Source organism: Algibacter marinivivus, from assembly GCF_003143755.1.
Taxonomy (GTDB): Bacteria; Bacteroidota; Bacteroidia; order Flavobacteriales; family Flavobacteriaceae; genus Algibacter_B; species Algibacter_B marinivivus.
Window position 1 is genome coordinate 1701778 of the sequence record NZ_QFRI01000001.1, and the last position, 115343, is coordinate 1817120.

Annotated in this window: 63 protein-coding genes (2 of these 63 only partly in view); 56 read left to right on the top strand and 7 right to left on the bottom strand. The window is 33.8% G+C overall.

Translation table 11 applies throughout. From position 1 onward, the window contains the following. A protein-coding gene (gene xylA / locus DIS18_RS07750; RefSeq protein WP_109352417.1) for a xylose isomerase crosses the window boundary here: on the top strand, window positions 1-1159 show its 3' portion. The gene continues 158 nt to the left of window position 1, outside the view; 1159 of the gene's 1317 nt are visible here — the last part of the coding sequence; its start codon lies off the left edge, out of view; its stop codon occupies window positions 1157-1159. Window positions 1160-1227: 68 nt separating this feature from the next. After that, window positions 1228-2652 carry a D-xylose transporter XylE gene (xylE, locus tag DIS18_RS07755; RefSeq protein ID WP_109352418.1) on the top strand — a complete coding sequence of 475 codons (1425 nt, stop codon included), beginning with the start codon at window positions 1228-1230 and terminating at the stop codon, window positions 2650-2652. A 44-nt stretch (window positions 2653-2696) separates the two neighbouring features. On the opposite strand, the gene DIS18_RS07760 is transcribed toward xylE, so the two are convergent. From DIS18_RS07760 to DIS18_RS07785, 6 genes are read right to left on the bottom strand one after another with little or no spacing between them, the layout of a single operon-like run. Then, window positions 2697-3728 carry a Gfo/Idh/MocA family protein gene (locus DIS18_RS07760; protein WP_109352419.1) on the bottom strand — a complete coding sequence of 344 codons (1032 nt, stop codon included), beginning with the start codon at window positions 3726-3728 and terminating at the stop codon, window positions 2697-2699. Then, complete coding sequence (locus DIS18_RS07765; RefSeq protein WP_109352420.1) at window positions 3721-4983, bottom strand: MFS transporter; 1263 nt, start codon at window positions 4981-4983, stop codon at window positions 3721-3723. Before DIS18_RS07765 ends, DIS18_RS07760 begins: the two co-directional genes overlap by 8 nt. Window position 4984: 1 nt before the next feature. Next, window positions 4985-6385, bottom strand: a complete 1401-nt coding sequence (locus DIS18_RS07770) for a four-carbon acid sugar kinase family protein (protein ID WP_109352421.1) — start codon at window positions 6383-6385, stop codon at window positions 4985-4987. After that, complete coding sequence (locus DIS18_RS07775; RefSeq protein WP_109352422.1) at window positions 6385-7020, bottom strand: cyclase family protein; 636 nt, start codon at window positions 7018-7020, stop codon at window positions 6385-6387. Before DIS18_RS07775 ends, DIS18_RS07770 begins: the two co-directional genes overlap by 1 nt. Before the next feature lie 6 nt (window positions 7021-7026). Next, entirely contained in the window at window positions 7027-8073 is a 1047-nt protein-coding gene (locus DIS18_RS07780; RefSeq protein ID WP_109352423.1) for a tartrate dehydrogenase, read from the bottom strand. Window positions 8074-8083: 10 nt separating this feature from the next. Then, on the bottom strand, window positions 8084-8707 hold the full coding sequence (locus tag DIS18_RS07785) for a GntR family transcriptional regulator (RefSeq protein ID WP_109352424.1): 624 nt from the start codon (window positions 8705-8707) through the stop codon (window positions 8084-8086). A gap of 307 nt (window positions 8708-9014) precedes the next feature. On the opposite strand from DIS18_RS07785, the gene DIS18_RS07790 reads away from it, so the two are divergent. The 17 genes from DIS18_RS07790 (at window position 9015) to DIS18_RS07870 (ending at window position 41820) form a co-directional block, all read left to right on the top strand. After that, complete coding sequence (locus tag DIS18_RS07790; protein ID WP_109352425.1) at window positions 9015-12176, top strand: SusC/RagA family TonB-linked outer membrane protein; 3162 nt, start codon at window positions 9015-9017, stop codon at window positions 12174-12176. 12 nt (window positions 12177-12188) lie between these two features. Continuing rightward, a complete protein-coding gene (locus DIS18_RS07795) occupies window positions 12189-14117 on the top strand; it encodes a RagB/SusD family nutrient uptake outer membrane protein (RefSeq protein WP_109352426.1) in 1929 nt (642 codons plus the stop codon). Between the two features lie 39 nt (window positions 14118-14156). Continuing rightward, on the top strand, window positions 14157-17192 hold the full coding sequence (locus DIS18_RS07800) for a SusC/RagA family TonB-linked outer membrane protein (RefSeq protein ID WP_109352427.1): 3036 nt from the start codon (window positions 14157-14159) through the stop codon (window positions 17190-17192). A 27-nt stretch (window positions 17193-17219) separates the two neighbouring features. Then, a complete protein-coding gene (locus DIS18_RS07805; protein ID WP_109352428.1) occupies window positions 17220-18947 on the top strand; it encodes a RagB/SusD family nutrient uptake outer membrane protein in 1728 nt (575 codons plus the stop codon). A 38-nt stretch (window positions 18948-18985) separates the two neighbouring features. Next, window positions 18986-20152: a DUF5627 domain-containing protein gene (locus tag DIS18_RS07810; protein WP_109352429.1), complete on the top strand. Its 1167-nt coding sequence runs from the start codon at window positions 18986-18988 to the stop codon at window positions 20150-20152. 599 nt (window positions 20153-20751) lie between these two features. Next, complete coding sequence (locus tag DIS18_RS07815) at window positions 20752-22134, top strand: 3-keto-disaccharide hydrolase (RefSeq protein ID WP_109352430.1); 1383 nt, start codon at window positions 20752-20754, stop codon at window positions 22132-22134. Window position 22135: 1 nt separating this feature from the next. Beyond that, the gene (locus DIS18_RS07820) at window positions 22136-23479 is read left to right on the top strand and encodes a Gfo/Idh/MocA family protein (protein WP_109352627.1); all 1344 of its coding nucleotides are present in this window, start codon (window positions 22136-22138) and stop codon (window positions 23477-23479) included. 101 nt (window positions 23480-23580) lie between these two features. After that, window positions 23581-24999, top strand: a complete 1419-nt coding sequence (locus tag DIS18_RS07825) for a sialate O-acetylesterase (RefSeq protein WP_109352431.1) — start codon at window positions 23581-23583, stop codon at window positions 24997-24999. A 167-nt stretch (window positions 25000-25166) separates the two neighbouring features. Beyond that, the gene (locus DIS18_RS07830; RefSeq protein WP_109352432.1) at window positions 25167-28697 is read left to right on the top strand and encodes an alpha-L-rhamnosidase-related protein; all 3531 of its coding nucleotides are present in this window, start codon (window positions 25167-25169) and stop codon (window positions 28695-28697) included. Window positions 28698-28749: 52 nt separating this feature from the next. After that, a complete protein-coding gene (locus tag DIS18_RS07835; protein WP_109352433.1) occupies window positions 28750-30852 on the top strand; it encodes a BNR-4 repeat-containing protein in 2103 nt (700 codons plus the stop codon). 1 nt (window position 30853) lies between these two features. Beyond that, window positions 30854-32704 carry a DUF5060 domain-containing protein gene (locus DIS18_RS07840; RefSeq protein ID WP_109352434.1) on the top strand — a complete coding sequence of 617 codons (1851 nt, stop codon included), beginning with the start codon at window positions 30854-30856 and terminating at the stop codon, window positions 32702-32704. 117 nt (window positions 32705-32821) lie between these two features. Further along, entirely contained in the window at window positions 32822-33589 is a 768-nt protein-coding gene (locus DIS18_RS07845) for a hypothetical protein (protein WP_109352435.1), read from the top strand. A 5-nt stretch (window positions 33590-33594) separates the two neighbouring features. Further along, a complete protein-coding gene (locus tag DIS18_RS07850; protein WP_109352436.1) occupies window positions 33595-34956 on the top strand; it encodes a family 43 glycosylhydrolase in 1362 nt (453 codons plus the stop codon). A 6-nt stretch (window positions 34957-34962) separates the two neighbouring features. Next, window positions 34963-37227 carry a glycoside hydrolase family 3 N-terminal domain-containing protein gene (locus tag DIS18_RS07855; protein WP_109352437.1) on the top strand — a complete coding sequence of 755 codons (2265 nt, stop codon included), beginning with the start codon at window positions 34963-34965 and terminating at the stop codon, window positions 37225-37227. 6 nt (window positions 37228-37233) lie between these two features. Next, on the top strand, window positions 37234-38364 hold the full coding sequence (locus DIS18_RS07860) for a glycoside hydrolase family 88/105 protein (protein ID WP_109352438.1): 1131 nt from the start codon (window positions 37234-37236) through the stop codon (window positions 38362-38364). Between the two features lie 220 nt (window positions 38365-38584). Beyond that, on the top strand, window positions 38585-40294 hold the full coding sequence (locus DIS18_RS07865; RefSeq protein WP_245925612.1) for a sulfatase family protein: 1710 nt from the start codon (window positions 38585-38587) through the stop codon (window positions 40292-40294). Window positions 40295-40932: 638 nt separating this feature from the next. After that, window positions 40933-41820 carry a carbohydrate-binding protein gene (locus DIS18_RS07870; protein ID WP_109352440.1) on the top strand — a complete coding sequence of 296 codons (888 nt, stop codon included), beginning with the start codon at window positions 40933-40935 and terminating at the stop codon, window positions 41818-41820. A gap of 799 nt (window positions 41821-42619) precedes the next feature. Here the strand turns inward: DIS18_RS07870 and DIS18_RS14935 are convergent. Further along, a complete protein-coding gene (locus tag DIS18_RS14935) occupies window positions 42620-43564 on the bottom strand; it encodes a hypothetical protein (protein ID WP_181364003.1) in 945 nt (314 codons plus the stop codon). 235 nt (window positions 43565-43799) lie between these two features. Here DIS18_RS14935 and DIS18_RS07880 point away from each other — a divergent pair, with 235 nt between their 5' ends. The 37 genes from DIS18_RS07880 to DIS18_RS08060 all read left to right on the top strand — a co-directional run. Beyond that, window positions 43800-47255 carry a glycosyl hydrolase gene (locus DIS18_RS07880; protein WP_109352628.1) on the top strand — a complete coding sequence of 1152 codons (3456 nt, stop codon included), beginning with the start codon at window positions 43800-43802 and terminating at the stop codon, window positions 47253-47255. A 178-nt stretch (window positions 47256-47433) separates the two neighbouring features. Beyond that, entirely contained in the window at window positions 47434-50652 is a 3219-nt protein-coding gene (locus tag DIS18_RS07885) for a BNR-4 repeat-containing protein (protein WP_109352441.1), read from the top strand. A gap of 153 nt (window positions 50653-50805) precedes the next feature. Beyond that, the gene (locus tag DIS18_RS07890) at window positions 50806-52359 is read left to right on the top strand and encodes a T9SS type A sorting domain-containing protein (protein ID WP_109352442.1); all 1554 of its coding nucleotides are present in this window, start codon (window positions 50806-50808) and stop codon (window positions 52357-52359) included. 210 nt (window positions 52360-52569) lie between these two features. Next, the gene (locus DIS18_RS07895; protein WP_109352443.1) at window positions 52570-54573 is read left to right on the top strand and encodes a T9SS type A sorting domain-containing protein; all 2004 of its coding nucleotides are present in this window, start codon (window positions 52570-52572) and stop codon (window positions 54571-54573) included. A 350-nt stretch (window positions 54574-54923) separates the two neighbouring features. After that, window positions 54924-56843 carry an ulvan lysase-like protein gene (locus tag DIS18_RS07900; RefSeq protein WP_109352444.1) on the top strand — a complete coding sequence of 640 codons (1920 nt, stop codon included), beginning with the start codon at window positions 54924-54926 and terminating at the stop codon, window positions 56841-56843. Between the two features lie 110 nt (window positions 56844-56953). After that, window positions 56954-58210, top strand: a complete 1257-nt coding sequence (locus DIS18_RS14940) for a hypothetical protein (protein ID WP_181364004.1) — start codon at window positions 56954-56956, stop codon at window positions 58208-58210. A 30-nt stretch (window positions 58211-58240) separates the two neighbouring features. Continuing rightward, entirely contained in the window at window positions 58241-59113 is an 873-nt protein-coding gene (locus tag DIS18_RS07910) for a hypothetical protein (protein WP_219930754.1), read from the top strand. Continuing rightward, a complete protein-coding gene (locus tag DIS18_RS07915) occupies window positions 59114-61948 on the top strand; it encodes a DUF1549 domain-containing protein (RefSeq protein WP_109352445.1) in 2835 nt (944 codons plus the stop codon). A gap of 10 nt (window positions 61949-61958) precedes the next feature. Beyond that, a complete protein-coding gene (locus DIS18_RS07920; RefSeq protein WP_109352446.1) occupies window positions 61959-63422 on the top strand; it encodes a DUF1501 domain-containing protein in 1464 nt (487 codons plus the stop codon). A 14-nt stretch (window positions 63423-63436) separates the two neighbouring features. Continuing rightward, window positions 63437-64537, top strand: a complete 1101-nt coding sequence (locus DIS18_RS07925; protein WP_109352447.1) for a 6-bladed beta-propeller — start codon at window positions 63437-63439, stop codon at window positions 64535-64537. A 157-nt stretch (window positions 64538-64694) separates the two neighbouring features. After that, entirely contained in the window at window positions 64695-66458 is a 1764-nt protein-coding gene (locus DIS18_RS07930) for a T9SS type A sorting domain-containing protein (protein WP_109352448.1), read from the top strand. A gap of 177 nt (window positions 66459-66635) precedes the next feature. Next, window positions 66636-69473, top strand: coding sequence for a glycosyl hydrolase (locus DIS18_RS07935; protein ID WP_109352449.1), 2838 nt, complete (start codon window positions 66636-66638; stop codon window positions 69471-69473). A 100-nt stretch (window positions 69474-69573) separates the two neighbouring features. Beyond that, window positions 69574-72432: an alpha-L-rhamnosidase gene (locus DIS18_RS07940; protein ID WP_109352450.1), complete on the top strand. Its 2859-nt coding sequence runs from the start codon at window positions 69574-69576 to the stop codon at window positions 72430-72432. A gap of 35 nt (window positions 72433-72467) precedes the next feature. After that, window positions 72468-74258 carry a glycoside hydrolase family 43 protein gene (locus DIS18_RS07945; protein ID WP_109352451.1) on the top strand — a complete coding sequence of 597 codons (1791 nt, stop codon included), beginning with the start codon at window positions 72468-72470 and terminating at the stop codon, window positions 74256-74258. 83 nt (window positions 74259-74341) lie between these two features. Then, on the top strand, window positions 74342-75148 hold the full coding sequence (locus DIS18_RS07950; RefSeq protein WP_109352452.1) for a carboxylesterase family protein: 807 nt from the start codon (window positions 74342-74344) through the stop codon (window positions 75146-75148). Continuing rightward, window positions 75141-76736, top strand: coding sequence for a sulfatase (locus tag DIS18_RS07955; RefSeq protein WP_109352453.1), 1596 nt, complete (start codon window positions 75141-75143; stop codon window positions 76734-76736). Before DIS18_RS07950 ends, DIS18_RS07955 begins: the two co-directional genes overlap by 8 nt. Before the next feature lie 8 nt (window positions 76737-76744). Then, a complete protein-coding gene (locus DIS18_RS07960) occupies window positions 76745-77497 on the top strand; it encodes a 3-keto-disaccharide hydrolase (protein WP_109352454.1) in 753 nt (250 codons plus the stop codon). 91 nt (window positions 77498-77588) lie between these two features. Next, window positions 77589-79286 carry a GH39 family glycosyl hydrolase gene (locus tag DIS18_RS07965; RefSeq protein WP_245925615.1) on the top strand — a complete coding sequence of 566 codons (1698 nt, stop codon included), beginning with the start codon at window positions 77589-77591 and terminating at the stop codon, window positions 79284-79286. A 204-nt stretch (window positions 79287-79490) separates the two neighbouring features. Then, complete coding sequence (locus DIS18_RS07970; protein ID WP_245925618.1) at window positions 79491-82526, top strand: SusC/RagA family TonB-linked outer membrane protein; 3036 nt, start codon at window positions 79491-79493, stop codon at window positions 82524-82526. Between the two features lie 10 nt (window positions 82527-82536). Next, a complete protein-coding gene (locus tag DIS18_RS07975) occupies window positions 82537-84117 on the top strand; it encodes a RagB/SusD family nutrient uptake outer membrane protein (protein WP_109352455.1) in 1581 nt (526 codons plus the stop codon). 176 nt (window positions 84118-84293) lie between these two features. Further along, a complete protein-coding gene (locus DIS18_RS07980; RefSeq protein ID WP_181364005.1) occupies window positions 84294-85688 on the top strand; it encodes a cellulase family glycosylhydrolase in 1395 nt (464 codons plus the stop codon). A 31-nt stretch (window positions 85689-85719) separates the two neighbouring features. Beyond that, on the top strand, window positions 85720-87894 hold the full coding sequence (locus DIS18_RS07985) for a beta-xylosidase (protein ID WP_109352632.1): 2175 nt from the start codon (window positions 85720-85722) through the stop codon (window positions 87892-87894). A gap of 198 nt (window positions 87895-88092) precedes the next feature. Then, window positions 88093-88959: a T9SS type A sorting domain-containing protein gene (locus tag DIS18_RS07990; RefSeq protein ID WP_109352457.1), complete on the top strand. Its 867-nt coding sequence runs from the start codon at window positions 88093-88095 to the stop codon at window positions 88957-88959. A 92-nt stretch (window positions 88960-89051) separates the two neighbouring features. Next, entirely contained in the window at window positions 89052-90767 is a 1716-nt protein-coding gene (locus tag DIS18_RS07995; protein ID WP_109352458.1) for a hypothetical protein, read from the top strand. Between the two features lie 3 nt (window positions 90768-90770). Next, on the top strand, window positions 90771-91085 hold the full coding sequence (gene rhaM / locus DIS18_RS08000; RefSeq protein ID WP_109352459.1) for an L-rhamnose mutarotase: 315 nt from the start codon (window positions 90771-90773) through the stop codon (window positions 91083-91085). 105 nt (window positions 91086-91190) lie between these two features. Continuing rightward, window positions 91191-93383 carry a T9SS type A sorting domain-containing protein gene (locus DIS18_RS08005; RefSeq protein WP_109352460.1) on the top strand — a complete coding sequence of 731 codons (2193 nt, stop codon included), beginning with the start codon at window positions 91191-91193 and terminating at the stop codon, window positions 93381-93383. A gap of 1 nt (window position 93384) precedes the next feature. Beyond that, window positions 93385-94092 (top strand): fibronectin type III domain-containing protein, encoded by a 708-nt coding sequence (locus DIS18_RS08010; protein WP_109352461.1) that lies wholly within the window; start codon window positions 93385-93387, stop codon window positions 94090-94092. 102 nt (window positions 94093-94194) lie between these two features. Then, on the top strand, window positions 94195-96654 hold the full coding sequence (locus DIS18_RS08015) for a T9SS type A sorting domain-containing protein (RefSeq protein WP_181364006.1): 2460 nt from the start codon (window positions 94195-94197) through the stop codon (window positions 96652-96654). 246 nt (window positions 96655-96900) lie between these two features. After that, on the top strand, window positions 96901-99666 hold the full coding sequence (locus DIS18_RS08020; RefSeq protein WP_245925624.1) for an alpha-L-rhamnosidase: 2766 nt from the start codon (window positions 96901-96903) through the stop codon (window positions 99664-99666). Window positions 99667-99717: 51 nt separating this feature from the next. After that, window positions 99718-102441 carry a family 78 glycoside hydrolase catalytic domain gene (locus tag DIS18_RS08025; RefSeq protein ID WP_245925627.1) on the top strand — a complete coding sequence of 908 codons (2724 nt, stop codon included), beginning with the start codon at window positions 99718-99720 and terminating at the stop codon, window positions 102439-102441. Between the two features lie 14 nt (window positions 102442-102455). Further along, window positions 102456-103907, top strand: a complete 1452-nt coding sequence (locus DIS18_RS08030; protein WP_109352463.1) for a sulfatase — start codon at window positions 102456-102458, stop codon at window positions 103905-103907. A 46-nt stretch (window positions 103908-103953) separates the two neighbouring features. Beyond that, the gene (locus DIS18_RS08035; protein WP_245925629.1) at window positions 103954-106971 is read left to right on the top strand and encodes a glycoside hydrolase family 2 TIM barrel-domain containing protein; all 3018 of its coding nucleotides are present in this window, start codon (window positions 103954-103956) and stop codon (window positions 106969-106971) included. Between the two features lie 52 nt (window positions 106972-107023). Next, the gene (locus DIS18_RS08040) at window positions 107024-110527 is read left to right on the top strand and encodes a glycosyl hydrolase (protein ID WP_219930755.1); all 3504 of its coding nucleotides are present in this window, start codon (window positions 107024-107026) and stop codon (window positions 110525-110527) included. Between the two features lie 7 nt (window positions 110528-110534). Then, window positions 110535-111962, top strand: coding sequence for a BNR-4 repeat-containing protein (locus DIS18_RS08045; protein WP_245925631.1), 1428 nt, complete (start codon window positions 110535-110537; stop codon window positions 111960-111962). Window positions 111963-111974: 12 nt separating this feature from the next. After that, window positions 111975-113300: a sulfatase-like hydrolase/transferase gene (locus DIS18_RS08050; RefSeq protein WP_109352466.1), complete on the top strand. Its 1326-nt coding sequence runs from the start codon at window positions 111975-111977 to the stop codon at window positions 113298-113300. A gap of 12 nt (window positions 113301-113312) precedes the next feature. Then, entirely contained in the window at window positions 113313-114836 is a 1524-nt protein-coding gene (locus DIS18_RS08055; RefSeq protein WP_109352467.1) for a sulfatase, read from the top strand. A gap of 118 nt (window positions 114837-114954) precedes the next feature. Next, on the top strand, window positions 114955-115343 hold the start of the coding sequence (locus DIS18_RS08060) for a T9SS type A sorting domain-containing protein (protein ID WP_109352468.1). 2167 nt of this gene lie beyond the right edge of the window; 389 of the gene's 2556 nt are visible here — the first part of the coding sequence; it begins with the start codon at window positions 114955-114957; the stop codon falls past the right edge of the window.

Genomic DNA, 115343 nt, shown 5'->3' on the forward strand with positions numbered 1-115343 from the left:
TTTCTGTGGTCAAGGATCTGATCCATTTGGTCCAGGTACACAAAACTTTGATTGGGATCAATCCTCAGATCCTATTCAGGCAGCAAAAGATAAAGCAGATGCTGCTTTCGAATTTATTGGTAAAATGGGCTTTGATTATTTCTGTTTTCACGATTTCGATTTAATCCAAGAAGGAGCGACCTTTGCAGAATCAGAACAACGATTAGAAACCATTACAGATTACATCAAAGAAAAGCAAGCTACAAGTGGTGTTAAACTATTATGGGGTACAGCAAACTGTTTTTCAAACCCACGCTACATGAATGGCGCTTCAACAAATCCAGATTTTGATGTCGTAGCCAGAGCAGGAGGACAAATAAAATTAGCTTTAGATGCAACAATCAAATTAGGAGGGGAAAATTACGTATTCTGGGGAGGTAGAGAAGGTTATATGTCTTTGTTGAATACTGATATGGGGCGTGAGTTAGACCACATGGGACAATTTTTAGGTATGGCAAGAGATTATGCACGTAGCCAAGGATTTAAAGGAAACTTCTTTATTGAGCCAAAACCTATGGAACCATCAAAACACCAGTACGATTTTGATACAGCAACAGCTATCGGGTTCTTAAAAGAATACGGATTAGATAAAGATTTCAAAATAAATATTGAAGTAAATCACGCTACTTTAGCACAACACACGTTTCAACACGAAATTGAAACAGCTGCAAAAGCAGGCATGTTAGGAAGTTTAGATGCCAATAGAGGTGATTACCAAAACGGATGGGATACAGATCAGTTTCCTAATAACATTCAAGAAACTACTGAGGCCATGTTAGTTTTCCTTAAAGCTGGAGGCTTACAAGGTGGTGGTGTTAATTTTGATGCTAAAATTAGAAGAAACTCAACCGATTTGGACGATGTATTCCACGCGCATATTGGTGGTGCAGATACTTTTGCTCGTGCTTTATTAATTGCAGATAAAATCATAACTTCATCGCCTTACGAAAAATTAAGAAAAGAACGTTACAGTTCTTTTGATTCAGGTAAAGGAAAAGATTTTGAAAACGGGAAATTAAGTTTACAAGATTTATATAAAATCGCTCAAGAAAATGGTGAGTTACAATTAAAAAGTGGTAAACAAGAGTTGTTCGAGAATATTATTAATCAATATATATAATAGCCATAAGATGTTTCAGGTTTTAAAACCTGAAACATCTTTAAATATTAACTAACTAAACATAAATTATGGGAACATCAAAAAATTCAGGATATTTAATAAAACTTACCTTAGTGGCTACACTAGGAGGGCTCTTATTTGGTTATGACACAGGTGTTATTTCTGGAACTGTAGGTTCTTTAGATAGCTTTTTTGTAGAACCTAAAGGCTTATCAGAAGCAGCAGCTAATGCCTTTAAGGGATTTCTAGTGGCAAGTGCTCTAATTGGTTGTATTATTGGTGGTATTTTTGGTGGACTTGTAAGTAAAAAATTAGGTAGAAAAAAAGGATTAATTCTTGCTGCGATATTATTTTTAATCTCTGCTTTGGGATCTGCAATGCCAGAGATGTTAATTGCTCCTATTGGAGAATTAGACCATACGTTTTCTACAATTTTTATCTGTTATAGAATTATAGGTGGTATAGGTGTTGGTTTAGCATCTATGTTATCTCCACTTTATATTGCAGAAATTGCACCTGCCGACAGTAGGGGTAAATTGGTGTCTTTTAATCAACTGGCAATTGTTGGTGGTTTTATGGTTGTTTACTTTGTAAACTATTTTATTTCAAGAGGCGGAGGTTCAGATGAATGGTTAAATGAAGTAGGCTGGAGATGGATGTTTGCTTCAGAAGTTATTCCTGCAGGATTGTTTTTAGGCTTATTGTTTTTCGTACCAGATACACCACGTTCTTTAATGCTTAAAAATAAACCAGAAGAAGCATTAGATGTTCTTAAAAAAGTAAACGGAGAGGAAGAAGGTAATAGAATTTTAGCTGAAATTAAAAGCTCAGTTACTGAAACTGAAAGCTCTGGAAAATTATTGTCATATGGTTGGGGTATTATACTTATTGGTATTGCGCTTTCTGTGTTCCAACAATTTGTAGGTATAAATGTAGTATTGTATTATGCTCCAGAGATATTTAAATCTATTGACCCTAATACTGATGGTGCTTTGTTATTAACCATTATTGTTGGTATTGTAAACTTCTTATTTACAATTATAGCCGTTAAAACAGTTGATAAGCGTGGAAGAAAACCGTTAATGCTTATTGGCGCATTGGGTATGGCTGTGGCTATGTTAGCTCTAGGATTTGTGTTTTTCTCTGGCGCAACTGGGTATTTAGCTTTAGCATGTATGATGCTTTATGTAGCAAGTTTTGCTTTAAGTTGGGGGCCTGTAGTTTGGGTATTACTTTCAGAAATATTTCCAAATAAAATTAGAGGTAAAGCTATGGCGGTTGCGGTAGCAGCACAATGGATTTCTAATTATTTAGTATCATTAACCTTTCCTATGATGAACGATAATACAGCTTTAACTGAACAATTTAATCATGGTTTTGCGTATTGGGTTTATGGTATCATGTCATTACTAGCTATGTGGTTTGTTTGGAAATTTGTACCAGAAACTAAAGGTAAAACTTTAGAAGAAATGGAGAGCCTTTGGAAAAAATAATATAGAAAAATATAAACATTTACTAAAGAGCTAAATCTATATTTTTAGCTCTTTAAGTATACTGGAGCATTAATTTCTGATGATTTATAGATTGCTTCTTGAACTTGTAATGTTTTTAAGTAGTTTTCACCGTTAGTTTCAAAAGTTTCTCCAGAAATTAGTTTATCAATAAAGTCTCTTTGAAAAATATAACAACAATCCCCTGCAAAACCTATATCATTGTGCATGTAGTTATGCTGTTTTTCTTTTTCTCCCAATTTTTGAACTGTAATAGTTCCATCTGAGTATAAACGAATAGAACCTTTTGATCCATCAATTAAATATTCACCAAAGGTGTATCTAGACTTTTTGAAATTATTTTCATTATAGCGATTTGCATCCCAAATAGCATGCGAATTATTTTCGAAGTTTAAAACTAAAAATCCTGAATCTTCACCTTTTATAACAGGATTTAAACGCTTTAAAATAGCATAAGCACTTGTTACTTCTCCTGCATGATAACGAAAGGTGTCAATAAAATGTACACCTGTTTCATATACAAGAAGTTTTTTGTAATCTCTAAAATAAGGCTGTCTTCCTAAATAGGCATTTTCACCCCAACCATCTCCCATACGAGATCTAAAATTAAGACTGAATAAACTGCCAACTTCATCATTATTTATAATATTTTTTATTTCGCGATGCCAAGGTTGAAATCTAAAATTTTCATGTACTACAAAACGAACACCTTTTGAAGCAACATAGTCAACAATCTTTTTTGACTCTTCGTAAGTTGGAGCTAAGGGTTTCTGACATATAATATGAACACCATTATCTGCGGCAAATTTGCACATTTCAAAATGTGTTTCTGGTGGCGTAATAATATCTACAAAATCTGGTTTTTCCTTAAGAATCATTTCTTTATAATCTGTATAATGATTCATTATTCCATAGGGTTCCATGATGTTTTTTGCACGCTCTAAGTTAGAATTGCAAAGTGCTGTAATTTTTACTTCATGGATACGAGTCCAAGCTTCGTATTGAAACTTACTAAAATACCCTGCGCCTATGGCAACACCTTTTAGTTTATTATTCATTACTAATTGCTTTAGAAGAATCCATAAATAGCCAGCAAAAAATAGCCACAAAACCTAAAAAAGCAGCAACATAGAAAAACGGTTCATTTGATCCGGTCCAATCTAATAAATAAGGAAAAGCTAGTGCTGTAGAAAACGCCCCTAGATTTCCGGCCATATTCATCATTCCAGATACTTTTCCAGAATGTTCTTTCCCAATATCCATACAAAAGGACCATGAGGGACTTAAGGTCATATCTGCTCCAAAAATGGCTACTGATAAACATAATACGGCTCCTAGAGCGGTTTCCATATATAAACTAGAAAGTATACCAATAACCACAAATACAAAGCCTATGATAGCAGGTATTTGTCTAGACAATTTCCACTTTCCTTTTTTATAAATAGCATCTACAGTATAACCAGAAACCCAGTTTCCTAATGCACCTGCTAGAAGAGGTAACATAGCATAGAATCCTGTTGTTACTAAATTTAATCCATATTTTGCTTTTATATAAGGGAATAACCACGTTAGTGTAAAAAAGAAAATAAAGTTACTTCCAATATATTGAATCATGGCTAGAATAACATTCTTGGAACCAAGAATACGATTTAATGGTAAATTTGTTTTTGTTTCTTCTACTTCTTGTTGACGATTTTTTATTATGTATTGCTTTTCGGAATCAGAAATACCTTTATGTTCTTCTGGTTTATTTCTAAATAAGAAGTAGAATGCCAAAGCACATAGAATTCCTATAGCTCCAAAAAAATAGAATATATTCCGCCAACCCCAAGCATCAATTAAATAGGCTACAAGAGGTAAAGCAAAAGCGGCACCAAGTCTTGAACCTGAAAAATTTATACCTTGAAAAATGCCACGTTCTTTTAATGGTACCCATGAAAAGGCTGCTCTAGAAATGTTAGGAAAGGCACCGGCTTCTCCAGCACCAAATATAAATCTAAAAAACACCATGGATATATAATTCCATGCTAGTCCTGTAAATGCTGTGAAAATGGACCATAAAATCATGATTGAAGTCATGACTTTGCGCACACCAAATTTATCGCCCAAAGCACCTCCAGGTACTTGAAATAAAGCATATCCTAAAGCAAAAGCACTTAAAACCCAGCCCATTTGAATATCGGTAAGAACTAAATCATTACTTATTGCATCTTTAGCAGATGAGATACAAACGCGGTCTATATACAGTAATAAAGTAATGAAGAAAGAGCCTGCAAAGAAACCGTATCTTTTTTTTGGAATACTTGTATTCATATTAATTTAGCTTTTGGATTAGTGTTAAAAGGGAATCTTCACTTCCTACATTACCAGGAAATACGATATACGGCAATTCAGGAAACTTGGTCTCTTTTCCCATTGACCAAAGAGGGATACCATATTCTATTTGACCTAAGACTTTTGAGCGCTTCATGCCTAAGCCTTTTGTTGCTATATCATGAGAGGTGATACCACCTTTGGCTAATACATATTTTGGACGGACTTGTATGCCCTTTATTATAGCGACTAAACTATTTGATATTTTTGATGCTATGTTGATATTAGATGTTGTATCTTTTCCAGAGATTAGTTTTCTGCTAGTGTAAACAATAACATCATTTCCTTGCTTTATATGGTCTTCTATTTTAGAAACTAAAGATTGAATATATGAGTTTGTTTGTCCATTTAAAATGATGTCGACATCAACTTCAATGGCACTTTCTTTTTCAAAATGATTTAAAACTGAATTAAGTTGAATAGAGGACTTGTTAACATAAGAGCCTACAATGATTAAACCTCCAGGTTTATTATTGGTTTTAAAGAGTTCTTTAGGATACAATAAACCTTTAGGTTTTTGTCCGATGTAGGAAGGAACAAAAGAACTTGAAGTTCTAAAAAATATAGTTTTCCCTAATTTCTCAGCTAACAAAATAGCTTGTGAAAATTTATCTAAATCATTGTAATTTAAAGCGTTTACAATACAGTATTGATTTGGCTTCAACGCTTTTATTTGCTTGCTTAGTGATATTACATCAAGTAATCTTATGGTATCAATACTGAATGAATTAACATCAGAAGCTTTTATCTTCCCATTTGTCTTTTCTTCTATGTATCCTTTTAAATTTGCATTGGAATACTTAAAAGTATGATCTTTTGCAAACGGTGTCTCATTTACAGGGGTAAGCTGCTTGTTATCTAAAATATAGTGAGTATCATTTACTGTAATACGACCACCTTCAAACATTACAGGAATAAATAAGGTAATGGCTTCTTTTTCTGAAATAACTTGTTTAATAATTTCGATTTCAGAAAAATGACCTCGTAATGTTGAATCACTACGACTAATAATTGTGAATTTTCTATTCGTAATTTGTGAAGCCTCAGCAATATTTTTAGATATTTGCTTAAATATTTCTAAAGATTTTTTTTCGGATAAACTTCTAGAATTTGTTAAGATGAAAAATACTGGAGTTTCATTTTTAAATTCATTTATAATGGTTTCTTTATCCCAATGGCTTAATAATGGAATATCATAAACTGTTTGATTACCAGTGGGGTCATCATCAACTACAATACAGGTTCTATTTAATTGTTTAAAAAGGTTGTAATTCATGCCTCTATGGTTAGAGACATCCTCTTTAGGTAGCTGTTTAGTTATATTTAGTAAATCAGTACTCATTAATATTTTTCTATGGCTATGACTCTTGCAGGTGCCCCATCTCCACCAGAAATTTTTAATGGTAAAGCTATGAGTTCAATACAATTTGATTGTAAAGCTTCAATATTAGTAAGTCCTTCAATAATAACAACACTTTTTAGTAGTACTTCATGGATTTTAGTAACTTCTTCAATGTTGTTTACATCAGCAACTGAAGGTGGTTCAACACCAATCATTTTCACTTTATTTTCAACACACCAATTAGCTAGTTCTTCACTTATTCTTGGTAGTTCATCTCTATACTTTTGGGTATTTACATATTGTGACCAACCAGTCCAAAAAATGAGACTATCTCCTTCAGAAAATTTTTCTAGAATTTTTTCAGGAATATGATTAGAATATATTAAACCCTTGGAAACAACATCTCGAGCATCTATTACCCATGCTTTCCCAACAAAATCAGAAATAGGTATTTTATCAATAGTTTGATTACTTACATTAAAATGAATTGGGGCATCCATATGGGTTCCGCAATGTGAGTAGAATGTTAATGTACTTGCATTCCATCCATCTTTTTCAATGATTTTACTGGTTTCTTTAGAAAAACCAGTAAAATCATTAGTAAAATTTAGTGTAAGATCGACTATAGTATTCATGTACTGTTATAAATTTTTTATAACAGCATCAGCCACATCAGAAGTGCTTGCATTACCTCCTAAGTCTTTTGTTAATACACCCGAAGATGTGCTTTTATCAATGGCTTCCATTATATTATTGGCTGCTTCAGTTTCTCCCAAATGTTCTAGCATTATAGCAGCAGACCAAATCTGACCGTAAGGGTTAGCTATATTTTGTCCGGCAATATCAGGAGCTGACCCATGGATAGGTTCAAACATAGATGGGAACTCTTTTTCAGGGTTTATATTTCCGCTACCTCCAAGGCCTAAACTCCCCATAACAGCACCACCTAAATCACTTAAAATATCACCAAAAAGATTCGTGGTTAAAACCACATCAAAAATTTCAGGTTTAAGAACAAAACTAGCTGTTGAATTATCTATATACATCTGATCATGCTGAACATCTGGATATTCTAAAGCTACTTCTTTAATAACCCGATCCCAATAAGATAAACTATTAATTAAGGTATTAGACTTGGTTATATGAGTTACTTTATGTCTCCTCTTTCTAGCTAATTTGAACGCATAATGTGCTACTCTTTCAATACCTTTTCTAGTAAAAATACTAGTATCTAGTCCCATCCCATTAGCCTCGTCTGGTAAATATTGACCACCCATTTGTACAAACTCACCTTCTGTGTTTTCTCTAACAATAACAAAATCTATGTGTTTTTCAGTTCTTAAAGGTCTAGTTACACCAGGGTAGGTTCTTACTGGTCTATAATTAACATACTGATCAAAACTTGTACGTACTTTAAAAGTATAATCTTTAGCCGGTAGTGTGTCATCTACAGCTGGTAATCCAACCGAACCAAAATAAACTGCATCAAATTCTTTTAAGGTTTCTAAACCGTCATCAGGCAAGAATTTATCGTTTTTAATGTAGTATCCTGCCCCCCAATCAAATGTTTTTGATGTGACATTGAAATTATGCTTTTTAGCAACTGCTTCTAATACTCTATATCCTTCTGGAACAATTTCATTTCCTATACCATCTCCGGGTACAACTGCAATGTTATAATTTTTCACTTTTTAGTTTTTATTGATTAAATAATAATTCTCGCGATTTTTTAATGTGTAATCTTGCTAAATTTTCTGCCTCATTAGCGTTTCCAGAAGCAATAGCTTTTATAATTTTAAAGTGTTCTTGTAATGTTTCTTCTGGAGGTCTAACTAGTCCATGACCAATAACTTTATCATGTATTTTACCAAAGAAGTATATTTTGTCAAGAGGTGAATTACCTGTAAGTTTAATTAGTAATGAATGAAATTTTTCATCTGCTTTTGAATAAGCTTTAATGTTGATTTTTTCTTTATTCAAGAAAGAAGTAAAACAATCTTCAAGTTGTTTAATAATTTTATCATCTTTTGAAAGCGCTAACAAACGTGCAGCCATTCCTTCAAGAGCTTCTCGACATATATATATATCTACAATCTCTTTTTTATTTAAAGCTTTAACATACATGCCTCTCCTTGGAATACTTTCTACTAAATATTCGTTTTCTAGAGCTAATAAAGCTTTCATTAAAGGTGTTCTGCTAACACCTAACGATTCAGCTATTTTTTCTTGAACTATTTTTTCGCCTTGTTTTAATTCGCCATTAAGAATCATCTCTTTTAACTTTAGATATATAGGCTGACTTATGTTATTATGTTCAATCATAACTTTTTACATCAATTAAAATGTATTTTGTATACAAAATACAAAAATACAAATGTTTATTTTATTATATGCTAAGATTTTTTTTTTTTATTTTTGAATAAAACATCACTTGTAAAAGCATGATTTACACCTATTTAATTACTATTAAATATCTGTTTTAATCATACAGTTCGAAAAGATTGTAATAATCAGTACAGTACAGGATACCTGAGTAAGTAGTTATTTGTAAAATTGTGGTAAAATTGTTGTGATTCGGTTTTATTACTAATGTTTCATAATGATTAATTAACTAGTAAAACTAAATTATATGTTAAAACTAAAACTGAAAATGAAGCAACAAACTAAAAACCGATGTTTTGTTTCTGTAATGGCATTTGCAATAATGTTGGTGTTCTCCAGCTTTACTGCAGCTAATTTACATGCTCAAGAGAGGGTTTCAGGTACTGTTACAGATGCTAACGGTGTGCCTCTACCTGGGGTTAGTGTTATACAAAAAGGAACTTCTAGAGGTGCCTCGGCTGATTTTGATGGAAACTATTCACTTGAATTAACTTTAGGAGAAAAAACTTTAGTGTTTTCTTATCTAGGTTTTAAAACGGTAGAAATTCCAGTAAATGGACAAACAACCATTAATGTTAGCCTAGAAGAGGACGTGGCAAGTCTTGATGAAGTAGTTGTTATAGGTTATGGTACTCAGAAAAAAGAGAGCGTTGTAGCTGCTATTACTCAGATGAAGGGTGAGGATTTAATGGAAAGGACAGCTGGTATAGCCAATGTTGAAGAAGCATTGCAAGGAAATTTACCAGGTGTTACTGCTATACAAGGTAGTGGTGTTCCTGGTCAAGATAACACAAGGATTTTTATTCGTGGTAGAAGTTCATGGAATGGTAATGGGGATCCTCTTGTGCTTGTGGATGGTGTTAAGAGGACGATGAGCGACATAGATATGAATGATATTGAAAACCTATCGGTACTTAAAGATGCTTCTGCTACGGCAGTTTTTGGTGTAGAAGGAGCTAACGGGGTAATATTAATTACCACTAAACGAGGTCAGGTAGGGAAAGCAGAACTGTCGTTAAGTGTAAATACAACCATCAAAACGGTTTCTCAATTACCAGAAAAATTAGATTCTTATGATGGTCTAATAGAGGCAAATAGTGCTATTTTAAGAGGAATAGCTCAAGCTCCGAATACATGGAGGAATTATACGCCATTGGCTATTGTAGATAGATATCGTAACCCTGCTAGTTTAGAAGAAAGTTATATATACCCTAATGTTGATTGGGAAGATGAATTGTTAAAAGATTTTGCACAAGATTATAGAGTTAACCTGTCTGTACGAGGTGGTAACAAAACGGCTAAATATTTTGGTAGTTTGGCTTATCAAACTGTAGAAGATATTTTTGATGGAGGTAAATACGATAATGGAAGAGGCTATTTAGGTGAGTATCGATATGATAGATTCAACTTTAGATCTAATATCGATTTTAATATTACAAATACTACTGAGTTGTCTGTTAATCTAGCTGGTTTTTTGGGTATTAGAGAGAATCCTGGTTCAATAGGTAATGTAACTAATGGACTTTACCTAATAGCGCCAAGTCTTTATCCGCCTGTATATCCAGATGGAGTGTATGGGAACCCTTTTAGTTATTTTAATGTATACGTAAACCCTGTTCAGACTTTACAAGCTCAGGGTTATGACACTTTTAGGGAATTTCAAGTCAATACAGATTTTATATTAAAACAAAAATTAGACTTTATAACTGAAGGCTTGTCTTTTCAAGGCCGATTTTCTTTAGATAACTCTCAAAGAGGTAGGCAAAATTTAAATGATGGAGGTGTAATTTTTAGGGTTTACGATGGTGATGTAGAGAGTCTTCTTATTCCAGATACCAATACTAGATTTGGTTATGTTCAACCACCTTGGACTTTAGAATCTGTAGATTCTTCAACCGCAGAGCAGAACCAACGATCACGTCAAATGGTATACGATTTTTCATTTAATTACAACAGGACGTTTGCTGAAAAGCATAACCTGACCGCTTTATTCTTAGTTAGAAGGCAGGAGCGTGCAACGGGTAGTGTTTTTCCAATATACCGTGAAGATTGGGTAGGAAGAGTGACTTATAATTATGATTCAAGATACTTTTTAGATATTAACGGTGCTTACAATGGCTCTGAAAAATTTGGCCCAGGATTTCGTTTCGACTTATTCCCATCTCTAGCAGCAGGTTGGACAGTGTCAAACGAAGCCTTTATGGAAAATGTAGATTGGTTAAATTTGCTAAAATTTAGAGGATCTTATGGTATTGTTGGTGATGATAATTTTGGTGGTAGATTCCGATATTTTTCCAGATGGGAGTCTGGTGCATCTGCATTTTTAGTACCAAGTTCATATCAAGGTAATACAGGAAGATCGCCTTACACGTTTTACAGAGAAGCTGTAGTAGGTAATCCAAACCTTCAGTGGGAGTCAGCTACTAAGTATAATATAGGTGCTGAGTTCAACTTATTTGACGGTTTATTAACTGGAGAGATAGATTATTTTGCAGAAGATCGTGATAATATTGGGATTACAGGTGCTGGAATTCAGACTTTACCAAATTTCTTTGGAGCAACACCTCCAGATATTAATAAAGGTGTTGTTGAGGTAAGGGGTTATGAAATTGTGTTAGGTTCCAGTTATACTTTTGGTAACGGTTTAAATATATTTGGCGATTTTAATTTTACACAAGCCATAGATAAAGTAATAGTAAGAGATGATCCATTTTTTCAACCCGATCACCTAAAAGATGCTGGATATACAATTGGGCAAAGAAGAACAGCCATTCCAGCTGGGATATTGACAAGTTGGGACGATGTTTATATGTCAACACCACAAAATGAAAATCAAAATTTAACACGTGTTGGGTATTATGATGTTGTAGATTTTGATGGAGACGGTGTTTATAATGGTAATTTTGATAATGCACCTTTTGGTTATCCTGAACAACCGCAAAGAACTTGGAGTGCTACTCTAGGTGCTCGATACAAAGGTTTTAGTATTTCAGCGCAGTTGTACGGTACGCAAAATGCATCTAGATTGTTTAGTAACAATACCTTTAGTAATTCAACACCTTTAATCTTTACACAAGATTTAGATTATTGGACTGTTGATAATCCAAATAATACTGATACTCAACCATCATTTGGAGTCCGTGGTGCAACTAATCCTAGAGATAACTGGTTGGATGGCTCATTAACAAGGCTTAGATCAGTTTCTTTATCTTATGATATACCAAAAAAGACATGTGAAAAACTGGGGCTGAAGAAACTTCAAGTTTTTGCAAATGGAAATAACCTGTTCTTATGGTCTGATATGCCTGATGATAGAGAGTTTAACACAGGTGGAGCAAATCAAGGACAGCAAAGAGGGGATTACCCTACCTTAAAGAGATTTAACTTTGGTTTTAATATGAATTTTTAAAAAAAAGAAATAATGAAAAACTATAAATTAAAAATATTAATAATCTTAGGACTCGTATTCTCGTTTTCATGCGAGGACTATTTAGATGTGGCACCAGAGTTAGTCATAGAGCAAGAAGATGTTTTTTCTACCTTTAAAAATGCGCAAGGTTTTGTTGAAGAAATGTATTCCTTAGTAGTGTCTTATGAACAGCAAACACATACCTTTCAAGATTTTCTTCTGGGTGATGATGGATTTGTTGATAGACCTACAAAAGCTAGTGGCGATATTGATGCAGGAAGATTCAATTCTGTAATAAATGATAATTTTTGTTACTTAAATAACCACTATAATGCTAATTATGGATCTACAGGGACTAACTCTGCTAATGTTGAGAACACTAATGTTTTTAATAGACAGAGACCTGGGGTATATGATGGTAGCTTGCGTGGTATTCGAAAAGCTAATATTGTAATTGATAATGTAGAAAGTGCTGAAAATGGAGGGTTAGATTTAATGGTAAATGCTACTCAAGCCGAAAAAGATGTTATCCTTGGGCAAGCTTATTTTTTTAGAGCATTTTTCCATAATGAGATTATGAAGTTTTGGGGGCGTTACCCATATATTGATAGAGTATTAATAGATGATTTTGCAATACCACGTCCAGAGACTTACAAAGAAGTTGCTTTACTAGCTAACGAAGATTACAAAAAAGCCGTTGAATTATTACCTGTAGATTGGGATAATGAGGCTTATGGACAACTAACACGAGGCGAAAATAAGGGTAGGCTTACAAAAGGTACAGCATATGCTTTTCAAGGTAAAAATCTACTTCTTGCAGCTAGCCCCTTAATGAAAGGTAACAATGCAAGTATAAATACATATGACTATGATACAGAGTTGTGTGATATGGCAGTTGATGCTTTTGCTGGAATACTTAAATTAGCTGATCAAGGGCGTTATGCTTTAGCTACTACATTGGAAGAATTAGATGAAGTGTTTTGGAAATCGCCAGCACCTGGTTCATGGCCAGGAAGTACAGAATTTATATTTGCTGCAACTGGAGGTAGTACTGTACAGGCTACAAGATTTATGGCATCAGGAGTAAATAGAGCTATTCACTCCAATTCTGCTGGATATGAAGTAATTAGTCCTACACATAATTTTATTCATAACAATTTTGGTATGGCTAATGGACTATCTATTGAAGAAGATCAAAAACTTCCTGCAGGCCAAAGATTATTTGATGAAACTAGACCTTTTGAAAACCGTGATCCACGTTTTTATAAATGGCATATCATTGATGGAGATATTATAGACGCAGGAGCTGAGGATCCTAATCATGTAGCTGCCCAACTTTGGTTTGAATCTCCTTCTGTAAAAGGTTTTCACCGTAGTACTGGTGCTGAAAACATCAAAATAGTAAACAATACAGGGTATATGTGGACCAAATTTTATCCTAAAGTTGATGGTAAGTATCATAGTAGATGGAATCCTATTATAAATCAATACGTCGGAGTACGATTGCATATGAGACTTACAGATGTTTATTTAATGTATGCAGAAGCATTACATGCATCTAAGGGAGCAACTACAGCACCAGGGTCTTACAGTTTAACTGCTGTGGGGGCTGTTAATTTATTCCGTAATAGAGCAGGTATTCCTAATGTGGCTCCTAATATAGTTTCTGATAATAACAAGTTTATGGATGAACTACGAAGAGAAAGAGCTGTTGAGTTAAGTTATGAAGCACATAGATGGGTAGATATTAGACGATGGGGACTAGCCCATTTAGATAAATATAGAAGAAAATTAGCCTTAGATTTTCCGCAAGACAGAAGTAGTTTTACAGAAACGCTTCTTGTAGATAGAATTTGTGAGTTTCCTCAGCATTATTGGTTACCATTTCCAGTTGAGCAAACACTAATTTACGAAGGCTTCCCTCAAAACCCAGGGTGGTAGTCTTTTACAAATTCGTTTTAATTAAAATAAACAAAAAAAATGAAGATAAATAAATTATATAGGTTGTTTACTCTAGTTAGCTTAATCTTGTTATGCTTTTGTAATGTTACAATAGCTCAAACAAATGGTACAGAAGTAACAGCAACTGTGGTTGATGAACAAGGTAACCCTATAAGCGGCGTTGATGTTTTTAGCCCTAAAGGAGGTAAGGCATCTTCTGATGTTAATGGACAGTTTAAAATCAAATTATTAGATGATGAATCTGTTGTACTTGAAAAAAAGGGCTATGAATCAGTGATTATTGCAGTATCTGATTTAATTGGTAATATTACCATGGAGAAATCTCTTTTTCTCGCTTCGGAAGATGACGAAATAAAGATGGGAGTTGCCACTAAATATAGACGCAATATTATAGGTGCGGTATCGTCAATTAATACCCAAGATCGATTAACTTATGATAATACACAATTTGTAAGAAATTATATTAACGGACTTATGTTAGGTGTAAGAGGCTCTGATAATATTAGAGGTATAGGGAACGCTGTTTTTGTTATTGATGGCGTAATTGGTCGTGATCCTAACATCCTGAATATGGAAGAGGTTGAGCAGATAACGGTACTTAAAGATGCTAATTCAGTTGCCTTGTACGGTAGTCAAGGAAGAAATGGTGTTATCGTTATTAATACTAGGCGTGGAAAAGCTAATAAAAAAGAAGTTAAAGTTAATGTACGCTCTAGTATTAGTGTACCTATTTCTTTACCTAATTATTTGAGTTCAGCGCCATATATGCAACTTTTTAATGAAGCTAGAAATAATGACGGGTTAGATAATTTTTATGACCCAGCACTTATTCAAGAGTTTAGATCAGGTTCTAATAAATTTAAATACCCAGATTTAGATTTATATTCAAGTGAATATGTGCAGCCTTTTGTGAATTCTACAAATATAATAACTGAGTTTTCTGGTGGTAATGATAAAAATCAGTATTATGTTAATGTGGGTTGGAATCGTAATGAGGCATGGGTTAATATTAATGATGATATAAATGCAGGAACTAATCGTTTTAATGTAAGAGGTAACTTAGATTTTAAAATAAATGATTGGATTACAAGTAGTCTAGATGGTATTGCTATTATAAGTTCTAACAAGTCTTCTAGAGCTAATTTGTTGAGTGCTGCGACTACTTTAAGACCTAATACATATTCACCATTTTTGCCTATAGATTTAATAGACACTAGCGACCCCACAGTTGCTGGACAATTACAAGCTGCAAATACGTTTAATGGGATGCTTTTAGGTTCAACTCAACAGTTTGGGGCAGATGCTCCTATAGCTTTAGCTATTGCTGGTGGTTATAGAGATACAGTGTTTCGTTCTACTCAGTTTAACAACACAATCAATTTTGATTTAGATAGAATAACTAAAGGTTTGTCAGCCAAAACTTATGTAAGTTTTGATTTTTATGATTCTTATAATTTATCTATAAATAATCAATTTAAAACTTATGAGCCAACTTGGGAAGGCGATAGAATAACAAGTCTTGGTGTTTTTGGAGAAGATATAAAAGATCAAACTGAAAATGTTACTACCAATGGTTTTATATCTCGATTTGGTTTTTACGGACTAATAAATTACGATACCACTTTTGCTAAGGATCATTCTTTGAATACCACTTTATTAGGTTTTTATAATTCACAAAGGCAAAATGATGTTATTCAAACAGATGTTGATGCGCACTTAGGATTTCAAATGACTTATGACTACAAAAAGAAATTATTTTTTGATTTTACAGGGACATATACTAATTCTATAAAACTAGCTGAAGGAAATAGAGGTGCTTTATCACCAACTTCGGGTATAGCTTACATTATAAGTGAAGAACCATTTTTGAAGAACAGTAAATTTATTAACTACCTTAAGTTAAAGGCTTCAGGAGGTATTATAAAGTCTGATCAAGGGATTGATGGTTACTATTTATATGATTTAAACTATTCTAGTGGAAGCAATATTAATTGGGCTGATGGAAATTCTAATCGCAGACAAGATATTACACAAGGAGAGAATCTTGATTTAACATTTGAAGAGCGTATAGACTTAAACATTGGTTTAGAAACGTATTTAATGAATTCTATGTGGTTAGAGTTTAATTATTTTAAATCAGAACTTGATAAGCAAGTAGGATTTTTGAATGACCAATATCCATCTTTTTACAATAACTTCAGACCATATAATAATTTCGATAAGAACTTATACACTGGTTTTGAAATAGGTATGAATTTCAATAAAACTTATCAAGATTTTTCAGTTAGTTTAGGTGCAAACTTGCTATATAGTCAAACCGAAAGGGCTAAAAGATCTGAAGTCTTTGCTGAAGACTATCTACAAACACAAGGAACAGAGATTTCTACAATTTTCGGATTAGTTGATCAAGGTTTTTATGCTGAAACAGATTTCAATACAGATGTAAATGGTAATAGAGTTTTGAATGCTGGTTTACCTGTGCCTCAATTTGGTAGCGTTCAACCAGGAGATATAAAATATCAAGATCAAAATGGGGACAATATTATTGATAATGATGACAGAATTGCTATTGGGCAAGCTAGCAGCCCTTGGACATATGGGGTAAACCTTAACTTAAAGTATAAAAGTTTTAACTTTTTTGTTTTGGCCACAGGTCAATCTGGAGCAGACGGTAATAAGTTAAGTAGTAGTTTTAACCAATATTATTCAGTTGATGGTAATGATAAATACTCAGAAGTTGTTTTAGGACGATGGACACCAGAAACTGCAAGTACGGCAACTTATCCAAGGTTATCATCACAAACAAATCAAAATAATTTTAGAACATCTACGTTTTGGTTGTTTGACACGAGTTTCTTTACAATTAACCGTGCTCAGATAACTTATGAATTTCAGGATACTTTTTGTAATAAACTAGGTATTGAGGATTTAAGTTTAAATCTTTCTGGAACTAATTTGTTTGAAATAGGCGAAAATAAAGATGTTCGTCGTTTAAGAATAGGAACAACACCTCTGTCTAGAGCTTATACTCTTGGTTTGAGAATGTCATTTTAATATAATTAGAAAATTAAGATAAATAAAATGAAAAATTTAATAAAATATATTTTAATTATGTTGGTGTTTACTGGCATGATTGCCTGTGATACTCTCGAACCTGTTGATGAAAACAGGTTAGGCTTTGATTTTGTTACCACAAATCCAAATGCAGCAGAAGGTGTACTATTAAATGCATATACAGGCTTAGTTAATCAATATTCATTTTCTGAAGCAGCTACTGATGATGCTGTTAATAATATTTTGGATAACAGTTATAAGCGAATGGCTCTTGGTGAGTTAAATGCACAATTTAACCCTGCCTCACGATGGAGTAGTTTTGAACGTGTATTCTGGGTAAACAGATTCTTAGAAATTATTGACGCAGGAGAAACTCAATGGAGCAGAGATACATTAACTAATGAAATGTTTCAGATGCGTATGAAGGGAGAAGCTTTGGCGCTAAGAGGATTGCATCATTTTTATGTGCTTCAAGCGCATGCTGGTATAGGTGAATCTGGAGAATTACTAGGTATTCCATACTTTACTGAGTTTATTGAAGCTGATGGTAATTTTAATGTACCCCGTTTATCATTTGAAGCTTCTGTTCAGGCTATTATGGCAGATTTTGATGAGGCACTTAATTTATTACCAACAGATTATGGACTAAGTGAGGGGCAGGTAGATGAATGGTATTCAGATTTAGAAAATTTTGAGTATGTTAAATACCAAACAGTAAATGATAACTTTTTTGATTTACGTATTTCTGGAAGAATTGTAAAAGCGTTAAAAGCACGTTTAGCACTTTTAGCAGCGAGTCCGTCGTTTTTAAATAGTCAAAGCTATTATAATATGGCAGCAACTAATGCCGCTGAAATTTTAAATACTATAGGAGGTGTTGCTGGTTTAGATGTAAATGGGAATGAGTTTTATATATCAGATGACAATATACAGAGCAGCGAAATGCTTTGGCGTGGTTCTATAGGAGGCAACACTTTTAACATTGAGGAAAGAATGTTTCCACCTTCAGTAAATGGAAATGGGGAGATTAATCCAACACATAACTTTGTAATGGCATTTCCAATGCAAGATGGATATCCTGCAACTGAGGCTAATGGTTTTGATCCTCAAAACCCTTATGCTAGTAGAGACCCTAGGTTAGAAAAATATGTTGTTGTTAATGGTGCTTCTTTTGGAGGTGGTACTATTAATACTGGTTTTGGTGGTGGAAATGACAGGTTAGATTCTATTCCTGGACAGTCCACAACTACTGGGTATTACCTAAAAAAATTATTGCAACCAGAAGTTAGAATTAATAATGATGGAACTGCTCAAGGTAAGAGACATGCCAATGTGTATTTTAGATATACAGAATTATTTTTAATATTAGCAGAATCAGCTAATGAAATTGGTGGCCCTGACCATCAGGTTGGTGGTATTACCGCTCGTGATGTGATTGCAGCTATACGTAATAGAGCAGGAATTGCACAACCAGATAACTACTTAGCAACTATTACAACTACAGAAGCTATGAGAGAGCTTATCAGAAATGAGCGTCGTATAGAACTAAGTTTTGAGGGACATAGGTTCTGGGATATTAGAAGATGGGGATTACCGTTAAATGAACCAGCAAAAGGTTACTTTTTTGACGAAAATAATTATATTGAACTGCCGTCTGTTGAAATTAGAAATTATCAACCATTTGCAACTTACATGCCTATTCCAAATTCAGAGACTTTAAAATTTTCTGAACTGGAGCAAAATAATGGCTGGTAGGGAAATTGTGTAATTTAAAAGAATAAAAAATATTAGACATGAAAATAAAATATTTATTAATATGCGTAATTGCCTTTAGTTTAATGGCTTGCGAAAATCAGGAAAATGAATTTGACGACTTTGGTTCATCTTCTGTGTACTTTCCATTTCAAACCCCAGTTAGAACATTAATTCAAGGTAAGTATGATCTAGGTTTTAATGAGAATGACAATAATGGACGATTTGAAATCGGTGTCATCATGTCAGGAGTATATAATAATAATAAAAACCGAAGAGTACATTTTGAGTTGGCTTCTGAATTGATAGATGCTACTGCGTTAGGTCTAGATACTGTAAATGTTAAGGTGTTACCAGCTTCTTACTACACTATTGAACAGGAAAGTCCAGTAACAATTCCTTCTGGTTCTACAAAGGGGCGTATCCCGGTGCAGCTTTCTGATGCCTTTTTTGATGACCCACAATCATTTGCAGAATTTGGTGAAGTACATTATGTAGTTCCATTAAGAATTACAGATTATGAAGAATTAGATTCGCTTTTAGTAGGTGTACCGGCTGAAGGTGTTACAAATCCTATCAAGATTAAAGCAGATGATTGGCAAACACAACCTAAAGACTATACACTTTTTGGCATCAAGTTTATGAATAAATATCAAGGGATCTATTTAAGACGCGGTGAGGATGCAGCTGTAGGTTCTAACGAATCGGTTACGGTTTTTGCAAATGGAAATCCTACAGAAACAGTAACAGAGGATATCGAAGGCTCTACAGTTTATAGATCTGAGTTTGTTGTAGATGATGAATTACTTCCATTAGCAACTGCAGCAAGGAGTGATGTAACTACGACTATTGGTGTTAGAAGACCAGGTATTGCTACTAATAGTACATTGTCTTTACGATTGGCATTTAACGATAATGAAGAAGTTACTGTTACTAATGCTGATCCATCTAGTACTGTTACTGTAACAGGCTCAGGAGAATTTGTAGAAGATGGTGATGAATGGGGGGGAGAAAGTCGAGATGTAATTTACTTAGATTTCCAATACCGAGAATTAGAAGTTGAAGTCACTGAGAATCGCTTTTTTGGTACATTAATTTCAACTACAACCTCAACATTCGATTTACTACATACAGTTAAAGATACTTTAGTGATTAGAGATAGAGATGTTAAGTTCGAAGAGTTTACACTAGATTTTGAATTGCCTTAATGATTAACTCTTACAAATAATATTATTTAAGTTAAAAATAGCGGGATTAAATTCCCGCTATTTTTTTTGCTATACTAAAAATACTCAACTTCTAAATAAAGTTAGTTTTAATATAAAGGCTGGTTAGTTGAATTAAACACCAGATAATATACTATCAAGTTTATTGTATTCGAAACCTAGTTAAAACCTAAAACTTTTTTTTAATATCTTTAGCTATACTCTGGGGATAAAATTTGATATAAGCCAGTTAAATCTAATATTTTATATCAAATTACTTTAATTTTAAAACTACAGTTTTTTCTGCTGAAGAATGTATAATTGAAAATGTTGTTTTCAGGATAGAACAGGATAGTTTCTTATCAATAATACTTTAATTTTATTTCATATCAGAACTGTATAATCATTCATTAGCTAACCTCCATGATTAAAAACTGAACTTAAATATTTAAACAGTTTTTATAGGATTTTTTATAAACGTTTAAATTAAAGTAGTTAATTGAGTTAGTCAAATATAACCTCCACTTAAAATCAAGTTTTAAAATGGAGGTTATATTTTTATTTATCTGTACATTTATTACAAACTCTTATAATATATATTTATGAATACAATTACAACCAAACTATTACTAATTGTTGCATGTTTTTTTGTCATATCCTGCAATACAAAAAAAGAAGAAATACCTTGGGTAGAGTTGATAAACGATGATTCATTAAACGGTTGGACAATTTTAGGAGGAGAAGCGACTTATGAAGTTAAAGATGATATAATAACTGGAACCACCAAAGCTAATACACCAAATACATTTTTAACTACTAATAAAATGTATGGTGATTTTATTTTCGAAATAGATTACAAGGTTGACTCAACAATGAATTCAGGTATTCAAATTCGTAGTAATTCGCTCCCGCATTACAGAGACGGAATGGTACATGGCTATCAAGTTGAAATAGACCCTTCAAAACGAGCATGGAGTGGAGGTATCTACGATGAAAAAAGGCGTAAATGGCTAAACCCTTTAGAGAATAATACAGAAGCCCAAAACGCTTTCAAACAAAATCAATGGAATCATTACCGTGTTGAAGCTATTGGAGATACCATAAAAACATGGATTAATAATGTTCCAGCCGCTTATTTAATTGATGATAAAACATCAAGTGGATTTATCGGTCTACAAGTACACTCTATTGGTAACAAAAAAGAGAAGCTAGGTAAAACTGTAATGTGGAAGAATGCAAAAATTTTAACTGAGAACTTAGAAAAGTATGCCACAAAAAGTCCTTTAGAGCCAGTAATTACAAAAAACAATCTGACCTTTAACGAGAAAAGGTCAGGTTGGAAAATGCTTTGGGATGGTAAAACAACAAATGGATGGCGCGGAGCAAAATTAGATGAATTTCCAAAATCAGGTTGGAAAATTGAAAATGGAGAACTTATTGTTTTAGCATCAGGAGGTGCAGAATCTGCTGCAGGAGGTGATATCGTAACTACTCAAGATTATAGCAATTTTGAATTACAAGTAGATTTTAAATTAACCCCAGGAGCAAATAGTGGTATAAAGTATTATGTAGATACCGAAATTAATAAAGGCCCTGGGTCATCAATTGGTCTAGAATACCAAATCTTAGATGATGAACTTCATGAAGATGCAAAAAGAGGCTCTCATGAAGGGAGTAGAACCGTATGTTCTTTATACGATTTAATTAAAGCGAATCCTGATAAGCCCGTAAAGCCAATTGGAGAATGGAATACAGCTTATATAAAGTCTATTAATAATCATGTAGAACATTGGATTAATGATGTTAAAGTTTTAGAATACAAACGTGGAAGTGATGAATTTTTGAAGTTGGTTTCAGAAAGTAAATATGCAAAATGGCCCAATTTTGGAGTATTAGAAAAAGGACAAATCTTATTGCAAGACCATGGTGATAAGGTTGCTTTTAGAAATATTAAAATTAGAGTTCCAAAAAATAACAAGAAGTAAAATGGATAATAATAGAAGAGATTTTTTAAAAAAGACAACAGTAGCAGCTATTGGTGTAAGTTTAACTGGAGGAGTTAATGCTATGTCTGCTAAAAGTTATAAAAATATCATTGGCGCAAATGATCGCTTAAATATAGCCATTGCTGGTTTGGGAAGACGTTTGAATGCTTTTAAATCGCCAATAGCTTCAAAAGCAAGTAACGCCAAATTACTTTACTTATGTGATGTTATGGAAAGTCAACGTTTGAAGGCTTTAAAGGGATTTAGAGAATATATAGATTATAATCCTTCCCTAGAAAATGATATTAGAAAAGTATTAGAAGATAAAAATGTTGATGTATTGATTAACGCCACACCAGACCATTGGCATGCACCAGGATCAATAATGGCAATGAAAGCAGGCAAACATGTGTATGTAGAAAAACCTTGTAGCCATAATATGCATGAAAATGAACAATTGGTTAAAGCGGCAAAACATTTTAACAAAGTAGTTCAGATGGGTAATCAACAACGCTCATCAGGTCATACTATTGAAATTATTAATGAAATACATAATGGAATTATTGGGAAACCATATAAAGCTGTTGCATTTTATAACAATGGACGAGGTAAGTCACCAGTACAAAAAAGCGCTCCAATTCCAGATGGATTAGATTGGGATTTATGGCAAGGTCCAGCACCAAGACGCGATTATACTTCTGAAACATGGAATTATAATTGGCATTGGTATGGTTGGGAATATGGAACCGCCGAAGCTGGTAATAATGGTACCCATGAGTTAGATGTGGCTCGTTGGGCATTACAAGTAGATTTTCCACAGCATGTATATGTTGAAGCAGAAAAGCGTCACTTTTTAGATGATGGTTGGGAAATGTATGATGATATGGAAGCCACTTTTAAATTTGCTGATAATAAAGTTATTAAGTGGGACGGTAAATCTAGAAATAGTTACAGTACATATGGAACTGGACGAGGAACAGTTATTTATGGTACAGAAGGTTCTGTATTTGTAGATAGAGGTAAATATATGTTATATGACCGTAAAGGAAAATTAGTTAAAGAATACAATTCAGCATCAAAAGAAGCTGGAACTGCTTTAGGTGGTGGTGGAGACACCTCAACTAAACATGTTCAAAATCTTTTTGATACCATAAGAGGAAAAACTAAATTAAACGCACCTATTGATGATGCTAGTAAAAGTATGGCTATGGTGCATTATGCAAATATTGCTTACAGAATTAATGATGGTTTTGATATTGACGATAAAACTGGTATGATGTATAACAGAGATGCTATGAAATTGTGGTCTAGAACATATGAACCAGGTTGGGAGCCAAAATTATAAAATTTGAAAAGACGATTATTTGTTAATAAAAGAAGCTGCAGTAACTACTAGAATTATAAGTTCTTCTTATTTAAATGGTAACGTATATCCAATAAAAATTTATGAACTATTTAAGATTTGTTTGCTTTGTTATTTGTCTTTTTAGTTTAGAGTTAAACAGTCAAATTAAACTACCAGCTTTTTTTGGAGACAACATGGTTTTGCAACAAAAAGAAATGGTATCAATTTGGGGTAAAGATATTCCAGAGACTTCAATAATAATTTCTACTAGTTGGGGAGAAAAAATTTCAACAGTTGCAGATTCTGAGGGGTATTGGTTTTCAAAAATTAAAACTAAAAAAGGTTCTTTCAAGAAGCACACTTTAAAGATCGAAGGCAGTAATTCTATTACTTTAACTAATATTTTAATTGGAGAAGTTTGGTTTTGTTCTGGGCAATCTAATATGGAAATGCCATTGAAAGGTTTAAGGCAATCAATGGTTTTGAACTCGGATAAATACCTAAAAATTGCTAATAATAACAATATTCGATTATTCAACAATCCAAGAACAGCGAGTATTTCTCCTAATTTTGATGTTGGTGGTCAATGGGTTAAATCTAATGCGGCAACAGCAAAAGATTTTAGTGCTGTTGGATATATTTTTGCTACAAGGCTTTTTGAAAATTTAAATGTGCCAATAGGCATTATTGAATCCTCATGGGGAGGAACTAAAATTGAATCTTGGATACCGAAAGAAGTTTTATTGAAATATAATAATATTAAGATTCCTGATATTTTATTAATCGAGCAAAACAAGCAAAAAAAGCCTTCTTTTTTATATAATGCGATGATTCATCCTTTTCAAGATTTTAAAATCAAGGGAATATTGTGGTACCAAGGAGAATCAAATAGGACACAGCCCGATACATATATGGCTTATATGAAAGATTTGATTACCTCATGGAGAAATCAATGGAAAGATGAAAGTCTTCCGTTTTATTTTGTGCAAATTGCCCCCTTTAACTATGTAAAAAATAAAAAGGCTTTGGATATGGGAGCTGATTTAATTAGAGAAGCACAATTTAAAGTTTCTGAACAAATACCAAATACTGGTTTAGTCGTTACAACAGATGCTGGTGATTGTAATGATATTCATCCAGCTAAAAAGGAAGTAATTGCTGAACGATTATCAAAATGGGTTCTTTCTAATCAATACAACGTCAAAGGTTTAAATTTTAAAAGTGGTGTGTTAAAGAAGGTATCAATAATAAAAGACAAAATAATACTTCGCTTTAAATTTCAAAAAAATGATTATTTCTTAAATAGTGAAAACGTAAAAGGGTTTACGTTAGCTTCTCATGATAAAGTGTTTTATCCCGCACAAGTTAGCTTTAACAAGAATAAAAAAACTTTGACTATTTATAGTAAACAGGTAAAAAATCCAGTAGCTATCCGTTACGGCTTTAAAGATTGTTTTGAAAGTAATTTGAAAACAAACTCAGGGTTGCCAATTTCTATATTTAGAACAGATAATTGGTAAAATATATTTTTTTCAAGTTTATTATATACTTAGAAGAAAAAATATAATATTTATTAATTCAAAAGATTTTATTTCAGGACACAACAGGATAGCTTAAGGATATAAATATTATAACTTTATAAGCTATATGTTTCACTAAAATCATCTATTAAATTAAGACTATTTTTATGCAAAAAAACAGCTTTTTACTGGCCATTATTGTAATGCTGGTATGTTTCAACAAAATTTCAGCACAAGCTAAACAGACTAATAGCGAAAAACCAAATATTATATTTATACTAACTGATGATCAACGATTTGATGCTATCGGTTATGCCGGAAATAAATTTGTAGAGACACCACAGATGGATGATTTGGCAAAATCAGGAACCTATTTTAATACAGCAATTGTTACTACACCTATTTGTGCAGCAAGTAGAGCGAGTATTTTAACGGGTCTTCATGAACGTGCTCATAATTTTAATTTCCAAACAGGAAATATTAGAAGCGAGTACATGGAAAACTCTTATCCAACACTTCTAAAAAATAATGGATATTACACAGGTTTTTTTGGGAAGTATGGCGTGCGTTATAACGATTTAGATAAGCAGTTTGATGAATATGAATCTTACGACAGAAATAACCGTTACAAAGATAGAAGAGGGTATTACTATAAAACCATAAACAATGATACGGTTCACTTAACAAGATATACAGGGCAAAAAGCTTTAGATTTTATTGATACCAATGCATCTAATAAAGAACCATTTTGTTTATCGTTAAGTTTTAGTGCACCACATGCACATGATGGTGCTCCAAAGCAATATTTCTGGCAATCTGAAATGGATCAAATGTTAGAAAGTACAACTATACCAGATCCAGAATTAGGAGATGATAAATACTTTTTAGCTCAACCAAAGATTGTTAGAGATGGTTTTAATAGACTACGTTGGACTTGGCGTTACGATACTCCTGAAAAACACCAACATAGTTTAAAGGGTTATTACCGAATGATTTCTGGAATTGATTTAGAAATTAAAAAAATTCGTGAAAAACTTAAAGTTAAAGGCATTGATAAAAACACTGTAATCATAGTAATGGGTGATAATGGTTATTTTTTAGGTGAGCGTCAGTTTGCAGGGAAATGGTTAATGTATGATAATTCAATTCGTGTGCCTTTAATTGTATTTGACCCTAGAGTTAATCAGCACCAAGACGTTGATGATATGGTATTAAATATAGATGTGCCACAAACTATTGTAGATTTGGCTGGTGTTAAAGCTCCAGATACATGGCAAGGTAAAAGTTTAATGCCAATAGTGAAAAAAGAAGCAAATACTGTAGCTAGAGATACTATTTTAATTGAACATATATGGGATTTTAGCGAAATACCACCAAGTGAAGGAGTAAGAACAAAAAAGTGGAAATACTTTAGATATGTTAATGACAAATCTATTGAAGAACTTTATGATTTAGAAAAAGACCCTCAAGAGATTAAAAATTTAATTGGCAAGAAAAAGTACAAAGACGTTGCAGATAAACTTAGAGCAAAACTTGATGAATTAATAAAAAAGAATAGTAACGAATTTAGAGCTGCACCAACAGATTTGACGGTTGAATTAATAAGAGAACCAAGTACTGATGTTAAAATTTTCGATTTAAAACCGGAGTTTGGATGGACGGTGCCTTTAGGTTCTAAGTTTCAAGGTGCTTATCAAATATTAGTAGCATCAAGTAAGGCTAATATTGATAATAACAATGGTGATGTTTGGGATAGTAGAAGAGTAGCTTCTACAAAATCAACGGATGTGGAGTATGGAGGTAACCCCCTGGAAATAGGAAAAACATACTTTTGGAAAGTTAGAATATGGGAGCAAGAAAATAGACTTGTAGATTATTCTGAAGCACAAAAATTCACAACAGGTAAAAGTGACAGCTATATTATTTCTACTGAAAATAAATTTGTTACTACAAAAGTAAAACCTACAAAATTTGAAAAGAAAGGTGATTCTTATTTTATTGATTTTGGTAAAGCCGCTTTTGCAACAATGGATTTTACCTATAATGCCAAAACGCCACATACTTTAACAGTACACGTAGGAGAAATGGCTAACGATAAAGGTAATTTAAATAGAACACCACCTAAAAAAAGTAATATCCGCTACCAAGAAATTAAAGTTGATGTAAAACCAGGTATAACTAAATATCAAATTAAAGTTCATGAAGATGAACGAAATACAAGAGCAAATAAAGCTATTCCTTTGCCAGATGGTTTCCCACCTTTAGTACCATTCAGATATGCCGAGGTAGAAGGTGCCCAAAGTAATTTTAAAGCTGAAGACTTTACACAATTGGCATACCATACCTATTGGGATGAAAAAGCAAGTAGTTTCAAAAGTAATAGCGATATATTAAATCAAGTTTGGGATTTATGCAAATATTCAATTAAAGCAACAACATTTAATGGTCTTTATGTTGATGGTGATAGAGAGCGTATTCCTTACGAAGCTGATGCTTATTTAAATCAGTTAAGCCATTATACTACCGATAGAGAATTTGCCATGGCAAGACGCACTATTGAGTATTTTATGAAAAATCCAACATGGCCAACCGAATGGCAACAACATGTACCTTTATTGATTTATGCAGACTATATGTATACTGGTAATACAGAACTTATAGAACGTTATTACGAGCCATTAAAACATAAATCGTTATTCGAATTATCAAATGAAGATGGTTTAATAACATCAACGAAAGTTGATGCCGCATTTATGAAAAAATTAGGATTTCCAGATGGCTATAAAAAGCCTTTAACGGATATTGTTGATTGGCCAGGACCAAACTTTAATGGAAGTAAGACTAAAGGTGAACGCGACGGATTCGTATTTAAACCATACAGTACTGTGATAAATTCATTCTTTTATGAGAATATGAAGATTATGGCAGAATTTGCTAAAATTTTAGGTAAAACTCAAGAGGTTTTAGATTTCGAATTAAGAGCAGCAAAAGCCAAAAAAGCTGTTAATGAACAAATGTTTGATAAAGAACGTGGTGTTTATGTTGATGGTATTGGTACAGACCACGCCTCCTTACACGCTAATATGATGCCATTAGCTTTCGGTTTAGTGCCAGATGAGCATTTTGAATCTGTTGTGAATTATGTAAAATCAAGAGGAATGGCTTGTAGTGTTTATGGATCGCAATTTTTAATGGATGGTTTGTATAATGCTGGAGAAGCTGATTATGCTTTAGATTTATTAACGGATACTTTAGATAGAAGTTGGTATAACATGATAAGAATTGGTTCCACAATTACACTAGAAGCTTGGGATAATAAATACAAAAATAATCTAGATTGGAATCATGCTTGGGGAGCTGTACCTGCAAACATAATACCAAGAGGTTTGTGGGGTATTAAGCCAAAAACTCCAGGATTCGGTGTAACTACTATCAAGCCTCAAATGAGTAAACTAAAAAAGAGCAGCATTGAAGTGCCTACGGTGAGAGGAACTATCAAAGGAAATTACACATATAACGGAGCAAGACTTCAAACTTATGAAATTGAAATTCCTGGTAATATGGTTGCCGAATTTTCTCTGAATGGCTTAAATGGAAAAGATTTACTTCATAATGGAAAAAAAGTGCCTTCTGCATTTGAGTCTATAAGACTCGCTCCAGGTAAGCATACCATACAACTTAAAATAAATTCGTTTTAAGTAATTAATGCCAATAATTTAAATTATTGGCATTTTTTTTAAAAAAGAAAAGATGAAAAAGGTTTACTTATTCCTAATAATGTTTTGTTTTTCTCAGATCTATTCAGGGCAAGAAAAACAACTCATGGCTACATTAGATGAATTGAGTCAGGTGTCTGGTGCTGGAGAAGGAGGTTTGTTTTTTGCTGGCACAAAAGATGTAAATTATCGATTTGGCCAAAGAATATCACCACATGGAGATTGCGTGGATGTAGTAAATGGATATGCATTTGTTACTTGGTACAAAGGGGGCATGGACACTCGAAATCTAATGCTTTCAAGAAAGAATTTAAATGTACCAAACTCCAATTGGGTTACTATTGAGTTTCCACATAAACATGTAGGTCAAGGTGGTGAGCTACTAAACGGCACCGGAATAAGAGGCGATTCGCATAATACTGCAGCTATTGGTATAAGCACAATAGACGGCACTATTCATATAATTTATGATATGCACGCCTACAGGTCCTCCTCTCTACCAAATGATTTTTTTAATTATTCAGTGTCTTTAAAGAATAAAGCTTTTGTGCCTGATAATGAATTTACTTTGGATATTTTTAATCCAAAGCAAAATTATTTAAAATCCGGAGAGGATTATGAGCGAATGACTTACCCAATGATACATAGAGCTGATGATGGAAGCTTGATTGCAAGATATAGGCAAGGTGGTTCTGGTAATGGCGATATACTTTTAGCGCATTATGATGGTAGTGTGTGGAGTAATAATTGGTTATTTCATGAAGGTACTTTGTCTTCACCAAATACGAATAATATGTATGGTGGTGAGCGCTTTTTAAACGGTAAATTTTATTCTGGCTTTTCAATAAGATACTCTACTAATAATGATACCAATACCAGTAATGGTTATATGTTAAATAGTGGACTATATTATGCATACACTAACGGAATTCCAAAAAATGCATCCACACCATGGTTTGATGTTAATGATACTCCTATTTCTCTCCCAATAAGAAATAATATTAACCCTAATCTTGACCCGGTTCAGATATCACAACCAGGGGATGATTATGGGACAGCTTCATTGCCTAGATCGTCTTCTGATCCAGCATGGACAGTTACTGAAAATGGTGCGATTCATTTTGTACAACGCGTTGATAATAGAAATGTACACTATTATAAGTTGACTACTGACACTAATTTTTCTAGTAATGTAGATGGACTTATCCCAAACCCCCAAACTCGTGGTGAACTTTACAGCTATAAAAACCATGTGTTTATGGTAGAGCTTTTAGGAGGAAAAGTAAATATCAAAACGACATTGGAGGGTCAGAATAATTGGGAAATAGTTTATGCAGGTACAGAAAGTACAAATTATGCACATTTTGATGCTTTTGTTACAGGTGATAAGTTGTACGTTTATCTAATGGAGGATACCGGCAATAATACACTAGGAGTGGGTGATAAACGCCCATTGTATTTTCAAGAATTCGCACTTTCGGAGGAAGACGCTCCAGTAAACCCTGATATTGTTCTTGAGGCCGAGGATTATACGACTGGATCAAGCGGTATTATAATTGGAACTAATCCAGCAGCATCAGGAGGTGAATATATTGATGCATTTGCAGGAGCTCAGTTTATTGAACATAAATTTCAGGTAACTACTGCTGGGACTTATGATTTTATTCTTTTTGCAGCAAATAGAAATAGGGATGATTCCATCATGGATATTGAAATTAATGGAACCCTTTATGAAGATGTTTTAATTACGAGAACCTTTGATTGGAATGTTTATTTAGAATCAAGAATTTCAGACATAACATTAAATCAAGGGGAAAATACAGTAAGAATAACACAACGGAGATCATTATCAAGTGAACCGGATAAAATTGAATTTGAGTTGAAATCGGCTTTAAGCACCAATTATTTTAATGCGAAAAGTATATCGCTTTACCCTAATCCAAGTGAGGGTATTTTCAATATTAAATCAAATATCCAGCATCTTCAATATAATTTAATCAATTTACAAGGTCAAGTTTTAGAAAAGGGAACCGTTTTCCAAAATAAAATAGATTTTTCTAACCACGCCCAAGGTATTTATTTTTTAGAACTATCAAATGAATCTGATAGACTTATAAAAAAAATAGTTATTAAATAAAATGCTCAAATACACTTCCTTCTTTCTTTTGTTTTTTTTATTTCTTGGTTCTTGCCAACAACAAAAAGAAGTAAAGGTTGAAGGTGATTTAAAAAAATGGCATAGAATTACTTTAAATTTTGAAGGTCCACAGGCCAGCGAAATGGATGAAAACAATCCATTTTTAAATTATCGTTTAGATGTAACTTTTAAAAATAATAAAAAAGAATATATAATACCTGGGTTTTATGCAACAGATGGAAATGCTGCTGAAACAAGTAGTAGTTCTGGAAATATTTGGCAAGTTCGTTTTACGCCAGATGAAGTTGGAGAATGGTCATATTCAGTTTCATTTAAAAAAGGAGATAATATCGCTGTAGCAGATAATGTAAGTAACGCTTCAAGTGCAAGTTTTATGGATGGACAAGCAGGAGTATTTATTATTTCAGAATCTGATAAAACAGGAATAGATAACCGTGCTAAAGGAAGACTGCAATACGTTGGTGAATCGTATTTAAAGTTTTCCGAAAGTCAAAAATACTTCATAAAATTAGGTGTTGATGCTCCTGAAAATTTATTAGCTTATATAGATTTTGATGTGTCTACAAATGCACTAGGTTTTCAAAAAGCATGGGAACCACATGCAAAAGATTTTGATGAAAGCGCAACATCATATTTGTGGCAAAATACTAAAGGAAAAAACCTTTTAGGTGCTATTAATTATTTAGCAAGTGAAGAACTTAATGTGTTTTCGTTTTTAACCTTTAATGTAGATGGAGATGACAGGAATATTTTCCCTCATTTACTAAAAGTGCCTATTGAAGAATATGAAGCATACTCTAGTATAAAGAAGAATAAAGAAGCTTGGGAGACCATGTTTCATAAAACGAGATTTGATGTTTCAAAATTAGACCAGTGGGAACGCGTTTTTGATTATGCTGAAACTAAAGGTATGTTTTTGCATTTTAAAACCCACGAAACAGAAACAGATCATTTAATGGATAAAGGTGTTTTAGGAACAGAAGGTAAATTGTACTACAGAGAACTTATAGCAAGATTTGGGCATCACTTGTCTATGAATTGGAATTTAGGTGAAGAAAATAATCAACCCATTGATGAGGTAAAAAAAGTAGCAAACTATGTTTCAAAACTAGATGCCTATAACAGTCATTTAGTAATTCATACATATCCAAATAAAGACGATAGATATGAAGAGTTAATAGGTAATCAATCTGTATTAACTGGAGCTTCATTACAATTAAGTCATCCAGAATTTAATGATGTACATCCAAGAGTTTTAAAATGGCTAGAAAAATCTAATGCTACAGGTCGAAAATGGGCTATAGCGGTTGATGAGCCAGGGAAAGCGAAAATAGCTTTATTGCCAGACGATGAAGACCCCGAACATAATTATGCAAGAAGCAGAGCGATGTGGGGAACACTTATGGCTGGAGGTTATGGTGTAGAGTGGTATTTTGGGTATGCCAGTCCTAATTCAGATTTAACTTGTCAAGATTTTAGAAGTCGCGATTTATTTTGGGACCAAAATAAACATGCACTTCGTTTTTTTAATAATCATATCCCGTTCTGGGAAATGGAACCTCGTGATGATTTAACTTCTGATGATGTATCGTATTGTTTAGCAAAACACGAGGAAGTTTATGCGGTTTATACCGAATCTGGAGCTGGTAATATTAAACTTAATTTGGGAAACTCTAATACAACGTTTCAAGTTAAGTGGTACAATCCAAGACTTGGAGGTGATTTACAAGATGGCTCTATAACTAAAGTTAAAGCTAACGGAATTATAGCATTAGGAATGCCACCTTCAATGAATGAAAAGGATTGGGTGGTTTTGGTTAAAAAACAATAGTAATGCTAATGCTTAGTTTTTTTTCTATTTGTTGAATAGTATCATTTTCGGTACAGTACAGGATAGGTATGAGGCAATGATACTCTATTTTTAGCAACAAAAGAATTTCAATCCAATATGAAACTAATCAAAAGTACTATTTTAATTTTCGTATTATGTTTTAGCTTTACTACTATTATTTCTTCCTGTTCAAGTGATTCAAATGGTGAATTAGAAGAAATTATGGAAACAGATAAAGAAGAGGAGGAAGAACAGACCATTGTTAATAGTTGTTCAACAGGTAAATTATTTGCAGAAAAAGAAGGTTTAGTTAGAGTCGATATCGAAAATCCAAGTACTACAGCTAATGGTTGGGCTACGGTAACTAGTTTATTAGGTTTTGAGGGCTCAGGATATCTTATTTGGAATGGAAATGATTATTTTAATGAACCAGGACAAGGTTTGATGAAGTTTTCAATTAAAATTACAACACCTGGGACCTATCAATTTGTTTGGAATTCTAGAATAGGAACTGGAACTAGTAATACAGAACATAACGATTCTTGGTTGAGAATTAATGGAGATGACTTTTTTGGTGAAAAAGCAAGTACAGGAGAACGAGTTTATCCAAAAGGATCGGGAAAAACACCCAATCCAGAAGGTTCCAGTAAAGATGGGTGGTTAAAAATATATATGAATAGGCTAGGGGAATGGTTTTGGAGGTCATCAACAAATGATAATGATCCATTCAATGTTTTTGCAACATTTGATAAGGCTGGTACTTATGATGTGGAAATATCTGGACGATCAAAATCTCATGCTATTGATCAGTTTGTAATGTTTAAAACTGATAAATCGCTTTCTCAGGCTACTAGTGCAGTTTGGAGTGAAATAAGTTGTAAATAATTATTATGAATATAAAGTTTGTGAAAATTATAATTCTTGTAATTAGTGTTACATTTAGTAATGCTCAAAATCCAATTGTTCAAAACCAAGGCTTAAACGATCCACATATTCATATTTTTAACGATACAGCTTACGTTTATGCATCTCATGATAAATCTATAAATAATGATAAGTTTATTATGGATGATTGGTGGGTTTGGTCATCAACCGACTTAGTGAATTGGAAAAAGCGAAGCATACTTAATCCAAAAGATACTTACATTGGTAAAGATTACTCTAGATGTTGGGCTACGGATGCTGCTCATAACAACGGAAAATACTATTGGTATTTTTCTGAAGGGAATGAACAAACAGGTGTTGTAGTTGGAGAAACACCAGCGGGACCATGGAAAGATGTTTTAGGTAAACCATTATTAAATACTGATTTAACACCAACACATGAATACGACATGGCTATTTTTGAGGATAATGGCACACACTATATCATTTTTGGAGTTTGGGATTATTATATAGCAAAGCTTAATGATGACATGATAAGTTTAGCTGAAACACCAAAAAAAATAACTATAAATAACCCGAGAGGACCTTACAATCCTGATGGAAGCAATACAAAAATGCCAACTGATGATAAACCATTTGTTCACAGATACAATGGTAAATACTATTTGTCTTGGGGCTGTTTTTATGCCATGTCTGATAATGTTTATGGCCCTTACGATTACAAAGACACTGTGATAAAAGAAGAGAGTTTCACGCAAGGGTATGAAGCTCCAACATGGCCTAACGGATTTTTACAAGGACGCCATGGTAGTTTTTTTGAGTGGCATAACCAATGGTATTATGTGTATTGTGATATCAGTCAAACTGGAAATCGTTATTTTAGAGATAGTTTTATAAGCTACTTGCATTATAAAGCTAATGGTGAAATGGCAACGATAAGAGTTGATGGTGTTGGTGTGGGCAATTATAATGCAAATGCTACTATTGAAGCTGAAGATTTTTTCAAGTCTAATAATGTAGCAAAAGTTGAAAATACCAAAGGCGGATTTTCAATAGAACCAACCGAAGGTTTAAGTTACGTTGTCTATCCAAATATTAAGAATTTAAGTAACGTAGTTACTTTAGAATTAGAAGTTATTGCAAAAGCAGCACTACAAATAGAAGTTAGAGAAAATGATGCTAATGGGATACTCTTATTTACTTGCAATGTGCCTAAAAATGAAATTTATACCTTTCAAAAAAGAAACTTTAAAACTAAAAATTTAAAAGGTAATCAGTCGTTATGCTTTGTCTTTAAAGGCGTAAACCAACAATCTTTCAAACTAAACCGATTCAAATTTAAAACTAACAATCAAACAAATAATTAAAAACTAATGAAGAAATTATTTTTTATAGCCGTATTATTAATTGTAGTGTCATGTAATACAAAGGCATCTAGTTCTGCCGATTATAAAGATGCGTCCTTATCAATTGATGAGCGTGTAGAAGCATTATTGCCAAAGTTGTCACTTGAAGAGAAAGTGGCACAAATGCGAATTTTTCATGCTAATATTGGTGCAAAACCTGATGAAAACGGCAACTTAAAACTTTCTGATAAAGTTATAGAAAAGCTAAAGTTAGGTATTGCAGGTATTAAAAACCCAGGAGAGCATATTGATGCTGTTGCTGCTGCTAAGTTGAACAATGAACTTCAAAAATACATTATAGAAAACAACCGTTGGGGTATTCCAGCATTGTTTGTTACAGAATCTTATAACGGTGTAGATGCCGAAGGCTGTACCAAGTTTGGTCGCCCAATGACGTCTGCAGCATCATTCAATCCAGATTTAGTGAGACGCCAGTGGGATGTTGTAGGTAGAGAAGCACGATTAAGAGGCATGCATATGTGCCACTCGCCAGAAGCAGATATTGTTCGCGATCCTCGTTTTGGACGTATGAGTGAGGCGTTTGGAGAAGACACCTATTTAACAACGCAGATGGTTAAAAATGCTATAATTGGTGTACAAGGTAATTACGAAGGCTTAGGAAATGGAACACATATTGGTGCCGTAGCAAAACACTTTGCAGGATACGGGCAAGTATTAGGAGGCTCAAACTTTGCAGCCATTGAAATTTCTGAAAGAACATTAATTGATGAAGTTTACCCACCGTTTGAAGCGGCAGTAAAAGAAGCAAAAACGTTAGGGATTATGGCATCACATGGCGATTTAAACGGTGTGGCAAGTCATGGTAATCCAGAATTATTAACTGGTGTACTTCGTGACCAATGGGGATTTGAAGGTTACGTAGTTTCAGATTCAAATGATATTGCACGCTTATTTTATTTTATGAATGTGGCGGAGTCTCCAGAAGCTGCAGCTCAAATGGGCTTAGAAGCAGGAATAGATATTGATTTATATGCTGAAGATTCTTATGCATACTTACCAGAAATGGTAAAGAAAAACCCAGAACTTGAAAAATTAATAGATAGATCAGTAAGACGTGTTTTAAGAACAAAATTCATTTTAGGGCTTTTTGATAATCCTTACATCAACATTGAAGATGTGGAAAAAGGAAACAGAGCAGCTTCTTCTTTAGAATTGGCAAAAGAATCAGATTTAGAATCTATCATTCTATTAAAAAATGAAGCTAATGCATTACCATTATCAAAAGATAAATCTTTAAAAGTAGCCTTATTAGGACCTTTATTAAAAGAAAACACAAAAGAAATGTTTGAATCAGTTGCGGGTTCTAATGTAAAATTCATTGCTGAAAAAGGATTTCAATTAACGAATCAAAAAGGCGGTGCTCCAGAACTTTTAGAAAGAGATCCAAAAGCCATTGCTAGTTTGGTAAATAAAGCAAGGTCTGCAGATGTATCTATCTTATTTTTAGGAGGTGATAAGTACACTGCTAAAGAAGCTTATTTTAGTAATAGTACATTGGGAGATAGAGCAACTATCGATCCTGTTGGTCCTCAAGATGAACTCTTAGAAAAAATTAAGGCTTTAGGTAAACCAGTAATTGTTGTTTTAAAGCATAGAAGAACTTTGACTATTAATGTAATAGCAGAACAAGCCGATGCTATTTTAGATGTTTGGGATTTAAGTGAGTTTGGAGACGAATCTACTGCAAAAATTATCTTTGGGGAAGTATCGCCATCAGGAAAATCGCCAGTTACAATTCCAAGATCTATTGGTCAATTACCATACCATTACAGTATGAAAGAAATCAACTATAAGAAAGAATATTTATTCTTAGGTCAAGGACCTTTGTATCCATTTGGTCATGGTTTAAGTTATAGCGATTTTAAATATGCTGATATTGCAATTTCAAATACAGAAATAACACCTGATACAGAGCTAGAAGTTAGCGTAAAAATAACTAACAAAGGTAGCATGAAAGCTAAAGAAGTGGTGCAACTGTATATTAAGGATGAGATAGGTTCGGTAACTCGTCCAGATAAAGAACTAAAAGGTTTTGAGAAAATAGAATTAGAAGCAGGGGAAAGTAAAACCGTTTCTTTCACCATAACACCAAAAATGTTGGAGTTTACAGGCATTTCAATGGAAAAAGTTTTAGAAGCTGGAGACTATACAGTAATGGTAGGTACCTCTTCAAAAGAATATTTAGAAACTACATTCAAACTAAAAAAATAAGATATAATGAATAAAACAATTTTATCACTTTTCGCAATTGTACTACTATTGAATTGTTCAACAGCTCAAAAAGTTACTGAATCACAACAGGCAATTGATAAAACTCAAATAAAAGCAGCTATGATTGATGCTTTAGAGTGGCAAGAAGCACACCCAATTATTGCTCTTGCACCTACCGATTGGACTAACGGTGCTTATTACACAGGCGTGGTTAGAGCGCACAAAGCCACAGGAGATATGATGTATATGGCTGCACTAAAAAACCAAGGGTATTGGAATAACTGGAATACTTTTTCTCGTATGCATCATGCCGATGATGTAGCAATTTCGTATAGCTATTTATATATAGATAAGGCTGATGTTAGAAAGAATTTTGTAGACTTAGAACCTACAAAAAGGTTCTTGGATGCACATTTATACGAAGATGATAACTGGAAGGCAGGGAACGATAAAAGTAAATACGGTAGGACTATTTTATGGTGGTGGTGCGATGCTTTATTTATGGCTCCTCCAGTAATAAATTTATATGCAAAACAGACTAATCAGCCTAAATATTTAGATGATATGCATAAATTTTATATGGAAACCTATAATCAATTGTATGATGAAGAAGAGCAATTATTTGCTAGAGACATGCGTTTTGTTTGGACAGGTTCAGATAAAGATACCAAAGAACCAAATGGTAAAAAAGTATTTTGGTCTCGTGGAAATGGTTGGGTTATAGCTGGATTAGCTTTGATTTTGGATGATATGCCAGAAGATTACAAACATCGTCCGTTTTATGAAAAATTATATAAAGAAATGGCTGCTAAAATGTTAGCTATTCAGCCTGATGATGGTTTGTGGAGAACAAGTTTGCTTAGTCCAGAATCTTATAATCATGGGGAAGTTAGTGGAAGTGGCTTCCATACGTTTGCTTTAGCTTGGGGAATTAATAATGGTTTAGTAGATAAAAAACACACACCAGCAGTTATTAAAGCTTGGAATGCTATTGCAAAATGTCAGCATGCAGATGGTCGTGTAGGTTGGGTGCAAAATATTGGAGCATTTCCAGAACCAGCATCTGCAGATTCTTGGCAAAACTTTGGAACAGGAGCATTTTTGTTAGCAGGGAGTGAAATTTTGAAGTTAGAATAGATTGAAAAATAGTATGATATAACTGATGCTGTCAGAAAACACGAAAATCTGTCATTCTGAATTTATTTCAGAATCTTATCGACCTGATTTTTAGTTTATTTTAGAATCTGAAACGAGTTCAGATTGACAATACGATTACTTTTCAGACAGCCTCTTTCTTATTTATTCAAAAGATTTAAATGTGAAATATCTTAAAGTATTAATCATAATATGTATTTGTTTGATTGGATGTCAATCAAAAGAAAAATCCAGTACTCAAATTAAGGATGAAGCCACTTTGGAGTTGCCCAAACGCCCAAATATACTTTGGTTAGTTACCGAAGATATGAGCGCTTATATTCCACCATTTGGCGACTCAACAGTAGCAACACCAAACTTAAGTAAACTTGCCAGCGAAGGCGTTATTTATCCCAACCTATATTCTACATCAGGTGTTTGTGCGCCAAGTAGAGCAGCAATAGCTACAGGTATGTATCCATCTAGTATTGGGGCAAACCACATGCGGGTTAACTCATATACAAAAGAAAGAGGGTTACCAGCTTATGAAGCAGTACCACCGCCAAATACAAAAATGATAAGCGAGTGGATGCGTAGCGCTGGGTATTATTGTACCAATAACTACAAAACCGATTATCAATTTAAAGCACCGGTAACCGCCTGGGATGAAAATAGCCCTTACGCACACTGGCGAAACAGAGCAGATAAGCAACCGTTTTTTTCAATATTCAATTTTACAGTAACGCATGAATCTGGATTGTTCGAACCCTATGGCTTCCGAGAAATAGAAACAAGGCATTATCACGCTGGCGATAAAAACTACAAATGGAAAAATTTTGGAACATCCCATGCGAATAATAAAATGACTGAATCTGAAACACCTGTACACATTTCAAAAGACACAAAATTTAAAGTCCCACCATATTTACCAGATAATGCCGTGGTACAAAGAGATATGTGGAAGCTATATAATAACATTGCTGAAATGGATAAGCAAGTGGGTGTAGTTTTAAAACAATTGGAAGACGATGGTTTGCTAGACAATACTATAATTGTTTTTTACGGCGATCATGGAGGTCCATTACCTAGAGAAAAACGATTGATTTATGACTCTGGATTAAACACGCCTATGATTATTCGTTTTCCTAAAAAATTACAAGCAGGCACAAAAAACGATCAACTAATCAGTTTTATAGACTTTGCACCAACGTTACTATCGCTTATTGGAGAACAACCAAAACCCTATATGCAAGGAAAAGCATTTTTAGGAGACTATAAAGCTGAAGAGCGCAATTATATTCACGCAGCGGCTGACCGTTTTGATGCAGAGACGGATGTGATTAGAGCAGTAAGAGACAAGCAGTTTAAATACATAAGAAATTACAGACCAGAACAAGCCTATTATTTGCCAATTACCTACAGAGAGCGTATTCCAGCGATGCAAGAATTGTTAAGGTTGAGAGATGAAGGTAAGCTTAACGCGTATCAAAGCCAGTGGTTTAGAGATAAAAAACCTGTTGAGGAATTGTTCGACTGCACAGTTGATCCTTATGAATTAAACAACCTTGCCGATGACCCAAAATACAAGGCGCAACTTCATAGATTACGTGGCGAAATGGACGAATGGCTTGAAACTATTGGCGATAACCCAGAAATTCCTGAAAGCGAATTAATTGTCAAACTATGGAAAGGCAATAAAGTACAACCCTTAACAGAAAATCCAATAATAACATTTAATGATAATAAAGTTTCTATGTCATGTAATACAATAGGCGCTTCAATAGGTTACAAGATTATTAAAGATGATAAAACACCAAAACCTTGGTCGGTTTACCAGAATCCAATCCAACTTCCAAAAGGTGCTAAGCTAGAGGTTAAGGCGCATCGTATTGGTTATGTTCCAAGCGGAATTATTGAAAAGATAATTAAATGACATCTTAATAGGTGTTTTTATATGCACACTTTTTTTGGGGTTTTACCGAACTCATGTTAAATTGATTTTTTATATTTTTTAACTATAATTTAAATCAATAACTGTTTAGTAAAATTTAATAATAGTTATTTAAAAGTAATATTGTTTCTTCTTGATAATAAGTTATTTATGTTATAGTGTATTAACTTTCATTTAATGTTTTTTTTTGTATTTAAATATTTAATATAACCATACATATGAGTTGTGTTAAAGGCATAACTTTACACTAAAAATTGTATTACAAAAAGTAAATTTTTAATATAAGGTGTCTTACTATTTGTATTAAAACTGAACCGTTTGGCTTTTAATAGTTTTAACTAATTTCTGTGTTCTGGTTCTCTCAAGAATATGATAAGCCTGTTGTACTCTATACATGTGGGTTAATGTGTAAATAATTCTAAAAATATCATACCCTAAAACTTGTTTTTTTTGTAAAAATTTTATTTCAAAAAATCACTATATGTAATTTTAAATTGTGTTTTATAGAAAAAACTATACACTTAATAGAAAAAGTTTATACATACATGTAAGTACAGGACACTCTAACTGTCTCGTAATCATACCTTGGGAATCTAATTAATTAATCTAAACCATATATTATGAAAACAAAATTACAAAAAACATTATTTTTTTCAGCTTTAGCATTGTTAGGAATGCAAGCGGTTAGTGCTCAATACGTAGGTGTGCCATTTCCAGATAAAACTACGCCTCTAGCAATAGGAGAAACCACGAATGTAGAAACTAGAATTGAACTTGAGAATTTTGACTCAGTTGAAGACGGAACAGGTTTTTATATTGACGGTTTAAATACTGGAAATACTACGACTAGTCCTCCAGTAACTGGGACTTATAATGATAAGAGTGCTGGAAGTGGTGGAGATAATACCACATACAGACCAGGTGCAGATGTTGATCTTATGAATGATGCAACTGGAATTGTAGTAACAGGTATTCAAGGTCAGGAATATGCACTATACACTATCGAGATAAAGGAAGATGGAGATTATGATTTTACTGTAAACTATAGAATAAACGCTGGTATTGGTAGTAAAAATTTACAAGTGTGGTTACGTGACGCTAATGATTTATCATCAGAAGGTATCTTATTTAACGGTACCTTAAACGTAGGTACAGGAGCCTATGAGGATATGAAAATAGTTGATACTGAAGCCTTAACAGCAGGAATTTATGTGCTTTTAGTAAGGTACGTTTCAGCTGGTCCAAGGTTTGATTATATAGCTGTTACACGTACATCAACTTTAAGTGTAGAAGAGAACAAACTTAAAGCTAGTAAATTTAAAGCATTTCCAAACCCTGCTAACGATGGTATATTCAATTTAAATATTGAAGCTAAATGGGATGTTTATTCTTTAATAGGAACTAAAGTTCTTGAAGGTGAAGGTAAGCAAGTTGATTTGTCAACCTTTGCTAAAGGTGCGTATATTTTAAGAACGCCATTTACTAGTAAAATGTTAATTTCTAAGTAATAAAAATAGATACTAATTATCTTATAAACTAGATTTAAAAGACCACTTAATTGTAATTAAGTGGTCTTTTTTTTTACTAAAATTGAATAGAATTTTACTGCAAAAAATCAGTTTTACCTAATGCCTTATAAGAGCATCTTTTAAAATAATACTACAGTTTGTATAAAGAGGCAAATACCAAGAATAATATTCATTAGTACTATGTTTTGCTCTTAAGACCAAAACCTAAGGTATATTCTACCCATAAACCATTCATGGTACTTTTATAAAAAGAATAAAGAACACCCTTTTTTAAATGAAATTCAGAAATTACTTGGGAAAAAAGTAACTATTCATATTCTTGGAATACAGAAGATATTTTAAATAGCGAAGACGGTTACTATAGAGACTAAGAATGGTATAAAAAACCACACTATTTTGCGAGTTTATTAAAATAAACAAATGCTTTTATTGTTTGAAACAAAAAACCTAGTGACGTAATTATTTGTAAACGGAAAAACTGTATACGAAAACCATATTGGCGCATATGCACTTTTTTTAGAGATATGCTTCAATATTATAATCAGTTAAAAACTTTTTTTGATTAAAGTTAATAATGCGCATAACAATAAAAGTTTAGCAACTATGGCAAGATTAATAATCTAAAAGTGTTAAGTTACTGGGAATATTATGCAAAAAGAAATTATTAAAAAGCCAGCAAATAAAATTTGCTGGCTTTTTAATTTGAAAATTATATCTTATTAATTCACTAGAGTTTATATTACCATGAATTCTGCTTAAAAGAAATTATTAATTTCTTTTAATTTTCAACTTTTTCATGAGTAGTATTCGCCCATCTGATTTGCGCTCTACCACCTCTAACACGGTATGCGCCATATCTAATTTTCGATTGTGTCCCTCTTTCAGGATCAGGAATATTCCAATTAAATGCTTCACCACCAATTATGGCGTTACAATAGTGTATTTTTTTAGTAGCATCGCTTGGGTCTACTTTAAAACCTACTTCTAACTCAAAAGAGGTTATTTCATTTTTATCAACTCTTTTTAGCAGAATAACTTCCCTACCACTTCCTGATCCACCACGTTCTAAGATGCGTTCTGCATAAATATCAAACGCCACTTGTTTGTCTGCATTACTGCCAGAACCGTAAACAGGATGTGCTCTATATAAACAAATAGCAGGATCCGCAGAACCACCACCACCAGTATGTTGTCCTTTGGCTTGTGCTATGTATGAGCCATCTTGACCAAAAGAGCCTGCATCACCCACTTCAAGAATTCTAAAGTCTCCTTTAAATTTTACAGATGATCCTACGTTAGAGTTCGCTACAGGTAATGACCGTTCTATTCGAGGTTGTAAAGTATTTGCTGCATCTTGATTATTGGAGCCAGCTGTTATATTGTATATTCCCCAAGTAACACCATCAATAATACTTTCTTTGTAGTTCGCATAACAACTCCTGTCGTCTATAGTTCCTACATTAACAGGGTTAGGTAAATCGTCTGATGTTCTAGTAGCATTTTCACCATCCGGATTACAAGTCGTGTAAGATCCTGTATCTTCATCAATTATAATTGCTGGATCCGGATCTGGATCTGGGTCCGGATCTGGGTCTGGGTCTGGTACATTTTCAAATACTGTATCTTCAGAGGGTCCGTCTTCTGCCGAACATGAAAAGAAGGCAACAAAAACAACTAATGTGGTAATTGATATAAGTTTGTAAATAAACTTTGATTTTTTCATAATTTCTTAGAATTTTATCCAAAAATAGGTTTTTTGTATAGCACAGTTATCCTGTAGTATCCTGATTCAAAATAGATGTAATTTGAAAATGTTATATTTTCAATTTATGGCACTAATTTAACCTTAAATTAGTGCATATAATAATTAATTTTTCAACTATTTACATGATGCCACGGGATAGTTATAATCAGTAAAAGTGTTTTCTTTCTACTTGTTAAAAAAAAGCACTGACAAAATGAAGCATTATACTTTATTATTTATAATAATTTTAATTTTTGGTTGTCAATCAAAAGAGAACCAAACTTTAAGTGATAGTTCTTCAATAAGTATTAAAGAATTACAGCAAAATTTTAAGTACCCTTCAAGCGTTTATCGTCCAGAAACTTGGTTTCATCTTAACGGGAATAACATTAGTAAAAAAGGTTTAACCCTAGATTTAGAAGCTATAAAAACTGCTGGATTGCAAGGTATTCATTTATTTAATAAATCAGGAAGGCTTTATCCAAATGTAAAACCTATTAAAATTTTATCTCCTGAGTGGGAAGATATGATTCGGCATGCTGCAGATGAATGTAAGCGACTAGGATTAAAATTTACGATGCAAAATTGCCCTGGCTGGTCTATGACAGGAGGACCTTGGGTGCCTGCTGAAGAAGCACAACGCGAAGTTGTAGAGACTGTTTACAGAGTAAAGGGTGGGGAAATATTTGAAGGGGTTCTCGAAGTAGATTCATTATATCATACACCAGATTATAATTATAAAGATATTCAGGTATTGGCATTTCCAACACCTGTGGGTGATGATTTAGAATACCTAAATCCTTCAAAAATTGAAACAAATAATAGTATAGTGGCTTGGAAAGATATTTTCAATCCAAATTCAAAAATTTTAGTTACTCGTAAAACTACTCAACTAGATAAACCTTTAAAACAGTATAGGACAGAAGGTATTTCAAAAGTAGGAGAAACGGATACATGGGTGAAAACAAACTTTGATGTCCCTGTGACTTTACGTACAATAAAATTTCCCCAACTTAGACATATTATTTTGGGTACTGAATATCCAGTGATTGATGTTGATATTAAAGTTGAAGCACAAATTGATGGTGAATTAAAGGAAATTACTACCATAAATTTGCCAGATGCTAATTGGAATGATAGACGAAAGCATTTAACACTTGCAATTCCTGAAACAACATCAACCGAATTTGTTTACACTTTTGAAGGAGAACACTCAATAGCTCCAGAATTTATCCGATTAAGTTCAAACCCAAAAATTCATAATCATGAAGCTAAAGCTGCTAAAGTGTTAAGGCGTTTAGAAAAAAATGTTCAATATGATTATGCTGAAAATACCATTATTAAATCGAATTCCATTATCAATATTACCGATAAAATGGATGTTGAGGGCAAACTCGTTTGGGAGGTTCCTGAAGGTAATTGGACTGTGGTGCGTTTTGGGCATATAAATATGCGACTAACAAATAAGCCAGCAGTACCTGAAGCCACGGGTTGGGAATCTAGCAAGTTGGATAAAGTTGCCATTGAAAACCATTTAAGAAATGGTATGATTGGCAATTTAATAAAAGATGGAGGCCCAATAGGTGATGGTAAATTACAGGGTTTATTAATTGATAGCTGGGAAAGTCATGTGCCAACTTGGACAATGCATTCTGAAGATATGTTTACAGAGTTTAAAAACCGTAGAGGTTATAGTATGAAAACGTATTTACCTGCTACAATGGGTTATATTGTAGATAGTCCCAAAGTAACTACTAAATTTTTAAGAGACTTGCGCCATACCATGGATGAGGTGTTTATTGATAATTTCTTTAAACATTTTGCCACAGTTGCTCACGAAATGGGTGCAGATGTGTATACAGAAGGTGCAGGTGGAGAAGTATTACCAATTGACCCAATGCGCTATTATGGTGTGAGCGATGTACCCATGACGGAGTTTTGGTATCCTAAAGCACCATCTGCTCAAAATGAATATGCGAAGCCTATTTATAATGCGGCATCTGCTACGCATTTATATAATAAACCTAAGTTAGCTGCAGAAGCTGGTACGCAATTGGGGGTTCAGTGGAATGAGCATCCATTTACGTTAAAATATTTAATAGATTATAATTTTACAAAGGGTGTAAACCATCTGGTATTTCATACCTTCTCTCACACACCACAAACTAATGTATCTCCTGGTTCTAGTTTTGGAGGGCATATTGGCTTTCCTTTGGTAAGAAAGCAAACATGGTGGCCTTACATGAAAGATTGGACGGATTACCTAACCAGAAATCAATATATTTTGCAACAAGGAGAATATGTTGCTGATGTTTTACGATATTATGGAGATCATTTTGATCGACCACCTTTCGATTTAGATTATTTTCCAAAAGGTTATCGTTTTGATTATTTGAATGCTGAAATTCTACATGATAAATTGAGTGTTATAAATGGTAAAATTCACGTTGAAAATGCAGGAGATTATCGTGTAATCACATTAAGAGATTCAAAACAAATGTTGTTGTCTACTGTGCATAAGTTAAAAGATTTAGTTGAAGCTGGCGCTATAATTTTAGGGGATAAACCTCAAGATTCACCAAGTTTAATGGATGATGAAAATGATTTAGAAAGTCTTCATGCAATTGCAGATGAACTTTGGGGGGATTCTGAAAGTGGTGTAAAACACGTAGGTAAAGGAAGAGTATATTGGGGCAAAACATTAGATGAGGTTCTTAAGGAAGAACGTATTGCGCCAGATGTAATTGTGCCTGAAGGATTAGATATTAATTGGATTCATAGAAAAACTGATGATGCAGATATTTATTTTGTAGCTTCTAAAATGGATAAACCAGTTGATGTGTCTCTTAGTTTTAAGGTTTCAGGAAGTCCACAATTATGGGATGCATTTACAGGAAATCAACAAGATGCTAAAATATGGAAGTCTAAAGCAGATAGAACAAATGTTGTAATTTCATTACCAGAAAATGGCAGTACTGTAGTTGTTTTTTCAAACAAAGCCAAAGAGCCATATGCTTATAAAGTAACTGCTAATGGAGAAACTGTTTTAAATACAGAAATGGGTTGGTATAAAATACACGAAACAGAAAATACAAACAATTTAATATGGAAAAATGATGTTGTTATTGCAGAAAATCCAGGTGTTTATAAATTCCATAAGGATGAGAATAAAGAAGTATTTGATGCTAATGTAAAAGAAACGCCATTACAAACTAACTGGAGTTTACATTTTGAAGAGGGCTGGGATACACCCAAATCAATCGAAGTTGCAGAATTAACTTCTTTAGCAGAAATAGATAATGAGGCAATTAATCACTATTCTGGAACTACTACATATTCAAAAACGTTCAACCTAGATGAAACAAGTTCTCATGCGTTTATAGATTTAGGTAATGTCTCTAACATTGTTGAGCTTTGGTGTAACGGAAAAAAAGTAGGTGTAAAGTGGGCACCACCTTTTAAGTTCGATATTAGTGAGGTTTTAAAAACAGGAAAGAATCAACTCAAAATCAAGGTTACCAATACATGGCGTAACCAACTAATATTTGATATTTCTCGCTCTAAAGAAGATAAAAAAACATGGACAACAAATCCACCTAAAAAAGACGAAACTGAAATAGAATCTTCAGGTTTAATTGGACCAGTTGTTTTAAAACAGTTAATTAATTAGCTGTTTTAAAATTTTTAAGATGTTTGGTATTTAGTTTATCTTAATAAGTATACGCTTTAGCGAAAATTTAGTTCAATTATCTCAAATTCAGGATAGTTCAGGATAGCTTTTTTTAAAAAACATCAGAATTTTAAATGATTTTGATTAAAAATCAAAAACTAAATATCAAAAAGTTGTTATGAAAACACCACAATTAATAAGCTTAATTAAGAGGTATGGATTGATTTTAGTATTGTCTTTATTCGCTAATATGATTCCTCAAAAAGTTTTTGCTCAAGTAACTTTTTTAGAAAGTTCTAAAGTAACAGATGAGGCTCTTTATTTTTGGAAAGCCGATGATCCAAAACCTTATCATTATGGCGCTAGTATAAACCCGCATGGTAATTGTATGAAAGTATCAAACGGTTTTGTGTTTTATACTTGGTACAGAGGTGGTTGGGCAGATAGGACTTTAATGATTTCAAGAAAAAAAATTGGCGAAGGCAATTGGGTTCATGTAGCGCTTCCTGCCAAAATGAGTTTAGTAGGAGGTAAAGGAGATACACATTTAACTACTAATGTTGGTATTTGTTCTATAGATGGTACAGTGCACTTAATGTTTGATCATCATAATGAAGATTTAAATTATATAAGGTCAAAGAAGCATATTGCTTTTGGTCCTGACAGTGATTTTACAGCTGATAACTTTTTGCCACAGCAAGATTATTTAATACCGGGTAAGAAAATAACAAGTGTAACCTATCCAGATTTATTTAATAACGATTTAGGTGAAATGTATTTTGAAAGACGATTGGGATCTGCAGTCGGTGGCGATATTATAATGACTTATTATGATGGTAACACTTGGTCACAGGAGTCTACAATCATCAAAGGAAGAGGAAGCGAAGTTACTCAAGGAGAAAGAGGCTTTAGTTACGGTAGTGCATATTTTATAAATAATAAGTTTTACTACGCTTATTCACCGCGTTGGGCAGAATCTCCAACTAGGTTAAACGAAGGTGTTTATGTGATGGAATTAGGTTCTAGAATGAACGACAAAGCTACAACGGTTGATGGTAAAAGTTACGATTTACCTATTATAGATCACGCACCGTTTTTAATTGCCGACCCTAGAAGTGTGCCAGATAACGCAGGTTGGGCTGGAGGTCCGCAGTTAGCAATTTCACCTAAAAATGATATTTACACCTATATAAAACCTAAAGGCACAAACGCTTATAATTACCTCAGAAAACAAGACGAAACTGAGTTTACTGAGGATAGAAATAAAGGTTCTTTGGGGGTGTTTTATGGTAATCGAATGTATAAGTTTAATTTAACAGGGGGCAATTTTGTAGTAACAAGTGCATTAGCTGGAACTTATACTTGGAGAGAGGATTTTAGAACCAGTATAGGAATAAATGATAGAAAAAGTATTACTATAATGGATAATGGTGTTATTGCTGTGGTATTTAGTGAAGCTCTTAATAGTGCCACAGTTCCAATTCACTGTTTTGTATTTCAATTACAAAAGGAAGAATACATACCGCAAACCATCAATTTTGGAGCATTAACTCAAAAAACAGAAGGAGACCCTAATTTTACATTAAATGCAATTGCAAGTTCAGGGTTACCTGTATCTTACACATCTTCAGATACAAGTATAGCTCGCATCATAAATAGTAATGAAGTGCAAATTATGGGTGTAGGCTCTTGCGATATTATTGCAAGTCAAAAAGGCGATGGCACCTATGAGGAAGCTCCTGAGGCACTTCAAACCTTAGTGGTTAGTGCAGATATATCAAAGTCGAATCAAACCATTACATTCAGTTTATCTCCAGATACATATACTTGGGGAAGCTCAGACCAAGTGTTAAATGCAACAGCAAGTTCCGGTTTACCAGTGCAATATGAAAGTACAAATACCGATGTTGCCATTATTGTAGATGGAAAAATACAAGTAAAACGTATGGGAACAACAACTATAAATGCATTACAACTTGGAGATGACACATATAATGCAGCGCCTATAGTAGGTCATGAATATACAGTGCCAATACGTCAACAGATTATCGATTTTCCGATTATTCCAGAAGTAACCTCAGGAGATCCGGCATTCACGCTTCAAGCAACAAGTAATAATCCAGATGCCAATTTAAGATTTTTGTGTCCCAATAATCAAGTTGCAGTGGTTTGGGATAACCAAGTAAGACAAATTTTAGGGGCTGGTAATGCCACTATAACCGTTTCAGATACTGGAAACGATTATTTTACATCAGCTCAAGCCTCACGAACTTTAACTGTTCAACCTAAAACGCATCAAATACCTTCTACAATTGAAGCTGAGTATTACACAACAAAAAGTGGTGTAAATGTTACTAGATGGAGTAACACGGTATTTTATCTTAATTCTTGGGGAGCAAATGATTTTGCAGAATACACTATAAATGTACCTGAAGATGGTACTTATGAGGTAGAAGTATTTGCAGCAGCGCCAGGATCAACCAAAAAATTAAAAATTGTAAGCGGGTCAAATACCTTGGTATCAATTTCATTGACTACAACACCTAATTTAACAAACTTTAAAAGTACTAAAGCTAATATAACACTTCAAAAAGGAATTCAAAAAATAAAAGTAGTAAATGAAGTAGGTGGTTTTAATTACGATAAAATGAAAATTTCTGGAGACTCTGGAGGCGGTGGTGGTGATGCCGAAGGGGTTTACAAATTGGTAAATGTTGCAACCGGAAAATACTTGGGTGCCGGTGGGTCTTCGGCGGGTCCAGTTATTATGCGTGATACAGGAGATACTCCGGACAGAAAATGGACGTTTGTTAATACGAATGCTGAAGGTGTTGATTATTATAATATTGATAGTCAAGATAATGGCATATTACGCGCCACTGGAAACGGTTTTTCACCAGCTTATATTATAGTTAGTACTGGTAAGGCACCTCCAGCAGGAGATACCGATAAAATTTGGACCGTGCACCATAATACAACAGATAATACGTTTAGTTTTGAAGCTAAAAATAATAATAGATTTTTATATCATCAAACAGATGGTAATTGTTATAATCTACTTAAGGGAACTGATTTTGTTGAAGGAGACCCAAGAAGTAAATGGCAAGTAGTAGGAACTGGCGGGCCGCTTTTAAGTAGTGATGATAAAAGCATGAAAACTTCTTCAATAAAATTATATCCAAATCCTGCAGAAGATAATTTTACTATTTCATTTCAAAATATTAGTAAAGTAAAAAATGTTGCTATTTATAATATTTTAGGAAAACTTGTTTATCAAAATTCACCAAAAAGTAATGTTTTAGAAGTTAAAAATATTCGGTTTAAAGCAGGTGTATATTTGGTGAAAGCTCTTTCAGAAGATAATCAGGTGTTTCATTCTAAGCTGGTTATCAAGTAGAGTGGTAGTAAAACTAGGTTTAGGAAATTTGAAGTCTTTATTAATCAATTTAATATCTTGAAAAAGCAGGGTAGTTCAGGATGGTTTTTTTTTTTGAGTTAAATAATTTTACAAAGTTTGTCTTAATGAATTAAACTAAAATTTGGGGTAGCTATGAAAACACACACACTTAAATCAATCTTATTTAGCTTTTTTGCACTTTTGTCATTTGTTCTAATAGCGCAAGCACCCGATGAAGATACTAATCCAGACCTTAATTGTCCAGCATCAGGTGAATTCGAAAACAACAATACTAGAAATGTAGATATACCAAATTCTGTTAATTTAGGTACTGTTGATGACAGAACGTGTTACGCTGATTACTCTGAAAGCTTAGTGAATGGAAAAACTTGGGGTGTTTACAATATTACCGATGGATCTAACCACTGGGATGCACCAAATACTTTGCAACCTAGAATAGAGCGTTCTTTATCTAGATCGTTAGAATCAGGTGTTGGTAGTTTTGCAAGATTTGAGGGAATATTTAGGATTTTAGAGGTAGGTGATGCTGGTAGTTTTGGTCAAGATGGAACTTATATTGCTCAAGCTAAAGGAAAGCATACAGGTGGTGGTGGACCACCAGACCCCGCCATTTGTTTATATAGAGCACACCCTGTTTACGGCACAGGAATAAATGCAGATAAGCAAGTAGCGTTTGATATTTATGCCGAACGTATCTTAGAACGTGGCGGATCAGGTAGCGGTAGGGAAGTCGTTTTTTTAAAGCAGGTAAATAAAAATGAAGAGGTTAGCTTTGAATTAGAGGTAGGCTTCAGATTAGAAGAGACAGTTTTTGGTACTAAAAAAGTACATTATTGTGATGCTGTAATTGGTGGTGAAGCCTTTAATTGGAATATTCCAGATCCAGAAAGAGGTATAGAATCTGGTATTAGATATGGTGCATATAGAGTTAAAGGCGGTAGAGCGCAAATTAGATGGGCAAATACCATGTATCAAAAGGCCGAAGTTGTTGATGACGGAAGCAATGAAAACTCAGACAATTATTTAAGATTAAAAAATGTTGCCACAGGTAAATATTTAATGACGGATGGTTCTGTACTTGTGCCGAGTGATTCTGGAGTAGGTGAGGATAAAGAATGGCGATTTGTAGAAGTTAATACAGCAGCTGGAACTTACTACAACATAGATAGTAAAGTACGAGGTATTATAAGATTTACAGGAGGTTCATCTGCACCTGAATTGATCAGTACAAATTTTTCTCCACCAAGAACAGATGTTGATAAGATATGGAGAGTTTATAATAATGAAGATGGGAGCTATAGTTTTGAAACTCGAGATTCAAATAGATTTTTATACCATTTTATAGACGAAAACAATGATATAATTACACATTTCCCATATAACGATGACCCAAGTAAATGGATTTTAGAAAATTCAACTTTAAGTACTGATAATACAGGTTTAAGAACAACTTCAATAAAAATATATCCTAACCCAGCAAAAGATAAATTTACAATAAACTTTCAAAACACGAATAGCATTAAACAGGTTGAAATTTATAACATACTAGGTAAGCGTGTTTACCAAAATAAACCATCAAGTAATGTTTTAGAAGTCGATAGTTCAGGGTTTCAAACTGGAGTCTATTTGGTTAAAGCTTTTACAGTAAATAATCAGGTCTTTCATTCTAAATTAGTTATTGACTAATAAGTATAAAACTGACGTGCTAATCAAATTGTTTCATATAATTTATGCTTTCTTATTAGTTTAAAATTATCTATAATTATGTTTTTCAACGACTTATAGGTCTTTTTATCTAAAATTCAGGATAGTTCAGGATACTTTGTTAATTTATGTGCAATAATTTTATAATCTATTTGGTTTGACATCAATAAAATTAATGCCCAAAAAAAAGCTATGAAAAAAAATACTATTAAATCCATTTTATTTTTCGTTTTTATGTTATGCTCTATTTGCGTAACAGCGCAAGACGCGCCTCCTTCTGATGATATTTTCAGATTAAGGAATGTAGCGACAGGGAAATTCTTAACAGACGCTGGAGTAAGTGCCACAGCAGTTACCATGACAGATTCTGGTGAAGCTCAAAACACACATTTTACTTTTGTACAAAGTGGGGCATTTTATAATATTGATAGTGAAATTTTAGGAATATTACGTGCGCCAGGTTCTGGAGGCCCCGGAGGTCCTTTTGTAGTGGTTAGTACAACTAAAGCTTCACCAGCTACGGATGCAGATAAAGTGTGGACTATACAGCATAACCAAACGGATGACACTTATAGGTTTCAATCGGGAAATAGTGGTAGATTTATGTATCATGATGCAAATGGAACCGTAACCCATGTAGTAGTTTCAGCAACGGACGATAGAAGTAATTGGGAACTCATTCCATTTGTGGAAATACCTGTAGAAACAGCCCCAGATGAAGATACTAGTACAGATTTAACTTGTCCAGCTTCAGGTGAATTCGAAAACAATAATACTAGAAATGTTGATGTGGCAAACCCTGATAATGTTGGGACTGTTGATGATAGAAGTTGCTACTCCGATTACTCAGAAAGTAATGTTAATGGAAAAACCTGGGGTGTTTATAATATTACTGATGGGTCTAACCACTGGGATGCTCCAAACACCTTACAACCTAGAATAGAGCGCTCTTTACCTAGGTCTGGTGAAACAGGTGTTGGGAGTTATGCAAGATTCACGGGAATATTTAGGATTTTAGAGGTAGGCGATGCTGGTAGTTTTAGCCAAAATGGATCTTATATCGCTCAAGCCAAAGGAAAACATACTGGTGGTGGCGGACCTGCAGATCCGGCCATTTGTTTGTATCGAGCACATCCTGTTTATGGTACAGGTATCAATGCAGATAAGCAAGTGGCGTTTGATATTTATGCTGAACGTATCTTAGAGCGAGGCGGATCAGGAAGTGGAAGAGAAGTCGTTTTACTAAAGCGAGTAAATAAAAATGAAGAAATTGACTTTGAGTTAGAGGTAGGTTTTAGAGTAGACCCAAACGATGCTACAAAAAAAATTCATTATTGCGATGCAGTAATTGGTGGTGAAGCCTTTAATTGGAATATTCCTGACCCAGAAAGAGGTTTAGAATCTGGTGTTAGATACGGTGCATACCGTGTTAAAGGAGGTCGAGCACAAATTAGATGGGCAAATACTATGTATCAGAAGGTAGAAGTTGAGGATACTGGTAATCCTGTTCCATCTGACGACATTTACAGGTTAAGAAACGTGGCCACAGGTCAATTTTTAACAGATGCAGGAGTAAGTGCCACAGCAGTTACTATGACAAATTCGGGTGAAGCTCAAAACACACATTGGACTTTTGTAGAAAGTGGAGCGTATTTTAATATTGATAGTGAGGCTTATGGTATACTTCGTGCACCAGGTTCTGGTGGTCCAGCAGGCGCTTATGTAGTTGTAAGTACTACTAAAGCTTCACCAGCAACTGATACAGATAAAACGTGGACGATAGAATATAATGATGTTGATGATACCTACAGATTTGAATCTAGAACAGCTGGTAGATATTTGTATCAAGAGGTTGATGGGACAGTAACACACAGTATAGCTTCAGAATCTGATACTAGAAGTGTTTGGGAAGCTATCCCCACAAGCGTTTCTTTAAGTGCTGAAGATAAAGCGTTAGAAGATAGTGCTGTAAAAGTCTATCCTAACCCAACAAATGGAGAATTTACATTAGCCTTTAATAATCTAGATACTGTCAACATTAAAATTTATAGTGTACTTGGTAAACTGGTTTACGAAAACAAAACAAACGCTAAAAAGTTAAACATAAGAGATAAAGCATTTAACTCTGGTATTTATCTTATACAAGCCACTACAAACGATAATAAAACCTATCGTACAAAACTTGTAGTACGTTAAGATAGTAGACATTAAATTAAAACAAAAGATATTTTGGACGTTACCCTCCTAAGGTCGGGTCGGGCTATCCACTATATCTTTTGTTTTTGTCATTCTTATATAGGTAGAAATACATAATAAAATTTATCTCCTCTCCTAGTTCTAGTAATTTTTATAAACAAACAAAAGGATGCCGTTTCTATCCCTAAGGCTTGTTAAACTTGTAAATTCAAGCATTTTAAGTAACTAAACATATGTAAAACTGTAAAGACATAGAAAATCTCTCTTAAAATTATTTTATTAGTCAGGACAAAACAGGATAGTTATTAAACAGTATTTAAATAACTTTCCCATGACTTAATACAATAAAAATGCAAAGACGAAACTTTATACAGCTATCTACCTTAGCTGGAGTAGGCTTGTCACTTCCAATGGCCGGTATTTTAAATTCCTGTAATAACCATCCAGAACATTCTCTGGAATTCAAAAATCTAATTTCAGGATTATTAAAGGATTGGTGTGATGGGATGATTAAAGTTCAAATTAATAATCCGTCTAATTTGGAAGAGCATGGGGCTTTAGGTTGTCCCTCGTGTTCCCATATTCACGGTCGTTGTATGGATGCGGTATATCCGTTTTTATATATGGCCGATACTACGGGAGACAAAAAATACATTGAAGGCGCAAAACTTGTAATGCTTTGGGCAGAAAATAATGTATCTCATAAAAGTGGAGCGTGGACAGTGGTTCCAAACCCAAAAACATGGAAAGGAATTACTGTTTTTGGAGCCATTGCTTTGGCGGAAGCGTTGCACTATCACGGACATGTTTTGGACGCTAAAACAAAAGAAAGTTGGACAGAGCGTTTGGAGAAAGCAGGACAATACATTCATGATACTTTTACAATAGATTTTACAAATATAAATTATCCAGGTACAGCGGTGTATGGACTGAATTTAATTGGAAATGTTTTAGAAAGAGAAGATTTTAAAGCAAAGAGTAAAATATTAGCTTCTGAAATAAAAGTATACTTTACAGAAAATGAAGGACTGTTATTTGGTGAATGTAAAAAAAGTTCAAGTAAACTAAGTGAGAAAGGATTGCATGGTGTGGATTTAGGATACAATGTTGAAGAAACGTTGAACAGTTTGGTAATGTATACTTTAAAAGAAAAAGATGAAGCGTTATTGGAAATTTTAACGAAGTCGTTAAATAGTCATTTAGAATTTATGTTGCCAGATGGCGCTTGGGACAACAGTTGGGGGAATAGAATGTACAAATGGAGCTATTGGGGTAGCAGAACTTGTGATGGTAGTCAACCCGCATTTGCTATGATGGCAGATAAAAATCCAGCTTTCGGTACAGCAGCTTTTAAAAATACTGAGTTGTTAAAACGCTGTACGCAAGATGGTTTGATTCATGGTGGCCCTGGATTTATAGAAGCAGGTATTCCACCTTGCGTTCACCATACATTTACCCATGCCAAACCATTAGCTGCGCTTTTAGACCATTGGAATCATTTACCAGAAATAAATAAAAATACCGCATTGCCAAGAGTTTTAGCCGATGGTATAAAATATGTTAAAGATTTAGATGTTACGCTTTTTGCAAGAGGTAATTGGAGAGGAACAGTAAGTGCTTATGATGCCGAATATCATTATAAAGAAGATTTTAGGCAAGCAACAGGTGCTAGTTTAGGTGTTTTATACCATAATAAAGTAGGGTTATTATGTGCTGCAAGTATGGCACAATATTATATGGTAGAGCCATATAATCAACAACCACAGCCTAATATCGATATTCCGTTAACACCCCGAATAGAAACCTTTAAGAATGAGATTTGGCACACCAACCTTTATGATTTAACTGCTACAACAAAATCAGAAGATAAAAACGGAGAGATTAATATATCTTCTTTAGTGTCTTTAAAAAATCAAAAAAGAGAGGTTGTTATGGACACGGCATCTATATTTAGTTTAAACTATAAATGTACCAATGATAATGTAGAAATTAAAGTAGCTTCAAATCAAAATATTTCTAATCCTACTGCATTTGTATTACCAATTGCTTCGCCAAATACAGAAAAAATTAAGATAGTTGGAAAAGGCGAAATCACAATTGTTAAACCAAATGGTAAAGTACATATAAAAGCAAATGTAGCTTTAAAGATAAAAGAGGTTTCTGGAAATAGAACATTTAATATGGTACCAGGTATTGAGGCTATTCCTATTGAAGCTTATTTTGATAAAAATCAGAAAGATGGAATTATAATAACCATTAAGGTTAGTTAAAACTTTTAAATGTTGTATTTGAAAAATTCTAATTATTCACATAGAAAATAGAAATGTTCTACACTTCAAAATGATTTATGAATGAGATGAGTAACATTAAATATAATTTTATGAAATCAAGACAAATGAAAACAAAACTATTACTTGTAATTCTATTAACAAGCATTAGTTTTTTATCAAACTCACAATCAATAAAATTAACAAACTCCATTATTGATGAAAATGTTGTTTTTGAAGAAAAAGCAGGTCTTGTAGCTGTTGAAGCTGAATTCTTTTATCAACAAACCAAAACAGAAGTTAGACAATGGTATCGTTCTTCTAAGTTTGAAAAACCTATTGTAGAGAGAGATGAAGATACATTACATGTTTATGGTTCCAGTAATAATGCTTATCTAGAGATTTTACCAGATACAAGAGTAACTCATGATGATGAATTAATAAAAGGAGAAAATTTCAGTGATGTACCTGGTATTATGGCTACAGTGCATTATAAAATTAAATTTAATACTCCTGGGCGTTATTATGTTTGGGTAAGAGCCATGAGTACAGGAGGGGAAGATAATGGAATTCATGTAGGTATAAATGGAGAGTGGCCAGAGAGTGGTCAGCGTATGCAATGGTGTGAAGGTCGAACACACTGGACTTGGGCGAGTAAACAACGTACTAAAGAAATACATTGCGGTATACCTCATAATATTTATTTAGATATTAAAAAAGCGGGCGAACATGATATTCAATTTAGCATGCGTGAAGACGGTTTTGAGTTTGATAAGTTTGTTTTAACAAAAGATAAATTTTATAAACCAAAAGGCAAAGGACCAAAAGTGAATGCTATTGGTAATCTTCCAAAGCCATATCCTAGTGTTTCAGCTCCTATTATAAAAAAGAATTATTTCAAAACTATTGCGGAAGCTTTACCAGATAATAAATGGATTTCTTCACAGCAATTTCCATCTGTTGGTACTGATTTTTATAAAAATGGTAAAAATTGGATGGCTATAAACCCTAAAACACATAAAAAAGCTATAGCTAGTACTGCATTTAAATTCGAAAGTGGGACTTATGATATTGTTTTTGTAGGGGTTGCTGAAAATGATGGTAGTTCTAAATTTCAAATTTTAATAAACGGAGAAGAAATTGGAATATATCAACCTCCTTTAACAGATAAAATGTTTGAAGAAGGTGAAAAATCTACAAAAGTTTGGAGAAGGATGAAGTTAAAAAAAGGCGATAAAATTACCGTTAAAGCAGAAGTTGGAACCGATGGAAAAGAATTTACACGAGGGCGTTGGGCTGGTATTATATTTACTCCTGTTGGAAAAGGTGAAAAAATACTAAATGCCCCATCGTCTTATTCTCAAAATTAATAAAGCTAATAACTAAATAAAAAGTAAAAAATGTATAAAATAGTTTTTTTTATAATAGCGGTATTATTAATAACAGAAACTACATTTTCACAAATAATTAATCCACCTTTAGGTCGTATAGCTGTAGTTGCTGATGGTAATTCTCCAGATCCAGATGATTTAGGAGGAACATCAGTTTCTCTTGCACTATTGCGTTCGGCAGGATTAGAAGATAGGTTGGTGCACTATTCACATAGTTGCGATATTGTGCCTTCTAATAGAATTTCGAAAGCAGCAGAAAAAGAGCGTCACGCATTAATGCAAACCACTTGTGATGGTACAGCTAGACGTTGGGGAGGATTTGAGCATTTATCCTTTATTGACGTTAAATGGAATTTAGATCAAGCTATTCAAGATTTAGCAAAAGCTATTAACCTTTCTTCAGCAAAAGACCCACTTTGGATTGTAGAAGCAGGAGAACCCGATTTGATTGGATTAGCTCTGGATGCTTCTTTAAAGTCTAAGCACAAATTTGTAAAGGTTATTACGCATCATCCTGCAAACGACCAAACTGGAGAATTTTACGAATGGGAAGAAATTTTAGAGTTTGGCATAGAAGAGGTACGCATCCCAGATCAAAATATCTTATTAAAAGTTGATGAAAAGCAATGGGATTGGGCAAAAAATCATTCAGATGATAGGTTAAACTGGGTTTGGTTAATGGGAAAAATAGCAGAGACAGATAATGTCGTTAAGTTCCAAAAAGGAAAATGGGACTGTTCAGATGCTGGCATGATATATTATTGGATAACTGGAGCTAATATTAACAATGGTGAAATTCAACCTGCTGTATATCAGGTGAGAGAAATGTTATTAAAATATATTGAAAATTCTTCTGAAGGAATAAATAAAACAAACCATTAAATGGAAAACACAAATTGGGTACTTCAATTGTTAGGCCGTATGCATCCACTATTGGTGCATTTTCCAATAGGCCTTTTAGTTATTGGATTTATATTAGAATTATTAACTATAAGAGGCAAGCGTAAAGGACTTAGAGAAGGTATAAATTTCATGGTTTATATTGGTGCTGGATTTGCAGTGTTTTCAGCACTTTTTGGTTGGTTTTTAAAAACACAAGAAACGTATAGTGGCGATTTAGTAGATAATCATCAATACACAGGTATAGCAACAGCAGTATTGGCTATAATTACAGCTCTAATTTTAAAAAATAGTTTAAAAAAGCCCGTAGTAAATTTAAAACTATATCGGTTTATGCTTTTTGCAACAATAGTTTTACTTACCATAGCAGGACATTTGGGTGCTAAATTAACTCATGGCGAAGATTATTTAACTGCTGTTTTGCCAGGTAATAAAAACAAATATAACGACAAAGCAACAGGAGTTTTACTTTCTGAGCTCAAAGCATCAGATTCCTTATCAGAATTACAAAAAGACAAATTAAACTTAGAAGTAAGAGGCCTTTTTGCTCATAAATGCTACCAATGTCATAGTGAAAACAAACAAAAAGGTGAGTTAGTGCTTGAAACAAAACGAGGTGTTTTCAAAGGAGGGGAAAGTGGATTAGCTGTTGTACCAGGCAAGCCGGAAGAAAGTGAAATTTACAGGCGTATTACACTTCCTGCCAATCATAAGGAAGTCATGCCAACCAAAGGTAAATTACTGACTTCAGATGAGATTGCACTAGTAAAACTTTGGATTGCAGAAGGGGCACATTGGTCGGATAAAGCAGTGAAAGTTTTTCCTGAAGCAAAATTAGCTTTAGTAAAACCTGAGCTACCAAAAACCCAAGATATTACTCATCCCATCGATAAATTAATTGATGTTTATTTCGAAAAAAATAATATTGATTGGCAAGACGTTATTGACGATAGAGCTTTTATAAGACGTGCCTATATGGATGCTGTTGGATTATTACCTGAACCAAGCGCAGTTAAAGATTTTATAAATGATAATAATCCAAATAAAAGAGAAGAGTTAGTTGATAGTTTATTAAATGATAATCAAAATTACACACAGCATTGGTTAAGTTTTTGGAATGATTTGTTGCGAAATGATTATTACAGCGTAGGTGGAAAAAAACAAATTACACATTGGCTGTATAGGTCTTTAATGAAAAATAAATCTTATGATCAAATCGTTACCGAGTTGGTAAACCCCGTAAGAGGTTCAGAAGGTTTCATACAGGGTGTAAAATGGCGCGGTGTTGTTAATGCAAGTCAAAGAACCGAGATGCAAGCGGCGCAAAACATCGGACAATCGCTTATGGGTGTTAATGTGAAGTGTGCGTCATGTCATAACAGTTTTATTAGTAATCTAACTTTAGACCAAGCCTATGGATTTGCAACTATATTCTCTGATTCCATATTGGAATTGAATCGATGCGATAAACCTATAGGTAAAATGGCGAAAGTTAATTTTTTGTATCCAGAACTAGGAAGTGTTGAAGGAGAAACAGTTAAGGATAGATTGTTAAAGCTTTCAGAGGTTATGGTACAGAGAGATAATGGTAGGCTGTATCGCACAGTTACCAATAGGTTTTGGGACAGACTGATGGGACGAGGTATTGTTGTACCCTTAGACGAAATGGATAATGCACCATGGGATGCTGAGGTACTCGATTGGTTATCGGCAGACTTTATCGATTCGGGTTCAGACTTAAAACATTTAATTAGGCGCATCATGACCTCGAAAGTCTATCAACTACCCATGGTCAATTATAAAAAAGAGGAAGATTTAAAAACTAAATATGTCTTTAAGGGCCCAGTAACGCGTCGATTAAGTGCGGAGCAATTTTCGGATGGTGTAAGTCAAATTATTGCGCCTTTGTACCCACAAGTAGCCTTTAACCCCAATGGAGATAATATTAAAGCCATACGCATATGGCACTTAGAAGAAGTGTTAGGTAGAGTAGTTTTACCTGAACCAGGTAAACGATATTTTAGAAAATCATTTAATATTTCAAAGGAAGCTATAAATAAAGCAGAAATTTTGATTTCGGTGGATAATTCGTATGTCCTTTACCTTAATGGGAAAAAAATATCGCAAAATAAAAATTGGAAGGAAGTAGATAAAATTGATGTTTCCGAACAATTGCATCCAGGAAAAAACACCATTGCAATTATAGGAGAAAATGGAGGTGCTATTGCAAACCCTGCAGGTATATTATTTGCTTTTAAGATTGACTATGAATCTGGTAAAAGCACACTTTTAAAGTCTGATTTGTCTTGGGTGAGTTCTCACGACTTACCTGAAGGAGATTGGACTGCCGTGGAGTACGATGATAATTCGTGGAAGAAAGTTAGAAATTACAGTACCGGAAATTTTAAAAATTGGGGGCAACTTCTTGATTTTACTTTTAAACCGCACAGCGAAAAATTTGCACGTGCTAGTTTGGTAAAACAACACCCATTTATGAAGGCTTTAGGAAGGCCCAGTAGAGAAATTGTTACCACTTCAAGAGAAGACCAAGCAACCTTATTGCAAGCTTTAGAACTCACAAATGGAGAGTTTTTAAACAGCGTTTTAGAAGAAGGAGCGCAGTCATGGTTAAAAAAATATGGTGAAGATAGTAGTGCTATTGTCGATAATTTATATGAAAAAGCTTTAAATAGAAAGCCCTCAAATGAAGAAAAAACGATTATGCTAAATGTTTTAGGAGAGGCACCAGAAGAAGAACAACTGCAAGATGTATTTTGGGCAGTTTTGATGTCGCCAGAATTTCAGTTTATCAATTAAAAGTAAAAAAATGGATGTCAATAAATCACGTAGAGATTTTTTAAAAAAAATGAGTGCTGCCAGTTTATCAGCAGCAGCAACTACAATTCCAGGATTTAGTTTTTTAAGTTCTTGTTCACCTGAGGTTCAAAAAATAGCATCTACCGCAGATACTGTTATTTTACTATGGATGGCTGGAGGTATGGCACATACTGAAACGTTTGATCCTAAAGCTTATGTGCCGTTTGAAAAAGGCGTAGAAAGCAAGCGAGTGTTAAGTACTTTTCCAAAGAAGCCGACTGTAGTTGATGATTTATATTTTTCTGAAGGACTAGAATCTATAGGTGGTGTAATGGATAAAGGCGCTATAATTCGTTCTTATAAATCGGCCGATTTAGGGCATATTTTACACACGCGTCATCAATACCATTGGCATACTTGCTATGAACCACCGCAATCGGTTCAAGCACCACATATAGGGTCGTGGATAGCTAAAGAGTTAGGACCTGCAAACCCTGTTATCCCACCATTTATTGCTATGGGACAACGTTTTACAATGGGAGAATCAGAAGAACTTAAAGCATTTCACTCCGCTGGATTTTTAGGGACTGAATATGGTCCATTTTTAATTCCGGACCCGTCCAGTGGTTTAGAAAGTGTACGTCCGCCAAAAGGCATGTCGCTTAAACGTTTTGAAGCACGTTATAAATTATATAAAGAACTCGCCAATAAAAGTGAGGTTATGGAGCAGGCGAGTGATTATCAGCGCGAGTCTTTAATGCGTTCCATGGAGCAGTCCTATCGTTTATTGAATTCGCCAGAAGCCAAAGTGTTTGATTTATCAGAAGAGCCAAAAGACGTTTATGATACTTATAATACAGGTCGTTTTGGTTTAGGTTGTTTGTTGGCAAAACGTTTGGCTCAGAATGGTGGGCGTTTTATTAGTGTGTCTACAGAATACGAACCATTTTTAGGTTGGGATACGCATGAAAATGGACATACGAGACTTATTAAAATGAAACAATTAATAGATAAACCGATAGCTCAACTCGTTAATGATTTGGACGAATCAGGACATTTAGACAGAACATTAATAATTTTAGCAAGTGAATTTAGTCGTGATGCCATTATGGAAGGCAGACCGGGTAAAAAAGTGAAAAATCAAGTAAACCAACCTGATATTATTAGAAAAGAAAAACACTACGGCATGCACCGTCATTTCACAGACGGCAGTTCTATTTTGATGTGGGGTGGAGGCGTTAAAAAAGGCTTAGTGTATGGTAAAACGGCTGATGAAAGACCTTGTTCATCCATAGAAAATCCAGTTGTGATAGATCAAGTGCATCAATCCATTTATCATGCATTAGGAATTCATCCAGAAACCCATTACGAAATAGAAGGTAGACCATTTTATACCACACCCGATGGTAAAGGTCAACCAATATTAGATTTATTTGGTAATCCTATGAAATCTTCAAAAGAAAACATCGCTTAAACTTTAAATCAATAATGACAAAGTCTAAAATTAATCGCAGGACATTTATAAATACTACGGCAAAAGCAAGTTTGGGTTTGGCGATTGTTCCTCATTTCAACATATTAAAATCTAAACCAAAAATGTATGATAAAGTCATTGGTCATGGCGACTTCAAGTATAAAGTGCATAAATCTTGGGGCGATTTAGATAGAACTATTACACCTGTAAAGAATTGCCATGAAATGGTAATGGATTCCAAAGGCCGGTTGATTATGGTAGGCGACAATACCAAAAACAACATCTTAATTTATGATAAATCAGGAAAATTATTAGATTCTTGGGGTATTCGCTATAAAGGAGGTCATGGGTTATCTATTTGGAATGATGGTTCAGAAGATTTTTTATTCATTTGCGATGCCAAAGGCGAAAGCGTCATAAAAACCACAACAGACGGTAGGGAGCTAATGATTCTAGGCCATCCGTCGCAATATGGAGCATACGATAAAAAAGATAAATTTAAACCAACAGAAAGCGCAATTGGTCCCAATGGCGATATTTACATTGCAGATGGTTATGGCGCAAATTACATACTTCAATTTACCAAAAACGGCGAATTTATTAGAAAAATAGGCGAGGGTAGAGGCACAGGTCAAAATCAATTTCAAACCGCCCATGGCGTATGTATCGATTACAGAGGCAAAGGCGAACCTACTTTGTTAATTACGTCAAGAGCAGCAAATTGCTTTAAACGATTTACATTAGACGGTAAATATATTGAACAAATTAACTTACCGGGAGCATTTGTATGTCGGCCTGTAATTCATAATGAAAATCTGTATTCTGGGGTATGTTGGTCATCAGATATAGATTATATAGAAGGCGATAAGAATACACACCCCTATAATATCAACCCTAAATCAGGTTTTGTTACTATTTTAGATGACAAAGGAAAAGTAGTTTCCAATCCAGGAGGTACTAAGCCTAAATATAAGAAAGGGAAATTGCAGCGAATGGTGCAAGAGCAGCCCATTTTTCGTCATTGTCATGATGTATGTGTCGATGATGATGAAAATTTATACGTCTGTCAATGGAATGCCAATAAAGCCTATCCTATAAAATTAGAACGCTGTTAACTCATTTTTTTTACAATTTAAGAGACTTGACAGGTTTTAAAAAATGTCAGATCTGATACTTCAATAGTTTTTTCTGTTAAAATGAACTCTACAATGTTAGTCAAGACAGTACAGGATACTTTTCGTTTGCAATACACCTAATTTTAAACAAAAAAACATGCTGAAAAAACTACCTTATTTATATATAGCACTGCTAATTTCAGTATCCGTATTTGCTCAAGACTATCCTTTTAGTTTACCTGAAAATATGGAGGCAACTATTAACATAACATCTTCCTCAAGCGAAGAATTCAATAATTTATTACTCGGAACAAATACACATCATTTTACAACTTCAACAGAGAAGGCTCTAATAAACAAATTAAAGCCCATAACTATTAGGTTTCCTCATGGTTTATGGGCTAATTGGTACGATTGGCGACGTGATGTTACGCGCCTTTTTGGAACGGAAAGTTTCCAATATGAACAAGGCGTAAATAAAACTATCAGAACAAAAACAGTAGACCATTTAGCTAGTATAAACATATTTGACAATCTTAATATCAAAGTAGGAATAGAAGGCCTTACAAGTTTAAATGAAACCAGAAAATCCGAAACAGGAAAAGGGTTTGATATGATGTGGACGTTTAACATGAGTGCAGATGGTACCGATTTTAATAATGGATGCCCAGAAACCATAGCCCGATACGATGATTTAATTGCAAAAGGTTTTGAAGTAAAAGTTGTTGAAATGGGTAACGAGAATTTTTATCCAGGACAACGAAGCTCCATCATCCCAAATACTGAAGATTATATTGCCAGAGCAAAAGCCATGTCTGCTGCACTTAAAGCAAAAGATCCAAATATAAAAGTATCCGTACCATTATTGCGAAGAGATAATTGGGCAAATCCTAATTGGAATCAAGATTTAACCCAAGATCTTACTTATTTTGATGCTGTTACTGTACACACCTATGTAGGTTCAGACCCAGATGATGCTAGCAATAGCGACGAAGCTTATGGTACAGCACTTACAGCACGTAAACACTTAGGGAATTCTATTTATGATTATGCGCATCAAGTAGCACCCAATAAACCAATTTGGTTAACCGAGTGGGGTGTGAAATCTGGTGGCCCAAATGCGGTATCTGTTTTAGGAATGGCAGATTGTTATATTTTTATGAGTGAAAATCAAGATATTTTTGAACGTGCCAATTGGTTTAGTGTAAATGGAAAATTAAACTCACATTACGTATGGGAAACTTATATTTCACCAAGTGGAGTAGAGCGCCCAAGAATTAAGTACCCTTTAGAAAAAACACTGTTTGGGTCGGCATACGAAATTATACGTTTAGCAATTGAAAATACTACATTAATTGAGAGTGATGTACAAGTTCCAAACCTTGTAGATGGTGTAAAAGCGGTTAACGCCAGAGCTGTAACTAAAGATGGAAAAACCTCTGTTTTTGTTGTAAACCTTAGTAATCAGGATGTGCCATTTAATGTGAATATTGATGGTGATTTTTATACAGATAATGCTGTTCACAAGGCCATATCATTTTCAACAATGGATGAGGAAAGAGCTATGGGGATTGATGTAGATCCGTTAACTCTAATTAGCGATGGCAGTGAAAGTATTACTTTACCTAAATTTTCAATAAATATTATAGAATTATCTAATGCTTCATTATCCGCTTCAAAAATCGTTAAACAAAATGAGGTGAGTATATATCCAAATCCTAGTAATGGGACATTCAATATAAAACTAAACCATGGAGAAGATACGCAGTATCGAATTTATTCGATTAATGGTGTAGAAATTCAAAAAGGTAATTTTGTATCAACAAAAGAGATTCGTTTTGAAAATCATCAAACAGGTATTTATATATTACAACTTGAGGGAAGTCAAGGTATTTCAACCCAGAAAATTGTGGTTAAATAAACTTTAAAATACTAACCATAAGCATAATATAAAACGCTACCAAATCAATTTTATGGTAGCGTTTTTCGTTTTGTTTAAATAATAAATATAAATCTTAAGCATGAGAGTACAGGATAATAATAGTAGAAACGGTTTTATTTTAAGAGTTATATATTTAATTCAAAAATTATTAATTCAATGTATATAAGTAAGTTTTTTCCAGTTTTAGCTTTAGTTTTTCTTATGTCCTCATGTAATGAAAGTAAGTTGGAAAAAACTAACGCTCAAGATTTATTTAGCAAATTTCAGAAACCTCCAGCAGAAGCGCGCCCTTTTGTACGTTGGTGGTGGAATGGTAATAAAATTAAAACTTTAGAACTTGACAGACAATTAGAATCTCTAAAGAATGTTGGGTTTGGAGGTGTGGAAATAAACCCAATTGCTATGCCAGCTGCTTTTAACAAAAACGAAAAATCTTTAGTTTGGATGAGCGATGAATGGGTTGATATGGTAGTTCATGCGGCTAAAAAAACCAAAGATTTAGGCATGATTACAGACATAATTGCTGGCACAGGATGGCCGTTTGGTGGAGAATTTTTAAAGGACGAAGAGACGAGTCAACGGATGGTCACAGACTTTATTGAATATAATTCTAATGAGGTTATTAAAGTTGATGAAGAGTATTTAATTAATTTGTACAAAAAAAAGTTTGGAAAAGCCAGAGCTCAAAGGCATATAAGTAAAAGAACAACTTATGGGCTAGCTAATCTAGCTTTAATTCCCAAAGATTGTAATGATAAGAGTCAGATAATAAATCTTATAGGGCACTTAGATAAAAAAGGAAAACTAAACTATAAAATTGAAAGCTCAGAGAAATATTATTTAAGCTATTCGCTTATTCAACAAAATTTCAGAGATGTAACTCTTGGGGCTCCTGGAGGAGCAGGTCCGGTTATGGATCATTATAAAAAGGAAATGACCTTGGCATATTTGAATAGGTTAAAGAAAATATCAGAACGTTCAGGTATTCCACTAAATCAATTAATTAGAGCCATTTTTTGTGATAGTATTGAGGTTTCTGGAGCTAATTGGACTGATGGTTTCGAAAATATTTTTTTTCGTACTTATGGTTACAAACTAGATAAGTGGATGCCTTTTGTGTTTTATTCTGCCCGTGGGAATTATTCAAATGATAAATATTCCAACAACTTCTCGCTAGAATTTAAAGACAATTTAAAACGTGTTCGATACGATTACAATAAACTATTGGTAGAAGTATTTTTAAAAAACTTTACCCAAACTTATAAAGATTTTTGTGAAGCAAATGATGTGCTTTGCAGATATCAAGCCTATGGAACACCTTTTTTAATGGGGATGTTAGATGGGTATATGATACCAGATATTCCTGAAAGCAATAATTGGATTTATTCTGCAGAAATGAAAGATTCTTTATGGAAGTGGAACCAAAGTCATGGGTACATGACTTGGAATATGTACGCTTCTGCTGGAGGGCATTTAACAGGAAAAAAGATTGTAAGTTCTGAAGTTATGACTAATACTCAAGGACTATTTAAAACAACTTTAGAAGAAATAAAACAACATGATGATATGAATTTCATTACAGGTATTAATCATTCTATTCTACATGGTTACAATTACTCTCCACAAGAAGAGCCATTTCCGGGATGGATACGTTATGGTGCTTATTTTAGCGAACAAAATACTTGGTGGAAACATCTTAATAATTGGGTAGATTATAATGCACGATTATCAGCGGTGTTTCAAAATTCTCAAGCCAATAAATCTATTGCTATTATTGGACCTACTGCCGATTTATGGGGAGATAAAGGTTTAGCAAGAGAACCTTTTCATTTAGAACCAAGTTATTTATATAAGCTTTGGGAGCCTATAAGCCAGTTAGGATATTCTTGCGAGTATATAAATCAAAATGTTTTGAGAAATGCAAACATAGAGGGCGGTGTTATTTCATATGGAAAAATGAGTTACAAGCTATTAATTTTAGCAAGTTTAAAATCCATCCATCCAGAAACGGCATTAACTATAAAAAAGTTTGTAGAATCTGGTGGTAAGGTTGTTGTAGTTGATGAGCTACCAACTAAGTCATTGCACTATGCGGATTTTTATAAAAATGATGAAGAGGTAAAAGCAATTATGGAAGGTCTTTTAGCAAGCCATACTAATTCATTCATCAGAATTAAACAACCAAAATTGATAGAAAAATTATTGAGTTGGACTAATGAATTTTTAAATAGATCTAAGATTGCACCAGATGTTCTAATAAGTAATCCAACTAAAAAAGTCTATCAAATACATCAATATACAGAAGATAAAGATATTTATTTTTTCACAAATATTCATCGGTATAATGTTACGTCTTTTAATGCAAAATTCCCTGTAAAAGATAAATATCCATACATGTGGAACCCAGAAACAGGAGAAAGAATACCTTTTTACTACGCTAAAAACACAAATGAATTACAGATTTCTTTGAATCCTTTAGAATCTTTATTGTTAGTTTTTGAAGAAGAAAAACCAGATAATAAAGTAATAAAAGAGAGTGTCAAAATAAAAAATAGCAAAGAAATTAATGAAAATTGGATTGTAACGGGGTATCGAGTAGATAATAAGATATACAATTGGAATATGTCTGATTTAGTTGATTTCAGTGAATCGATTGATACAACAAAAAATTCATTTGCTGGAGAAATTATTTATGAGACAACGATAAACAACACAGACGATTTTACACACATAGATCTAGGTGATGTAAATGAAGGAGTAACTGAACTATATGTTAATGGTAAAAAAGTAGGCAAACGTTGGTACGGAAAAGCAGTTTATTCTATAGAAAAATTTTTAAAGCAAGGTGATAATACTATAGAAGTACATTACACAACTGTTTTGGCTAACTATTGCAAATCACTTGATAATCCATTAACAAACGTTTGGACAAGACGGTATAAAAATTTGGTTCCAACAGGACTAGAAGGTCCTGTGAAATTGTTAAGTTATTAATTATTAAAATGAATTTATTGCATGACGGAGCAGGATAATTTTTTTAATGCGTTGTAATATCTTTCAATTTTAATATAAGTATCAAATTAATAGTGTCATAATGATAAAAAAACAAGCTCTATTTTCAATAGTTTTCTTAACTATTTTTTGCATATCCTGTAAGCAGGTTTCTACCTCAAGAACACCAATGTCTTTTGAGAAATTATCGATAAATCTTAAGTATAATCCTTCAGCAATAGAAAGCAAACAACCTTTGTTTTCCTGGATTATAGATGTAGAAGGGTATAATAAATCACAATCGGCTTATCATATTTTGGTAGCTTCATCCCAAGAAAAATTAAATGAAGATGATGCAGATCTATGGAATTCAGATAAAGTAAAAAGCGAGAAATCTACATTTGTAAAATACACAGGAAAATCTTTAAAAGCGCTCCAGAAATACTTTTGGAAAGTTAAAATCTGGGATGAACAAGGAACGGTTTCAAAATGGTCTGAGGTTCAAGAATTTGAAATGGGTTTGATGCATTCTGACAATTGGGGTGCTTCAAAATGGATTACGCTAAATAAAGATACTCGAACTTCAGAGCATCGTTTTAGAGGTTATAAAAGAGGTAACATGAAGAAATCGAAACCAGTTGAGGGTTTTTCAGCTAGTTATTTTAGAAATGAGATAGACCTTAGTAAAGATATCGAAAATGCGCAAGCATATATTTGCGGTTTAGGCTATTATGAGTTGTATTTAAATGGAACTAAAGTTGGAGACCATGTTTTAGATCCTGCACCATCAAATTACGATAAGCAAGCCTACTATGTGAATTATGATATTACAGAACAGTTGAAATCTGGTAAAAATGCCTTTGGAATTATATTAGGAAATGGCTTTTACGGACAAAATATTTCTTGGAGCAGAGATCCAGAATCAAATAAAAAAGGGGTGTCTTACGGTCCGCCAACAGTACGTTGTTTGGTGAAATTAAATTATAAAGATGGGACATCAGCAGATTTTTATACTGACGAAAACTGGAAAGAAGCTACAGGACCAATAGTATTTAATAATATTTATGGAGGAGACACCTATGATGCACGTTATGAATTAGGAAATTGGAATACAGTTGGTTACAATGATACTAAATGGGGAAATGCAAAAGTAGTATCTCCGCAAGTAAAAAAAATAAGTGCAAGTCAAATTCCACCAATTAAAAAGCTAAAAGAATTTGAACCACAAAAGGTTTTTAAAGCACCAGATGGTAATTGGATTGTTGATTTTGGACAAAACATTGCTGGTTGGGTAAAATTAAACGTTCAAGGAAATGAAGGGCAATTAATTGAAATTACAACTACCGAAGCATTATTAACTAACGGAAAAGATATTTTTCCGGGTTCAACAGGAGGTGGTGCAAATGGAATGGCACAAATTTACAAGTACATCTGTAAAGGTGATGGTTTAGAATCTTGGGAACCTAAATTTAGTTATCACGGGTTTAGATATGCAAAAATAAATGGTACTTCTAAAAAGCCAGATGCTGATATGATTAAAGCAGTTTTGGTAGCTACAGATATTCAAGAAACTGGAAGCTTTGCATCTTCAGATGAATTGCTAAACAAAATGCACAGCATTAGTAAATGGACGATTGTAGACAATATTCACGGTATTCCAGAAGATTGTCCACACCGCGAAAAATGTGGCTGGTTAGGCGATGCACATGCATTTTGTGAATATGCACTTTACAATTATGATATGTACGATTTCTATAAAAAATATATGGAAGACATCCGTACACAAATGCGACCAACAAAAGGGCATAACACCCCAGATATAAAATTTCAAGTGCCAACTATGATTGCTCCAGGAAAACGTACATCAACCTACGCAAAGATAGATTGGGGCGTAGCCACTATGTATTTGCCATGGTATAATTACAAGTTTTATGGTGATGATGCCATAGTAAAAGAATACTACCCAGAGATGAGAAACTTGACTAATTTTTATCTAAATTACAAAGGTGAAAATGGCATTATGCAAGATGGTATGGGCGATTGGTGCCCACCACGATGGGATAGACGTAAAAACCCTTCAGCTATGGAGTGCGACCCTATTATTTCTGCAAATGCCTATTTCTATGATGTTTTAGGTATTATGGAAACCTTTGCAGAAATGAATAATGATGTAGCTTTCGCTCTAAAAATGAAACAAGAACAACGTGAATTAAAAGACGCGTTCAACAAAGAATTTTTAGTTGAAATACCCAATACAAAACACAAATGGTATCAAAGTCAAACAGCAACTGTTCAAGCTTTACAGTTTGGCTTAGCACCAGAAAACGATATTGAAAGTATTGTTAACGGTTTAGCATACGATATTGTTGAAGTTAAAGGAGGGCACCATTCCACGGGAATTCATGGAAACAGATATATCTATACTGTTTTAACCGAAAATGGAAATGCAGATTTAGCACATCAAATTTTAACAACACCAGATTTTCCAAGTCAAACGTATGTCATGAATTCAGGCTTTACCACATGGCCAGAACGCCAATTTGTTTGGGAAGAAATGGAAGGGCCAACAAATTCTTTAAATCACCCAATGCACTCTGGTTTTGCAGCTTATTTTTATGAAGCATTAGGTGGTATTAAATCTTCAGAAAATCAACCAGGTTATAAAGTATTTACTGTAAATCCTGAGTTTCCTACTATAATTACAAACACGGAAGTAAAAGTGCCAACACCTTATGGCGATATTACCAATGATTGGACGATAAAAAATGATGTGTTAAGTATGAATCTTGAAGTACCGTTTAATACAAAAGCTAGGGTTTTAGTGACGCCTTCAGAGCTTGAAAGTTTAAAAATAAACGGTGCACCTATTACAGAATTTAAACAAAATAACCCTATTGAAATAGCAGACGGATTTGTAATTTTAGGCTCAGGAGATTACACAATAGCATATCCAAAAAACTAAGTTTACAAGACACTAAAATATCTAAAAGGCATACTATGAAACTAACATATAACACTGTTTTACAATCACTAATTATTATGCTATTAGTGTCATTTACCAGTTGTAATTCAAAACCAGAAAACAAAACAATAACATCATCAAAAGATTTGGCTCAAGCCCAAACGGGTAGCTTTGGAGACCAAGGTGATGGTACATACATCAATCCTATTTTAAATGCAGATTATCCAGATTCTGATATCGAGCAAGTAGGCGATACGTATTATATGATTACATCAAAGCAACACATGTCGCCAGGGATGCCAATTCTAGAATCTAAAGACATGGTGAACTGGACGAATGTGGGGCACGTGTTTAAAAGTTTATCTTGGGCGCCAGAATACAATTGGGATCGCATGAATGGCTATTCTTTTGGTACTTGGGCAGGCGATTTAGCATACCACAATGGTACTTGGTATTGCTACCAAATAGATTATCAACATGGTTTAATGGTAGCAACGGCAAAGGATATAAAAGGCCCTTGGAGTAAACCTATTATGATGCTCCCAAAGGCTGAGGTGCTAGATGATCCGGGAGTGTTTTGGGATGAAGAAACACACAAAGCTTACGTAATAATTAATACAGCTGGCAAGCAAAAAGCAGCAACTAATACAATTGAAGGTAACGAAAATAGAATTTACGAAATGAGTTGGGATGGTACAAAAATCCTAGGCGAAGGTAAATTAGTGTACACTGGTATGGGAGCCGAAGCTGCTAAAATCTATAAAATAAATGGCACTTGGTATATCTTTTTAGCACAATGGACCATGGGTGATACATCCACCAAACCAGGTGTGAAAAACCCAAAAAACGATAGAAAACAAATTGTACTACGCTCCAAAGAAAGTATTTACGGGCCTTACGAAGTAAAAACTGTATTAGAAAAGGGTACAGCCTTTAATGATCGTAGTGCAAGTCAAGGCGCATTAATGCAAGCACCAGATAAATCGTGGTGGTATATGCATCAATTGATTCAGAATGATACCATTCCATTCCAAGGGCGTCCGCAATGTTTAGAACCTGTAAATTGGGTTGACGGATGGCCAATTATAGGTATAGACGAAGATAACGATGGCATTGGCGAACCCGTAAAACAACACAAAAAACCTATAGACGGTTACCCAATTACTGCCCCAAGTTCAGACGATGATTTTTTATCATCTAAATTAGGGTTTCAGTGGGAGTGGAACCATAATCCAAGAAACACACATTGGTCTTTAACCGAGCACCCAGGGTGGTTACGCCTAAAAGCAAGCAAAATATTGCCAAACGAAAAAGGTTACGGACCAAACATAAACGAGTGGACAAACAACGATGGTTCCGACTCAGATTTCTGGAGAGCTTCTAATACGTTAAGTCAGCGTATTATGGGCATCACCACTGGAACAGCTGTAGCTAAATTTGATATTTCTGGTATGCAACCACACCAATTAGCAGGATTTGTAAGATATGGCGGCGTGTTCAATTTATTAGGTGTAGAGGTAGATGAAAACGGTGAAAAGTATATCATTTACATGGATACATTTGGTAAAAAAACAAAAGGCCCGAAAGTTGTTGGACCTGATTTTTATGTACGCACTGTCAACGATAGTAATCAAGCTAAATATGAATATAGTGTAGATGGTGAGTATTTCTCAGATTTTGGACCAACCTTTACTATTGCTTTTGGAAAGTGGACAGGCGATCGTTTAGGCTTCTTTTCATGGAATGAAAAAGAAGATGCAGGATATATTGATGTGGATTGGTTTACTTATGATTATGATGGGCCAAAAGCTGCAAAATCTGAATAAAATCATTTAAATTTTTAAAATCCACGAAAAATAAATAGAAGTTAAATCAATAAAAGGTATAGTAAATAGAGAAAATTAATAATATGAATGTCACTACTTCAAAGCCATTATTAAAACAATTAGCATTTATTTTAATTATGTGCAATATGCTAGTTACTAATGCTCAAAATATTCAAGAAACCCTTGATGATATTAATTCGCGGTTTATAAACGTAGAAGTAAGTATATTAAATTGGCCTGATGATTTAAAACCCCATCTTGGTGATTTAAAAGAATCAGCATTTATTGCTTTGCCACTAAAAAAATCTACAGGAAAAATACCATTACTAATAACATTACACGGTGGCGGTGGAAAAGTATGGAGTATTGAAAAGCAACTTTCACGGTCGGCACTAGTAAAAGGACTTTCATTAGCTGAATTATCAGGAAAAGAATTAATGCTGCTTGAACCAAATTCTTTTAGTAGTTGGGATCCAAAAACGTTGAATATCATGCTAGATTATATATTAAAGCAATATCCAGAAATTGATACAAACCGCATTTATGTTATGGGGCACAGTATGGGTGGTAGTGGTACATGGGCATGGATTCAAGATACGCCAGAACGTTTTGCAGCAGCATCGCCGTCGGGTTTTAGTAGTGTTAGAGATACGGATGATGTAAGTAAGTTAGTAGACTTACCTATTTGGGGAATGGTAGGCGGTAGCGATGTTAAGAACGTTGAACCAGTAAAAAAAATGGTACACCTACTAAAGGAAACAGGAAACCTCAATGTGCGATACACTGCGTTCCCAGAAGCTAATCATGCTCAAGGTAATGCAAAAGTATTTAGTGCTGTTGAATGTGTAGATTGGATGCTTTCTTTTTCTCTAAAAAAAGAGCATGATTGATTTTAAATATTTTTTTCTACTATTTTCTTTTGTGATTTTTTTGGGTTGTAAAGGGAAAACATCTTCAAAACGAATAAATGTCAATAGGCCAAATATATTATTCATTCTAGTAGACGATTTAGGCTATCACGATTTAGGTGTTACGGGCAGCACTTTTTACGAAACCCCAAACGTGGATAAATTAGCCAATGAAGGCATGATGTTTACCCAAGGCTATGCAGCAAGTAGAGTATGCAGTCCATCTCGCGCTAGTATTATGACGGGTAAGTTTACAGCACGACATGGCATTACCGATTGGATAGGAGCAAAAACAGGTGAAGCGTGGCGTACAAGAAATCGATATGATAAATTATTGCCAGCAGATTATGTAACGCAATTACCTAAAGCCGATATCACCATTGCAGAAGCTTTTAAAAATCACGGATACAAAACTTTTTTTGCAGGAAAATGGCATTTAGGAGGCAAAGGTTCACATCCCGAAAATCATGGTTTCGACATAAATATTGGTGGTATAGATGCAGGATCACCTAGAGGTGGTTTCTTTTCACCTTGGAACAATCCAAAATTACCCAATAAGCAAAAAGGAGAAAATTTAACCTTGCGTTTAGCCAACGAAACTGCAGATTTCATTTCAAAACATAAGGACACTTCGTTTTTTGCATTTTTATCCTTTTACGCAGTGCATGCACCTATTCAAACTACAGAATATAAATGGCAAAAATACCGTGATAAGGCTGATAGCTTAGGTGTTGCAGATTCAGGTTACAAGATGGAGCGTGTGCTGCCTATCCGTCAAGTGCAAGACAACCCTATTTATGCAGGATTAGTTGAAACTATGGACGATGCTGTTGGTATCGTTTTAAAAGCATTAAAAGATAATGGATTAGAAGAAAATACTATTGTAGTTTTTACTTCTGATAATGGTGGTGTAGCTTCTGGAGATCATTACGCTACCAGTAATTTACCGCTTAGAGGTGGAAAAGGGTATCAATGGGAAGGTGGTATTCGCGAGCCTTATTTTATTAAAGTACCATGGTTAAAAAATGATGGTACTACAACGGAATTTCCAGCAATAAACACCGATTTTTATCCAACGCTTTTAGATGTTGCAAATATACCGTTACATCCAGAACAACATATAGACGGTATCAGTCTTAAACCATTATTAGAAGGAAAGCAATTAGAATTTTCCAGACCTTTATATTGGCATTATCCGCATTATGGCAATCAGGGTGGTGAGCCAGCTTCTATAATACAACAGGATGGCTGGAAGTTAATTCATTATTGGGAAGATGGTCGAGAAGAATTATTCAAATTACCTTCCGAAGAAAAAGACCAACAAAATTTACTGTCAAAACACCCTAAAATTGCTAAAAGCCTAAGTCATAATTTAATGTCTTGGTTAAATAATGTAGATGCTAAATATCCTGTAAAAGACTCAGTTTATGATGCTGAAAAAGCCGAAATTAGATATTCAAATACTATAAATAAAAAATGGCCTTCGCTAGAAAAACAGCGTTTGGAGGTATTGTTAAAAGATTTTCAACCCAATAAAAATTGGTGGAAAAGTAAAGTAACCGTTGATTAAGATATAATATGAGATTAAGAGCTATAAAATACCAATTCGTAATACTATTAGCCTTAAGTTTTTCATGTAAAAACGCTGCAAATAAAACAGAATTTAAATCCATTTTTAATGGAAAGGATTTAAAAGGATGGCAAGGAGATACAACCTATTGGCGTGTTGAGAATGGTGTTTTAACTGGCGAGGTAACACCAGAAACTATTTTAAAACGAAATTCTTTCATTATTTACAAAAAGGAACAACCCGAAAATTTTGAGTTAAAACTAGAATATAAAATTACCAATTCAGGCAACAGTGGTGTAAATTACAGAAGTACACTTATAGAAAATATGCCGTTTGCCTTAAGGGGGTATCAATGTGATATTGACGGCAAGAATAAATATACTGGTCAGAATTATGAAGAGAAAAAGAGAACCACATTGGCTTATATGGGCGAAACTGTAGCTATTCCGCAGATGCCAGATAGTATACCAAAACAAAACATACGTAAAAATGTAAAACGAAACTGTTGGCAAACACGAGACGTTATTGCTACCAAATTAAAATCAGAGTTAGTATCCACTATAAAACCTAGCGATTGGAACACGGTACATCTCATAGTAAAAGACAACAAAATACAACATTATGTAAATGGTGTGCTGTTTAGTGAGGTGACTGATTTAGATGAAATTAATAGATCAACAAAAGGCTTTATTGGTGTACAAGTGCACGTTGGACCACCAATGAAAGTTGAGTATAGAAATATTTTTCTAAAGCATATATAGAAAATTGTATTAGTTTTTAGTCATGACAGTACAGGTTTGTTTTCTCTATAAAAGATATTATTTTTGAAGTAATTGCTAGAATTAAAAAATTATGAAAAGATTAAAAGCCCTAAGATTGTTTGTTTTGATGATACCGATTATATCATTTACACTTTTTTTTACATGTTCAAAAGATGAACAAATGGAGAAGGAGATTATAGAAAATCCAGAACCAGAAGAACCTGAGGAACCACAAGAACCACAAGAACCACAAGCCATAAATGAAGCAGATATTGACCCTAGTAAAATAGCTACAATAAACACTGGTGCTGTAGTAGGGCAATTCCATAATTTTTGGTCTACACGACCGATGGTAAATCAATCGCGATTTAATACTACAAATTTTAGAAACTCCTTACAGACAATAAAGGATTATGTAAAAAGTTACAATTTGGTTAGATCTATGGGAGGAAGAACAGATAACCTTAATATGTTTTACAAAGGTGTTGATGGTTCAGGTAATATAATTACTGATTTTAGTGATTTGGTTTCTACTATGAGAAACTTTATGAGTACTGGATTCAAACCAAGAATTGTTTTAAGTAAAGTGCCTTGGGAAATGGTTGCTAATAAAGTGGTAAATACCTATGGAAATACAAGTCCTCCTGATAATTACGATTATTGGAGGCAATATGTAAATGCTTTTTTAACCACACTTGTTAATGAATTTGGTATGCAAGAGGTTAAAACTTGGCGATTTAGGGTGAGTACTGAACCTAATTATACGCCTAATCATTGGAACGGTACTATGCAAGAGTATTTTAAACATTACGATATAACTGTTGATGAAGTTTTAAAAGTGATTCCTGACGCTATTGTTGGTCCAGGAAATATGTTAACTGAAGATAGTGTTGCAACTTATACAACAGAATTAATTGATCATTGTGCCAATGGTACTAATTATGCAACGGGTGCAACAGGTACTAAAATGGATTTTTTTAGTATTTCATATTATGAAAAAATAGATCAAAACACTGTAGCTTTACCTGATAAGATTGAGCGCTACAGAAATAAATTGAATAGTTATCCTCAGTTTAGTAATATTCCATTAGATATACAAGAGTTTGGGATACTTCGAGATGAAAATCGCGTACGTGGCTCAAGTTTAGTTGATGCAACTGAACTGGGTGCAAGTTGGTATGCAACAGTCTGTGATATGGTACACGAATATAAAATAAATGAGATTTATGATTGGGGGCAAGAAATAGAAGGCAGTGATTTACCTCAAGGTAGAAAAAACGTAACGCGTATGTTTCAAAAGATGGAAGGTGGTAGTAAACTAGAAGCAATAGATAATTTTAGTGGTTACGCTGGAGTTATTCCAGTTGTTAAGGGCGATGTGATATATCTATTAGTATATAACCATAATCCGTCAAGAACAAGTAATTCAAGTCGTACCATTTATCCTAAGTTAGAGGGTGGTCTTATTTCGAGTGGAAATAAATGGAAAATGAGCGAATGGACTGTAGATAAAAACAATGGTGTTATGATGCACGAGTTCTATAAAGATTTAAGAGCCGCGGGTGTATCTGAAAACACAAACGGACGTATATATGGTAACAGGACATCAGATAGGTTTGCTGATGGATGGCAAAACGTATTAAGTGCTAATTTGTCAAAATATCAAGGTTTAGCAAACCTTCCAAAAACGGTATCAGATTCTTTGGTAATAAAAGGGAATGAAAGTCTTATCCTAAAAGTGGATTTAGAGCCACATGCTGTTAAACTTTATGAACTTGTGCCACAATAAATATTACCTTTTTTACATTTTTAAAACCTCAGATTACATTTTAATTTGAGGTTTTTTTTATCTAAAAATAATTTTAGTAGTCTTTTATTTACAATTTTGATAATATTTTACAGGGAAGTACAGGATAGTAAGGGATAGGACAGGATAGTTTATAAATTTTTACATAATATTTTAGAATTCTATTAACAAACAAACTAAAATTATATGAATTTAAAAACTACATTAGACATATGTTTAAGTTTTCGCAAAACTTGGATGTGTGTTGTTTTGGCATTATCATGTATGGCAATGTCAAATGCACAGACTGTAAACGGTACAGTCACTGCAGATGGGCAACCTCTTCCTGGTGCTACAGTACTAATTAAGGGGACTACAACAGGAACAAGCACTGATTTTGATGGGAATTTCACTATCAATGCAGAAGCACTAAGCACGTTAGTTATTTCTTATGTTGGTTATTCAACAAAAGAAGTACTTGTTGGTAATCAGACTCAAATCAACGTCACTTTAGAGCAAGATAATAAACTTGACGAAGTTGTTATAATTGGTTATGGTTCTCAGAGAAAATCAGATTTAACTGGTTCGGTTTCCTCAGTTAGTGGTGAAGATCTTTCAACTTTGCCGGTTTCAAGGGTGGATCAGGCATTACAAGGTAGGGCAGCAGGTGTACAAGTAACACAAACTAGTGGGGCACCTGGAGCAGGTACATCCATTAGAGTAAGAGGAGGTAACTCTATTACTGGTAGTAATGAACCTCTTTGGGTTATTGATGGTATTATTGTTGGAACAAATTTCAATTTAAATAACCTTAATGCCAATGATGTTAAATCTGTTGAGATATTAAAGGATGCATCTTCCATTGCAATTTATGGTTCAAGAGGAGCAAATGGAGTTATTTTGGTAACTACTAAAAGTGGCGCTAGTATTGGTGGTGGAAAACCGCAAGTTAATGTGGGGATTTACACAAGTTCACAATTAGTGCCTGAAAGACCAGATTATCTAAGTCAAGCTCAACAAATTGAATACACCAATCAGGATGCAATTCTAAGAGGTGTAGTTGAGCCATTTCCAGGAAGTCCATCGGACTATCCTAATAATGATTTTTTCGATCTGTTAGTAAATCCATCGCCTATTTATAACGCCGATGTTTCTATTGCAGGTACTTCAGAGAATGGTAGTGTAAATTATTATAATTCTCTTAATTTTTTCGATCAAGATGGTATTGTTGAAAATTCAGGAATACAAAAGTATATATTTAGGTCTAACTTAGATTTTAAACTAAGTGACAAACTGAAAGCAGGGGCACGGATTAATTATTCAAGAATAAAGCAGGATAATGGTGTAGTTGGTTATGGAAGTCTTTTAGGAATTTTACCAACCCAGCCCATATACAATGCTGATGGTTCTTTTAATGGGGCTAATGAGGTAACTGGGAATCCATTTAATAACCCTGTAGCCACGTCAAGATTGGATATAGATGAGACTACTTCTAGCAATTTGTTAGGAACGGTTTATTTAGAATATAGCCCTATTGAAAATTTAATTATACGTTCTACTTTTAATCCGAATATTATCAACTCTAAAAGGAACGAATTTACGTCTAGTCAAAGACCAGATTTACAATCGGGAGATAGTAATGCTAGGATAAGAACTACGTCAACTATCAATTGGAATAATGAAAATACGGTTCAATACTCTGGGGTAATAGGAGACAATCATAACTATACGATTCTAGGAGGTGCATCATTTCAGAAAGATGTTACAGAAACAGCTTCGGCTCAAGCCTTTGGTTTCACTACTGATGCGACAACATTCAATTCCTTAAGAACAGGATCAGATCCTTTAAGAAATTTGGTAGAATCTGGATATGGGCAAAGAACACTTGTTTCCTTTTTCGGAAGGCTTAATTATACTTATAAAGATAAGTACTTATTAACATTAGTGGGTAGAAGCGACGGAAGTTCTGTATTTGCTCCTGGAAATAAGTATGAGTTTTATCCATCTATTGCAGGTGCATGGAAAATTACTGAAGAGCCTTTTATGCAAAATCAAAACACCTTTCAAGATTTAAAGTTAAGAGCAAGTTATGGTAAGTCTGGAAACCAAGCTATCAACCCATATGAAACTTTACCTGTTTATGATGAAGGCAATACCTCTTTTAACGGTGTTGAGTTGCCTGGTGTTGTTTTAGGAAGATTTGCAAATCCGGATTTAATATGGGAAACCACAACATCTTTTGATATAGCTTTAGAAGCTTCATTGTTTGGAGGAAAAGTGTTTGCAGAATTTAACTATTATTCTAAAAAGACTGAAAATTTACTATTAGAAGTAACTATTCCAAGACAAGCGGGAGATGATAATCAAATACAAAATGTAGGATCCTTACAGAATAGAGGATGGGAATTTTTAGTTAATTCTACTAATATTTCTAATTCTAATTTTAATTGGAATTCTACAGTAACACTTTCTTCTAACAAAAATAAAGTATTAGATCTTGGCGGTCAAGAGTTTATAGATGTTATTACAGATCCAGTATTGGGGGCAGGAAACTTAAGACTTATTGTTGGAGAAACTGTTCCAGTATTTACTGGGGCAGAGTATTTAGGAACTTGGAAAAGTCAAGCAGAAATTGATGCTTCAGGACAAGATCCAGCAGCAAATGCAGTTGGTGGTCCTAGATATAAAGATACAGATGGAGATGGAACTATATCTGTCGAGGATTATGAAGTGCTAGGTAATCCATTTCCAGATTTAATTTACGGGTTTGAAAACAATTTTTCCTATAAAAATTTCGACTTAAGTATTTATATTCAAGGAACAGTTGGAAATGAGGTTTTTAATACAAGAACACGTACAAATTTTTTCATTCGTGGGGAGGTTCCAAAGTATGCCGAAGTAGCTGATTATTGGTCACCTCAAAACCCAACTTCTGACATTCCTTCACCTGGATTTGTTGAAGGTGCTTATGTTCCTAATTCTTTCGATGTTGAAGACGGTTCGCATTTACGTCTAAAAAATGTAAGATTTACTTATCATTTACCAGTTGATAAGATGGGATTAAAAGGTGTAAAAGACATGTCAATTTATGCATCAGGAACTAATTTGTTGTTGCTTTCCGATTTTAGATTAATCGATCCAGAGACAAGTCAGTATGGTAGATCTAATATCCGTCAAGGATTTGCTGGCGGAGAGTATCCTAATGCTAGAGTTTTAAGTTTAGGTCTTAACGTAACTTTTTAAAAATATTACTATGAAAACAAATAAATTATTTTTTTATATATCCTTAATTATGGTCACATGTTTTAGTTGTGATTCATTTTTAGAGGAAGATCCACGAGATATTATATCTCCAGAAAATTTCTTTGCTAACGATTCGGATGCAAGACAATCCATTACAGGTCTTTACGCTTTAATTAAAAACAATTCCATATACGGACAAGCAGGGTTGGATAACTGGTATGACAATGGAGTTGATATTATTGAGCCAAATCGTAGACATCCAATTTTTGAGGTGATGGGTAATTACACGTTAAGTGAGGTCACTGCCGACGCATCAAACCAAAAAATGAGCGTAACAGATACATGGCTAAATCTCTATAAAGTTATCTTAAATGCCAATGTTATTGTTGATAGGGTTACTGGAAATGGAGCCATTTCTGATGAGGTTCAGACCGATGTTATCGCGCAGGCAAGATTTATGCGCGCATTGGCTTATTGGCATATCACTAACCTTTGGGGTGATGCTCCTTTTTATACTGAAGTTCTAACCTTGGAAGAAGTTAGTTCGTTAGGGAGAACGGATAAAGATATTATACTTGCTAGTGTTTTGGATGATTTGGAGTTTGCGCAAAATAACTTACCATCAGTGTATCCAGATGAGGATAGAGGAAGAGCTACTAAATGGGCAGCAGCAATTATCGAAGCAAAAATACTTATGAAAGCTGAAAATTGGCAAGCTGGGTTAGATAAATGTTTGGAGATTATAAACCAGTCTACTCACAGTATATTGCCTGTGTATGCAGACGTATTTAATCCAGCAAACGAATATAACAATGAGATTATTTGGTCTTTAGATTTTGCTAAGGATATAACTGGTCAATTTGAGCCAGCTTTCCCAGGGCGTTCTTTTGCGGGAAATAATTATTGGAGACCAAGTCTGTTTAATCCTCGTATTAGGGATGAGCCTGCTCCAGGTGAAGACCAAGATGCCTTAAGAGCTGCATTGGCTGCCAATGGACAAGAATTTAATGGCACTGGACTTCAGATAGCATCAAAAGACTTTGCTGAAAAGTTTCCAATGAATGATTTGAGACGACCATTAAATGTTATGGATAGTTACGAAGGTATTCAATTGAATCATACATACATGCCTAAGTTTATGAGTTTAAATTTTGAGACATCTCCACGTTTTAATCACGGCGATAATAGGCTGGTATTTAGGTTGGCAGATGTGGCTTTAATGGCTGCAGAATGTGAAAACGAGCGCCCTGGAGGTAATCCTAACACTGCTTTTGAGTACATAAGAGAAATAAGAGAGCGTGCTTTTGCGACTGTAGGAGAAGCTGAAGCTATTTTAGGTCTTAGCCAACAAGCGTTTAGAGAGGCAATTTATGACGAGCGTAAATGGGAATTAGCAGCAGAAGCTACAAGAAGATACGATTTAGTAAGATGGGGTATTTATTTGGATGTTGTTCGTAATGCGGAATTCAAAACGTATACTCCTAATCTAAACATACAAGATCGTCATGTTCTGTTACCAATTCCTTTAAATGAAATATTATTAAACCCTAATTTATTGGAGTCAGACCCAACAAACAATGGATATAGATAATAGTTAATTTGTGTTAGTTTTAGTTAAAAAGACCGAAATAATTTTATTTCGGTCTTTTTTTTATGCATTGCTATTATTGTATTCAATTTATTGATATGTTAAAATATTACAGCACAGTACAGGTTACAAATTAAGTTTATGGAATTTATCTTGCTTTATATTCTAAACAAATCGCAATGAAGTTTCAGTTTATTTTCGGGATACTGTTTTTATTTTCTTTTATGTCTTTCGCTCAGATAAAGCATGGTTTAAGAGATGAACAGGGGCGTCATATTATTCCAAGAGGTTTTGTAGTTAATACAAACGATCATGCAGGAGAAGTTTTCTTTAATAGCGATGATTATGCACGAATGGTGAGAATGGGTGCCAATTCTCAAGTCATTCGTTTAGAGCTAGGTAAACTAAGTAACTTTCCAGGAGGAAAACTTGAACCTAAATATTTAGCTAAATTAGATTCTTTAGTTGCTTTAGGTAAAAACCATGGCATTAAAACCATTTTTAAAATGACAGTTTATGGTGTAGATAAGTTTGTTTGGGAAGAATTCTGGCAAAATAAAAAGAACGAATATAAAACGTACATAGATGCATGGAAAGTCATTTGGAATAGATACTCAGAGGAATCCTCGGTTTTAGGATATGATGTAGTTAACGAACCTAGAAAGTTAACGATGGATATTTCTTATGAAAACTTAACAAATAAATACCTAATTCCATTATATCAAAAAATTATAGATGAAAGTCAAAAAATAAATGATGATAAATTAATTCTATTTCAATCTATCTTCATGAATAAAGGCGAAAAAATAGATAATAATCAGTATTCAGAAATAACAGCACCAATAAATCGTAAGAACATCATTTTTGCACCACATATATACCAAAATAATATAGATTATATAAAGCGTAATATGGACAGGTTTGATAAGGAGTCAGATATATTAAAAGCTCCAATTTTAATTGGTGAATGGGGTTTCCCAACTTTTGCAACTACTGATACAATAATAGAAGGCAATCTCGGACAATTAAAATATAGAGAACTTTATATTCGAACTGCAGAAGTTTTTGATAAGATGGGTGTAGGCTCAATTAAAGCATGGTTTTTAGGTAATAGGACAATGCAACATTTTTTACCTGGTGGGCCTTCTACTTGGTCTATATTTAGTGATAGTACAGATGCAGGTACTGTAGAAAGAAAGTATATTACTGATGTTATTTCTAGACCTTTTCCTCAAGCCATTGCAGGAGATATTCAATCCTTTTTATTTAATCATGCAACCAGAAGCTTAGATGTTAAAATAAATCCAGATAATAATAAAGGCGCATCTAAAATATTTATTGGAGCTAATAGACATTATCCTGATGGTTTTTCGGTATTACTAGGTGAAGAATCAGTCTTATATTATAATCCTGTAAAAAATGTAGGTCTTGAAATTTATAAATTAGCTAATGGAATAGACCCAACAAATTTTATTTGGGATTCTAATAGTCAAAAATTAATAGTATTAAAATGGCCTAAAACTAAAGGGGTATTGGATATAAAAATCGTTCCTGGAATAAGGAATTTTGATTAATTTAAATAAAGTAATTATTAAAAAAGAGTTTATGAAGAAATTATTTGTTCTCGGATTTTTTACAGTCTTATTATTGAATTGCAACTCAGAAAGTAAAGCAAATAAAACGATGTCTCAAGAAGATTCTGAGATTTCTGAAAAAGTAGAGCAGCTTTTAAGTGAAATGACGCTTGACGAGAAAATAGCAGAAATGACCCAAGATGCTCCAGCTAATGATCGTCTAGGTATTCCTTTTATGAAATATGGTGAGGCATTACATGGATTATGGCTCGTTTTGGATTATTACGGTAATACTACTGTTTATCCACAGGCGGTAGCCTGTGCTTCAACTTGGGAACCAGAACTCATTAAAAAAATGGCTTCTCAAACCGCACTAGAAGCTCGGGCTTTAGGTGTTACACATTGTTATTCACCTAATTTAGATGTTTATGCAGGAGATGCGCGCTACGGTCGTGTTGAAGAATCGTATGGAGAAGACCCTTATTTGGTGTCGCGCATGGGTGTTGCATTTATTGAAGGTTTACAAGGTACAGGTGATGAGCAATTTGATGAAAATCATGTCATTGCAACGGCTAAGCATTTTGTAGGATACCCTGAAAACCGCCGTGGTATAAATGGAGGATTTAGCGATATGTCTGAACGTCGTTTACGTGAGGTTTACCTGCCATCGTTCGAGGCGGCAGTAAAAGAAGCTCAGGTAGGTTCTGTTATGCCAGGGCATCAAGATTATAACGGGGTGCCATGTCATATGAATACTTGGTTACTAAAGGATATTTTAAGAGATGAGTTAGGTTTTGACGGTTTTATTGTGTCTGATAATAACGATGTAGGGCGAATAGAAACTATGCATTTTATTTCTGAAACCAGAACTAAAGCAGCTATTTTAGGGTTAAAAGCGGGTGTTGATATGGACTTGGTAATTGGGAAAAACGTAGATCTAGCAACTTATCACACTAATGTTTTGAAGGATACAGTAATGCAAGATCCTTCATTGATGCCGTATATAGATAAAGCTACATCACGTATTTTGACTGCAAAACATAAATTAGGTTTGTTTGATACAGAGCCAAAAGAAATTGATGAGGAAACAGTAAATGCGGGTCGTGAAGAACATCGTGAGTTTGCATTAGAAATAGCTGAAAAATCTATTATCATGTTAAAAAATGATAATAATTTCTTACCCATTGATTTGTCAAAAATAAAATCCTTAGCTGTTATTGGTCCTAACGCTCACGAAGAAAAACCAAAAAAAGGAACATATAAACTATTGGGAGGTTATTCAGGATTACCACCATATTATGTTTCAGTTCTGGATGGTTTAAAGAAAAAAGTAGGCGATAAAGTAAAAATAAACTACGCTAAAGGTTGCGATATTGATAGTTTTTCAAAAGCTGGATTTCCTGCGGCGATTTCAGCTGCAAAAAAATCAGATGCTGTTGTGCTAGTTGTGGGTAGCTCTCATAAAACTTGTGGTGAAGGCGGAGACCGTTCTGATCTTGATTTATATGGCGTACAAAATGAGTTAGTAGAGTTAATCCATAAAACAGGAAAACCAGTAATTGTTGTTTTAATTAATGGACGTCCATTAAGTATAAACTACATTGCCGAAAATATACCGTCCGTACTTGAAACTTGGTACGGTGGCATGAGAGCAGGTGATGCTGTAGCTAATGTAATTTTTGGAGATGTAAATCCAGGAGGTAAACTAACCATGTCTTTTCCGCGCTCAGTTGGGCAAGTTCCTGTTACTTATCTGGAACGTCCTGATTTTATTGGATCTGGAAAAGGAAAGTACCGATTTAATGATAAATCACCATTATTCCCTTTTGGCTATGGGTTAAGTTATACGACTTTTGGATATAGCGCCCCAAAACTAGAGCAAAATGTTATTTCTGCTGATGGTACTACAACTGTTTCAGTAGAAGTTACAAATACCGGTGATAGAATTGGAGATGAAGTAGTACAATTGTATGTTAGAGATGATTATGCCTCAGTAGGGCGTTATCTTAAAATGTTAAAAGGTTTTAAACGTATTACTTTGAAGCCAAGTGAAACAAAAACCGTTTCGTTTAAATTAGGTTTTGATGAACTGAATGTTTTAAATCAAGATATGATAAAGGTGGTTGAACCTGGAACGTTTACAATATCTGTAGGAGCATCATCCATGGAAAAAGATTTAAAAAAGGTAATTCTCACTTTAAAATAGATCTAACTTTAGTTTATATTACTTTGAAATTAATCTATTTTAAAGCATTTTTTTGTAAGAATTTATGGAATTTAAAAGAGATATATTGATTTTTTTTGTTAAAATTCTAAAAAAAACCCAGTTTACAGGATAGTACATGATACTATCGAATGTATTTTTTATGATATTTAGTCAAAATTATAATTAAAACTAAAACTTATGAAAAAAATTACTTTAAAAATTAGTGCGTTTTTATTATTTGCAACATTCGCGCTTCAAGTACAAGGGCAAGCATGTCCTGAAATATACACGGCTGACGGTGTTTATAAGATTTCAACATGTGGTTTAACTCCAGAACTTTATATGACCATTAATGCTAGTTCAGGTCAGTTAGAGTGGGCTGCAGAAGAAACAGGAGCTCTTGAAGCAACACAAAATTGGACTATACAAGATCATGGACTCCCAGCCTCTGGTGGTTATATTCAAGTTACAGCAAACCTTACCCCTGGTCCTGGAGACTTTACTTTGATTGTAGATCAAACAACTTTAGATGCAACCGGATCAGATCCTGAAATTCAAATTAATGTTAGACCAGGTCTGCCAATTATTGATGCCGCAGATCCAAACTACGGTTGGGACCAATTTCAAAGAAGAAGAGAGAGTGGTTGGGGTGGACCTGGGAACAATGCATTGTTCGCTAAGCCATCACCAACATCAGGAGCATTACAAGGCAACTTAAGATATAGAGACGCTCCATCTGCAGCAGGTGATCCAGTACTATTTCAAAGCCCTGGTTCAATTACTGCGATGCGTATGGTTCTTGTATCTTTATTAAGTACTGAAGACTTTGATACAAGTTCAATTTTTATATCTAACCCTGTGAATGATGAGTTAAGTATTAAAGGGCTTACTGCAAATGTTAAACAAGTATCAGTATATTCTTTATTAGGTAAAGAAGTAATATCTACAGAGGTAAATGATAAATCTGAGCTTAATATTGATGTAAGTGCTTTATCAACTGGTATGTATCTTGTTAAAATGCAAGGTGAAAAAGGTTCTTATACTAAAAAAATTGTAAAACAATAATATAGATTTTACTCAATATAATTTTTTAAAACATTCTATCTTGATAAAAGATAGAATGTTTTTTTTTGTGAAATAAAAAGTCATATTAGTATATGAATAAAGAATATGAATATTCTTTTGGTTATAAGGTAACATTAAGCTGTTGCCTTATACTGTTACTGACTATTTGTTTAAATCATTTATTGGTTTTATTAAGTTTTATTATTGGACATTATTTTTTACCATGGGCATGTCCATTATCTATTATTCTGGCTGTTATTGTTCTTTTTATTTTAGGAAAGAAGTATGAAATTGATAAAAGAACAGTTAAGGTTTCGGTTGTGTTAAGTTTTTTTTTAATTGTATTGTCTTTATTGGTTTCAGCATTGTTCTGGGATTTATCTTGGGATGGACAATGGTATCATCAGTCTGCTATTTATAATTTGGCCGAAGGGTGGAATCCTTTTTCAGAACCTATCCGAAAATTTAATAGAAGTAACGATTTATCAATTATTCATTTTCCTAAAGGGTCCTGGTATATGGCAGCATCTATATACAGTACTTTTGGTTTTATTGAAGCCGGAAAAGCACTTAATTTTATTATATTAATAGTTGCTAGCTTATTTTTTTATATAGTATCAAGAAAGTTTAGATTAAGTAAACGAAATAGTTTTATTGTTTCTAGTTTAATTATTTTAAATCCTGTAGTGTGGAGCGAAATTGTAACCTATTTAGTAGATGGTCTTCTTTTTTTGTATCTGAGTATTTACATAGCAGCTCTATTTTCTGTAATTCGTAAATATGATTTTTTACACCTCTTAATTGGTATAATGGCAATTGTTGGATTGCTCAATGTAAAGTTTACAGGTATAGTATTTTTAGTTGTTTTTTCAGGCTTTGGATTTATATATGTTCTTTTAAAAAATAAAGCTTTGATTTTTAAATATATAGGGTTTCATACTTTAGCAATTGCATTAGGGCTAATTGTTTTTGGATTTAATCCTTATGTTTCAAACCTACAAAAAAGAGGAAATCCATTATACCCTATTTTAGGATCTAAAGGATATCCAAGTCAACTAGAACAAGGAAAAGATGGGAATGAAAAACATGAAACACCTTTAAATATGAAAGGTAAATCATTACCGTTTCGTTTTTTTTATGCTCATTTTGGTAAACCAGGAAATGCCCCTTACGATAATCAAGATAATGCAGAATTAGCAATACCCTTTATATCTAGTATTTCAAGTTGGAGAGCCTACCGTTTTCATGAAACTAGAATTGCAGGTTTTGGCCCTTTTTTTAGCGGTATCTTAATTCTTTCAATACTCTACTTATTTTATTTATTGAGGCATAATAAAAGCAAAAGACTTCTAGTGCTTATAGCATATAGTGCCATAATTAGTTCTTTGCTAATAAGTAAGCATTTTTGGTGGGCCCGTTTTGCTCCTCAAATATGGCTAATTCCTATTGTACCTATGTTTATTGGGTTATACTCTTTTAAAAAGAAAAGGATTTTTAATTACGGACTCATTTCTTTAACCGTTGCAAATGCATTGATTGTATTGTTTATACATATGCACTGGGAAGCTTTAGCCACTTTAAAAGTTAAAGAAGAACTTTCTTTAATAAAAAAAGAAAAGAAATCAATACAAATTAGCCCAAGGTGGTTTAAGAGATCAATTAAAGAGCGATTACTAATATATGGTATAGACCATGACATAATATCATATAAAGAAATGAAAAATATAGAAGACAAAAAGTATTTTTCAAATGTGCCAATGGGTTATCCTGGAGCAATACCTTATATTGAAACTGATAAAACTGAATAAATTATGCAAAGACTTGCCTTTAAAATGAAATTAAACAAGGGTCAAAAAGAAGCCTATATTAAAAGGCATAATGAATTATGGCCCGAATTAAAAAAACTATTAAAAGATAATGGGGTAAGTGAATATTCCATATTTTTTGATGAAGATACTCATACGCTTTTTGCGTTTCAGAAAGTATCAGGAGATGGAGGTTCTCAAGATTTAGCTGATAATCAAATTGTAAAAAAATGGTGGGATTTTATGGCAGATATCATGGAAACTAATCCTGATAATTCACCTGTTTCAATTCCTTTAGAAGAGGTCTTTTATATGGAATAAGTTATTATATTAATAAATGAGCAGTAAAGAGCAGGATACTTTTTTTGCATAAAACAAATAAATTAGTGTGCTATATTTTTTTTAAGAAAAGAAGAGAAGAAAATTATGAAAAAAATCTACTCAATTAAACAGATTTGCGTAAAACAATTGTTGCTACTTTTTGTTTTACTTTTTTCTGCTATAGGAAATACTCAGGTTACCCTAGAAAACGAAATTAAAATTACCGATTTAGGTTTGCATTTTGACGGAAGTAAAGTCTCAAGTGGTACTTCAAACACTGGAGATAATGCACCTTATGATTATTTTTTTGGTAGGAATATATCAGCACATGGTGATGCTATTAAAACCTATGGTAACTATGTTTTTATGACTTGGTATAGAGGCGGGAAGAATGATCGTCATGTCATGCTAACCAGATACAATATTAGTACAGGTACAATGGCAACAATTGAATTTCCTCACAGGCATACGGGTTATCAAAATCAATACTGGATTGGAGAATCTCATAATACCATTGCGGTAGGGGTAAGTCCTTTAGATGGTACAATTCATTTGTTATACGATATGCATGCCTATAGCGCTTCTAGACCCTCTAATGGAAGTTTAGCTAATGACTATTTTAGATATTCATATTCAGTTAAAAATGCTGCTTCCCTATCAGATGCAGATTTCACTTTAGATAAGTTTGTGCCAAATGGAACAGGAGGTTATAAGCATTTAAGAATGCCGGGAACTGCTGCACAATCAGAGTTCTTGTCATTAACTTATCCAAGATTTTTCCAAAATGATGACGGAGAGCTTTTCATGCTCATGCGTGAAGGTGGAAATAATAATGGTATGTATAAGTTTGTAAAATACGATACCAATACTGGAGAATGGGGTAACTTCATAGATTTTAATAGATTAAATGCAAGAAGCCAACCAGGTATTGATTATAACTGGGGACTTTACGGTGATATGAAATACGTAAACGGTAAGTTTCGAATTGGTTTTCAACGTAGATCTCAAAACAATGATGATAAATATCTTTATCAAAACGGGGTATATTATGCCTATTCAGATGATCAAACGGCTGCCTCAGGTTGGAAAAATCATAAAGGAGAATCTTTTAATCTTCCTTTATGGGATGCCGATTTTATAAAAGTGATGGAACCTGGAGATTACGTTGCTACAACACAAGCAAATCAAGTATATATAGTAGGTGGTTTTGACTGGACTGTAACTGCTAATGAGGATGTACATATTATAAGTCAAGTAAGAGATACTGAAAATAACGTAACCAAGAATTTACATACTTATCGACCATCAGGAAATACAGATTTTATTACTTCAGAAGATTTTTCAGGAGGTTCAGCAATTTATACATCTGGAGATAGTGTTTTTTTAATTGGTTTAAATAGTAGTGGTCGCATATTTATTGAGAAAGCGCAAGGCGGAACCAATAATTTTACTAAGGTATATGAGGCTACAAGCGGTAGAACTTTTGATCATGGTGTGGTGCATATAGAGAATGGCAAAGTTTATTATTACTTAATGGAAAATAAAACGGGTAATGCACAACCTTTATATCTACAAATTATTGATTTAGATATCGTGCCTATAGATCCATTGGGTCCTAATAATTTTACTATTCAGACCAAAGGTGAGACCTGTTCAGGTACGAACAATGGCAAGTTAATAATTAGCGGTAATGCAGTGCATGATTACGTAGCCACTATAGATGGTGTTAACTACGATTTTACAAAAGATAAAACTATTGAAGGTTTAAGTCCCGGCACTTATGATTTGTGTATAGATGTTGTAGGGAAAGATTTTAGTCATTGCTATGAGGTAACTATACCGGCTGCAGAAGGTTTATCAGGTAAAATTAGTATCACTAAAAAAACAGCTGCAGTATCTGTTCAATCTGGAAAAGCACCTTACACAGTTATTAAAAATGGGGAACAATTATTTGAAACCTACCAGTCAAACTTTTCTGTAGATGTAAATCATGGTGATAATATTCAAATAAAAAGTAAGGAAGCCTGTCAAGGTGAGATGGTAAAAACAGTTAACTTACTTCAAGAACTCAAGGCGTATCCAAACCCTACAAACGGATTATTTGAGATGTATATTCCAAATGACATAAAAACAATAGATTTAGAAGTATACAACATGCAATCTCAATTAATTGTTTCTAAAACCTATACAGTAAACGCTGGTAAAGTGCAATTGAATTTAGAGGATAAGCCAAATGGTATTTATTTTGTAAAAGTTAATTCTGAGCAACCAGTATTTGTTAAAGTAATAAAGAAATAAAATGAAAAAGACATACTTATATTTAATTGTAGCTGTAGGATTGATTATGATGTCTTGCAGCGGCGGTGGAGATGATTCAAACGAGACGCAAATGCCAGAAGAAAATACTGCACCAACAGTACCAATCCAAGTTTATCCATTAAACAATACCATTTGTATTAATAACAATATTGTTTTTGAGTGGGAAGAGTCTACAGACACCGAGGGAAATAGAATAACATATACTGTGGAAGTTTCAGAGAATAATAGTTTTTCCCCTATATCAAAAATAGAAACTAGTGCTTCGTTATCCAAATTGATTAGTTTGGAAAAAGGAAAAGCCTTCTATTGGCGTATAAAGGCAACCGATAATAAGTCCGCAGCAAGCGCATACTCACCAGCGATGCAATTTTTAACAGAAGGAGATGGAGTTAGTAATCATGTGCCATTTGCACCAAGTCTAATTGCACCTGCATTAAACTCAGAAGTAGACGGAACGAGTACGACTTTAATTTGGTCAGCATCAGATGCTGATGGAGATCCTTTAACCTATGATGTTTATTTGGATACTAACTCAGATCCCTCAACAAAAGTTTCTGAAAACCAATCTGAGACGACTTATAATGCTACAGGTTTAAGTGCAGCATCTACGTATTACTTTAAAGTGGTCGTGAGAGATGATAAAGGAGGTGTAAGTATTGGGCAAATTTGGAGTTTTACTACGAAATAAGGTTTATTCTTTGAAATTTTTTGCAGTATAGCGCAGGATAGTTTACCAGTAAAATAAACGTACCTTTATAAACTAATCTGTTAACAGGTTAATAAAAAAGCTATGAAAAAAAGTTGCTCTCATAATTATATGCTGTTATGCTTATTATTGATGTTTTCTTGTGTTTTAAGCAGTCAAGTTGTTTTAGAAAACGAAGTTAAAATCACCGATTTTGGTTTACACTTTGATGGAAGTAAAGTTGATATTAATGCTACTAATACTGGTGATAGTGCTTCTTATGACTATTTTTTTGGTAGAAATATATCTGCCCATGGCGATTGTATTAAAACTTACGGTAATTATGTTTTTATGACCTGGTATCGTGGGGGTAAGGCAGACCGTCATGTCATGCTAACCCGTTATAATACAGTTACTGGTACCTCAGCAACAATTGAGTTTCCACATAGGCACACAGGGTATCATAATAAATATTGGATTGGAGAATCACATAATACCATTGCAGTTGCGGTAAGTCCAATAGATGGTACTATTCATCTGCTTTATGATATGCATGCGTATAGCAACACAAGACCTACTGATGGTAGTTTGAGTAATGATTATTTTAGATATTCCTATTCAATAGCAGGTGTTGCATCGGTTTCTGATGCCGAATTTACTTTAGATAAGTTTGTGGAAAAACCTTCTAATTCTGGTGTTTATAAACATTTGTCCTTAAATAGTGGAAGACCTGGGTACCCTAGTGAAGATTATAGTAATTTTTCTGCTCTAACCTATCCTCAATTTTTCTTAAATGATGCAGGTGATGTTTTTATGTATATGCGTGAAGGCGGAAACAGTAATGGCGCTTATAAATTTTCAAAGTATGATGCAAATACTTCTACTTGGTCTAATTTTACACACTTTAATGTTTTAAATGCCAAAAACCAATCAGGTGTAGACTATAACTGGGGACTTTATGGGAATATGAAATATGTAGATGGAAAAATTAGAATAGGTTTTCAACGTAGAGAAAATAAGGTAGATAAATATCAATATCAGAATGGCGTGTATTATGCCTACTCTGATGATCAAAGCGGCGCATCTGGCTGGAAAAACCACCAAGGGCAAAGCTTTAATTTGCCACTTTATGATGCCGATTTTATAAAAGTGATGGAACCCGGTGATTATGTGCAAACAACTCAGACAGACCAAGTTCATATTGTTTCAGATTTTGATTGGACGGTAACTGAAAATGGAGATGTACATATTATAAGTAGGGTAAAGGATAATCAATATAACGTTACCAAGTATTTACATACATACAAACCTGCTGGTGCCGCTGATTTTATTACTTCAGAAGATTTTGCAGGAGGAACTTCTATCTATACATCTGGAGAAAGTGTTTTCATCATAGGTTTGAAAAATAATCGGGTGTTTATTCAAAAAACAGAAGGTGGTACAAATAATTTTACAACAGTGTATCAACCTACGTCAGGAAGAACTTTTGATCATGGTAGAGTGCATATAAAAGATGGTAAGTTGTATTATTATTTAATGGAAAATGCCTCAGGCAATGCACAGCCGCTTTATCTTCAAATTATTGATTTGGGCATAATTTTAGATCCATTCAGGGTATCCTTAACATCACCGTCTAATGGTGAAACTTATAATGTAGATGATACTGTTCAAATTTCCGCGGATGCGGTTGATGAAAATGGGAGTATATCTAAAGTAGAGTTTTGGATTAATGGTTCATATTTTGGTGAAGATAGTACTGAGCCTTATTCTATAGATTGGACACCAACTACCGAAGCTGATTATACACTACAAGCGGTAGCTTATAATGGCAATAACGAAACTGTAAATTCAAATGAAGCAACGGTTAATGTCGAAATTTTTGATCCTAACGATTTAACGGGTGATGTTTATAGAATCAAGAATTTTGTAACTGGGAAATACTTGCATTCTGTAGGCGCAGATGTTGTTGAGAGTGATGAGGGTACTAATGTAGTCTTTGGAGATAAAGAATGGGAATTTGTAAAGGCCGGTGATTTTTATAATATTGAAAGTAAAAGAACAGACAGAGGTATTTTAAGAGGAGCAGGAAACCCTCCAAACGATATTATAAGTACCGGTTTTGGGGCACCAAGAGAGGATGTAGATAAGCAATTTACTGTGATATATAACAGTTCTGATGGTACTTACCAATTTCAAAGAAGAAATCTGTCAAATTATATTTATCATAATGCCAACGGTATAATTGAACATATTAACAACTCAGACAATAGATCTAAATGGATAGTAGAATCTGTAACGCTTAGTATTCCAAAATTAGAATCTAATCCTTTTTCGGCAAAGATTTTTCCTAATCCTGCAACCAATAGTTTTACTGTTTTACTTAATGATGCAAATAAGGCAAATATTATTATAAACGATATGCTTGGAAAAGTAATTTATCAAAACTCAATAAATTCTAATAGAATTGAAATTGAAAACAATGGCCGTTTTAAGTCTGGTCTTTATATCATTAAAGTAATTGATGATAATCAAAGGGTTTTCCATTCAAAACTTATAATTCGATAAAGAATTAAATATTTTTTTGATAAAGAAGCTAGAGGTTTTAAAATTTCTAGCTTTTTTAGTTTACTAGGGTTACTTGATAAATGATTCTAGTTTAAATATTGAAATTTCGAGACAGTACAGGATAGTTTTTTTTGAAAAAAATTGGAATTTGGTAATTAATTTTTCAATCTAAAATTTAAAAACTGTAAAATACTATTGTCTAACAGATTTAAAATAAAATCAACAATAAAAACAATACCTTTAACTTTGCTTTTTTGCTGTATTGTGTCGTTTTTTGTTTGTGTGTCGTGCAATCAGGAAGAAATAAAAAGACCACAATTTTTAAAGCTTTCTGAAGGTTTTAAAAATCCTATAGGGTTTTATAATGCTAACCCAACATTTTCATGGGAATTACCTATTTATGAGCAAATTAAAGCTCAATCTGCTTACCAAGTAGTTGTTGCGTCTTCAAAAGAATTATTACCTAATAACGCCGATTTATGGAATTCTAAAAAGAGAAAAAGCACACAATCTACTTTTGTTAAATATCAAGGGAAAGCACTAGAATCAAGACAAAAAGTATATTGGCAAGTAAGGTATTGGAATCAAGACAAAAACGCTTCTGAATGGAGCGAAATCAATTCTTTTGAATTAGGTCTATTAAACAATACCGATTGGCAAGCTAAGTGGACAGGATTAGATACATCAAAAGACAGTATTAAAGGTGTTCGAAATTTTTTAATGCACAGACCACAGTATTTAAGAAAAGGGTTTGAATTATCTTCTGATATTGCTTCCGCAAGACTATACATTACCGCAAAAGGAGTTTTTGATGTGCATCTTAATGGAAAAGATGTTAGTGATGATGTAATGACTCCAGGTTGGACGCCATATAATCATCGCATAGAAACATTGACATATGATGTTACTGAGCTTTTAGAAACGGGTAAAAATGCCATTGCAGTAGAATTGGCTTCTGGTTGGCATTCAGGAAGAATTAGCAGACTAACTGCCCTTTATGATAATTTTTCATCACCCAAAATTCTATGTCAGTTAGAAGTTGTAATGAAAGATGGTTCAAAACAAACCATTATTTCAGACGAGTCTTGGAAAGGTACTACAAAAGGCCCTATACGTTTAGCGGGTATTTACGATGGCGAAGTTTATGATGCAAATTTTGAAATACAAAATTGGAATGCTGCTACTTTTGATGATTCAAATTGGGAATTGGTTGAAGTTGAATCAATTTCTAGCGAGGTTAAATTAGCTCCAAAAAGACATCAAACCGTAAAAAATCAACTTGTTTTAAAAGATGTAGAAATTGTTTCGGTTAAAGAAAATTCAGCAGTTTTTAATCTAAAACAAAATATGGTAGGCGTGCCAAAAGTAAAAGTACAGATGAAAAAAGGCGATACTTTAAAAATACGTTTTTCTGAAATGTTGCTAAAAGATAACACCTTTTACACCAAGAATTATCGTTCTGCAAAATCAACCGATTATTACATCGCTGCTAAAAATGGAGTGATAGAGTATACGCCTAAATTTACATTTCACGGGTTTCAATTTTTGGAATTAAGTGGTTATGATAAAAATGCAAAACCAGACGCCTCTTGGGTACAAGGTATAGCACAACATTCAGATTTTGAGAAAAACGGAACGTTTACATCATCTCACGATAAATTAAATCAATTACAAAGCAATATTACGTGGGGTTTACGAGATAACTTTTTTGATATTCCTACAGACTGTCCTCAACGTGACGAGCGTTTGGGCTGGACAGGAGATGCTCAAGTCATTGCGCCGACATCGTTGTTTAACTATGACGTACACGCGTTTTGGACAGCTTGGTTGCAAAGTTTAAGAGAAAATCAATTTGAACATAAAGACGGAATGGTGCCTTTTATTGTGCCAGATGTATTGCAAACCAAAAGTGGAAGTTCTGGTTGGGGAGATGCCGCTGTAATTATTCCTTGGGATATTTATAATGCAACAGGCGATATTACTGTGCTTGAAGAAAGTTATGAGTCGACAAAAAACTGGGTTGGCTACTATCAATCTAAAGTAAAAAAAGAACCTTATTTGCCAAAGATGCATTCGTTTTCAGATTGGTTACAACCTTATCCTTCTAAACCTGGTAAATTGGGGAATAGAGGTGATACACCAAAAGACTTAATACATGCCGCTTTTTTTGCACATTCTGCACATTTAGTATCTAAAATTGCCAATGTTTTAGGAAAAAAGGATGACGTAAAAAAATATAAAGACTTATATGAATCTGTTGCTAATGCTTTTGAAAATGCTTTTTTTGAAGATGGAAAGTTTACAGGTGAAAAACAAACCCAAACCAGTTATTTGCTAGGTATATATTTTGATTTATTTAAACCAGAAACCAAACTAAAAGCCCAAAAATATTTATTGGAAGAAATTAAAAATACCGATTATCATTTGGGAACAGGATTTCTAGGAACACCTATTTTACCTAAGGTTTTAGACGATATGGGCGAAATAGATTTGATGTATAAAATTCTGTTCAAAGAAACCTATCCATCTTGGTTTTACTCCATAAATCAAGGGGCAACCACCATGTGGGAACGTTGGAATAGTTATAGTAAAGCCGATGGCTATAATCCACAGCCAATGAATAGCCTGAATCATTATGCCTATGGAGCTATTGGTCAATGGATGTACGAGCGTATCGCTGGTTTATCATCATTGGAACCAGGATACAAGAAAATCAGAATTACACCTTTACCGAATACCGAGTTTTTGACATCGGCTTCTGTAAGTGTAAAAACGCCTTATGGAAAAGCATCATCATCTTGGAAAATAGAAAATAGTACTTTTAACCTTGAAGTTGTTATTCCACCAAATACAACTGCTGAGATTCAAATTCCTTATGGAATACAAGATGATTTAATCGTAAACGGAAGTACTTTCAAAGAAACTTCAAATTTAAAATTAATCAGTTCTGATAGTGATTCAATCAAGATTTTAGCAGAACCAGGAACGTATAACTTTCAAACTAAACTTTAAATCATGTTTAAAAAATCAAATTTCAAATATTTAGTATACGCTTTTCTCTTTTTGAGTGTCATAATATCTTGTGACTCTAAAGGCTCATTAGAAAATGCGCAAGATTTAACGGTGTCAGAAGGTTTTGAAAACCCATTAGGCTTTTATGATGCTAACCCAACATTTTCTTGGAAATTACCTGTGTCAGAAAACAATATAAGTCAGTCTGCTTATCACATTGTGGTGGCAAGTAGCCCAGATTTGTTGCCTGGGAATGCCGATTTATGGGATTCAGAAAAACAAACTTCGGAGCAATCAATTTGGATTTCATATGGAGGAAAACCGCTTGAATCTCGCCAAAAAGTATATTGGCAAGTGAAATACTGGAACCAAGATAACGAAGCTTCAAAATGGAGTGAAACCAATCATTTTGAATTGGGTTTATTAAACAATAGCGATTGGAAAGCCCAATGGGTTGGTTTAGATACCGCTAAGGACAGTATTCGTGGAAAAGGAAAAGTACTCATACATAAAACACAATATTTAAGAAAAGGTTTTGAGTTATCTAGCGATGTAACATCAGCACGATTATACATTACTTCTAAAGGCGTGTTTGATGTGTCTATAAACGGTGAAAACGTTTCAGACGATGCGATGTCACCTGGTTTTACAACTTACGATAAGCGAATTGAGACCTTGACTTATGATGTTACGAATTTAATAGAATCAGGACAAAATACCATTGGTGTTGAACTGGCTTCGGGTTGGCATTCTGGTCGTTTACTTTGGGGAACCACACCATGGGATAATACAATTTCACCAAAAGTTTTAGCACAATTAGAAATGACAATGAGTGACGGTTCTAAAGAAATTATTGTTTCTGATGATAGTTGGAAAGGAATGACCAACGGTCCACTTCAGTTCGCAGAAATCTACGATGGTGAAATTTATAATGCGAATATGGAAATGCCGGATTGGACGACTAATAATTTTGATGATAAAACTTGGACGAAAGTTGAAGTTGCAGCTATTGATACAAATGTGAAGTTAGAACCAAAACGTCATACTTCTGTAAAAGAAAAAGTTGAATTAGCGCCACAAAACATCACAAATAATGATGGAGCGGTTGTGTTCGATTTAAAACAAAATATGGTAGGTGTTCCTGTTGTAAATGTTCCAATGAAAAAAGGAGATACCCTTAAAATAAGGTTTGCCGAAATGCTATCACCAGATGGTGCGTTTTACACTAAAAATTATAGAAGTGCGCATTCTACTGACTATTATATTGCTTCAAAAGATGGTGTTATTGAATACAAGCCTAAGTTTACGTTTCATGGTTTTAGGTATGTAGAACTTAGCGGATTTGATACGTCGAATGAGCCTTCAAAAGATTGGGTTAAGGGTCTGGTTTTATATTCCGATTTTGATGATAATGGTACGTTTACCTCTTCGCATGATAAATTGAACCAGCTACAAAGTAATATTGTTTGGGGCTTACGAGGTAATTTTTTAGATATCCCTACGGACTGTCCGCAACGCGATGAACGTTTAGGTTGGACAGGTGATGCGCAAGTATTCGGGCCAACATCGATGTTTAATGCTGATGTGTATAAATTTTGGGCGAGTTGGCTACAAAGTGTAAGGGAGGCACAATTAGAAGATGGTGCTATTCCTTGGACAGTTCCAGATTCCCGTGGCAATAAAATTGGAAGTTCAGGTTGGGGAGATGTGTGTACTATTATTCCTTGGAAAATCTATATGCGTACAGGCGACACAAGTATTTTAGAAGAGAATTTTGATATGATGCAAAACTGGTTAAAATATCATGAGAAAAGGTCAAAAGATTACATCTCTAATATGATGTCCTTTTCGGATTGGTTGCAACCTTATCCTGAAAATGGTAATACTAGAGGAGATACCTCAAGCAAGTTAATTGGTACTGCTTTTTATGCACATTCAGCTAAATTAACAGCGAAAGTTGCTGAAGCTCTAGGTAAGACAAAAGAGCAGGCTAAATATGAGGAATTGTATGCTACTGTAGCAAAGGCTTTTGAGAATAAATTTTTCGATGAAACAGGAAAAGTTAAAGAAGTTGCTGAAACACAAACGTCTTATTTATTGGCTTTAGCCTTTGATTTACTTTCTGAGGATAAAAAAGCAAACGCAAAAAAATTCTTATTAGTAAAAATAGTAGAAGCTGATAACCATTTACGTACTGGTTTTTTAGGAACACCATTATTATCTGAGGTTCTAGATGAAACAGGCGAAATTGATTTAATGTATAAACTATTGTTCAATGAAACCTATCCGTCATGGTTTTATTCCATCAATCAAGGTGCTACAACCATTTGGGAGCGCTGGAATAGTTACAGTAAGGAAGAAGGTTTCAATCCAATGAACATGAATAGCTTAAATCATTATGCTTACGGAGCCATCGGACAATGGATGTACGAGCGTATTGCAGGTATTGCACCACTAGAAGCTGGATATAAAGTCATTAAAATAGCGCCTCAACCCAACGAGCCTTTAACATCGGCTTCGGCAAGTTTAAACACACCTTACGGAAAAGTATCGTCTTCATGGGAAATTAAGGATGGGGAGTTCGATTTGGAAGTAGTAATTCCACCAAATACAACAGCAAAAGTAACAATTCCAGTAAATAGATTAGGTGAGTTAATGCTAAACGGTAAATTATTTGAAGATACTAATCAAGTAAAATTACTTAGTACAACTGAAGCTGGTTTTGAACTTTCAGCGAAACCAGGAATATATAAATTCACCTCAATACCTAAATAAAACAGGTTAAACGCATGAAAATAAAAGTATTGTTCAAAGCAATTTTAATAATATTAACTACCTCATTAATTCATGGTCAACAAAACCAACCAAATGTATTAGTCTTTTACGTTGATGATTTAAGAGCTGAATTAGGTTGCTATGGAAGCAAAACAGCCTTAACTCCTAATATAGATGAATTGGCAAAAGATGGTGTGATGTTCAATAAAGCTTACACGCAGCAAGCTATTTGTGCGCCCTCAAGAATGAGTACATTAACGGGTTTACGTCCTGAAACACTTGGTGTTTACAGTATTTTTACGCCGTTGCGCAGTGTGCATAAAGATGTGGTGTCTATACCACAATTATTTAATAAAAACGGTTATAAAACAGTAAGCATTGGTAAGGTATACCATCATGGGACTGATGATAAAAATGAATGGTCTGTATATTATGGAAAAGAACCAAATACATACAATAATCCAAATAATATTGCCTTGATAGACCGACTTAAAAGTGAAGGTAAAAGACGCGTAAAAGGTCCCGCTTTTGATTGTGCAGCTGTTGAAGATGAAGCCTATAAAGATGGAAGAGCCGCTAAATACGCTATTGAAACTTTAGAAAAATTAAAGGATGATAAATTTTTAATGTTTGTAGGTTTAAGTAAACCACATTTACCGTTTAACGCTCCAAAAAAATATTGGGATTTGTATGATAAAAACAAATTTAAAATTCCGTCTAGAGAAAAACCTAAGGGAGCATATAGATTAGCATTTACAAATTGGGGTGAATTAAAAGGATATTATGGCATCCCAAAGAAAGGAGATTTAGATGATGACTTAACGCGCGACTTAATTCATGGATATCATGCTTCTATAAGTTACATTGATGCTCAAATTGGAAAAGTAACTCAGGCTCTTGAAGATTTGGATTTACGAAAAAATACCTTGATAGTTTTTATGAGCGACCATGGTTATAAAATTGGAGAATATGGTGCGTGGTGTAAGCACTCTAATGAAGAAATTGATGTAAGAGTGCCTTTAATTATAAGCAGAGAAAGAAACTATAAAAAAAGAAAAACTGGCAAAATATCAGATGCTTTGGTAGAAAACGTAGACATTTTTCCAACTCTAGTTGATTTATGTGGTTTTGAAGGTCCAAAATTTGATGGTAAAAGCATTCTTTCAATTATAAATAAACCCAATAAAAAAGTAGATAAAGTAGCAACAAGTTTGTACGCAAGAGGAAAAAAAATAATGGGCGTTACAGCTACTGATGGAAGATGGCGTTATACTGAGTGGAGAGATTCTAAAACACATGCAGTTTTAGACGCAGAGTTGTATGAACATAAAGATGACTTGCTGTCTTTTGTAAATCTTTCTGGAAACAAAAAATATTTGAAAATAGAAGAACGAATGAAAGCACTTTTAGAAACTCAATTTCCCAGAAATAAAACTTTTCTACAAAACGATCAACCTAGAAAATAATTAACTGAATTGTATTAAAATGATTTTTACATCAAAAAATTTTTATTTGAAAATACTCCTATTTTTATTGATTTCAATATCGTGTTTTTCACAACGTAAAGAAACCAACTTTAATAACAACTGGAACTTTATTTTAGAAGACAATCCATCGTTTTCAAAAGAAAGTATTGATGATGCCGATTGGAAAAACCTAAACGTTCCACACGATTGGTCATTTGAAAAAGGCGTTCGAAAAGGAGGTGATCAAGGACAAGGTGGTGGTTATCATGATGGCGGTATTGGTTGGTACAGAAAATACTTCAATATTAAAAAAGAAAGCCTATCAAAAATCACTTACATCAATTTTGATGGCGTGTATATGAATAGTGAAGTTTGGATAAACGGGAAGTACATTGCAAAAAGGCCTTACGGGTATATTAGTTTTAGATACGATATTTCAAAATACTTAAAAGAAGGAAAAAACACGATTGCAGTAAGAGTAGATAATGCTTTAGAACCTTCTGCAAGATGGTATCACCCCTGTGGAATATACGCACCTGTAAAATTGATTGAGGTAAACAAAACCCACATTCAGCCCAACAGCATTTTTATAAAAACACCTTCCATCAATAAAAATAAAGCACAAGTTGTGGTTGATGCTGCAATTAATGGAGAAATTAAAAAGTTGAAATATGAAGTAAAACTATTCTCTCCAGAAGGAAAAGAGTTGATCAATAATTGTAAAAAACTAGAAAATACAAATCCATCATATCAGTTTGAAATAGAGAATCCACAATTATGGAGTCCAGAAAGTCCAACGCTATACAAGGCAGTGACTCAAATTTTAGATGGTAAAAAAGTAATTGATGAAATAGAAACAAGGTTCGGATTCAAAACCGTAAAATGGGAAACCAAAACAGGTTTTTGGCTAAATGGAGAAAATATAAAACTAAAAGGCGTTTGCGAACATTGGGAAGGTGGACCTGTAGGTGGTGCTTGGACAAAACCAATGTTACGTTGGAAATTGCAGAATTTAAAAGATATGGGGATCAATGCTATTCGTCCTTCACATAACCCAACACCACCTATGTTTTACGATATCTGTGATGAAATTGGGTTGTTGGTTATGGATGAAATTTTTGATGGTTGGCATAAAAAAGCACCTCAAGATTATGGAAAACAAGCTTTTGATGAATGGTGGAAACGCGATGTAAAAGAATGGATTACAAGAGATAGAAATCACGCCAGTATTTTTGTATGGAGTTTAGGTAACGAAACACATAGTGATGTTGCCCCAGAAATGGTGGAATTTGGGAAAAATTTAGATCCAACACGATTGTTTACTTCAGGCGCAGGAAATCCAGAAGATATGGACATTCAAGGGGTAAACGGTGGTTCAGAAACCAAATCGTTTATTGAAGGTAAAACGTTAGAGAAACCGTTTATCTCAACTGAAGCACCTCATACTTGGCAAACTAGAGGGTATTACAGGACCCAAACTTGGTGGCGCGATAACGAATTACCAGGAACTTACGAGTTGCCAAATTTAACCGAAAAAGAAATTTTCTTTTACGAAGGCATCAATCCTAAAAACTGGAGAAATAGAAAACAAAGTTTCAATTCGTCTTATGACAATGCAACTGTAAGAGTTTCTGCAAGAAAATATTGGGAAGTTGTTCGTGACAATCCTTGGCATAGCGGAAATTTTAGATGGACAGGTTTTGATTATTATGGAGAAGCTGGTTTGGTACATGGCGGTTTACCTTTTAATTTATTTATGGGTGGCGCTTTAGATGTAGCTGGATTTAAAAAAGATTTATTCCATTTTTACAGAAGCCAATGGACTACAGAACCTATGATTCACATGTTGCCACATTGGTCGCATCCAAGAATGAAAAAAGGAACGGTTATTCCAGTTTGGGTATATTCTAATACCGATGAGGTAGAATTATTTTTAAACGGAAAATCTTTAGGAAAAGACAAACCAGGAACCGTTTGGAACGAAATGCAATGCGAATGGATGGTTCCTTACCAAGAAGGGAAGCTAGAAGCGATAGCGTATATTGATGGTAAGGAAGTAAAAAGAACCTCGTTTTCTACAGCCAAACAGCCTTCAAAATTAAAGACAAGTTTGCAGAAATTAACAGGAGAAGGTAATTTCGAGGCAAGTTACATCATCACATCAGAAAGTTTAGATAGCAACAACAGTTTGTATCCTTACGGAGAAAATAAGGTATACTATAATATTCAAGGTGATGTAAATAAGGTTTCTATGGAAAATGGAAATCCTATAGACCAAACTAGTAGAACAAAATCAGATTACAGAGCATTGTTTTTTGGAAAAACAAGATTGTTTTTAAGAGAACAACCAAATGCAAAAAATGCGACTATTGTTACCGCATCAATTTTAGGAGATAAAGCACTATACATTTCAAATCTAATAAGTATTAATGCAGCTTCAGTTCAAGTTTTAGGCGAAAATAAATCTTCAAATTTAGAAATTCTATACACTTTAAACGGAGAAAACCCAGAAACAAATGGGCTAGAGTATAAAGGTGCTTTTGAAATTTCAGATGGTACAACTGTAAAAGCCATTGTAAAACAAAACGGAAAAGTGGTTTTACATATGGAAGAAACTTTTGGTAAAAATGAAGGCTTGTTTTGGGGAGATGAACATTCTAAAGACATGTGGATTGGAAGAGGAGTAAATATTTCTGCCGAAGAGGGTATTCTTGAAGGTGATGCAAAAGTAAGCAACAAAGCGCGCCGTTATAAAGGTAGCGGTTTTGTGAGATTTGATGGAAAAGAAGGCTCAATAACATTTTATCAAGAAAACGATGGTGAAGAAGGTGATTACAGTATGCGTTTTAGATATATGCATAATAATGAAGGGAAATTGCATACTATGAAATTGTATTTGAATGATGAATTTGTAAGGACTTTGGAATTCAAACCAACAGGAGGTTGGGAAAAAGAATGGAAGTTTGTGCCTGCTATATTAAGGCTTAAAGCTGGAGCGAATAATATTAGGATAGAAACAACGGGAGAAAGCGGACCTTATATTGATGAGCTGTTTATTGATTAAAATAGATGATATATCTATGAAATTAATGTCCAAGAGTATTAAAAATTTGTTTATGACCAAGATTAAAGTTTTAATTTGTTTAAGTAGTTTTTTACTGATGGTAAATATTTGTCAAGGACAAACTTCTACTCAAAAGTTAAAAGAAAAAATTAATCTTGAAAGCGGTTTTCAAAATCCACCAAACCAAGCCAAAGCCAGAACTTGGTGGCATTGGATTAGTGGAAATGTTTCTAAATCTGGAATTACTAAAGATTTAGAAGCAATGAAATCTGTTGGTATTCAAGAGGCGCAATTATTCAACGTACATTTGGGTTTTCCAAAAGGCGGAATAACTTATTTAAGTGAAGAGTGGTTAGATTTATTTCACTTTGCAGCTTCAGAAGCAAAGCGTTTAGGTTTAGAATTGGCTTTTCATAACAGCGCAGGTTGGTCTTCTTCTGGAGGTCCTTGGGTTACAGAACAAAACGCAATGCAAACCGTAGTTTTTAGCGAGCTTGTTGTTGAAGGTGGTAACGTGTTAAAAAAAGAACTCCCGAAGCCAAAAACCAAACTCAGTTATTATAAAGATATTGTTGTTTTGGCGTTTCCAAAACCTAAGAAGTCTGTAAAAATTGATGGATTAGATTATAAAATATTATCAGATAGAATCAGAAATCATTTACTGCCAGATGTCAAAGAAATTCCAAATGCAGCTATAGTAAAGAAAGAAAGTGTTATAGACATCACTTCTAAAATCAATAAAGAAGGAATTTTAGAATGGGAAGTACCAAAAGGCGAATGGGTTATTTTACGAATTGGACATACGCCTAATGGGGCAAAAAATAGACCTGCTGTTGATGGTGGTCACGGTTTAGAGGTAGATAAAATGTCTGCAGCTGCTTTAGATGATTATTGGAACAAAGGTGTACAGCCCATTTTAAACAAATTGGGGGATTTAGTTGGAGAAACTGTAAATAATTGTTTGATTGATAGTTACGAGGTAGGGTCTCAAAATTGGACCACTGGTTTTGAGCATCAATTTAAAAAATTACGAGGTTATGATTTAACACCGTATTTACCAACTTTAGCAGGCTATTATGTAGAAAGTGGTGAGATTACAGAGCGTTTTCAATGGGATTTTAGGAGAACTATTGGCGATTTAATTACTGAAAATTACTATGGACACTTTGCAAAATTGTGTCATGAAAACAAACTGAATTTTTCAGTAGAACCGTATTGGGGACCTTTTGATAATATGCAAGTAGGTGCCAAAGGCGATATTGTAATGTGTGAGTTTTGGAGTGGTGGCTATCCGTTTTTTGATTCCTCAAAATTTGTATCCTCAATAGCCCATTTAAATGGTAGTAACATTGTTGGTGCAGAATCCTTTACTGGTATTGGCGGTTGGGATAAACACCCAGCAACCATAAAATCTATCGGAGATAAAGCATGGGCAGAAGGCATTACTCGTTTTATATTTCATACTTATGTGCATCAACCTTGGGATATTGCTCCAGGAATGGCATTAAGTTATCACGGTTTCGATTTTAACCGTTTGAATACTTGGTGGACACAAAGCAAATCGTATTTAGATTATATCTCCAAATCGCAATATTTATTACAACAAGGTACTAATGTTGCAGATGTTTTGATGTTTACTGGAGATTCTTCTCCAAACACAGCTTTTTTATTACCAGAATTAAAGAAATCTGGTTACGATTATGATTTAATTGGTGCTAATAAGCTCGGAGAATTATCCGTAGAAAACGGTAAAATTGTTACAAAATTTGGAGTAGCCTACGAAGTGTTGAGCTTACCAGAAAGCGATTGGATAACGCCTAAAACACTAAAAATAATAGAAGCTTTAGTTAAAAAAGGCGCAAAAATTATTGGTAGTAAACCTAAGCGTTCACCAAGTTTAAGCAATTACCCAGAAAGTGATACTTATATAAGAACAACTGCCAACGCACTTTGGGATAAAGGTTTGATAAAAGCTATTTCAATTGATGAGTTCTTAAAGAAAGAGCATATAACACCAGATTTTTCTATTGTTGAAGCAAATATGGAAGACATTGGTTTTATACACAGAAGAACAAAAGAAGCCGATATCTATTTTTTAGCCAATGCAAAAAAGGAAAAAGTAGCATTTACGGGACGCTTTAAAGTTGCAAACAAATTGCCGGAAATTTGGAACGCTGAAACTGGAGACATTAAAAAAGTAGCAGTTTGGAAAAATAATGATGATGGTACTGTAAATATTCCTATTGCTTTAGATAGTGAACAAGCTGTATTTGTAGTGTTTAAAGAAAATTCAGTAGATAAAAATCACATTGTTGAAGCTGATGTAAAATTAGAAAAACCAACACCAAGACCACTATCTAACTTAAAAATCATAAAAGCAGAATATGGTAATTTTTTACAAGAAGGATTGGTCGATATTACGGATAAAGTAGCTGCAGAGGTAAATGGTGGGACATTAAATTTTCAAATGTCTAGAGCCTTTTGCGATTGCGACCCAGCTATGGGCTATGTAAAAGAGTTTAGAATGGAATATGAAATTGGGGATAAAGTTGAACACATTCATGCTGAAGAACGAGAGTTTGTTAAAATAGATGCAGGTAATCAACCCCTCAAAATAATTTCTGCGGTGTTTGGTAAATTTAAAGCAGAAACCAAAGGTGTGCCTAAAAACTTTGAAGCTTTTGATGTTACCGAGGACATCAAAAAACAAGTGGCTTCTGGAAACTTGAATATCAAAATATCAGATGATTTCGTAAATGGTAAAGTATTAAAAAACGCTAATAATTTTCTGAAAATTACGTTTGAAACCGATGGAAATTTAAGAACAACTATAATTCCAGAAGGTGAATTTTTAAACCTAAATAAGTCTGATCCTTCATCAGAAGTTTATAAAGTCAATGGGAATACCGTTTGGAAAACACCTTTTTCAGGAAGTTTGTCTTATACAAATGCCTCAGGAAAATCAAAAAGGGTAAAAGTAAAAGTTCCAAATCCAATGGTGCTATCTGAAAATTGGCAGGTCACATTTCCTTTAAAAAACGGTACAGCACAAAAGAAGCATTTTGAAACATTAAAATCTTGGTCTGATGCAACGGAAGACGATATTCAATATTTTTCAGGAACTGCGATTTATGAAAAAGAATTCATCCTATCTAAAAAACAGTTATGTGAAGAAAATACTTTTAGATTGGATTTAGGGAGTGTGGCTATTGTTGCCGAAGTTTTTATAAATGATAAAAAAGTAAGCACATTATGGAAAGCGCCTTTTAGGGTTGCTATTGATAATTATGTGAAAGAAGGTCGTAATACAATAAAACTAAAAATCACCAATTTATGGGTAAATCGTTTAATTGGTGATGAAAAACAACTTTTGGATTACGAGCGTAAAGGTAATAAAACCAAGACACTTCCAGATTGGTTATCAAATCCAGAATCTCGCGATTCAAAAAGACAAACGTTCTCTTCTTGGAAACATTGGAAAAAAGATGATGAATTACAATTATCAGGACTTTTAGGTCCTGTAAGTATTCAATTTTATAAAAAAGTAAAACTCTAGAATGATAATGAACAAATACTTTTTTAAAATACTATTCATTTCTTTTTCCTTTTTGGGATGTGCATCAAAAACCAAAGAAGCCATAGTAACTACAAAAGAAAATGAATTGGTAGATTATTTTGCAGACAACGGTTTTGGAAATGCCGTCGCCATTGTACAACATCCAGCAGGAATTTACCATAAAGGCATTACTTATGTTGCTTATCAAGGTGCTTTAGAAGACCCTTATGTAGCATCTTACAATCACACTACAAAAGAATGGAAAGGGCCTTTTAAAGCGGGAATAAGTGAAATGGGTAAAGACCCTAATCGAAAGAAAAAAATAGACAATCATGGTAAGCCTGCAATTCTTATCGATGATGCAGGATATATTCATATTGCGTTTGGAGGTCATGGGGGAACACCCGATAATGGTGAAAACCCATTGGGTAATCATCATTATGGGAAAAATTTGCATGCGGTTTCTAAAAAACCTTTAAATATTTCTGAGTGGGAAACACTGGATAATATTTCGGTATTTGGTACATACAGTCAGTTTGTAAAAATGGATAATGGTGATATGTATCTATTTTATCGCCACGGTGCCCATAGAAGTAATTGGGTATATCAAAAATCTACAGATAATGGACGCACTTTTGGGGAGCCGGTTTCATTTTTAAAACATAAACGCCAACAAAATATTGAAGCCGAAGATTCTTGGTATCCTTGGGTAAGCAAAGGTAATGGAGATGATATTATTGTAGCGTTCGATTACCATATCTGTAGAGACAACAAAAACGCTCAAGATACTCGAGGTCATATACCAGAAAGACACAACTTGTATTATATGGTGTTTAATACTAAAACATGCGTGTGGAAAAATGTTAAAAATGAACCTTTAGAAATGCCTTTAACCAAGGAAATGGCAGATAAAAAAACTTTGGTAAGAGAGATAGCTGAAGATTGGACATTTCAAGGGGTAACGGATGTAGATCCAAATGGAAATCCGCAAGTCTGCATATTAGTAGGTCCAGATGTAGGAGAAAAAAGAAGCGGCCCCAAGCGCATAAAACATTTTAGATGGGATGGAAAAAGGTGGCTAAAAAGTGAGAATAAAGATCTTCCCAGAGGTAATGGTGATTTAGAAGTAAAATCTGCCACAGAAGTAAGTATATATTTAGAACATGTAACTAGTGATGATGTTGGAGAAATAAGCCGATGGGATAGCTTTGATGGAGGAAAATCGTTTAAAAAGAGCACCGTTTTTTTAAGTCGAAAGAATTCCAGTTTTGTAATATCATCGCTTATCGATAATGCACATCCTGATGCTAGAATCATTGTTGCTCAAAAAGAGGATGGGACTGATTTCAGAAAAATGTATCTTATAGGAGATAATGGTCCAATACAACGTTTGAAAAAAGAATCAGAAATTTTAAATAAAAAAACAAACAATTAAAATCAACTAAAAATGAAAATAATAAAACTACTACTCTTTAATACCTTAATTATAAGTTCGGTTTTATCTTGTGGGAATAAGACAAAAGAGAATACAATTAAAAATACAGTAGAAACTCAAACGCCACCAAATATTGTATTCATCTTATCAGATGACCAGTCGTGGACAGATTATAGTTTCATGGGAGATCAAAATATAGAAACTCCAAGGATAGACAAATTTGCTTCAGAAAGTTTAACCTTCACAAAAGGCTATGTACCTACGCCTTTGTGTTCACCTTCATTAGCCACTATAATTACTGGTTTGTACCCTAAAGATCATGGAATTTTAGGGAATGATAAGGTCTATGAGCGTGGAAATATCCGTGGAAAAGAAAGAGCCGAAGCATATAAGCCTGTTATTTCGGCTTTTGAAAAGCAAACTACACTTCCAGATATGCTTAAAGAAAAAGGCTATTTGTCTTTTCAAACAGGAAAATGGTGGCATGGTAACCACAAAATTGGAGGTTTTGATTATGGTATGACACATGGAGACCCGAAACGAGGTGGACGTCATGGGGATTACGGTTTAGAAATTGGTAGAAAAGGTTTAGATACAATTAGTAACTATGTAGACTTGGCACTAAAAGAAAAAAAGCCATTTTTCTTATGGTATGCACCATTTTTACCTCACAGACCTCATAACCCACCACAACATTTATTTGAAAAATATAAAAAGAAAACAGACTCTGAGCATTTAGCAAAATATTGGGCAATGATAGAGTGGTTTGATGAGACTTGTGGCCAATTATTTGATTTAATTGAAGATAAAGGCTTAACAGAAAATACGTTATTTGTGTATGTATGTGATAATGGTTGGAGACAAAATCCTGATAAAAGTGGTTATATGTCAGACTCTAAACGTGCACCTTATGATATGGGAATACGAACACCAATTATGTATAAATGGGCAGGTGAAATAAAACCTAAAATGGATACAAAAACCGTTGTAAGTAGTATAGATATGATACCGACAGTTTTAGATGTTTTAGATATAGAAAAACCTGAAAACCTACCAGGAGTTAGTGTTTTAAATAAAGAAACTTTGGATAAACGAGAAGGAATTTTTGGAGAAGTATACGCGCATGATTTTGATACTGTAGAGAATAGCATGTTTTACAATATGGCTATTTTTCCTCCATATAAAATAATTGTTCCAGATCCGGTTAGAAAGGCAAAGGAGAAAATTCAATTATTCAATATTGATGAAGATCCTTTCGAAAAAAATAATTTGGCAGAAAGTCATCCTGAAATTGTTAAAGATTTACAAGGGAAAATTGCAGCATTTAGAGCTGAATAAAAAGCACGTATTATGAATAAAATACACTTGATATTATTGGTGGTATTGACATTTGTTTTTTCTTGTAATAATAAAAAAAAGAATGTAGTAAAAGATGAAACGCCAAAGCCAAATGTTTTATTTATAGCTGTTGATGACTTGAACACTATGATAGGGCCTATTGACAATTTTTCAAACGTAAAAACACCAAATTTTGATAGGTTGGCAAAAATGGGAGTTACTTTTACAAATGCCCATGTACAGGCGCCACTTTGTGGTCCTTCAAGAGCTTCATTAATGACAGGTTTACGTCCATCTACTACTGGAATTTACGGAATGACCCCTGATAACGAAATTAGAAGAGAGGGAAATTCAGCAACTAAGGATATTACTTTTTTACCAGAATATTTTCAGCAAAATGGGTATCATACCATGGGAATTGGCAAGCTATTTCATATTCATGCACCAGACAGTGTGTTTAATGAATCAGGAGGACGTGTAAAAGGTTTTGGGCCATATCCCAAAAAGCGATTTGTTTGGGATGGTTTTGGAAAAGGTATTAGAGGAACACATGGAAGAACAAGCACAGATTGGGGAGCTTTTCCAGAAAGCGATACCTTAATGCCAGATCATCAATCTGTAAATTGGGTTACAGAAAGATTGCAAAGAAATTACGATAAACCGTTTTTTATGGGACTTGGTTTTTTACGTGTACACGTGCCTTTGTATGTACCACAAAAATGGTTCGATATGTATCCTTTAAATAAAATAGAAACGCCTCCATACAAATCTGATGATTTAAACGATATTCCAAATGTTGGTTTACAAATTAATGATTTACCGATGATGCCATCAACAGAATGGGCAAAGGAAAGTGGAGAGTGGAAAAAGATTGTACAAGCTTATTTGGCATGTATCAGTTATGTAGATTACGAATTAGGTCGTGTTTTAGATGCTTTAGAAAGTAGTAAGCATGCAGACAATACTATTATTGTTTTGTGGTCCGATCATGGTTATCGTTTAGGGGAAAAAGGCACTTTTGCAAAACACGCACTTTGGGAAACAGCTACTAAAGCACCGTTAATGTTCGCTGGTCCCAATTTGCCAAAAGGAAAGAAAATTACTGCACCTGTAGAAATGCTATCTATTTATCCAACCTTATTAGAATTGAGTGGATTGCCTGCTTATAAAAGAAATGAAGGGAAAAGTTTAGTAACGATGATGCAAAAAGATGAAGGAATTCAAGATGCTTATGCCTTAACTACTTTTGCGATGAATAACCATGCTATAAAAAAAGATGGGTTCAGGTACATACGCTATGAAGATGGTACAGAAGAGTTTTATGATCATAGTAAAGACCCGAATGAATGGACTAATGAAGCTAGTAATCCTAAGTACAAAAGTAAGTTAGCAACTTTAAAAGCGCTTTTACCAAAAGAGAATTCAAAATGGGATGAAAAATCAAATTACACGTTTCAACCATATTTTGTAGAACAAAAAAACCGGGGTAATGTTACTGGATATGAACCTGTGAAAGTGATTGAGGTAGATAGATAGTCTATTTTTATTCTTCAAAAACCAAATTTAGTTGCAGGACACTTCAGGACACTTTTGATTGTAAATACAATTATATTGCATAATTATATCAAATAAGTTACAATTCAAAAATAAATAGATGTTGTCTAGAGTAAATATTAAAACAAGTTTAGTATTAATAGGTTTGCTTTTTGGCTTATTAAATATTGATGCACAAGTCACACTCTCTACTGATTTTACAGATAATACTAAGCAAAATACGCCTTTACATAATATATGGTCTATTGCTAATCGTATTAGTCCAAAGAATGGTTCTAATATTCGTCCAGGAATAAAGATGAATATAGTTAGGATGATTGGTGGAATTAAAAAGACTGTAAATGGACAAAATGTTAAAGACTTAGATTTTGATACCTGTTTATATGATTCAATAAACAATATTTATGTGTATAGGTTTGAACGTCTTATTGATAGATTAGATAAGATTATAAATTCTCAAACAGAAATTCATCAAATTGTATTAGATCA

Bases quoted from the DNA above. Each gene is read 5' to 3' on its own strand.
- DIS18_RS07995 (WP_109352458.1), top strand. From the start codon at position 89,052: ATGAATAAAGAATATGAATATTCTTTTGGTTATAAGGTAACATTAAGC.
- DIS18_RS07760 (WP_109352419.1), bottom strand. From the start codon at position 3,728: ATGAATAATAAACTAAAAGGTGTTGCCATAGGCGCAGGGTATTTTAGT.
- DIS18_RS07940 (WP_109352450.1), top strand. From the start codon at position 69,574: ATGATAAAAAAACAAGCTCTATTTTCAATAGTTTTCTTAACTATTTTT.
- DIS18_RS07920 (WP_109352446.1), top strand. From the start codon at position 61,959: ATGGATGTCAATAAATCACGTAGAGATTTTTTAAAAAAAATGAGTGCT.
- DIS18_RS07985 (WP_109352632.1), top strand. From the start codon at position 85,720: ATGAAGAAATTATTTGTTCTCGGATTTTTTACAGTCTTATTATTGAAT.
- DIS18_RS07880 (WP_109352628.1), top strand. From the start codon at position 43,800: ATGAAGCATTATACTTTATTATTTATAATAATTTTAATTTTTGGTTGT.
- DIS18_RS07935 (WP_109352449.1), top strand. From the start codon at position 66,636: ATGTATATAAGTAAGTTTTTTCCAGTTTTAGCTTTAGTTTTTCTTATG.
- DIS18_RS07860 (WP_109352438.1), top strand. From the start codon at position 37,234: ATGAATAAAACAATTTTATCACTTTTCGCAATTGTACTACTATTGAAT.
- DIS18_RS07840 (WP_109352434.1), top strand. From the start codon at position 30,854: ATGCTCAAATACACTTCCTTCTTTCTTTTGTTTTTTTTATTTCTTGGT.
- DIS18_RS08015 (WP_181364006.1), top strand. From the start codon at position 94,195: ATGAAAAAAAGTTGCTCTCATAATTATATGCTGTTATGCTTATTATTG.
- DIS18_RS07960 (WP_109352454.1), top strand. From the start codon at position 76,745: ATGAGATTAAGAGCTATAAAATACCAATTCGTAATACTATTAGCCTTA.
- DIS18_RS07815 (WP_109352430.1), top strand. From the start codon at position 20,752: ATGAATACAATTACAACCAAACTATTACTAATTGTTGCATGTTTTTTT.
- DIS18_RS07910 (WP_219930754.1), top strand. From the start codon at position 58,241: ATGTATAAAATAGTTTTTTTTATAATAGCGGTATTATTAATAACAGAA.
- DIS18_RS07850 (WP_109352436.1), top strand. From the start codon at position 33,595: ATGAATATAAAGTTTGTGAAAATTATAATTCTTGTAATTAGTGTTACA.
- DIS18_RS08005 (WP_109352460.1), top strand. From the start codon at position 91,191: ATGAAAAAAATCTACTCAATTAAACAGATTTGCGTAAAACAATTGTTG.
- DIS18_RS08055 (WP_109352467.1), top strand. From the start codon at position 113,313: ATGAATAAAATACACTTGATATTATTGGTGGTATTGACATTTGTTTTT.
- DIS18_RS07925 (WP_109352447.1), top strand. From the start codon at position 63,437: ATGACAAAGTCTAAAATTAATCGCAGGACATTTATAAATACTACGGCA.
- DIS18_RS08050 (WP_109352466.1), top strand. From the start codon at position 111,975: ATGAAAATAATAAAACTACTACTCTTTAATACCTTAATTATAAGTTCG.
- DIS18_RS14940 (WP_181364004.1), top strand. From the start codon at position 56,954: ATGAAATCAAGACAAATGAAAACAAAACTATTACTTGTAATTCTATTA.
- DIS18_RS07945 (WP_109352451.1), top strand. From the start codon at position 72,468: ATGAAACTAACATATAACACTGTTTTACAATCACTAATTATTATGCTA.
- DIS18_RS07885 (WP_109352441.1), top strand. From the start codon at position 47,434: ATGAAAACACCACAATTAATAAGCTTAATTAAGAGGTATGGATTGATT.
- DIS18_RS07770 (WP_109352421.1), bottom strand. From the start codon at position 6,385: ATGAGTACTGATTTACTAAATATAACTAAACAGCTACCTAAAGAGGAT.
- DIS18_RS07980 (WP_181364005.1), top strand. From the start codon at position 84,294: ATGAAGTTTCAGTTTATTTTCGGGATACTGTTTTTATTTTCTTTTATG.
- DIS18_RS07775 (WP_109352422.1), bottom strand. From the start codon at position 7,020: ATGAATACTATAGTCGATCTTACACTAAATTTTACTAATGATTTTACT.
- DIS18_RS07900 (WP_109352444.1), top strand. From the start codon at position 54,924: ATGCAAAGACGAAACTTTATACAGCTATCTACCTTAGCTGGAGTAGGC.
- DIS18_RS07975 (WP_109352455.1), top strand. From the start codon at position 82,537: ATGAAAACAAATAAATTATTTTTTTATATATCCTTAATTATGGTCACA.
- DIS18_RS07895 (WP_109352443.1), top strand. From the start codon at position 52,570: ATGAAAAAAAATACTATTAAATCCATTTTATTTTTCGTTTTTATGTTA.
- DIS18_RS08010 (WP_109352461.1), top strand. From the start codon at position 93,385: ATGAAAAAGACATACTTATATTTAATTGTAGCTGTAGGATTGATTATG.
- DIS18_RS08045 (WP_245925631.1), top strand. From the start codon at position 110,535: ATGAACAAATACTTTTTTAAAATACTATTCATTTCTTTTTCCTTTTTG.
- DIS18_RS07820 (WP_109352627.1), top strand. From the start codon at position 22,136: ATGGATAATAATAGAAGAGATTTTTTAAAAAAGACAACAGTAGCAGCT.
- DIS18_RS08040 (WP_219930755.1), top strand. From the start codon at position 107,024: ATGACCAAGATTAAAGTTTTAATTTGTTTAAGTAGTTTTTTACTGATG.
- DIS18_RS07835 (WP_109352433.1), top strand. From the start codon at position 28,750: ATGAAAAAGGTTTACTTATTCCTAATAATGTTTTGTTTTTCTCAGATC.
- DIS18_RS07785 (WP_109352424.1), bottom strand. From the start codon at position 8,707: ATGATTGAACATAATAACATAAGTCAGCCTATATATCTAAAGTTAAAA.
- DIS18_RS07800 (WP_109352427.1), top strand. From the start codon at position 14,157: ATGAAGATAAATAAATTATATAGGTTGTTTACTCTAGTTAGCTTAATC.
- DIS18_RS07790 (WP_109352425.1), top strand. From the start codon at position 9,015: ATGTTAAAACTAAAACTGAAAATGAAGCAACAAACTAAAAACCGATGT.
- rhaM (WP_109352459.1), top strand. From the start codon at position 90,771: ATGCAAAGACTTGCCTTTAAAATGAAATTAAACAAGGGTCAAAAAGAA.
- DIS18_RS07805 (WP_109352428.1), top strand. From the start codon at position 17,220: ATGAAAAATTTAATAAAATATATTTTAATTATGTTGGTGTTTACTGGC.
- DIS18_RS07915 (WP_109352445.1), top strand. From the start codon at position 59,114: ATGGAAAACACAAATTGGGTACTTCAATTGTTAGGCCGTATGCATCCA.
- xylE (WP_109352418.1), top strand. From the start codon at position 1,228: ATGGGAACATCAAAAAATTCAGGATATTTAATAAAACTTACCTTAGTG.
- DIS18_RS07955 (WP_109352453.1), top strand. From the start codon at position 75,141: ATGATTGATTTTAAATATTTTTTTCTACTATTTTCTTTTGTGATTTTT.
- DIS18_RS07990 (WP_109352457.1), top strand. From the start codon at position 88,093: ATGAAAAAAATTACTTTAAAAATTAGTGCGTTTTTATTATTTGCAACA.
- DIS18_RS07970 (WP_245925618.1), top strand. From the start codon at position 79,491: ATGAATTTAAAAACTACATTAGACATATGTTTAAGTTTTCGCAAAACT.
- DIS18_RS08030 (WP_109352463.1), top strand. From the start codon at position 102,456: ATGAAAATAAAAGTATTGTTCAAAGCAATTTTAATAATATTAACTACC.
- DIS18_RS07845 (WP_109352435.1), top strand. From the start codon at position 32,822: ATGAAACTAATCAAAAGTACTATTTTAATTTTCGTATTATGTTTTAGC.
- DIS18_RS07965 (WP_245925615.1), top strand. From the start codon at position 77,589: ATGAAAAGATTAAAAGCCCTAAGATTGTTTGTTTTGATGATACCGATT.
- DIS18_RS14935 (WP_181364003.1), bottom strand. From the start codon at position 43,564: ATGAAAAAATCAAAGTTTATTTACAAACTTATATCAATTACCACATTA.
- DIS18_RS07795 (WP_109352426.1), top strand. From the start codon at position 12,189: ATGAAAAACTATAAATTAAAAATATTAATAATCTTAGGACTCGTATTC.
- DIS18_RS07825 (WP_109352431.1), top strand. From the start codon at position 23,581: ATGAACTATTTAAGATTTGTTTGCTTTGTTATTTGTCTTTTTAGTTTA.
- DIS18_RS07870 (WP_109352440.1), top strand. From the start codon at position 40,933: ATGAAAACAAAATTACAAAAAACATTATTTTTTTCAGCTTTAGCATTG.
- DIS18_RS07950 (WP_109352452.1), top strand. From the start codon at position 74,342: ATGAATGTCACTACTTCAAAGCCATTATTAAAACAATTAGCATTTATT.
- DIS18_RS07810 (WP_109352429.1), top strand. From the start codon at position 18,986: ATGAAAATAAAATATTTATTAATATGCGTAATTGCCTTTAGTTTAATG.
- DIS18_RS07930 (WP_109352448.1), top strand. From the start codon at position 64,695: ATGCTGAAAAAACTACCTTATTTATATATAGCACTGCTAATTTCAGTA.
- DIS18_RS07855 (WP_109352437.1), top strand. From the start codon at position 34,963: ATGAAGAAATTATTTTTTATAGCCGTATTATTAATTGTAGTGTCATGT.
- DIS18_RS07765 (WP_109352420.1), bottom strand. From the start codon at position 4,983: ATGAATACAAGTATTCCAAAAAAAAGATACGGTTTCTTTGCAGGCTCT.
- DIS18_RS07830 (WP_109352432.1), top strand. From the start codon at position 25,167: ATGCAAAAAAACAGCTTTTTACTGGCCATTATTGTAATGCTGGTATGT.
- DIS18_RS07890 (WP_109352442.1), top strand. From the start codon at position 50,806: ATGAAAACACACACACTTAAATCAATCTTATTTAGCTTTTTTGCACTT.